We start from the raw sequence: 115343 nt of genomic DNA, 5'->3' as shown, positions 1-115343 counted from the left end.
CGTTGCGGATAGTTTGTAGCAGTAGCTTTGTGCGTGATGTAGCAGCACGCCATAGAGTAGAGATGGGGCTATATCGCCGCGTTGCGGCTTGCGGCGTGGCTACATTTTGGGTGGTGCTAGAATCCTTGTTTATGTTTTTTGTGCTTGTGGATCGCTGGTGAAGCAGGGCTTGTAATGATGATAAAAAGGTGTTCCTAGAATCCACTTTTTTACTTGTGGCGTTTTTTGTGTCATTGCGAGCAGGCGCGGTAGCGGCTGCGCGGCAATCCACACTAGAATCCACTTTTTGTGTATCAGCGGCGGCGTTTTCAAAAGTGGATTCTAGGAGTTGGGCGGTTTTTTGTATGGATTGCCACGCCTTGCGGTGCAAGGCTCGCAATGACAGAAAATGGGCGTTGCTCTTAGAATCGTGGCTTTGTGAAAAAGTGGATTCTAGGGGTTGCGCGTTTTTTGTGATTTGTGTTTCAGTGCCGCTTTTGGATTCTAGGATTGCGGAGCTAGAATCGGGACTTTTACTAAAAGTGGATTCTAGGAAAAGCTGCTCGCGGCGGGATTTTTCACACTCAACCCCATTTTCTTCTTCAAAGATTCTAGGATTTGCGGTATTGCTAGTGGTGCTTTTTGTGGATTTTAGGGTAGAGCTAGACTTGTGGTCTGCGGTTGCCCTAAAATCCACAAAATCACTGCTATGATTACCCGAAGCTGAATCTTTTGTCCCCCCCCCCCCCGTTTTAATGCAGTCTAGGATTCTCATCGCTATCCTTTAAAGTATGGTGTGTGCGGGGAAATAAAGCGCGATTATAGCAGTGCTTGCTTAAATCCACTTTTAAGCGATATTAGCTAGAATCCAGCCCATACTTTACGCTCAAACCAAGCGATACTACTTTTAAGGATAAGCGATGATTTTTATCGATGCGGCATTGAAAAAGCCCACGCCCTATACACCTATATGGCTTATGCGCCAAGCAGGCAGGTATCTAAGCGAGTATCAAACCACACGCGCAAAAGCGGGGAGCTTTTTGGACCTGTGTCAAAATGTCGCGCTAGCCACGGAGGTAACGCTCCAGCCTGTGGAGATCCTTGATGTGGATGCGGCGATTTTGTTTAGCGATATTTTGGTGCTGCCTATGGCTATGGGACTAGAGCTTGAGTTTGTCGCAGGGGAGGGTCCTAGATTTTTGCAAACTACGCGCGATGGCTCAAGCATAAACGCGCTTAAAAGCGGCGTGCAAGATGATCTTAGCTATGTGTATGATACGATCTCTAGCGTGCGATCAAAGCTTGCTAGAGATAAGGCATTGATAGGATTCTGCGGTGCGCCTTGGACACTTGCGACTTATATGATAGAGGGGCAAGGCAGCAAGAGCTACACACAGAGCAAAAGACTGCTTTATACCAACCCAACGCTTTTGCACACATTGCTGCAAAAGCTCACAAAAGAGCTTATAGCCTATTTGAGTGCGCAGATTCGAGCGGGGGCAAATGCCGTGCAGATCTTTGATAGCTGGGCAGGTGCGCTTAGCCCTAGGGCGTATATAGAGTTTGGCTTTAGCTATATGTGTGAGATCGCGCGCGCGCTGAAAAAGGACTTCCCAAGTGTCCCGGTGGTGCTTTTCCCCAAAGGTGTGGGAGGCTTGCTAGAAGAGATCCGCTATGAGGTGGATATGTGTGGGGCGGAGTTTGAAGTGTTTGGGGTGGATTGGGGCGTTGGTATGGGGAGGGCGAAGCAGGTGCTAGGAGATAAGTTTGTCTTGCAGGGCAATCTTGAGCCAGCCTTGCTCTATGACAGAGCGGCTATGGAGCAAGGCGTTGATGAGATTGTGCGCATTATGGGGAAGCAAGGCGGACATATCTTCAACCTAGGGCACGGAATGCTCCCAGATTTGCCGCGAGAAAACGCCATAGCCTTAGTGCAAATGGTGAGAGAGAAAACGAAGAGATAGCCTACTACCTAGCCCTTGATACCCCCCCAAGCTAGAATCCACTTTTCACCACAAGCCAGCTCTCTCATTGCAAGCCCTGCCGCAAGGCAGTCGTGAATCCATAAGCCCAAATCTAGCGATAACGCCCAAATCCTAGAATCCTCGTTTGACAAACGCAAATGGATTCTAGGATTTACCCACGCCCAATCCTATCGCCCACTTGCAAGACCGCTGCCATCGCCCCAATCCTATCGCCCAAAAATATTAAACAAACAAAAAGCTAGATTTCACTACAATCAAGCCGCTTTTGTGTCGATATTTCCATACTTCACTTTCTGTAAGGAGTTCCAATGTTTCGTTCATTAGGTGGGAAGCTTACGATAAGCGCGATGGGCATTTTTATCGTCATCATCGTCATCATAAGCTACTTTAATTTCCAAAAAACTTCCAATAAAGTTATCGAGCTTTATCAAGGTATCCAGCACCAAACGCTCGCAGCAAGCTACAAAAGTATCTTTATCACTATGGCTGATGAAGCCCAAGAGCATTTGCGTGTCGTAGCAAGAGACATAGCCAAAACTGATCGCAACGATGTCGTATCCCAGCGGCTGATCCTTAGCACCACTTCTTCACTTGCGAAATATCCTTTGATGTTTGTCGTCTATGAGGACGATGGTAGGACGATTTTGCAAGACTATGATGAGAATAGCAATGGACATTTATCGCCTGCGTGGGATAGCACAGGCGGAGTAGATCTACGCACGCGTCCGTGGTATATCCAAACCAAGCAGAACAATGCCGGCATCATCACCCCTGTATATAAAAGTGCCGTAGGTAAGTATAAAGGGCACGACTTTGCCACCGCGACAATGCCCATCATCAAAAATGGCAAGTTTATTGGGGTCGTGGGCTTTGACATAGCAGTAGATGGATTCCAAGCGCGCTTTGAGGCGTTTAAGAATGCCGAGCTGCCATCGATGAGTGTGTTTATGACAGATAATGGCGGGTCGATCTTCTCCCACGAGGATATGGAGTTTGTCAAAAGTGGATTGTCAAAAGATGTGGAAGTCGCTTTACAAGAGAAGCTTAAAAACGACTCCGATGGTGAAGGGACAATCGACTATTACTTGCGTATGCCAGATGGTAAGGTTGTTGATAAGCTAGGATTCTACAAGCAATTTCCCTTTGGCTGGACGATTGTCGCCACTGCGGATAAATCAGACTACACACGCGCTGTAAATAAAAACTTGATTGAGACTATCATTATGGCAAGCATTATGATAGTTATTGGCGCGGTGGGGATATTTTTCATCATTCGCCACTTCACTGCACCGATCAATACGATTAAGCAGCTGCTTATAGGATTTTTCCAATACCTAAACCACGAGTCTAAAACTGCGCCAAAGCCACTTGTGCTAAAGAGCCAAGATGAGCTAGGGGTGATGGCAGTAGCTATCAATCAAAACATCGAGCGCACGCAAAATGGGCTAGCCCAAGACACAAGAGCCGTGGAGCAGTCTGTCCAAACAGCCAAAAAGATAGAATCTGGCGACTTGCAAGCCCGTATCACAGAGACTCCGCACAACCCTCAGCTAAAAGAGCTAAAAGATGTGCTAAACCATATGCTAGATGACTTGCAGAGAAAAATCGGCAGCGATACTAATGAGATCGCTCGCGTCTTTGACTCCTACACGCGCCTTGACTTCACCACAGAAGTAGCAAATGCTAGCGGCAGGGTAGAAGTCGTTACTAACACGCTAGGCGAAGAGATTAGAAAAATGCTTAAAACTTCCCTAGAGTTTGCCAACTCTCTCCACTCTCAAAGCGACAAGCTAGAAGAAGCCGTAGCCGCCCTTACTAAATCTTCTAACTCCCAAGCCAGCAGCCTAGAGCAAACTGCCACTGCCGTAGAGGAGATCACTTCATCTATGCAAAATGTCTCTGGCAGGACCAATGAAGTAATCCAGCAAACAGAAGATATACGAAATGTCATAGGTATCATTAGAGATATAGCCGATCAGACAAACCTCCTAGCATTGAATGCCGCCATAGAAGCCGCTAGAGCAGGAGAGCACGGCAGGGGCTTTGCTGTCGTAGCAGATGAAGTGCGCAAATTAGCAGAGCGCACCAGCAAATCACTAGGCGAGATAGAGGCAAACACCAACTTGCTTGTGCAATCAATCAATGATATGGCAGAATCTATCAAAGAGCAAACCGCAGGTATCACACAGATAAATGAAGCCATCTCTAGCCTAGAGTCTGTCACCCAAGAGAATGTAAGCATCGCCAATGCTAGCTCACAAATCTCACAAGATGTATCAGGGATTGCCAAAGCTATCTTAGATGATGCCAATAAGAAAAAGGTATAGCCACAAGCGATTCGCTCTTGGGTATCCATTTACTTGATTGCTAAAATTTTGGGGCAGTCATTACCGCTTAGGTAACTCCTGCCCCCAAAACAAGCGCAGCGAAGTTTCTTTAGAAAACAAGCGCAGCGGTGCAAGGCGAAGCCGAAGCAGGTTTCTTTAGAAAACAAGCGCAGCGCAGTTTCTTTAGTAATCCACTCTCCCACTAGAATCCACTTTTTGACTTGCCGCGTTTTTTTCTGTCATCGCGAGCCGATTTATCGGCGCGGCGATCCATAAAACAAACCTAGAATCTAGTTTTGCAAAAGTGGATTCTAGGATTTAGCTCAAAAGTTACATCTCTAGCCTCAAGCCAGCACGCCCTTTTCACAAAGTCTCAAGCACAACTACATCTACGCAAACACAGCTAGATTCTACTACAAGCCCCAAAGTATCTGCTATAATCGATCATCACAAATTCAAAGGAGTAGCAATGGCGATCAAAAAGGTAGTGCTAGCATATAGTGGTGGGCTTGATACAAGCGTGATTTTAAAATGGCTTGGCGATACTTATGGCTGCGAGGTGGTAACCTTCACCGCAGATATTGGGCAAGGGGAAGAAGTCGAGCCAGCACGCGCCAAAGCCTTAAAGCTTGGCATTAAGGCAAAAAACATCTTCATAGAAGATTTGCAAGAAGAATTTATCCGTGATTTTGTCTTCCCAATGTTTCGTGCTAATGCGATTTATGAGGGGGAATATCTGCTAGGCACAAGTATCGCACGCCCATTGATTGCTAAAAGACTTGTGCAAATCGCGCAAAAAGTCGGTGCCGATGCGATCGCGCACGGCGCGACAGGTAAGGGGAATGACCAAGTGCGCTTTGAGCTAGGGGCGTATGCGCTAGACCCGGAGATTAAGGTCATAGCTCCGTGGAGAGAGTGGGATCTAAATAGCCGAGAAAAGCTCCTAGCCTATGCCAAAAAGGCTGGAATCCCCATTGAAAATGCGAAGAAAAAGTCCCCCTACTCAATGGACGCAAATCTCTTGCACATCAGCTATGAAGGGCAAAATCTCGAAGACCCAAGCCAAGCTCCAGAAGAGAGTATGTGGCGGTGGAGTGTAAGCCCTAAAAATGCCCCCAATACGCCTGAAGTCATCACCATAGAGTTTGAAAACGGCGATGGCGTGGCGATAAATGGCAAAAAGCTAAGTCCTGCAAAATTCTGGCAAAAGCTCAATGCGCTAGGCTCTAAGCACGGCATAGGCAGGCTTGATCTTGTGGAAAATCGCTTTGTGGGTATGAAATCGCGCGGCTGCTATGAGACTCCGGGCGGGGCGATCTATCTAAAAGCACATCGAGCGATAGAATCCATCACGCTTGATAGAGAAGAAGCACATTTAAAAGATGAGCTTATGCCGCGCTATGCGAGCCTGATTTATAATGGATTTTGGTTTAGCAAGGAGAGAGAAGCCCTGCAAGCTCTCATCGACACCACGCAAAAAAGCGTGAATGGACTTGTCCGCCTAGAGCTGTATAAAGGCAGTGTAATGGTGCTAGGGCGGGAGTCTAGCAGCTCGCTCTTTAGCGCGGCATATAGCACCTTTGAAGAAGATAGCGTCTATGATCAAAAAGATGCCGCAGGCTTTATCAAGCTCAATGCCCTGCGCTTTATCATCGCGGGCAAAGCTCGCAAAAAGTCTAAAAAATCCACCAAAAAGCTTGATAAATCAGGGGCGAAAAAATCAGGCAAAAAAGAATCCAAAAAGAAGCAAAAATAATGCATAAAAATCTCGCGCTTGTGCTGGCGTTTTTACTCTGTGGCTGCGGCACGGTCTATACGCCAGGCAGTGCCACAGGTATGGCAAGTAGTAAGAAAACAGGCATTGGGATTTGCAAGAACTTTTTCTACTTTTTTGACTTTGGGGATTGCACGATCGCAGCAGCTGCACGCAATGGCGGGATAGAGAAAATCGCTACCACAGATTTCGCTCGCAATGGCTTCCCCTATATTTACACCAAGCGTACGACAATTGTTACAGGTGAGTAGAATCCATAAAGGCGCGGAATTTTAGCTCTGCTAGATTCCAGTCTTCTAGCGTGTCGATGTCTTGGGCTAGGGAGTGGGGGAGAATGATTGGGCAAGAGTGCGGCGCAAATATGGCTAGCTCGTCTTGCCACGCCCACACTCGCCCGAAGTAGAACTGCCCTGCATCGTGATAAATCCTAGGCAGATCTTGGGAGCGTTTGTGATAATGCTTGGGGAAAAGCATAGAAACGCCGCTATTTGCACCATTTGCACCGCTCTTTTTGATACTAAAGCTTCGGTAGGGATTGTAGCTATACTCTAGAGCGCCAAAGCTATATGCCGCGCTAGAATCCAGCAGAGCCTGCAAGCCTTGAGCAAGAAAGCTTGCTTGCAAAAGTGGGGCGGTGGGGTAGATCACGCAAAGCACATCGCAAGAGCTAGAATCTAGCCCTAGCTCTTTGATCGCATGCCGTGCCACAGCGGCAGTGGGCGTGAAGTCATCGCTTAAAGAGCTGGGGCGTAGAAAGGGAGCTTCCGCGCCAAAGCTTGCGGCAATATCGGCTATGTGCTGTGAGTCTGTGCTAACAATCACGCGTGAGAAAAGCTTAGATTCTAGCGCGGTTTTGATAGGGTAGGCGATGATGGGCTTGCCGCAAAAGGGCTTGATATTTTTATGCGGGATTCGCTTGCTTCCACTTCGCGCTGGGATTAGGGCGATAGTCTTTGGCGCGCTAGGGCTTAGAGCAGCGGCATTTAGCATAGAATCTGCTTAAAATGGAAATTCATCTTCTATGGCTTTTGCGCCATCTTTTTTGTGGTTGGTCTGCCCGATCGCGCCAATGCTTGTGTAGGCGATTTTAGAGTCGGCGATATATTTTGATGAAATGCTATTATCACGCTCGATGTCATAAGGGCGGATCACGCCGCTAATGGTTACTAGCCGCTTTTCACCATCGATTAGCACTTCATTGTGTCCATAGACGAAGTAGTTGCCATTTTCTAGCACTTTTAGGATTCTAGCGGTTATGGAGAATTTCAGCGCGTCATTGCGGCTTTGCTGTCCGCTGCCTTTGAAGTTGGAGTTATCGGCGGTTTTTTGCAGGGTGTAGTTGGTTTGGTTGTTTAAATCTTGGGTGTCTTTGGCGGCTTGCTCATCGCTGCCGTTGTAGCCTAGCACAGGGGCATTGACTGCGCCGCCGCTTGTGCTTGTGTAGTCTTTGGAGCTAGAGAGTGAGGCGTTGGAGCTTTCATCGATATTGATGGTGATAAGATCATTTGGGCGCATAGCTCGCCTATCGGCAAAAAGTGGGCGATCGCCCTGCCCAAAGAGTGAGCCTGCTTGCGCTGGAGCTGGGAGAAACTCTTTGCTAGGCATTTCATCGACATAGGCTGGGGGGTTGAAGTCGATTTCTGGGGTGAATGCGTGGGCTAGGCTTAGTGCGCTAGCCACTAGTGCTAGTGCGGTGATCGCGCGCGCCTTGCGTGATGTGCGGACTTGGATTCTAGGGCTTTTGGCTGTGTGTGCTGGCTGTGTCCTTACAATGCTCATCTAGGCTATCCTTAGTGGTGTTTAGTAGTGGCTAAAGCAAAGGGCGTTCCACTCACTGCGCCAAACCTTAGCGAAGTATATGCTATACTGCGCGCTTATTTTATGCAGGGGGTAGTTATGAGCAAACGCGGATATATATATATATATATTAGTAGTTATTTGTGTCCTTTGTGGGCTGGGGCTTGCATATAGTCTTGGGAGTGTGCAAAGGAGCGCGACTTTTAGCACGATCACTTTAGATATAGAGCGCACGCTAGCTAGCAACTCCGCAGCCAAAAAGGCTGATGAATTTGCCGGGATTGATGAGTTTGCCGCTTATGCTAGGGCGCAGAAATTTACGCATTTTACTTATACATTTACATTTGTGCCTAGTGGCAAAATTTTCACACATAATCGCCTCTATGCAATGCACGCTATCGCACTTGATCCACATATAGAATCTATCACTTTTGCTAGGAAGGGGTGTGGGCAGTTTGTAGCAGGCTCGCTTCTTGCACCAAGTGTGCTACAGAGCTTGAGTGAGCAGGGGCTTATCTATACACTAAGCATACAGAAGAAATTTTACAGAGCTGTGGCGATAGGCTTGCTCGTGCTACTTCTTATAATGCTTTTGCTCCAAAGTAGCGTGCGTGCTTATCTAGCTAGAGTATCGCATATACCCACACTTTTTAAGCCTAGTGATAGTGTGATATATGTGTGTGATTATAGCCTTACACAGGCTCTACGACTTAGGTGGGATTTCCCCACAATCGCGTTTATCTTGTATGTGGTAGGGCTTAGTGCTTTGATCGCTTCTAGGGCGACTTTATGCGCACTTGTGGGCGATGATTGGATTTATAGCTCTACTTATCCGGCATTTTATAGTCCGCTGGATTTTACAGGCGTGCTTCAAGGGTGGTTCTGGCAAAGGGGGCGACATATCGCTGATGTGCTGATGGTAGCAAGTATGCGCCCCTTTGGCGAAGTTCTAGTAAGCTTTGGTGTAGAAGTTGTAGCGGCTTTTAAAATTGTGGCGGCGTTTTTTAGCGTGTGTGCGTATTTGCTTATAAGCTGTATGGCTAGCGTGCTTGTGTATTGGATCAATCAAAGGCGAGATTTTAGGCTGATTTTTGTGCTGGTATCGCTTGTGGTATTTGTGCTTTTTACGCTTATTAACTTTGTCAATATGGCGGCGTATGTGTGGAGTGCTGGGGTGGCGTTGCTGGCGTTTTTGCCTGTGGGGTATTATTTTGTGTTTGGCAAGGAAATGCGCTTTAGCCGCAATCTCCCTATGCATATCGCATTTGTCTTTGTGCTTAGCTATTGCGCGTGCTTTCAAAATGAGCCAAGCACGCTATCTATCGCTGGGCTTAGCTTTTTGCTCCTGCTTAGCAGGGGGTTTAGGGGTATTAGTGCTATGGTGTGGTATTACTGCGCATTGCTATGTGCTATGCCAGCTATCGCTACGCTTTTGACCTATGTCTCTGGCAGGGGGAAATGGCAGCAAGAAATCATACAAGACACCACCACTTTAGGCAATATCAAGTCCTATCTAACAGAGCTTATTGCAAGCAATCATATCGCCTTGCAGTGGGTGCTGATCGCTTCTAGCGTGCTGCTTATGGTGCTTGCGTGGCAGCATATACGCAAAAGGCTTGCCCCAGAGCTAGCTTTGAGTGCTGCTATGCTGGCAGTTGGGCTTATAGGGGTTGTGGGGTTTAGCGCGATTAGGGTGAATGCCGTGTGGTTTTTGGTCTTGCTCGTGCTTTGCGCACTTTTTGGCGTGGCGTTTTTGTGGCGACACTCTCGTAATGGTGCGCTTGCCTTGGCGGGTAATTTTGGCATTGTGGTGCTTATCTTTACCCTGCTTATTGCTTCAGCTAGAGTGTATGAAGAGTCTTTTAAGAAGTATTATCCAGCGCATAATGCCCCCTATAATCTCATCACTCTTTTTGTAGAAGCTCAAGCAAAAGGACAAGATGAAATCACTCTAACAAGCAAAGACATCGCTTTATACAGCCTTGAGCTTCAACGCCTAAACACCGATCCAAAGGGCTATCCAAATGAGCATATAAGCTACTTTATGCGGCATTATGGCTATACAAAAGACATCATTGCTATCCGCCGCGTGGAGTAGCGCGGCAAGCTTGCCTATGCGACTCTTGTAGAATCTATGTGCTAAACTTGTCTATCTCTTTTTGTATAGAATCTTATTTATTTGTGATGACATCACTATATAAATCAGCGACAAACTTCCCTATCGCCTTACCAAAATAGTTTTTAAAGTTCTCCGCATTCATCATATCACTCTTAGCATTGTTGCATAAAGAGCAGGTAAGCACACAATTATCAACACTATACCCAGCATTAGAATCTTTACGCTCTATATGTGGTGTGCTATTAAATTTCTTTGAATCTAAAAGCTCCTTGGCAAACACTTTTTTTAGCAATGCAAACTCTGTATCGCAATAATAGCACCTATCCCCTTGAGCTTCATACCAATAATAAAATTCTTCAAAATCTTTGAATCCAAATTTTATGCCTTGTCTTTTAGCACTAGATTTTTTGCTGGTAAATTTACTTTTCATAAGCTTAATATGCTCCATTTCATTGCTATTAGCAAAAGCTTCTGCTTCACTATCGCTAAGGTTATATCTAGCCTTAAGTGTTTTTACACTTCTTATAAAATCCCCTTGACTTGTAAATTTTATATGTTTTTTCACTAGCTCTTGCATATCCATTTTATCCCCTTTAGTAAGTAAATTCTGCGTCAAAACGCAGAGCGCAACCCTATCACAAAAAAAAAAAAAAAACAAGCAGCCGACAAGCATAGAGCAAAGCGCGCGCCAAGCACAAAGCCACTTTACTTTGTGTCGTTTGCCTTATAGAGTAGGGCAAAGTAAATGAGCGTGAAGATAAGCGTATCTGCCCCTTAATCTAAAGCCTGCTTGCTATGTAAGAAAGCGTTCAACTACTCTCATCGGGCTTTATTTGCGCGTGTATTTTTAAATCTTAGCTACAATGCTCGCACATAAAGCAAGGAGTGATTATGCAAGCAACAGATGAAGTAAAATCCATTTTAGTCCCCTTGGCTGATGGCTTTGAGGAGATTGAGTGTGTGAGTGTGGTGGATATTTTGCGCCGAAGTGGGATAGAGGTGCTGCTAGCTGGAGTGAGCGGGGCTAGGGCGTATAAAGGCGCGCACGATATAGAGATATTTGCGCCACACGATCTAGCAAAAGTGGATTCTAGTGTATTAGATCGCCTAAGCGGCATAGCCCTGCCCGGCGGGCTTAGAGGGATGGAAAATCTTAGCGCAAGCGCGGAGGTTAGGGCAATTTTGCAGAGCTTTGCTAAGGCTAGCAAGCTTATCGCTGCTATTTGCGCCGCGCCTATCGTGCTAGCTCGTGCCAATGTGCTGCAAGGATATTTTACTTGCTATCCGGGCTGCGAGTCTTCTTGCTATGAGAGCTCTAAAGCTCCAAATCTGCGCTATCAACAAACAAGTGTCCTTGCGCACGACTCCCAGATCACCGCTTCTGGTCCTGCTAGCGCGCCGTTTTTTGCCCTAGAGATTGTGTGCTACTTGCTAGGAAGTGATCGCGCACAAGAGGTGAAAAAAGAGATGCTACTAGATATACCCCTTTCTAATTCGTATGCTATATGATATGGCAGCTCTAAGGCTTGGCAAAAGTGGATTCTAGGGATTTTGCTAGCGCAGAAAAAATGGATTACCGCGCGGATTTTCAGTCCGCTCGCAATGACAGAAAAAACAACGCCGATAGTAAAAAAATGGATTCTAGGCTTAATGCCCCATTTCTGTCATCGCGAGCCGTGTGCCAGCACGGCGTGGCGATCCACAAAGGCGCGCAAGCGGATTCTAAGAAAAATGCTCAAAATGCAAACCCCCTAGAATCCTTGTTTGAACACAACGCTCCAATTTCGTCATCGCGAGACACTGCGCTAGCAGTGGCGTGGCGATCCACAAGCAACAACGCGCAAAAACCACAAAAAGTGGATTGCCACGCGGATTTTCAATCCGCTCGCAATGACAGAAAAAACAACGCTTACACAAGCACAAGCACCGCTTGCAATGATGGAGATATTTCGCCTGCGACTCAATATGACAATAAAAAAGTGGATTCTAGCGATAAAGCCCAAAGTGTAAAAACGCCAGCAAAGGATTCTAGCGATTTCACACAGAGCCACCGCCTCCGCCTATGGCAAAATCGCTGGCACACCTTCGCCAAAAACACTCGCGCTAGAATCTCGCTCTATCTTTTTGCCGCGCTTTGTCTCCTAGCCTTGCTAGCTCCCTTGCTAGCAAACCACAAGCCCCTGCTCATCTACCATAATGCGCATTTTTACTTCCCCTTGTGGCAGAGCTACCCAGAATCCACCTTTGGCGGAGACTTTGACACCGAGCCTGATTATAATGACCCATATATGCAAGAGCTTTTGCGCGATAGCTTTGTGCTAAAAGCCCCTATCCCTTATAGCTATGATACTATCGTGCTAGATCTGCACGCCCCTGCGCCCACGCCCCCTTCTCTTAGGCATTGGCTGGGCACTGATGATCAAGCCAGAGATGTGCTAGCGCGGCTTATCTATGGCGTGCGCACAAGCATAGCCTTTGGGCTGATTTTAAGCGCGTGTAGCGTGGTGATTGGCATTGCTATCGGGGGCTTGCAGGGGTATTATGGAGGGCTGCTTGACCTCATCGGGCAAAGGGGGATAGAGGTGTATGCAAGTATCCCGCTGCTGTTTTTGCTCATCATTCTCTCAAGCTTTATCACACCTAGCTTTTGGTGGATTCTAGGCATTGTGCTGGCGTTTAGCTGGATTAGCCTTAGTGCGATTGTGCGTGCGGAGTTTCTCAAAGTGCGCGAGAGCCTGTATGTCAAGGCGGCGCGTGCTTTGGGGGCTAGCGATATGCGGATAATGCTTATGCATATTTTGCCAAATGCCTGTGTAGCGACGATCGCCTATGTGCCTTTTCTTATGGTGGGGAGTATCGGCACGCTTGTTACGCTTGATTTCTTGGGCTTTGGTATGCCTGTGGGGAGTGCGAGCCTAGGCGAGCTACTAGAGCAGGGGAAAAACAACCTTGCCTCCCCGCATTTAGCCCTAAGCGGCTTTAGCGCAGTGGCGTTGCTGCTATCGCTATTGTGCTTTATCGGCGAGGGCGTGAGAGACGCGCTAAACCCTAGCGCACAGCCCCGATGAAGTCTGCCCTAAAGCCTAGTGCGCCTGTGCTATGCGTGCGGGATTTGTGCGCGCGATTTGGGGACTTTGCCTTAGAAAATATATCGCTAGAAGTGTGGGCAAATGAGCGCGTAGGCATAGTAGGGAAGTCTGGCAGTGGGAAGAGCCTTTTAGCAAAGCTGCTTATGGGGCTAGTGGCAGGCAGTGATATACGCGGAAGTATCACGCTACAAGGCATTGAGGCAAATCTCGCCGCCTGCCCTATCAGCTCGCCTCTATGGCGCACGATCCGCGCTAAAGGCATAGCCTATATCCCCCAATCCCCCAAGCTCGCCCTAAATCCGCTACATAGCATAGCAAAGCAGCTAGGTGAAATGTGCGCCTTGCACCTGCCCCACACGCCAAAATCACACTACAACGCCATTATTGATGACGCACTAGAATCCGTGGGGCTAGAATCTAGCCTAAAGCACCGCCTGCCTCACACGCTTAGCGGCGGACAGGCGCAGAGGGTGTGTATCGCGATGATGATCCTAGCACGACCAAAGATTTTACTCTGTGATGAGCCTACAACAGCCCTAGATGCGCATATACAAAGCCAGATTCTAGAGCTTTTAGCCTCTTTTACAGAAATGGCGATCGTGCTTATCAGCCACGATTTGGGCTTGATGGGGAGGTTTGCGGAGAGGGGGTATGTGATGGAGAGAGGCAAAATTTGCGGGCATTTTGGGAGGGATTCTAGCTCCGCAATCTTAGAATCCAAAAGCGACTTGGGAGATTGCGCTTTAAATAGTCATTCCGCAGATTTTGGGGATTTTATGGTAACCGCAGACTCTTGCTCTGCCATAAAATCCCCAAAAAACTCCAAAAGCCCCACTGCAAATCTTAAAATCCTTGAAGAAGACAAACAAGCCGAGTGTGAAAAATCTGCCGAAAATAAAAAAGTGGATTCTAGTAAGCAAGCCTATTTTCTGTCATTGCGAGCTTTGCGTAGCAAAGCGTGGCAATCCACACAAACAAAGACACAATCCCTAGAATCCACTTTTTCACACAATGCCAAAAAATCACAAAAAGTGGATTCTAGTAATGACTATTTTGCTGCTGCAAAAATTATGGATTCTAAAGAAACATCGGCTAACGCCGAGCGGTATCCCTTGTTTTGCCACGCCGCTGCTACCACAGCGGCTCGCAATGACGATAAAAATACCGATACGCAAAAAGTGGATTCTAGGGATAACGCTCAAAATGTAGAAAACTCCGCACAGGATTCTAGGATTTTTACCCAAAATGCCCCAATTTTAACCACGCCACAGGCGGAAGGATTTTGCGATGATTTTCTAAAGAAACTTCGTTTTGGGGGTTTTCAAGGCGGGGGCGAAGGGATTTTACTCGGCGTAAATGAGCAAGCCCCCGCCGCAGAATCCCCCAAAAGCGCGCAAAAAGCCAACGCCGATACACAAAAAGTATGCCTACGCTTGCACAACTTTGGCGCATATCACACGACTAAAGGCTTCTTCACAAAGCAAAAAATCCCAGCCGTGCAAGGCATCAATCTAGCCCTAAAAATGGGCGATAGTGTGGGCATAATTGGGGCTAGTGGGAGTGGAAAGTCTAGCCTAGCCCTTGGGATTTTGGGGCTAGAGGGGCAGCTAGGTGAGCTTTGTCTCTATCCCATAGAGTCAAAAGATCCGCTCATCTACACGGATAAAAGGCGCGATAGGGCGTTTATCTCTATGGTGCAAATCGTTTTCCAAGACCCCCTAGCCGCGCTTAATCCGCGAATGTGCGTGCTAGAGATCGTGCAAGAAGCCCTGCAAAGCCAAAATGCCAAAAAATCTAGCCCCCTACAAGCTATGCAGATTTTAGAGCAAGTGGGGCTATCTAGGGCGTTTGCCTACCGATATAGTGCTACTCTTAGCGGTGGAGAAGCCCAAAGGGTGTGTATCGCTAGGGCGTTGGCAAGTGGGGCTAGGATTTTGCTGCTTGATGAGCCTACTTCCGCACTTGATAAAAGCACGCAACAAGACATTATCACGCTACTTTTAGACCTGCAGCAAAGGCTTAATCTAAGCTATCTTGTCATAAGCCACGATCTTAGCGTGATAGAGGCGATGTGTGATTGTGTGCTGGTGCTAGAATCCGGGCAGGTGATAGAGCAAGGAGAGCTTGCGCAAGTCTTTAGCGCACCTAGCCACCCTTATACGCAGGCGTTGCTTAGGGCTAGGATTTAGCTTGATTTGCTCCGTGGGGGGAGAGAGCTATGGAAGCGGGGCTTGCAGGGCAGCGCGGATTTCTTGCCTATCATCAAAATGCCGCTTTTCATCACCGATGATTTGGTAAGTCTCATCGCCCTTGCCTAGCACCAGCAGCACCCAATCTCCTCCTAACCCCTCCATTTTTAGCTCCCCTTTCTTTAGCTCCCCCATTTTTAGCTCCGCTACGGCTTTTTGTATGCTAGCACGCCGATCAATATCAATACACACGGGCTTTTTAGGATCTTTGGGTATGCCTTGTAAAATATCGTTGATAATGCGTGTGGGATCTTCGCTGCGTGGATTATCGCTTGTGATGTAGAGCTTGCTTGCGTATTTATACGCCACTGCGCCCATTTTGGGGCGTTTGGTGGGGTCTCTATCGCCTCCAGCTCCAAAGACTACGGCGATATTTTTGCCTATAAAGCTTGTAAAAATCGCTTCCATACCATCGTGCGTGTGGGCAAAATCCACGATGATCAAAGGATCCTTGCTTACTACCTCCATACGCCCCTCCACACCGCCAAAATGCTCCAAATACTCCGCGCAGGATTCTAGGGGCTTTTGGGCGATGAGCTTGACACAAAGCAATGCGGCTAGGATATTGTAGAGATTGTGCTTGCCATATAGGGGGGCTTGTATGATAGCGTGCTCTAGAGAGTCTTTAGCCCTGCTAGCTGGGGCATAGGATAAATGCGCGGTGATGGCGTGATCTAGGCTATATGCGTTTGGCTTTAGGTGGGCGTTTGCTTCTATGGCATAGGTGTGGGCGTTGTGGCGATTATAGCTAGCGTGCGGCTCATCGGCATTGATGATTTTGCAACCATCATCGCTGAAGAAGCTATTTTTCACGCGGATATATTCGGCTTGGGTCTTGTGGTAGTCTAGGTGGTCGCTTGTGATGTTGGTTAGGATTTTTATAGAAAAGTGAATGCCAGCAATGCGCTCTTGCACGATCGCGTGCGAGCTTACTTCCATAATCACAAACGCACACTCCCCAACCATAGCCAAAATCTCATACAGCTCTAGCACGCAAGGCGTGGTAAGCCCCTTTGGTCTAAGCTGCTTGTCATTAGCAAACACCCCCCTTGTGCCAACTAGCGCACACGAGTAGCCAAGATCAAGCAAGAGCGAGTAGATAAGCGCGGCGGTCGTGGTCTTGCCATTGGTGCCGGTTATGCCGATGATTTTAGGCAGCGGGGCAAAAAGCTCTGCTAGCTGCTTTGCTTCTATGCTGGGGTGATCTGGCGTGAAAGCAGCATTTAGTGGCGTGCGGACAAAAAGTGTGTGAGAGTCTAGCTCTCTGCTATCATCGCTTAAATGCGTGTAGGCTACGCCTTGATACACGCAAGGCTTAGTGATTTTCACTTATGACCTGCGATATGAGAAACGATCTTTTCTGCTTGGGCGATCGCCATAGCCACAGACGCCCCAGATTTAAAGCCAATATCCCCAGCGATAAACACGCCTTGCACAGAAGTTTGCAAATGCTCATTCACTATGGGGAGGTTGTTGCTATCTAGCTCGATATTGCACTTTTTAAGAAAATCCACCGGCGAAGAGCCGCCAATGGCATAAATCGCGCGGTCAAACACATCGCTACTACCATCGCTAAAATGCGCACAAATCTTGCCCCCTTGCTCTTCTAGGCTCTCTATATCCACGCCTAGTTTTGTCTTTAGCGTGCCGCTTGCTATGACCTTTTCTAGCTCTTGCTTGTTTGTATCATTGATCCTTGCAAACTCGGTGCGGCGGTAGTTTAGCGTGGTATCGTGCGAGGCGCAGAGGTCGATAGCGTATTCCACAGCGGAGTTCCCACCGCCTACGATCAGCAGCCGCTCGCCTGCTTGGATACTAGAGGCATTGTAATTGACTTGGCGCAAAATCGCTGGAGGGATTTTGTAGCTAGGCTTATTGGGCTGCCCCATTTTGCCAATGGTGATAATCGCATAATCCGCGCTTATGGAGTGATTGCCACTTGTGCGGATAAGTAGGCTGTCATTATCTTGTCTTTGGATCGATTCTACATCGTTGTTATAAGCGACATTGATCGCGTGCTTTTCTAGCAGGCTATCAAACATCGCTAGCGCGCCTTCTTTGTTTGTATCGCTGAAATCTATCGCGCCTACAAGCTCGACTTTATCGCCTTTGTAGTCTCTATCTACGCGCTTGCCGTCTTTGTAGAATTTGCGCAGTGTGGCATTATGCTCTGCACCCTTTTCTAGCAAGATGACAGAGAGTCCTTTAAGCGTGGCTTCCACACTTGCGCTAATGCCTCCGGGTCCTGCTCCTATGACTGCTATGGTGTAATGCTCCATTTTTGACTCCTTGTGTTTGGGGTTTGGGGTTGCTTGCTGGTTTTGAGCTATGGCATTGGCTAGGTTTAGATCCTCTACACTATCAAATAGCGCGCCGTGCGTGATTTTATGCGCATCATCAAACTGCCCATTACGCAAGCCCCAGAGGAATACCACTAGCCCCACTAGCCCTATCCCTAGTGATACCAGCAGCATAATGGTAATAATAGGGGTGTTCATACTAGCTCCAAGAATCTCACAAGCTTTTCTATACTAAGTCCTAACGCGCTGGATTCTAGCCCGATTTGCCTGCGGATATAGCGTTTGTGGAAGCCCTCTATCATCACGCAGCCAGCTTTGCCCACCCACGCTAGAGAATCCACATAGCCTAGCATATCGCTTGGCTCAAATCTCCCTAGCTCCAAGACACACGCGCTTAGATCCACAAAGCTTGCGCGTTTGCTTTGGTAGGCTAGGGCTGTTAGGATACTTATATGCTTGGAGTCTTGCAATTCTAGCATATTTCTAGCTTCTTGCTTATCTCTAGCTTTGCGTAGTAGCTTGCCATTGACACTTACCACGCTATCTGCACATAGCACCCCAGAATCTAGCGCACTAGTGAGCTTGCCCCTTTTGTCCAAAAGTGCTAAAGTGGATTCTAGCTTTTTCATACAAGCGATATAGGCAAACTTCGCAGGATCGCTGATCTCTAGGCTCTCTTCATCAAATCCGCTATCCATTTGGCTAAATGCTATGCCCCACTCTTGCAATATCCGCGCACGCGTGGGGCTAAGGCTCGCTAGGATAAGTGGCTCTCTCATAATCGCTCCTAGATTCTAGTGGCATTTTTGGATTGCTATTATACGCTATGTGATTGTCTTGGCGAGATTATTGGTGGTGCTTTGGTGGTGGCAGATATGGGGCTTGCGTTTTTTTTTTTTTTTTGATTTATTATAGTGGCTTGCAAATCTAAAACTTAAATGGAGGGAATATGCGTGTAAAAATCGCGATATTGCTTGCTGGGGGTATTGTCTCTAGCTATGGCTCAGGCTTTAAGCTTACAGAGCAAAGTCTCAATGGCACCGCGCTAAACTCTGCATATATCGCTGGGGCGTATGGCGCGGACTCTAGCTACTACAATCCCGCGAATATGGGCTTTGATGAAGCTAATGAGATAGAAGTTAATGGGACGATGATTTTTATCCCGGGGTTTGACTTTACTACGGCAGGTAGAGATAAAGGGGAAATTTCTACGGGAAATGGAGCTGCTTTGGGTCCAAATCGCCCAGCAGGACCCGCTATCGTAAGCGGTAGGGCAAACCCCACTCTAGCCTTTGCACCAAAGATATTTTTCAAAACCAAGCCGTGGCATATAGGCGATAGCGTGAAGACAAACTTCGGGCTATCAATCACAACGCCCTCAGGGCTTAGTATGGATTGGAGCGGTGAGGGGGGAGAGTTTTTAGACAATGTGGGGATAATGATGATAGAGACAAATCCCGTGGTCTCCCTCACGCTATGGGATCGGCTAGGGCTTGCTGCTGGAGCGCGTATCATCTATGGCTCTGGGGATTTTGATAATACGCTGTATGTGCCTTACACTGCAGAAAATGCTATGGGGCTTGGCTTAAATATAAAAGGCACTACTAAAATTTCCCAATCATCATCGACAAAGGCTTGGGGGCTAGGCTACAATGTCGCACTTACATTAAAACTTACCAAAACCACGACCCTAGCGGCTACTTATCGCTCTAAAGTGCATTTTGATATGAAAGGCAATCTCTTTGCTACTTCACACATAGATGGTGGGAAGTTGGCTGGAAAAGGGACGGTTGATATGCGAGCAAACTTGCTGCTTTCTACGGATTTGCCCGATACACTTAATGTCGCCCTAGCCCAAAGGCTTGGCAAACTTCTCGCAGAATTTACCTATGAGCATACATTCTGGGGAAGTGCGGATATTTTTGAATTTCAATATAGCAATCAAGAATTTAGCAATGCACAAGGCTTTACGCCTGGGTTTGAAAATACCATTATCGCAACGGCATATCAAAATATGGCAGGAGCCGACTACAATGCCGTGGCTATGGGGCGTGGCTGGAAAAATAGCAATGCCTTCCGCCTAGGCTTTACACACTTCTCTACCGAAAATCTCACGCTTATGGGATCACTCGCGCTAGATTTTACCCCTGTGCCACAAGGCAGAGATACATTTGGTATCCCTGATGCCAACTCCTATATGCTAGGGCTTGGTGCTAGGTATAATCTCTTTGGCGGGAGGGCAGATGTGGGGCTTGCCTACTCACTCGCGCTCAAAGATAATACAAAGAGCTTTATCCAAAGTCAAAATGGCTTAGGGCAGCTGCATTTAGTAACCTTGGGCGCGAAGTATAGATTCTAGTGCAAGCAGATTCTAGTGTAAGGATTTGGTATAAATAGATTCTACTAATAGCTTCAAGGTAGCTAGGATAGAATCGCTTCTACTACATTGCCCCTTTGTCTCTTGCGTTGTTTAAAAAAACCCATTATAAACACATTCATATATCGTAATTATTTATTCTCATAAGGAGTGTAATGCTACCTTTTAGCGATAGCGAGCTGTATGAGCCTGTGCAACGATCATTAGAAAAGGTGCGACCGCATCTTTTGCGCGATTCTGGCGATATAGAGCTGCAAGAGATTAAAGGCGGTAAAGTTTATGTGCGCTTGCTTGGGGCGTGTCAAGGCTGCTCTGCTTCGCATATCACGCTAAAGCGCGGTGTAGAGCAGCAGCTTAAGCGCGATATACACCCAGATATGGAAGTAGTAGAAGTTCGATAAAGGCAGAGTATGACCATAATCCCACCAAACCCCACCTACAATCCGCGTAAAAAACGCTTGATAAACAAAGGCTTCAAAGCCCTTGTGGCTAGGGATTTCACCCTTGCGGCGCATTATTTTAACCTAGCTTTAGCACTAGATTCTAGCGATAAACGCGCGTGCATAGGTGTGCTAATCGCGGATATTGCGCAAGACTTCCCCAAAAAAGCTGAGATTTTCACAGAGCTTTACCAGATCTTGCTAGCTTCAGCCCCCCGCGCCCAGCACAATGCTATCCATACGCAAATGCTTGAAATCTTGCGTGATTTTGATACAAGCTTAGATCATATCTCCCACGCCGCACAGGCAGAAGACTCCCTAGAATCCGAGCAGCTAAATGGCATAGCGTATAAGGATTTTACTACGCTCTGTCAGGCAAAAGGCTTTAAAGAAGTGTTTGAAAACTTAATCTTTAGCACTAAAATCATCTTCACCGAGCGCGATGATTTTTATCAATTTCTTAAAGATCTTATCCACTATGGCTTTAAGCAAATCGCACTCACTTATATAGAAGATATGCCACAAATCGCTTATAACAGCGAGATACAAGAGATTTTAAAGCAGTTTTAGTAGTTTGGGTGGGGCTAGATTTGGGCTAAATGTGGCTCTAGCTCAAAGTGGATTCTAGGGGAATGCCAATGGATTGCCACGCCACTGCTACCGCAGCGGCTCGCAATGACAAAGTAAGCGACTTTCCCCATCATCGCGAGCCGCGCAAAGCGGCGTGGTGATCCATAACACAATCTTAGAATCCCAAGCAGAAAAAACGCACAAAGGGTAGAATCCACTTTTGCAAAAGTGGATTCTAGTATGGATTGCCAAGCACCACTCGCAATGACGATAAAAGTGGATTCTAGTAATGCCACAAATTTAAAAAAGCAAACATAGGATTTTAGGATTTCTCATCGCAAAGCCCAATACATAAACGCCGCAGAATCTACAATTTATCGCTCAAAGCCAACGCCAAAACCTAGCAAAGCCCAATCCACCAGCAAAAGCCAACACCATTTCTAAGGGCTTAGGCTAGACTTTGATATTAAGCAAATGTGTCTCACCACTAGGGGAGCTAGCAAGTGTGTCTAGGCTCTGGGCTTGCTCACTCTCCTCTTTGTCTTTTTTGCCTTGGTCATCTTGCTGCTCCCATTGGCTATTGCCTTTGGCGTCTTTATCGACTTTGTTATTTGTCTCTGTGGGGCGCACTTCTTGGATCTCTTTGAGCTTGTCTTCAAACTCTTGGGGGATCATATCGCCGCGCTGCATAGCGTTTGCGTGGGCGGCAGAAGTTGTCTGCATATTTTGATTGATATAGGTGATATTACCAATGGGTGAGATTGCCATAGTGCCTCCTAGTCTATACGCGATAGCGCAGGCTTTGATGTTTGCTAAAGATCACGCACGCACCGCTTGTGATTTTGACAAATTTTCTCTTTGTATAATCGACTAAAAAGTCCCCTTGCTTAAGCCCGCTTACACCGAGCAAAATCTCACCGGCTTTGTAGATGATAGATTCTGCTAGGGCATTTTTCCCACAATGTATAATCAAATGCGATGAAGGTATATCGCGGATATGCATCCACAAGTCATCAGCCCTAGCGGATTCTAGGAGCTTGATATTTTCTCTCTCATTGCGCCCTATGGAGATTTTCACCCCTTGGATAAAGATCACATAGGCTTGATCATTAGAAGGCTTTTGCCTTTTTTCTATCTTTTTGGGGGCTAGGATCGCAAGGGTGTCAAGCTTATCTGCTCGCGCGATAAATGCCAGCTCCTTGTCTAAAAATGCGATTTTTTCTTCTAAATTTGTGGTTTCTTTGTGGATATTTCTTGCCTTTTGGGCGAGCTTCTTTGATGTGCTAAAGAGCTTATTGATCGCTTCTTGCGGGGTTTTGCTTGCGGGGAGATTGATATGATAGAGTGTGCCATTATCTGTGATTGTAGCGTGGCTTTGGTAGGGGCTTAGTGTGTGGAGATGAGAGAGTAGCAGGCTTGCTTGGTGATTGAGCGTGCGACTCTCTTGTAAAAGTGCTGTTTCTTTGGGGAGGGTATCTAGCAGGGCTTGCAAGCGGGCTTTGGTGCGTGTGTAGTGCGATAGCAGAGAGTGGCGTAAGGATTCTAGGGCTTTGCTTTGCTCAAGATTGTGTGCTTGTAAGAGTAGCTTAGGTATAGATTCTAGGGCTAGTGGCGTGGAAGGGGGGGCAGGCTTTTTGGGATTTTTGGGGATTTTGGCAAGGGGGTAGCCTACTTTGACTTGGCGGTGTGATTGGGCTTGGGAGATATGGCGTAGGGCATCGATAATGATTTGCTCGTGGGTTAAGATGATTGCATTGGTGTGCTTGCCGGTAAATTCACATTGCAAAAATGTGATAGATTGCTTATAGCTACCTTGCTGTAAAAGCTCTAGGCGCAAGATCCTATCATCATCATAAAGCGTAGCGGATAGGATTTTGGAGCGATTGAGCCGTGAGAGTGCGACATCAAAGGGAGCATTGTAGCGTTTGGGGCTTAGGGATTCTAGCTTAGAGTCCTTAAGGGCTGCTTGGTCTTGTGGAGGCTTTTGGAGGTCTTGTGTAGTGTAGGCAAAGCTTTTGCCCCTTGTCATAGCCAGATACACATCAAAGCTCTTTGCCCCTTGGAGTGTGGCGCATAAGCTAGGATTCTGGCATTGGGCTAGGGTAAGCTTTAGCGTCATATCTGCTACGCGCTGCACAAGCACAAGCTTATCAAAGCAGCCTATAAAGCGCGCTAGCGCGTCAATCTCTGCTAGGGTCATTTGAGTCCTTGGGGGCTTTAGGTGTGTTATAATGCCATAAATTCCGTGAAAGAAAAGAGATGATTGGCTTCTATCGCTCGGCATTCCTTGGGGATAATGTCATCGCTATTAGGGCGTTATATACACTGCGCAAGCTCTATGACTGCCCTATCGTCATCTATACAAATGCCCAAGGTATGCAGATTTTCTCTAGGCTTAATGATGGCTTTGATAAGACTAGGGGCTTTATATGTATCGATACAGATGCTATGAGCAAGCAGGAGCTGCTAGCACATATCAATGCCAAGCAGTTTGACTACTTTATCCTAACCCAGCCTAATCGCTGGCGGTGCAAGCTACTAAGTGCGAGCAATGCTAAGTGTATCATCTCCTTTGCCACTGCGGCAAATCTCCTTAACCCTCGTATCCATAAGGTGTTTTTCTCGCGTGCTTTTTCAGCTATCCCTTATCATAAGGCGTTATTAAAGCTTGTGCGCAAGATCGATCCTGCGCGCTATGATAGGGCAGAGATCGCTTATAGCCACTTTTCCTACCCCATAGATGAGTGCGCTAAAGCTCGCGTGCTATCCGCCTTGGATAATGCCTTAGCCAAAGCGAGTAGTCTCATCACTATGGGTGATATGCCACCGCAAGCTCGCGTGCAGGCGCAAGATTTTGCACGCATTACTACGCCTATCATTTGTCTAAATCCCTTTGTCAAATCCACACGCATCAATCTCCCCCTAGAATCCTACATCGCAGTAGCACAAGAGCTTGCCACGCATTATCCGCAAATGCTTATTGTCTTGCTGCATTATAAGGGCGCACCTACTATCACACTGCAAAGCCCTATGCCAAATCTCCTAGTCTTTAGCAATGATGACAATCTAGCGCATATCATCGAGCTTTTGCGGCTCTCTTGCTTGTTAATTAGCCCAAGCACTGGCACAATACATCTAGCCGATATGCTGCGCATAAGCACCATAGGCATATACAACCGCAAAGATTCTAGGCTCTGGCTGGGTGAGAGTATGCAAAAAGAGCATTTACTCTTGCTTGAAAAGCCCCTAGAGCAAATGTCTAAACACGAGATAGCCACAGCGACACAAGATCTACTAGCCCTAGTCAAATCCCTACTTCCTACCCTACTGCCCCCACCCCAAAAGCCCCAAATCTCTCCTGTAAAGAGAGTCAATGACTAGCATACGCCCATCACACACACCGCCCACGCCACATCTTCTGCCACACCTCCCGCCAAAACCCCTGCTAATCGCCCAAGATCTGCGGCTTTTAAGCATTATGCTACGCGCACATATTTCACTCCAAGACGCCCTCCTAACACTCTCTCACACAAGCCAAAACACAGCCCTATCAAGCGCGTATAAGCAGATTCTAGCCCAGCTGCAAGCAGGGGTTAGCCTGCCTAAAGCCATAGAGTCTTATGCGCATATTTTCTCCCCTATGGGCATAGCCTTGCTTCACTCTGGGGCGCAATCTAGCGAGCTTGATAGTATTGTAGAAATCCTAGCGCGCTATTTTCAAACCATCGCCAAAAATCGCGCGAATTTTCTTAAAGCATTGTTTTATCCTATCTTTGTGCTGCTAGGCATTGCAGTGGCATTTATCATCATCGCCCTTTTTGTGATCCCAGAATTTAGCGCACTTTTTGCAAGCTTTGATGCTGTGCTGCCACTTAGCACGCGCACGCTTATCGCAGTATCATCGCTTGTGCAGGAGTTTTGGTGGGGGCTTGGGCTAGCAGGGCTAGCTTTACTCTATGTGGGAGTCGTGAGTGTGCGCAAGAAAAATACCCTTTATACCGCAAGCCTAGGGCTACTTCTACGCGCACCACTGCTTGGTAGATTGCTACTTTATCGGGAGTTGTGGGGGTATTTTCTAGGATTTTTTTACTTGTATCAAGCGCATATTGACTTTGACACATCTCTGCCTATCGCGCTACAAAGCGTGCAAAACCCCACCTTGCAGAGAGCTTTAAGCATCTCTTGCGAGCGGGTTGCTAGAGGTGATGCGCTAGATAGGGCGTTTGCTTCTTGTGCGTATATTGATACAACTCTGCAAAGCTTCCTTGCCACCGCGCAAAAATCCGGCGAGCTAGAGTGTATTTTAGAGCTTTGTGCGCAATACTGCCACGATATGTATGAGCAGCAAATCGCTAGGATTCTAGCACTCATCGAGCCGTTTTCGACTATCATCATCGCGCTTTTTGTCTCGTGGCTGGCGTTTGGGATATTTTTGCCTATTTGGGAGCTAGGGGGGATAAGCCTATGAATCTAGCCATAAGCATAGGAGATAGCAATGGTATAGGCTGTGAGATCATCTTGCGCTCTCTTGAGTGGCTTTTGCGCCAATGTGGGCAGCTGCCTAAGCAGTCCTCTAGCGTGGGGGGAGATTCTAGCCCTAGCACACTTTGCACGCCTATTATTTGCGCGCATAAGAGTCTGCTAGAATCCGCCCTACAAACGCTACTTACGAGCGGTGGGATAGGATCTAAGCGTGCTAACCATATCCACTGCTTGCTTGATATGGTGTGCTTTGAGCCTCCAAGCATAGAGCCACCCCCTATCCACATCGCCCAAATCACCGCAGAGAGCGGGGCATATAGCTTTGCTAGCTTTGCTAAAGCCATAGATCTAGCCCAGAGCCTGCCAGATACCGCGATCTTAACTCTCCCTATCCACAAAGCCGCGTGGAAGCAAGCAGGGATTAGCTATGCTGGGCATACGGAGTATTTACGCGCACATTTTCAACGCCAAGCCCTTATGGTGCTAGGCTGTGAGGCTATGCTTGTGGCACTTTTTTGCGATCATATTCCGCTAGCACAAGTGAGCCAGCATATAAGCGAGCAGGCATATACAGACTTCTTGCTCGCCTTAGAATCCAGCCTAGATTTCTCTCAAGCCCTTGTGCTAGGGTTTAATCCACATTGCGGCGATAATGGTGCTATCGGCGGAAAAGAAGATACGCTTATACAACGCGCCCTAGAATCCGCAAATGCCACACTTAATCGCCAAGCTTTTGTGGGGGTGGTCGCGCCTGATAGTGCCTTTACCCCGCAGATGAGAGAAAAATACCGCGTGTTTGTCGCACCCTATCACGATGTGGGGCTAGCTCCGCTTAAGGCTCTCTACTTTGATCAAAGTATCAATATAAGCCTAAATCTCCCTATAATCCGCACTTCTGTGGATCACGGCGTGGCATTTGATCTAGCCTATCGTGGCAAAGCCAGCACGCAAAGCTTTCGCAATGCCGCGCTTTTTGCCCTAAAGCAGCTGCAAATCCCATAAACTATCTCCACTCTAAAGGCATATAATGATCCCAAAGACCTTGCATACAGAATGGATAGAGCTTTTGGCTGATGAGTTTGAGAAGCCATATTTCAGCGAGATTATTAGGCACTATACGCTAGCTAAAGCACATAGTGTGATCTTCCCTCCTAGTGATAAGACATTTTACGCGCTCAATCTCACGCCGCCATCTCGCGTGCGTGTGGTGATTTTGGGGCAAGATCCCTACCACGAGAGCAAAATGCTAAATGGCATAGAGATCCCCCAAGCTATGGGACTAAGCTTTAGCGTGCCTAGGGGCGTGCCAATTCCTCCAAGCTTGCGCAATATCTACAAAGAGCTAGAATCCACTTTAGCTATCCCGCCCCCAAATCACGGCGATCTAACCCAATGGGCGCATAGAGGCGCGCTGCTGCTAAATGCGATCCTTAGCGTAGAGAAACACAAAGCCGCCTCACATAGGCATTTTGGCTGGGAGAACTTTAGCGATGCGATTATTAGCACGCTTTCAACGCGCTATCAAGGCATTGTCTTTATGCTCTGGGGCAATTATGCAAGGAAAAAGGCAGCACTGATAGATTCTAGTAAGCACTGCATTATACAAGCCCCGCACCCAAGCCCGCTAGCAAGGGGCTTTGTGGGGAGTGGGGTATTTGTGCAGGCGCAAAATGCGCTTCAAGCAATGGGCAAAGAGCCATTTGATTGGCATCTTGTGTAATCCTGCTTTTGAAAAAGTGGATTCTAGGATCGCTGGGCTAGAATCCACTTTTTACACTACCACCTGCGGCGTGGTATAAACGCCCTTTTTCTGTCATCGCGAGCGAATTGAATATCCGCGCGGCGATCCATAATTTTGCGCTAGCAAAATAGTCTTTCCTAGAATCCACTTTTGAAAAAGTGGATTCTAGGCGCATATCACTTAGTGTTTAGCGGCGAGGTTTTTGTCTTTTTGTCTTTTGGGGAGTCTTTTTGGTGGGTAGCACAGAGTAGGATTCTAGGCGGCGCAAGACCCTATCAAAGCCTTTAGAGTCATTGGCATAGATCCTAGGAGAGTAGTCATTATAGCTTGGTGTGGAGCTAATGCTTACAGGGATTACGCTATGCACTAGCACGAAATCCCCTAGCTCATCGACTCGCTCCACACCTTTGATAAATGGCTTTTCCAAGTAGGCTTCTTGCGCACACGCATCAAAGCGCAAGTCCTCTATAAACTCACGCCTTTTACGCGCAGAATCTAGCCTTATAAAGCGCGTTTGATAGATCATACTATCTTTATCAGCGGGATTTTTTGCCCCTCCATAGATGAAATTCCCTAGGCTATACACGATTTTTTTGCCCTTGTATGTCTCTACGCCTTGTAAGACATGGGGGTGATGTCCTATCACCATATCCGCCCCAGAGTCAATAGTAAAATGCGCTAGCTCTCTTTGCGCGGCGTTGGGATAGTGCTGCCGCTCCTCCCCCCAGTGGAAGGTGAAAATCACAAGCTCCGCGCCTTGGTCTCTTAGGGCTTTGATCTCTTTTGCCACTTGGGGTTTAATGCCTAGATTCCAGCCTCTATGCCCAGCTAGCCCAATTTTTATGCCATTGACTTCATAGATATGCACAATCCCCTCCCCAAAGACCGCAAGATGTTGTGCGCGTAAATGCGTAATCGTATCTTCAAAGCCTTGCTTGCCATAATCACGCGAGTGATTATTAGCGATATTCATCGCTTCAAAGCCTGCGGTGGTAAGGATTTTGGCATAGTGTGAAGCCCCTTTAAAGGAAAAGGGCTTATCAAAGGCATTTTTCAAAGGCTTATCACTAAGCACGCCCTCCATATTGCCAATGCTTAGATCATCAGCTTGCAAAACTTCACGCACACCCAAAGAGAAATACCCCAGATCGCCGCCCACTTCTTCAAACTTGGCATTAAAGGTCGCCCCAGAGCTGCCTTTATAATCTCCTAGCACATTATCACCCACAAAGCTTAGCAGAGCTTGGGGCTGCAAATGCGGCACGCACGCTTGCGTTGTGGTGAGAAAAATCTTTTTACTATCTAGTCGCAAGTCTTGGGGCTGCAAGCCCATAGGAGTATCGTCATTTTTCACCGCACAAGCACTGATATATGCTGCTAGGCTCGCTACCCCCACAAAGCGCACCAAGTAGTAGAATCCACTTTTATGCAGAGCTTGTCCTAATATGGTGGCTTTCATTCTTTCATAATCTCTAGTGCGCGGAGAAAGCTTAGCGATTCTAGCTGCATACCTGTGGTCATATTTTTTAGCGTGAAAGTATGGCTTAGAAATTCATTTTCGCCGATGATTAGGCAGTATTCGTGCCCTTTGTTGTTAGCATAGGCAAGCTGCTTTTTAAGCTTCTGGGCTTGGGGATAGACTTCTGTGTAGATCCCACTACGGCGCAAGGATTCTGCGATTTTATGGGCAAAGCCTAGATAAGAGCTATCCATACAAGCAATGAGTGCGCGAGCACTTGTGCTTCTGCCTTGTAGCAATCCTAGCTCCTCTAATGCCGCTAGCAATCTATCTAGCCCAATGCTCGCCCCAACGCCGCTTAAAGATTCTTTAGAAAAGGACTTTGTGAGATTGTCATATCGCCCGCCAGAGCAGACACTGCCGATATTTTTGAGCCGATTGAGTGTCGTCTCATACACGATGCCCGTATAGTAGCCAAGCCCTCTAGCGATAGAGAAATCCACGCGGCATTTTGATGTGTCCATTTCAAGGTGCTTTAGGATAGAAAACATCTCTTCAAGATCTTCTAGCCCCTTTTTTAGCTCATCATTCCACGCTTTCATATACCCCACCGAGTCTAAAAACTCATCAACAGCGATGGTTTGGCGCATTGTGATAATGCCTAGTATCTCATCGATTTTATGAGAATCCACAAAGGCTTCTAGCTCTTTTGCCACGCCATCTCTGCCGATTTTCTCAAGCTTATCAATGCTGCGCAAAAAGCCTTCAATCTCTGTGATAGCAAAGTGCTTGCAAATCCCATTTAAAATGCTGCGGTGATTGACCCAAATGGTAAATTCATCGATATTAAGCGTGGCTAGAGAGGCGTAGATGACTTGGATAATCTCCGCATCACAGCCGATAGAATCACTCCCGATAAAGTCAAAATCACATTGCGTAAATTCCCTATATCTGCCTCTTTGCGCTCTCTCTCCGCGGAAGACATTGCCAATAGCAAAGCGTTTGAATGGCAGATCAAGCTCATTTCTATACTGCGAGATGAAGCGCGCTAGTGGCACAGTTTGATCAAAGCGCAGCACCACATCGCGCCCGCCGTGATCTTTGAAGCGATAGAGCTCTTTTTGTATCTCATCGCTGCCGTGTTTGACCAAAATATCTGCATACTCTAAATGCGGTGTTTCTATGGGGGCAAAGCCAAAGCTCTCAAAGACACTAGAGAGCTTTTGCAGGAGCTTTTCCTTTGCCATTGCTTCTTTAGGAAGCCTATCGCGGAAGCCACTTAGTGTGCGGGGGACTACAAGATCTGCCATAACTCCTCCAAGCCAAAATCTAAAGGCGCGATATTACAACAAAGTTGCTAAAATTATCATTTAGCTAGGCACTAGCACACACCACAAAGGAGACCCCATAAAGCCCACAAGCCCTATTATCATTATGCGCCTGCCAAATTGGCTAGGTGATGGCGTGATGAGCACACCTTGTATAGAAATGCTCTTTACGCAGCTTCCTACCGCTAGGCTTTGTCTCATCGCGCCTAAGAGTATTTTGGAGCTTTTTAGCGCGGATTCTCGCATATATGCCTGCTTTGAGGACTCCACCAAGCAGGCAAAAAACCGCCTTAAAGCCACTTGGCAGCTAGGGCGTGCGATTAGAGCTAGGCTAGAGTGTGATGGGGGGATTGACATAGGCATAACCCTTACCAATCACTTTTATAGCGCATTGCTACTCTTTGCCGCTGGAGCTAGGGTGCGAGTGGGCTATAAACGGGGACTTGGGAATGTGTTTTTGACTCATAAGCTTGGGAGAGTTGGGGGGATTCATCAGGTGGAGAGTTATGTGCGGCTGATAGATTTGGCTTTACTTGGTGGGGATTCGGCTTTGCGCGATAAATCGGGGATTTCTTCGCCGCGCTGTGTCGATAGACACTCGAGTCTTATCTCCTTGCGCGGCTTGAAAAACCCCAATTTCTCATCGCAAATCCTAGAATCCCGCAGCGGCATTACAGAACAAGCCCAACCCCTAGAATCCACTTTTGAGAAATCGCAGAAAATGGATTGCCACGCGGTGCAAGCACCGCTCGCAATGACAGAAAAAGAAGCCGAAAATAAAAAAGTGGATTCTAGGAAAAACGCCCAAAGTGTGTTTGATAACCACGCCGCAGGCGGTAGGATTTCTCTAAAGGAACACCAACAATGTCAAAGCGATTCTAGCCCGCAAGCTGAATCGCCCAAACAAAATGAGGATTTTGGGGAAAGCACCACCCACATCCCCCCACTCAAACTTCACACAAAGCCACTAGATTCTAGTAAGTCTCGCAAACACCTACGCATAGGGCTAAATCCGGGCGCAGCCTATGGCAGTGCGAAGTGCTGGGATAAGGAGCATTATGCGTGCGTGGGGGCGTATTTTGCGGCTATGGGGGCGGAGGTGGTGATCTATGGAGTGGAGGCAGATAGGCAGCTAGCGGAGTGGATTATTAAGGAAATAGACTTCATCTTGGGGGATTCAGCTTTGCGCGATAAATCGTGGATTTCATCGCCGCTCGATAGACACCTAAGTCTTATCTCCTTGCGCGGCTTGAAAACAAGCGAAGCGGTGCAAGGCGAAGCCGAAGCAGGTTTCTTTAGTAAAAACCCTACTTTCTCATCGCAAAGCGTAGCTTCTTTAGAAAACAAGCAAGGCGCAGTTTCTTTAGAAATCCTAGAATCCCGCAGCGGCATTACAGAACAAGCCCAACCCCTAGAATCCACTTTTGAAAATAATGCTAACAAAACGCCAAAAGTGGATTCTAGGAAAAACGCCCAAAGTGTGTTTGATAGCGACTCGCAGGCGGCAGGATTTTGCGATGATTTTCTAAAGAAACTTCGTTTTGTGGGTTGCGCGCGGCGAGCGGTGGGCGAAGGGATTTACCTTAGCGGTAATGAGCAAGCCCACCGCGCAGACTCCCGCAAAAGCGCGCAAAACAAGCGAAGCGGTGCGAGCGTGAGCTCGCAGGTTTCTTTAGAAAAGCCAACGCCCAAAACGCCCAAAATAATCAACGCTTGCGGGCAAACAACTATCCCCACCCTCCTCCAAGCCCTCCAAGCCCTAGATCTCTTCATCACCAACGATAGCGGCTCTATGCATATAGCAGCGGCATTAGGCGTGCCTATGGTAGCAATCTTTGGTCCTACAAATATGCTCGAGACTGCGCCGTGGCGTGCGCGAGATTGTGCCTTGCTCAATCTCAATCTCCCTTGTGCGCCGTGCAAAAAGCGCGTATGTCCTTTGGGACATCATAAATGTATGAAAGACTTGCGCCCAGAGATGGTGATAGAAGCGGCTTTAGCGATACTGCATAAGCCAAAGCTTAGTAAATAAGGAGAATTTATGCTACTTGATTTTGCTACACAAGGGGCTTTGACCAAATATCGTATCCTTAGCAACACCATAACCCCGCGCCCGATCGCGTGGATTAGCACCATTAGCCACAATGCCACGCTAAATCTCGCGCCTTTTAGCTTTTTTAGCGTGGTAAGCTCTAATCCTGTGATTTTTAGTCTGTGTATGGGCACAAAATCTAATGGCGAGCAGAAGGACACCTTGCGCAATCTCCTAGCTACAAAAAAGGCTACGATCAATCTTGTGATGGTGGATTTCCTCCCGCTACTAGAGTCTAGCTCCCAAGAGCTGCCTTATGAGAGAAGTGAGGCAAGTGCCTTTGATATTAGCCTGCAAGCTGTGCATACACAATACCCCCCAATCGCCCAAGGCGTGAAGGTGGCGTATTTTTGTGATTTGGTAGAGACAAAGAGCTTTGGCGGGAGTGATACTAGCGTGTTTCTAGAGGCAAAGGGCTGCTTTATTGATGATGTGATTTATAGAGAGGATCTGCGGTTTTTGCCGCCGCATTTGGGGCGTGTGGGGAAGTATTATTTGCAAGTAAGTGAGCTAATCGACCCTAAAAAGCCCTAAGGCGTTTTGGCTTTGGGGCTAGAGTGGCGTGCAAAAGCTTGCAAGTGAAAACCACGATCTAGCCCGCAAGCTGAATCCTTGTCAAAAGTGGATCCTAGGGGGCTTGGCGGTTTTTTGTATGGATTGCCACGCCGACAAGTCGGCTCGCAATGACAGACAAGGCGCATTGTGTGAAAAAGTGGATCCTAGGGGGTTTGGCGTGTTGTGCCTTAGCACTTGCGCGTTATTTGACTGCGATAAATGTCGCAAAATTGACCCACTTAAATAGCACTTCCACGCTAGCAAACCCCGCATCTTTGAGCAGGGCAAGATTTTCTTCTAAGCTATATGGCACAAGCACATTTTCTAGGGCTTCTCTTTTAGCGGCGATCTCGCTTTTGGTGTAGCCATTGCGGGCTTTGTATTGATGATAGTAGGAGATCATTTGCGCATCTAGGTGCGGACTATGGCTTATGGTCTTTTCACTAAGGATCAGCACGCCGCTGGATTCTAGGGCATTATAGAGCCTAGCAAGCAGTTTGGCACGCAGAGGTGGGCGGATAAACTGCAAGGTGTAATTGGCAATGAGTCCTTGCGCATTTTCGTAAGGGAAGTCCATAATATCCGCACACATAAAGCAAATATCCGCATTATAGGCGTTTGCCTTGCGCGTGGCTTGATCAATCATCGCTTGAGAGCTATCTAGCCCTATTAGCTCGCCGCTTACTTGCTCTCTTAGGGCTAGTAGGGTGTTGCCCGTGGAGCAGCCTAGATCATAGATCCTGCCCTGCCTAGCGAAGGTGGATAAAAAGTCGATACACAGCTGTTGCGTGTCTTTGTAGTAGGGGATCGATCGAGCAAGCATATCATCAAACACGCTTGCAACTTCATCGTTGAATGTGAATTTCTGCTCTTTTTTGCTTTGAAATATTCTATCTTTTGCCATTATTGTCTCCAAAGTCGTGATTATACAAGCAAAACCTATCGCGCCACTTTAATTATGGAAGTTTTAAGTATAATGCAGAGCTACATTCTAGGATTTCAAAGGCTTTGTATGCAGTTTATGGCAAATTTTAAATGCAACCACACCGCGCACTCTGTGCAGGAGTATTTCACCACCTTAGGCGCACTAGGATTCTCGCAGGAGTTTTTGCGTGAGAATGAGCTAGTGTTTTTCCCACAGGCTCTAAGCCTTCAAGCTTCTAAAGACTTCGCGCCTTTTGGGGAGATCGGCGTGCAAAACGCCTATCCAGCGTATAGCGGGGCTTTCACAGGGGAGATCGGCGTGCAAGCTCTGGAGTCTATGGGGGTGCGCACGATACTTATCGGGCATAGTGAGCGGCGTGTTTTGCTTAATGAGTCCCAAGAGTTCATCGCAGAGAAGTTTGCGTTTTTCGCTAGGCTTGGATTTTTTATCGTGTATTGTGTGGGCGAGCCTTTGAGTGTGCGCAAGCAGGGAGAAAAAGCGGTGCAAGAGTATTTGCAAGCGCAGTTTGCAGGCATAGATGTAGAATCCACTCGCGTAAGCGTGGCGTATGAGCCTATCTGGGCGATTGGCACGGGTAGAAGTGCTAGTGTGCAAGAAATCGCCCAAACACACGCATTTTTACGCACCCTAGTCCAGAATCCACTTTTATACGGCGGCAGTGTGAATGCTAGCAATGCCAAAGAGATCCTATCAATCCCCAATGTCAATGGCGTGCTAGTAGGCAGCGCATCATTAGATGCAAAAAGCTTTTATGCTATCACGCAAAGTGTGCTTGCGTAGTGTAAAGGAGTAGTATGGAGCCGATATATCTTTCTTCAATCATTGATATGCTTGGGATCACAAATCCTATCACAAGGGATTTCCCCATAGCCTCTCTAACGCCCCTAGAGCAAGGCGGAAGTGAGGATATAAGCTATATTGATCAGCCTAAGTATTTTGCCTTGCTATCTAGCTCACAAGTGGGCGCGGTGCTAGTGCGTGAGCGCGATTATCTCGCGCATAAAGAGCTTTTCCCACCTCATATCCAAGCCCTTTTTGTCCCAAATCCACATCTAGCTTTCGCCAAGCTCTCCCAATGCTTTGCTATAAGTGAGTTTGCCAATCCTTTAGAGCCCACACTCTATGACCCAAGCAAGCCCACAGACTCCCAAAGTGCGCATATCCACCCAAGTGCGCAGATTATGCAGGGTGTGCATATCGGCGATGGCGTGCATATCGGTGCTAGGACTTGCATAATGCCCGGTGTTGTCCTAAGTGATGGCGTGCATATCGGCGATGATTGCAAAATCTATCCTAATGTTGTCATCTATCGCCAGAGCATTATCGGCGATCGTGTCAATATCCACGCAGGCAGCGTGATCGGCAGCGATGGCTTTGGCTATGCGCATACAGATTCTGGGGAGCATTGCAAGATCGAGCATAATGGCATTGTAGAAATCGGCGATGATGTAGAGATCGGCGCGAGCGTTACCATTGATCGCGCAGTATTTGGGGTAACGATGATTAAGCGCGGTAGCAAAATCGATAATCTCGTGCAAATCGGGCATAACTGCATAATCGGCGAGAACTCCTTGCTTGTCTCACAGGTGGGGCTTGCTGGCTCTACCACCACAGGGCGCAATGTGATAATGGGCGGACAAGCAGGCACAGGAGGGCATATACACATTGGCGATTTTGTGCAGATAGCTGGGCGTGGGGCTGTGGGGAAAAATCTCCCCCCACACACCAAGTGGGGCGGACACCCGCTTATGCCGCTTGATGAGTGGATGAAGTTTTATGTCTCGCTAAGAAGAATGCTGAAAAAATCATAGCTCTAAAGTGCAAAGCCTAGCTAGATCTAGCTAGCAGTAATGATTGTGGATTCTAGCGGGGCGGATCTAGTGAGATGATTTGCGTGCTTTGAGAAACTGCTCTCGCAAGGCGATGAGCGATTGCTCTGTGGAGGTGGATTCTAGCCATTTGGCAAACTCTTGTGCAAGTGGGCTTTTGAGCTTGGCGATAAGATTGTGGCGCGATTTTGCGCTAGGGGATTCTAGGAGATTGCGCAAGTGCTTCCAGCCTTGATAATATGGGAGCTTGATTTTAAGCATAAAGCCTGCGCTATCTTCTAGCACAAAGCCCTCAATAAAGCCATCTTCCCTAGCCCCACTGCCCAAAAGCCTAGAATCTTTTGCGTGTGGCGACTCATCGCTAGGCAGTTGATCGTGCTTGCGCAAAAACTCCATAAACTCCTCCCAGCACGCGATACTGCCTACTTGCTCTTTAACCTTAAAGCCAAATCTAGCCCCTAGTGCGCAGAGCTCATCATAAGGTAGCTTGGCAAGATTTGGGGTGTTGTAGATGGCATCAAGCAAGATGACTTGCGGCGTGCTATAAGCGATGATATGGGGGTCTTTGCTAGGCTCTATTATCTCAAACACTAAGCTTAGATTCTGGTCTTTTAGATAGGTGGCAAGAGTGGATTCTAGGGACTCTTTGGTGCTTTGGATCGTGCGTGCGTGGTGAGCTAGGTGGCTATCAATAAGCTCGCGCATAATTGTGGCATAGGGGCTTAGGGCATCGGATTTTGAAGTGATGAAGAGCTTGCTTTCTGGCGTTGCGTTGGAGGATTGAGCTTCTCTAAAGAGACCTGCTTGCGTGCCCCCGCCTTGCACCGCTTTGCTTGTTTGCTCATCGCAAAAGCAAGGCGCAGTTTCTTTAGAAATCTTAGAGTCCTTTGCCTGCTCGTGTGGATTCTGGGCGTTGCTAGAATCCACTTTTTTGCTGTCATTGCGAGACATTGTGCTAGCAGTGGCGTGGCAATTCATAGAATCCGCGTTTGCAAAAGTGGATTCTAGGCAATAAGCACTAACACCACTCATTATGCCTAGGAAGCCATTTTCTTTGATATAGACTTGCACAGGGTAGGAGAGATGCTCTTGCAAAGATTCTAGCGAGGATTCTTCTCTCTCATAGAGGTTGAAGAATTTATCATAGCTTCGCGCTACGATTTTATAGGCGTGCGTGTCGATAAAGAGTCCGCGTGCCTTGCAAGTGAGCGTGCTCCACTTTTTGTGATAAAAGACTTCTTTTGTGAAATTAAAGCTTGAGATGGGACCAAAGCTTTTTTCTTTGATTAGGGGGCTTTTGCGTAGCTTTTCTACAAGGCTGTGGATTTTCCTAGCATTGTGCCTAGCATTTAGGCGGTGTGCTAGGGCAGAGTCTTTGCTATTTTGTAAGTAAATTTCGCAAAAATCTCCTAGCACAAGCCCTAGTAGATCCCCGCTAAGCGCGGATTGTAGATTGTGCTTTGCTGGGGCTTTGGTATGCAGTGATACAGGTAGCCTAGAGTGGCGCAAGATACACGCACGCAAGCACCCCCCAAACTCCACGCCTCCTTCTAGGGCGAAGCTGCGCTCATAGACACGCACGCCGTGCTTTTCTCTATTGCGATGACCAAAGACTTGATAAGTGCTAGAGTCTGTCGTTTTGGCAAAATTTCGCGCACAGCTTTGCATATCTTCATAATCTCCACTGCCATAGATAAGCTGCCTTGTGCCAATGAACAAGAGATTTTCCGGCAAGGTGGGTAAGCCTCCGTGCGTGCATAGCACTTGTTTATTATCAAAGGTATAGTAAGCGCATTGCCGTAGTCTGGCATAAAGGCGGTGCGTATCTTTGGGGCTAAGTCCTGCTTGCTCTAAATCTTTCACACTAAAGGTGCTAAATTCATTATCCCCTAGCTCCTCTTTGCCCCATTTTTGCAGCCATCGCTCGTGATTGCCTTCAAGTAGGCAGATATTGCGCTCTTCCATAATCGCTAGCAGCAGAGCCACGACCTCTCCGCTACCCACGCCCCTATCGATATAATCTCCTAGGAATATATAGTAGGAAGTGGGGTGGAAGAGTTGTAGGCAGATTTCTTTGGCGAAGTTGCTTTGGCGCAAGGCATCTAGTGCTTGCTGCTTTGTGCGATAGGGTGGGGTGCGTGCTTCTAGGATAAAGCTATATAGCAAGTATTCTATGACACTTTCAATGCAGCCGTGTATATCGCCTATGTGGTGGATAGCGGTATAGGCGTTTAAATCAATGGGCTTTAGGCACAAATGCTCAAAAGCGGATTCTGGCTTTAGCAGTGTGTAGCGCGAGGGAAGGGCAGAGGAGTCTTGCAGTCTTTTTGCCATAGATTCTAGGATAGATTCTGGCACGGCTTTGTGGCTAGCTGTCAGGCTTCTTGCATAATTGCGCTTTTTGACTATCTCTAGGCTCACATCGCTAAAATCTAGCACAAAAATGCGGTAGCGATAGCTCTGGGCTAGGCTCTCATACGCACGCAAGGCTTGCAAGCTTGTATGTGTGGCATCGATTATAGTGAAGTCTCCCCTAGCCATTCTTAGCTCTAAAAGCTCAAAGAGCATTTTCCATACGCGCTTGTCGTTTGCCTGATTGATTATATAGCTAGAATCCACTTTTTGCGTGGGGCTAGCGTGGAGGGTGTTTGGCGTAGGTAGCATAATCGGCGCACTTGCCATAAGCCGCAAGCAATCTGGACTTAGCGCGTAGGGGTGGAGATTATGCTCGCGTAGCCAAGAGCTTTTGCCGCTGGCTGGAAGCCCACGCATAAGAAGAAGTGTGCGCATAAAGATCCTTCACTAAGTAAAATCGCTAAGATAAATTAAGAATGGTGGATCTTGTAGGACTTGAACCTACGACCAATCGGTTATGAGCCGAGTGCTCTGACCAGCTGAGCTAAAGATCCGTGATTATCGTCTGTATTTAGGGGAGCGTAAGATCGCCTTGAAAGGATTGGCATTATAACTGAAATTAAACCTAAAGGCAAGCAAGTTTTCTAGTAGCCCAAAAAATATCATAAAAGTGATAAAGCTACTTCCACCATAGCTAAAAAGCGGCAGAGGTATCCCCACAACAGGGGCAAGCCCGATAGTCATACTGATATTTACCGCCACATAGAAAAACAACAGCAATGCCACAGAGCAAGCCATCACGCGTAGGCGATAGTCTTTAGGATCGATGAGAGAAAAAGACAAGATATGCAGGGTGAGAAAAATATATAGCCCAAGTAGCACGACACCCCCGACAAGCCCATACCGCTCCGAAAAATACGCAAACACAAAATCACTTGTAGCAATGGGGAGAAACTTGAGCTGGGTTTGCGTGGAGTCTTCTTTCTTTTTGCCAAATAAGCCGCCAGAGCCTATGGTGATGATACTTTGCTGGACATGGTAGCTAGGCTTTTCCGCGATGAAGTCGTGGATACGCTTTTTTTGATAGTTTTTGAGTGAGCCATAGATGAGCGGCGAGGCGACAAGGGTGGTGATGATGATAGCTGTCCAGATTTTGTAATTTACCCCGATTAAGAATAATGTCCCAAATCCCACAAACAGCACCACAAGCGCAGTGCCTAGATCAGGCTGCTTTAGGATCAGCACAAAAGGGAGCAAGATATAGCCACTAAGGATAGCAAACTGCTTTAGCCCATAGCCCTGCGGTGGCGGAGGGTTGTTGTGGATATGGAGTCCTAGAAGCAAGATGATAGCGATTTTGACCGGCTCACTTGGCTGGATAGAAAAAGCCCCTATGGTAATCCACCTTTGCGCCCCTAGCTGCTTTGTGCCGATGATATACACCAAAATCAGCAGCACGATACAAATCCAATAAAAAATCACTATGGATTTATTAAGCTGTCGTATCGGGATAAAAAACGCCACAACAAACGCGCAAAGCCCGATGAGGATATAAATGCTTTGGCGGAGATTTTGGCTAGGGCTTGCCTCGCCGATGAGTAGATATGAGAGCAGCACAATGGGAATGATAAGGATAGGAAGCAGTATGTCAAAGTGGATTAGCACACGCCGATCGATCATTCTTAAGTCCTAAAAGTGGATTCTAGCTCGGTTGCTGTGTTTGGCAGTGATTGTAGCACAAGGGTGCTTAAGCTACAAAGAGTGAAATCTATATGCGATATATAGTGCGCAAAGTAGCCTAAAATGCTTCAAGAAGCATTAAGGAAAGTTTGATAAAAACTAGCTTATAATCCAGCCTTGCACTTGGTCAAATACCGATAGATAAATACTTCGTAAGGGATTGTTATGGCGATGGACGAGAATAAAAAAAAGGCGATCGATCTAGCGTTAAAGCAGATTGATAAAGCCTTTGGCAAAGGTGCGCTTGTGCGGCTTGGGGATAAGCAGGTGGAAAAGGTGGATTCTATCGCGACAGGCTCGCTTGGGCTTGATATGGCTCTGGGGATTGGGGGTGTGCCAAAGGGGCGCATTATTGAAATCTATGGTCCAGAATCCAGCGGGAAAACGACCCTTTCACTACAAATTGTCGCAGAGTGCCAGAAAAATGGCGGAATCGCTGCCTTTATCGATGCCGAGCACGCGCTTGATGTGTATTATGCAAAAAAGCTTGGGGTCGATACAGAAAATCTCCTTGTCTCCCAGCCAGATAATGGCGAGCAGGCGTTAGAGATTTTAGAGACACTTACGAGAAGTGGGGCGGTGGATTTGGTCGTCATCGACTCTGTGGCAGCTCTCACGCCAAAGGCAGAGATCGATGGCGATATGGGCGATCAGCATGTGGGCTTGCAAGCACGCCTTATGAGCCACGCTTTGCGCAAAATTACAGGCGCATTGCACAAGATGAATACCACGCTAATATTTATCAATCAAATCCGTATGAAAATCGGTATGATGGGCTATGGCAGCCCAGAGACCACCACAGGTGGGAATGCGCTGAAGTTTTATGCAAGTGTGAGGATCGACATACGCCGCATAGCATCTCTTAAGCAAAATGAGCAGCATATCGGCAACCGCGTCAAAGCAAAAGTGGTGAAAAACAAAGTCGCCCCGCCATTTAGAGAAGCGGAGTTTGACATTATGTTTGGCGAGGGGATTAGCAAAGAGGGCGAGATCATCGACTATGGCGTGAAGCTTGATCTCATCGATAAAAGCGGTGCGTGGCTAAGCTATAAGGACCAAAAGCTAGGGCAAGGCAGGGAAAATGCCAAACTTATGCTTAGAGAAAACACCGCCCTAGCCCAAGAAATCACCCAAAAGATCAAAGAGCAAATCGGCACGAGTGAAGAGATCCTCCCGCTTCCAGATGAGCCAGAATCCAACTAACACCACCTAAAGGAGCTTCAATGATTTACATCGATAATATTTATGCCCAAGAAGTGCTAGATTCTAGGGGGAATCCAACCATTTGCGCAAGTGTCTTTCTAAGCGATGGCACAAGTGCTAGTGCCATTGTGCCAAGTGGGGCTAGCACGGGTAAGAGAGAGGCTCTAGAGCTGCGTGATGGGGATAAAAAGCGATTTTTGGGTAAGGGTGTGCTAAAGGCGTGCGAAAATGTCGATACCACTATTTCAGACGCGCTCATCGGCTCTAGTCCTTTTGATCAAGGGCTAATTGATGGGATTTTGAAAGATATTGATGGCACGCATAATTATGCAAATATCGGTGCAAATGCTGCGCTTGGTGTCTCTATGGCAGTGGCAAGAGCGGCGGCAAAAAGCCTAAATATCCCTCTCTATCGCTATCTAGGTGGGAGCAATGCGATCACGCTCCCTGTGCCAATGCTTAATATCATTAACGGCGGTAGCCACGCGGATAACACGGTGGATTTCCAAGAATATATGATTATGCCTCTAGGCTTTGATACCTTTGATGAGGCTTTGCGTGCGAGTGCGGAGGTGTATCAGCATTTAAAGCAGATTCTACACAAATCTGGGCATATCACAAGTATCGGCGATGAGGGGGGCTTCGCGCCAAATCTCACAAACAATGAAGAGCCTATTGAAGTGATTTTGCGCGCGATTGAAGCAGCAGGCTATAAGAGTGGCGAGCAAATCGCTATCGCACTTGATGTAGCGAGCAGCGAGCTTGTCGATGAGGCTGGAATCTACCACCTAAAAGGCGAGGGGAGAAAACTGGATTCTAGTGAGCTTGTGGGATATTACGAGAAGCTTTGTGCGAAATACCCCATCGTCTCTATCGAAGACGGGCTAAGTGAAGATGATTGGGAGGGCTGGAAGCTGCTTACTCAAAAACTAGGAGATAGAATCCAGCTTGTGGGCGATGATTTGTTTGTAACCAATCACGAGATTTTAGCCCAAGGGATTAAGGGCAACATCGCCAATGCGATTTTGATTAAACCCAATCAAATCGGCACCGTGAGTGAGACAATGCAAACCGTGCGCCTTGCCCAAAGATACGGTTATAAGTGCATTATGAGCCACCGAAGCGGAGAGAGTGAAGATCACTTTATCGCGGATTTTGCTATCGCGCTTAATACAGGCGAGATTAAAACAGGCTCGACTGCTAGGAGTGAAAGAATGAGCAAGTATAATCGCTTGCTTGCTATCCAAAAAGACATCGCCAATGCGCAGTATCTAGGCAGATCACTCTTTGATAAAAATGTCTTATAAGAAGAATCTATGCGCGCCTATCTTGCCCTGCTTGCGACACATCAGTTTTGGTATAGAATCTATGCGCGTAGAATCTACATTTATGGCTTTATTGCCGTAGTGTGTATGGGGGCGTATGTGGGATTTTTGCTCTTTGGGGATAATTCACTTGAAGTCCTGCTTAGAAACATCGCCCAGCGCGATGAGCTACTTGAAGAAGTAAGCGATCTTCAAGCCAAAAATGCGCGATTGCAAAAAGACTTATTTGAGCTAAAAGGGCTTGAGCCGTGAGGGCGTGGATACGACAGGGGCTTGTGTTGTGGATTGTGGTGGGGGTGCTATTATCCTTGCACGCGAGAGAAAATCCCTTTGAGCCTGTTATCCAGCCCAAAGAAGATAGCTTTATCCAAAAAAATGCGAAAGATCCTTTTAAAGATCTAGACTTCAAGCTCCCAAGCACCGCTAGAATCCTAAAAAGCATCACAATCACTTACCAAAACATCGATGGCACCATAGGGACAAAGACAATTCCCATTGATGAGAGTATCGATTGGCATTATCCGCTGCTACTTACGCAAAAGGGCGCGATTTTAAACGAAGATGTGCGGTATTGGACGATTAAGCCATTTCAGTTTTTCACACAGGGGAGCAAGTTTTATCTCTACACAAGCTCTAGTATCGTGCGCTCCTTTGTCCTGCCAAGCCCCTATCGCATTGTGCTTGATATTGAGAAAAGAGATGAGAATCCAAGCGGCTCTGTGCAGCTTGGTGTCAAATATTTCACCAAAGTAGCAGTGGGCGTGCATAAGGACTTTTATCGCTTTGTCATTACCCTTGATGGGCAATACCCCTATGACATCACGCGCGATGGGGACTACTATATCATCTCTGTGCGATGAAAAATCTCGTATTGATCGGCTTTATGGGCTGCGGGAAAAGCACGCTAGCTGTGGAGCTAAGCAAGATATGCGGGCGGTTTGTGCTAGATAGCGATAAGGTCATTGAGCAATCAAGTGGGATAAGTGTGAAAGAGTTTTTCGCACGCTTTGGGGAGGAGACATTCCGTAAGAAAGAGGGCGAGTTTGTATCGTGGGTAGAATCCAGTGTGCGTGGGGCGATCATCGCCACAGGCGGTGGTATGCCTATATATCACGATCTTAAGTCTATGGGGAAAGTGGTGTTTCTATCCATAAGTTTTGAAGCAATTTGTGCGCGTTTAAGCCAGCAGGATTATGACTCTCGACCACTTTTTGCCAATCTTTCTCAGGCAAAGGAGCTATTCCTAGCGCGACAGGAGAGCTACAAGGCTCAAGCAGATATTATCCTTGATGCCACAAGCCAAGATCTAGCCCAAAGGGTGTTGGAGCAATGTGCATTACTGCCTAAGGCGACACTTGACAAAAATTTGTGAGAGTTTATCGCGCTTTGTGCCTATACAAAGTCCTATTAACTACACAGGCTCTAAGGCAAAGCTATTGCCGCAAATCTTGCCACTTTTCCCAAGAGATATGGGGAGTTGTGTGGATTTATTTTGTGGCGGTGGAAGTGTGGGGATAAATGTCGGCATTTATAAGCATTGTAAAAATATTATTTTCAATGACAAGTCTAAGCCTTTGATAGAAATTTTTACGCTTTTTTTACACACGCCTTTTAAGGTCTTATTGCAAGAGATAGAATCCATTATAGAATCTTATGGTTTATCAAACACTGCGGATTTCGGCTATAAATATTATGACTGCGATAGTCAAGAAGGGCTAGCAAGCTACAATAAAAAAGGCTTTGAGCGATTGAAAAATGACTACAATATAAACAAAAGTCCCATAAAGCTTTTTGTGTTACTTATATTTAGCTTCAATAATCAAATGCGTTTTAATGCTAAAGGCGCATTTAATCTACCTTGTGGAAAAAGGGATTTTAATACAAAAATGCGAGCAAAATTGCAGCATTTTGTGCAGGAGTTGCAGAGATTAGAACCTAAGCTTTTATGCTGTGATTTTAGGGATTTTGATTTAGATATTTTGGATTCTAAAGATTTTGTTTATATTGATCCGCCTTATCTTTTAGCCCTTGCAAGCTATAATGAAAATGGTGGCTGGATGCAACAAGATGAATGCGATTTATATGTCTTTATGGAAAAGCTGGATTCTATAGGGGTGCGCTTTGCGTTTTCTAATGTTTTAGCCCATAAAGGCAGAGAGCATATAGTATTAAAAGAATGGCTTAAAAAAACAGGTTTTAGAGTGCATAAGCTAGAATTTCACTATAAAAATTGCAATTACCAAACAAAAAGGACAGAATCTAGTGAGGTGCTAGTTACTAATTACTAAAGGAAAAAGAATGCAATATAGCTATTTTGGTAATACAAGCAATAGGGTGGATAGATTGCTCTATAATTTTGAAACACAACTTATGCTATTTGATAGTTTATTTAAAAATGCAGATTCCAAAGAAGTGTGGGAAAATAATTCAAATCTGCAAATGCGATATTTAGAACTTTTAAAAGCAAACAAACTTATAGAATCCAAAAGTAGCACAAAATCTTTAGGCACAAAAGATGCACGGGTAAAATCTGCCCCTTTAGAAAATTATCATCTTATATGTCGCAAAGAAAAAAGATTAACACAACAAGGATTAGAACTTTTAAGATTGATTGAAAATGAGGGCTATAAGATTGCTAATGAGTTTTTACAAATTGATTTAGTGTCTTTGTTTTTTATAAAAGCAAGTTTGTGGTTTAGTAAGGATTCTATAAGAGATGGATTGTTTGAGCGATATTTGGAAGTGTTTAGACTTAATGGTGGGGAAATGTGTTTGCAGGATTTTAAATATCTGCCTTTGATTGATAATTTTCCTAGCACACAAGAGTTTATAAAAAATTTAGGCAGTGTAATGATTGACTACACATATTTAGAATCTTTCATACAAGATATAAAATCTAATCATTTTAATCCTTTTTATTTTAAGACTGCTAAAGGAGAAAAAAGTGCCTTAGAAATCATAAAAACTTTACAAGAAATATTTTTACCATTAAGGGAAGCAAAGATTACTTTTGAAACAGCGTTAAAAAATTTAAATAAAAGTGCCTTTAAAAAAACATATTTAACTTTTTTGCTGCATAATGCAAAAACTAAAAATGAAAAAATTACAACACTACAAAATTTTATACAGGGCGATATAAAAGTATTTGCAAAACGATTTTTTGAACTTATTTTTACCGCAAGAATTGAAGCAAACTTAGATGATTATTTAGACTTAAATCGTAGATATTTAAGTCTATGCGGAATCTTTGAATTTTCAAGCGATAAAGTTGCGCTTAATCCTATATTTAAGATTCTTGTAAAACACTCAAAATATAATGAAATTTTACATATCATAAAAAATGGAGAAATCACTCAAAACTTACTTAAAGAAATGATAAGTGATGTGGAGTTCTTAACACTTTGTAAAAGTGAGCTTGGTATCACTCAAATAAATGATTTAAGAGATTATCAGCAAGCAAGGGATAAGCAACGCTTGCAAAACCTTTTGCAAACTCGTTTTACTAAAGATGATATTGCCTATATTTTAGGGCTTTTTGAAGATAGAAAAAATGATGAAAAAATCGCACAATTAGTTAGCACAGAAGCGACCATTCCTACTATTTTTGAATATATTATTGCTATTGTTTGGTGCTATGTTGATGAGTGTAAAATTGAGCGGATTTTAGAAGCTAATTTAAGCCTTGATTCTAATCTTTTGCCTAAAAGCCACGCAGTTGGTGGTAGTGCAGATTTTATTTATACCTATTCAAACCATTCCTTAATGATAGAAGTAACCCTAACTGAAAAGACAAATCAACGCCGTGCAGAAATGGAAAGTGTCTCAAGGCATTTGGGAAATATGCTCTTGAGATTGGATGCTTATAAGCGGCAAGAATCCTATGCGATTTTCATCGCGCCTTATTTGGATAAAAATGTTTTAAATGACTTTAGAAGTCGCTTATATTGCTATTTTGAAAATGATGAAAATTATATTAAGGGTATGAGTATTCTACCACTTAGCACACAGGATTTAAGTAAAATTTTACACTCAAATCTTTCATACACATCACTCTATAAGTCGTTTAAAAATCTTTTGACAAGCAAGAATGATTGGGGTAGCAAATGGTATTTTAATGAGATAAAGCCATTTATTGATAGTTTAGAAATAAAGGCAAATAATGTTTAACCCCCATAATCGCCGATATACAGGAGCAAAAACAAAGCTTTTAGAACATATTGATTCTGCGCTTATACATTGTTTTGACTATACAAAAAAGAGTGATTTACGCTTTTTTGATGTATTTGCTGGGACAGGTGTGGTGAGCCATTATTTTATGCAAAAGCCAGAATTTAAGCATTTTTATATCAATGATTTTTTATATGCAAATTTTGTGATATATCAAGGCTTTTTTGCTAAAGAGTCTTTTAGCCAAGAAAAGTTGGATTCTATAAGGCAGGAATTTTTAGAGCTAGATTTTGCAATGCTAGGCGAAAATTATTATTCCTTGCATTTTAGTGGCACATTTTTTAGCCATAATGATTGCAAACTTATGGGATATATACGAGAGAAAATACAAGAACTTTTACACACAAAAATAATCAATCAAAAAGAATATTTTATCCTACTTGCAAGCTTGCTTTATAGTGTGGATAAAGTCGCAAACACAGTGGGGCATTATGATGCCTATCGTAAAAAAGAGAGTTTGCAAGATAGGCTACAATTTACACTTATTAAGCCCTTTTTGAATCCGCATATACACACAGAGATTTATCAGCAAGATTCTAATACCCTTGTAAAAAAGCTTCACACACAAAATATAAAGCTTGATATTGCCTTTATTGATCCGCCTTATAACTCTAGGCAATACAGCAGATTCTACCATTTCCTTGAAACACTAGCTAAAAATCATAGCCCAAAACTCTATGGCATAGCCCTAAAACCAAAGCCAGAAAATTTAAGCCTATATTGCACGGCTAGGGCAGAAGAGGCGTTCAAAGATTTAGTTACAAATCTTAGTAAAATCGCTAGAATCTTGGTAGTAACTTATAACAACACCACCACAGCAAATGCAAGAAGTAATACGAGAATTTCCCTACAAGCCTTGCAAAATATCTTAGAATCTAGCGGTAAAACAACGCTTTTCACATTTCCACATACGCCCTTTAGTAGCGGCAAAACAGATAGACAAACAAGCTTCAAAGAGCATAAAGAATGCGTATTTATCTGTGAGATAAAGTAGCAAAGCTTGCTGGATTCTAGTCTTATTGCAATCTATTGACTACAAATACAAGCTATTTTCACGCATTAAACGATATTGCTCTCACACCAATGGCATAACCTTTTTAGCGATATACTCCAACTCTTCTTGCATATTAGCACATTGGATTATGAGTAAATCTAGCCCTGCTTCTTTATAGGCTCTAATCTTTTGTGCCACATTCTCTGGTGTGCCAATTAGGTTGGGACGCAAACCACGATTAGATACGCTATATTCTTGCTTACTAATCTCTACATCAAGCTGTGAATTGCCTGTGAAATTCTTATAAGAGTTTTCATAATCGGCGTAATTTTTAATGGTAGTAATCCTTTGTAGCTCTTGTTGTGCTTCTTCTTCACTATCACGGACAATCATATACACCGCCATACCAAAGCCCTTAAATGGCGGCAATCCTGCCTTTTTCTTTCGCTCTTTCATATCCGCGATTTTCACTCTTGCTTCATCAAGTGTGCCGCCGTGCAAGAGATAAAAATCCGCAAATTGCGTGATAGCATTCCTGCCTATCTCACTCTCTCCCCCTGCATATACAAGCGGAATCTTAGGTGGTTTAGGCTCATTATAGGAATTTTCAAAGCTAAAATACTTGCCCCTGTGATGAAATGGACTTTGCTTCCAAAATCCCCGCAAAACATCGGTGTATTCCTGTGTGAGCGTATATCTATCATCGTGTGCGTCAAAGTTTATGCCATACTGCCTAGCCTCCTCTTCCCACCACGCTGAGACCATATTGATAGAAAATCGCCCATTACAAATTTGTGAAATGGTAGCAATCTGCTTTGCTGTGAGTGCGACTTGATGATACTGCGGACGCAAAGCCGCTAGAATCTCAATCTTTTTGGTAACCGCTGCCAAGCCATTAGCGATAGCCCACGCATCAAGGGCAGGTGCTCTCTCGCCTTTAATATCATTTAAATACAGCTCTGGCACAAGGGTGAGTGTATAGCCTAGATTCTCTGCTTTTATGGCTAAATCGCGGATATACTCCCAAGAACACTCCGTGCTATCATCATCTACATTCCTAAGCCAACTTCCAAACACCGGACTCCAATATCCAAATTTCATTTTTGCTCCTTTATTGTTTGTCAAACTGCTCTTTTAAAAAGCCAACAAGCCTATCCGCCGCTGCCACCCCGCCATTCTCTCTAATCTTAGATTCTAGTGTAGAGTTATAGTTTGTATTTGTGTTTATATCATAGACCACAATATCCCCACTCACACTCTCAATAAACTCAATCCCCGCCACAGCGATATTATGCAGTGCTAAAAACTGCTCCAAACACCGCACGATAGGACTTGTCAAATCTATCTCTTTACGCAAACTAAATTTATCCCCAGCTCCCACTTCACACGCTGCTCCAGCTAGTGTTGGACGACTTGTAGATTTTGCCGCCTTGCTAGAATCCACTTTAGAATCCGCCGACTTAGAATCCCCACTAAAATCCACCCCACTAAAATCCACTTTGGAATCTAAAGAATCTATTTGACACGCATCAGCAGGGCATAGCTCAAACGCCCCATTGCTTGTATCCACTCGCACTGCATAGTGAAACTTCCCGCCGATAAACTCACATCGCGTGATAAAGGCTTCCCTAGATTCTACATACTCTTGCAAGAGCGTAATGCCATCAATGGGTAGCGAAAACTCAGCTGATTCCACATAGTCCCTAAACTCTCTCACATTTTCAAAAAGCCGCACCCCCAAGCCCTTGCCCCCTTGATTGTGCTTTGTGATAAAGGGCTTATTGCCTAGCTTTTTAGCAAAGCTACTTGCTGAATCTAGTAAGCTTTCCTTGCCAAATACCGCAAGTGTTTGTGGCGTTTTAAAGCCATATCCCCCCGCTTTAAAAAAAGATTCTAAAAGCAAGGCTTGTTTAACTTTGCTGACTTCAAGCTCTAGCACGGAGCTACCATTTATCACTTTTCTCCCATAGGATTCTAGCCACGCTAACAACGCACGACCATACTCCTTAGAAAAGGCATTATCACGCGTATGACTTGAGGCACTAAGCCTACTCCAAAACACCCCTTGCGGTGGGATAGAATCTAGAGTAATCCCCCCTTGCGTCAAAAGGATTTCACTAAATCTAACCCCAGCCCTATCAAATGCCTCTTTAAAAGGCGGTATCCACTCAGGATTCTCGTGGATTATGTAAATGCCTTGTGGCAGTGAATCATATAACATAGTCTTGCTCCTTATTGTGTTTAAATCGCCCTGTCCCAGCGTAGTCGTTAATCGTGCTTTTAGCTCCGCCTACACGATAACGCGAAGCGATATGACTAGAATCTAGCCTATCACCCTTGCCAAAGAGCTTATGCCGCAGTGAGCCTTGTGTGTATTCCCTCTTATACACACCGCGATTTTGAAGCTCTGGCACGATAAATCGCACGACATCTTCAAAGCTCCCGGGCGTTGTCGCATAGGCTAGATTAAAGCCATCAGCATCGCTATATGCAATCACTTCTTGTAAAGTGTCGCAGACTTGCGTAGGTGAGCCTACAAACTTTGGTCCTTGACAGCCTAGCCCTGTGAGTTTGAGTAAGTCTTTTAGTCTCCACTCTTTGCCAGATTCTGTTGTGGAATTACTCAGGGCTTCTACTTGTGCGACTATGGCGTTTGACTTGATATTGCTTAATGGATCTTCTAAGTCGTAGCGGCTTAAATCCACGCCGAGCCACCCGGAATTTATCACTAAAGAGCCTTCCTTGCTAGAGTAAGATAATAAATCGTTATATTTTGCCTGTGCTAGATTCTCATTTTCATCGGTGATGATGGTAGCTAGAATGTAGATTCTGGCACTATATGGATCGCGTCCTGCCTGAATCAGCGCATCTCGCACTTGTTTCACGGCGATTTTAGCGTATTCCTTTGTGGGTGGGGCGATGAAAATGGCTTCTGCGTGTGTAGCGGCAAACTGCCTGCCACGCGTAGAATTCCCCGCTTGGAATAGCACAGGGGTTCTTTGGATACTTGGCTCACAGAGATGAATACCCGGGACATCAAAGTATTTGCCGTGATGACCTATGTGATGAATCTTGTTTGGGTCAGCAAAGTCCCCACTCTCCCTATCTAAAATCACCGCAGAGTCTTCCCAGCTCCCCTCTAGCAGCTTATAAATCACCTCCATATACTCTTCAGCCAAATCATAGCGTTCATTGTGCGGCAGCTCACTTGAGCCCATATTTTTATTAGCACTTGGTAGATAGCCTGTAACGATATTCCAGCCAATCCTGCCCTTTGTGAGATGATCTAGTGTGCTAAGGCGTCTAGCAAAGGGATAGGGATGCTCAAAAGGCACACCAGCAGTTACCCCAAAGCCTATGTGCTTGGTAACCGCCGCACCAATCACAGCAAGTTGTGTGGGGTCATTGACAGGCACTTGCAGGGCAGTCTTTAACGCCCCACAATCATTGCCCCCATAAATATCATACACGCCCAGCACATCAGCGATAAACACCGCATCAAACAGCCCTTTTTCAGCGATTTGTGCGATATTTTGCCAGTATTCAATGTCTTTATATTTTAGGGCTTGATCGTTTGGATACCGCCACAGCCCCGGACTTAAATGAGAGATACAATTCATCTCAAAGGCATTAAAGCTAATGTGTTTATGTGGTTTGCCCATAGGATCTCCTTAAGTTATTTGCTTGGGGGTATAATATGCTAAATTTTATATAAACACAATATGTGTTTGATAATTTTGTAGGATTTTTTGCAGAATGTTACGATTAAACACATATTGTGTTTATACATTTTTGTAGTTCCTAGAATCCAGTTTGGCTAGATTCTGCTATACTTCACGCGCAATTTGGCACGCTTTGTGCCTAGTCTGCACATTTCCTAAGTGCCAATATTTAAGGAGCTATGATGAGTATCAAAGAGCGATTACAAGCGGATTTAAAAGAAGCGATGAAAAGTGGGGATACATTTTTGCGCGATTGTGTGAGGCTGCTTAATGCTGCGATCAAGCAAGTTGAGGTCGATACGCGATCCAGCCTTGATGATAATGCTGTGCTAAAGATTTTAAAAAGCGCGTATAAGCAGCGAGAGGACGCGGCACAAGCCTATAAGCAGGCAGGGCGAGCGGATCTATATGAGCAAGAGAGCAAAGAAATGCAAGTGATTTTGCGCTATTTGCCTACCCAGCTTAGCGATGAGCAATTGCGCCAAAGGCTAGAAGAGATTATCGCACGCACACAAGCTAGTGGGCTAAAAGATTTAGGCAAGGTAATGCAAGAAGCCAAAAGCCTAAGCGATGTCGCCGATGGGCGCAGGATCTCCACAATGGCAAAATCCTTGCTACAATAATGCCACACACGCCCAAAACACTTACAAAAAAGCCCCATACGCCACAGATAGGCATACACATAGGGCGGATAAATCGCCTACGCATAGCACGCCTAAGCCCACACGGCGCGTATCTCAAAGTGGATTCTAGTAATACGCAAGCATTGCAAAAAGTGGATTCTAGTCCGCTGCCCCACGCACTCTATGAAGTCCTGCTGCCTAAGAAATTCTGCCCCGCGCAAGCACAAATCGGCGATATGGTGCAAGTCTTTGTCTATACTGATTCGCTTGATCGTCCTGTGGCTACGACACAAGTCCCCCTAGCCCAATGCGGTGAAGTGGCGTTTTTGCGTGTGGTGAGCTATGCGGGCAATGGCGTGTTTTTGGATTTGGGGCTTGATAAAGACATCTTTATGCCAAGCAAAACCCCTGCAAATTATGCGCTGGATTCTAGCGTGGCAGTGTATATCACGCTGGATAAATCGCGCCGACTCATCGCTAAAAAGGACATACAATCCCATCTCCTGCCCTATCGCGCTAGGGGCTATGTGCGGGGCAAAAAGGTCTCTATATTGCCTTTTTCTGTAAGCGATCTAGGTGTGAGTGTGGTGGTGGATCCCTGCTACTATGGGCTGGTATATCTGCCCCAAAGTGTGCGCGATAAACAAAAAAGCCTAGAATCCACTTTAGCGGCTATGGGGCTAGGGCTTGGGACTAAGGGAGTTGCTTTTATCCACAATGTCCGCAGCGATGGCAAGCTTGATCTTGTGCTACATAAGCGGCAGCACGCTGATGAGAGTGCTGCTAAACTACTCCAAGCCTTGCGCGATAATGGCGGCAAGCTGGCGGTGCATTATGACTCTAGCCCAGAATCCATTTTTGCTTTGCTTGGTATGAGTAAAAAGGCTTTAAAGCGTGCATTGAGCGATCTGCTTGCACAAAAGCTCATCACACTAACCCCACAAGTAGGCATAGAGCTTGTAGAATCTAATGCAAGTAGATAGCCGCGCAAGTGCGTTACAAACTTTTGCTAGTATTTGCTTTTATTTTCATCTTAGGAGCATTGTATGAAGTTTAGTGGCAAAAATGTGCTTATTACAGGCGCGTCAAGGGGTATTGGCGCAGAGATCGCTAGAGTGCTAGCAGGCTATGGGCTAAAAGTATGGATCAACTATCGCTCAAAGCCAGAGGTCGCTGATGCGCTCAAAGCCGAGATAGAATCCAGTGGCGGCAAGGCAGCGGTCGTGGAGTTTGATGTAACAAATGAAGAAGCCTTTATCCAAGGTTTGCAAGCTATCGTGCAAAGCGATGGCGAGCTAAGCTATATCGTCAATAATGCTGGTATCACCAACGATAAGCTTGCTTTGCGTATGAAGACAGAGGATTTTACAAAGGTGCTTGAAGCAAATTTGCTTTCCTGCTTTATCGGCTGCCGAGAGGGGCTAAAGCTTATGAGCAAGCAGAGATTTGGCGCAGTGGTCAATATCGCTTCTATCGTGGGTGAGCGAGGGAACCTTGGGCAGACAAACTATGCTGCGAGCAAGGGTGGGGTGATCGCTATGAGCAAGAGCTTTGCCTACGAGGGGGCTTCACGCAATGTGCGCTTTAATTGCATTACACCGGGCTTTATCCAGACGGATATGACAGAAGCCCTTAGCGATGAGATAAAAGAGCAGTATCAAAAGACTATCCCGCTAGGGCGTTTGGGGCAGAGTGCCGAAGTCGCGCAGGCAGTGGCGTTTCTGCTAAGTGATGGTGCGAGCTATATCACAGGGGAAGTGTTGAAAGTCAATGGTGGCTTATATATGTAATTATTTATATATTTAAGGTAATTTCTAAATTTTTTTTGTTAGAATCCCAAATTCTAAAAACTTGCAAGGAGTATTGTATGGCATTGTTTGATGAGATCAAGGAAGTAATCGTAAAAGAGCTTAGCGTAGAAGCAGATAAAGTAACGCCTGAAGCAGAGTTTGTAAAAGACTTAAATGCAGATTCTCTTGATGTGGTTGAGCTTATTATGGCTCTTGAAGAGAAGTTTGGCGTAAATATCCCAGATGAAGAGGCAAACAAAATCCAAAAAGTCGGCGATGTCGTAGCATTTATCGAAGCGCATAAATAGCCTAACTACAGCTAGCTCCGCGTGCTTTTTGAGTATGGTGTGTGGGCTAGTGGCTGATGAAGTTTGATGATGAAGGAGTGATATGCGTCGTGTAGTCGTTACGGGCATTGGTATGATAAATGCAGTTGGACTCAATAGAGATGATTCGTTTTCCGCGATTGTTGATGGCAAGTGCGGCATAAGAAGGATAACTTCTTTTGATACCAACGATTTTCCTGTGAGCATAGCGGGCGAGATTGTAGGCTTTAATCCTGAAGAGGTCCTAAGTCCAAAAGATGTGAAAAAAGCCGATAGATTTATCCAGCTAGGGCTTAAGGCTAGCAAAGAAGCGATGAGCGATAGCGGCTTGCTAGGAAGCGATGGTCGTTGCGATGAGGCATTGAGTGATCGCTTCGGTGTGAGTTCTGGAGCCGGGATCGGAGGCTTGGCAAATATCGAGAAAAACTCCATTACCTGCTTTGACAAAGGTCCGAGGAGAATTACACCATTTTTCATACCAAGTGCGCTTGTAAATATGCTAGGTGGATTTACTTCAATAGAGTTTGGCATAAGAGGTCCCAATCTTGCGAGTGTTACTGCCTGTGCGGCTGGCACACACGCGATCATCGAAGCGGCTAAAACGATTATGCTAAATGGTGCAGATGCGATGCTAGTCATCGGCGCAGAATCCACTATCTGCCCTGTGGGGATTGGCGGCTTTGCTGCGATGAAAGCCCTATCAGAGCGGAACGATGAGCCACAGAAAGCTTCTCGTCCATTTGATAAAGATCGTAGCGGATTTGTTATGGGTGAGGGTGCTGGTGCGCTTATTTTGGAGGAATATGAGCGTGCTAAGGCGCGAGGTGCGAAAATTTATGCCGAGGTGGCTGGATTTGGCGAGAGTGGTGATGCTAATCACATCACCACTCCTGCACCAGAGGGCGAGGGTGCGGCACGCGCGATGAAAGCCGCGCTTACTATGGCAAATACAAAGATCGACTATGTCAATGCTCACGGCACTAGCACAGCGTATAACGATCTTTTTGAGACAATGGCGTTGAAGAAAGTCTTTGGCGGCAAGGATAATGTCCCGCCTGTTAGCTCGACGAAGGGGCAGATTGGGCATTGTTTGGGAGCGGCAGGGGCGATTGAGGCGGTGATTTCTATAATGGCTATGCGAGCTGGCGTTCTCCCCCCTACGATCAATCAGGAGCATAGTGATCCAGAGTGTGATCTTGACTATATACCAAATGTCGCTAGAGAAGCAAAGGTCAATGCCGTGATGAGTAATTCCTTTGGCTTTGGTGGCACCAATGGTGTGGTCATCTTTAAAAATATATAGTCATACCAACGCATAGCGCATAATATGGAGTGGCAATGGCGACTTGTTTAGATTTTGAAAAACAGCTTAAGAGCATTCAAGATGACATTGAGCTAGCTTCTATGCGCGGAGATACTGCAGCTAAGGAGATATTGCAAAAGGACTTAGAAAAAGAGCTGAAAAAAGTCTATGGCAATATGAGCGATTATCAAAAGCTCCAGCTAGCGCGCCACCCCGATAGACCTTACGCGCTTGATTATATTGAGCTATTGCTAAAAGATGCGTATGAGATCTGTGGCGATAGGCATTTCCGCGATGATAAAGCTATCGTATGTATGATAGGCAAGATTGATGAGCAGCCTGTGCTAGTCATAGGTGAAGAAAAGGGCAGAGGCACTAAGAATAAAATCACGAGAAATTTTGGTATGCCAAACCCTGAGGGCTACCGCAAAGCCCTTAAAGCCGCAAAGCTTGCAGAGAAATTTAAGCTCCCTATCCTTATGCTTGTCGATACTGCTGGTGCGTATCCGGGGATAGGCGCGGAGGAGCGCGGACAGAGTGAGGCTATCGCCAAGAATCTCCAAGAGTTCGCTGCCTTGCGCACACCTACGATTTCTGTTGTCATCGGTGAGGGGGGTAGTGGTGGTGCGCTTGCTATCGCTGTGGCAGATAGGCTGGCTATGATGCAGTATTCTATCTTTAGCGTGATTTCTCCTGAGGGTTGTGCGGCGATTTTGTGGAATGACCCTGCCAAGATAGAGTCCGCCACAAAAGCGATGAAAATCACCCCCGATGAGCTGAAAAAGGCTCAACTCATCGATGACATTATCCCAGAGCCACTAAGTGGTGCGCATAGAGATAGAGAGAGTGCAGCCCAAGCGATCAAGACATATTTCCTAACAAGCCTAAGCGAGATTCTAAAGGATAAAGACTATCTCCAAAAACGCTATGAAAAAATTATGCACTATGGAGCTTTCAGTGAATAATTCTCGCTACACCCTACCTTGCAAATGACGATTTTCATAACAAAATTGCCCAAAATTCAAGCCTAGAATCCAGCCCAAAATCCCTAGAATCAAACGCGGATTCTAGCAAAGAGAGAGCACTTGACTTGTCATTGCGAGACGATGAAGTCGGCGAAACAATCCATAACACAATGGATTCTAGCTCTGCAAACGCGGATTCTAGTGTGGATTGCCACGCTTTGCCTTGCGACAAAGCTCGCAATGACAGCTTAGATTCTACCCAGCCCCTAGAATCCACTTTTGCCTACAAAGCCCCTGATGACTACAAGTTTCACTGCTTTGGGAAGAGGGTGTTTTCTGAAACGATTATCGATCGTGGGAGCAATACGCGCTGCACATTTTTTGATGAAGCGTGGAATCCACTTGAAGTAAAGATCACCTATGATTTTGCACAAAGAGCGATAGAGAAGCCAAGCGTGCTACCCCTAATGCTTGAGATAAGCAGAAGATTTTTTGATGATTTGGGGTATTTGCGCTGCGATTTTTATCTGCAAGGAAATACGATTTTACACATAGGGGAGCTGACATTCACGCCCGGTGGCGGCGTGCTGCCGATCTCGCCTAGAGAGTTTGATGGGACTTTGGGGGAGCTTTGGGAAATCCACTAGTGCCACAAATCGCCTAATTTTTTATCCCACTCATTTGGAGTAAAATGCCCTGTGCCGCCCTCTGGAGTCATCGTAAGCTCGCCCACGATAATCGCCCCACAAATACTATACAAATCCACACGCACAAACCTGCAACTTTTGCTTAGTAATCTAGCTATATCAAGCATAGTGGGGAGATTTTTCGGTTTTGTGGGGGTGGTGCGTGGCAGTGGGTAGTAATACACCACTTCTAGCGCGTTCCACTCTGTGTCAAACATCGTGCGTGTGTGGCTGGTAAATCGCTCTGTATCGACTTGGATAAAGATTTGCCCTCCAAAGCAGTGAAACTTGTAGTCATCAGGGGCTTTGTAGGCAAAAGTGGATTCTAGGAGCTGGGTAGAATCTAAGCTGTCATTGCGAGCTTTGTCGCAAGGCAAAGCGTGGCAATCCACACTAGAATCCTCGTTTGATTCTAGGGATTTTGGGCTGGATTCTAGGCTTGAATTTTGGGCAATTTTGTTATGAAAATCGTCATTTGCAAGGTAGGGGTAATAGTTTTATAAAATTAGCAAATCCTAAGCAATTTTCTAAAAACTAGGCATAAGTCCAAGCACGCATTATAGGGGTTAATACGCGTTTTCTCTCGTGGTGATTTCGATAATCTCAAGCGTGAGCTGCTGGGACTTGACATCGCCTATTATGCGGTATCTCCCCACTCGCCACCGCCAAAGATTGCCCATAGATTTATACCGCCCCTGAAGTTTCGCGCAGTTGGGCAGAGTCGTTGGGTTTGGGGACTCTTGCAAATGCGTATCGATGAAAAGCCGCACCAAATGTATCCCGTGTGGATCGCCTTTATACTGCTTGGCTAGAAATTTTTCTGCTTTATTTGTCAGTAGGATCTGCATAAGACTGCCCATTTACTAAAGTTTCTAGCTCATCGCGCAAGCGATCTTGCTGCTCTTTAGGCATCGCGGCAAAGTCGCTTGCAATTTGTCGCATAGCCTTTGACTCACTAAGTTTGTGGCACGCAGGCTTCTCCACCTTGCACTTGGCGTTGATCGCCTTTGTAAATGCTTTCATACTTGGCAGAAACTCTTCTTTGACATTCTCTACGATGATAGTCATTGTCGCTCCTTTGTTTTGGTGGATTATACACTAGAATCCATAAGTGCCTAATATTTTACCCCTACCTTGCAAATGACGATTTTCATAACAAAATTGCCCAAAATTCAAGCCTAGAATCCAGCCCAAAATCCCTAGAATCAAACGCGGATTCTAGCAAAGAGAGAGCACTTGACTTGTCATTGCGAGACGATGAAGTCGGCGAAACAATCCATAACACAATGGATTCTAGCTCTGCAAACGCGGATTCTAGTGTGGATTGCCACGCTTTGCCTTGCGACAAAGCTCGCAATGACAGCTTAGATTCTACCCAGCCCCTAGAATCCACTTTTGCCTACAAAGCCCCAACAGACTATAAATGCCACACCTTTAGCGGTAAGATTAGTCATATTACTGCCATTTTAGATAAATTTATCAACCAAACAGAAATTGCTATGGATACAAATTGGCGAAAAATGCCTTTTGATTTTGAAAAGAAAGCAAGCGTTCCTCCAGCCAAGCCACATAATCTCACGCTTATAATCAATATCGCTCAAGCCCTTGCCAGCCCTTTTTCTTATGTGCGTGTGGATCTGTATCTCATCGATAGCAGTGTCATTGTAGGCGAGCTGACTTTCACACCCACAGGCGGCACAGAAAAATTCACCCCAAATGAGTGGGATAAAAAGCTGGGCGATTTATGGAGATAGGGTAAGGGTAAAAAAGCAAAATAAAAAGCAAGGGCTTAACCTAGCCTTTAAACAGATCGCTATGTGAGCCTACTTCTACACAAGTAAGGATAAGGGCATTTTGATTTTTGGCATAGATGAGTAGCAAATCTGGCTTGATATGACACTCGCGGAAGCCCTTTAGCTCGCCTGTGAGCTTATGATCTCTGTGTTTTGGCTCTAGGCTCTCCCCACTTGCAAGTGTATAGATCACGCTATCAAGCAAGTCTCTATCATCTTGGCTTAGTTTCTTGCGCTGCTTTTTGTATTTAGCAGTGGTGTGGATCTCAAACATCTAAGAATCCATAGCCTTTTTGTAGCTTGCAAAGTCTTGAAACTTCTCTACCTTGCCATTTTTCACAGCCTTTATGCTGCGCAAAAGCTCATCGCTTGGCTCTTTTTGTATTGTCAGTTTGACATCTGCTAGCTTGGCTAGACTTTTTAGCGCGTTTGTGAAGTCTTTGCTAGCATTTTTAGCGGTGATATGGATGGTCATTGTCGCTCCTTTGTTTTGGTGGATTATACACTAGAATCCATAAGTGCCTAATATTTTACCCCTACCTTGCAAATGACGATTTTCATAACAAAATTGCCCAAAATTCAAGCCTAGAATCCTACAAAGCCCCAACAGACTATAAATGCCATATATTTAATGGCGCATTGAGTCATATAGAAGTGATTAGAGTGCGGTTTGTCCATCAAGAAGAAATCGCCCTAGATGAGCAGTGGCAAAAGCTCCCATTTGACTATGAAAAAAGAGCCACCACGATCCCGCCAAAGCCCAAAAATTTGCTCACTATGAAGCAAATCGCCATTGCTTTATCACAACCCTTTGCGTATGTGCGCGTGGATTTATATGAGATAGATTCTGTGATATTTTTTGGGGAGATGACATTTACTCCTGCTTGTGGGACAGATAAATTTAGCCTACAAGAGTGGGATAATGTCCTTGGCGATCGCTGGAAAATGCACGCGTGATTAAACCCACAAATCCCCCAAATTCCTATCCCACTGCATAGGCGAGAATCTATCCGTGCCACCCGTGGGAGTGAAAGTCAGCTCCCCTACGATGATCTGCTCATCAATTTCGTATAAATCAACCCGCACATAAGAAAACTTATCCGCAAGCGATATGGCTAGCTCTTGCATTAGGGCTAGATTTTTTGGCTTTTTTGGTATGTGTGAGGCTTTTTTGTCATAGTCAAAGGGCATTTTCTCCCAAGTGGGAGTCATAGCGATTTCGGTCTGATTGGTGAATTTATCGATAATTGTATCTATATGACTCAATGCGCCATTAAATATATGACATTTATAGTCTGTTGGGGCTTTGTAGGATTCTAGGTTTTGGGCAATTTTGTTATGAAAATCGTCATTTTCAAATGTTTTTGTGCTGGAGTCTGTGCTAGATTCTGCATTAGGCGCGGTGTTTGCGGGGCTAGAAGCTCCTAGAAGCTCTTCGATAAACACGCGCGGCTCGATGTCTTTGTAATGCCATTCGCGGAAAAGGGTGTAGAAATTGGTCGCTAGGTGGCTTTGGATTTTGCTCCTAGCAGCTTCAAAGCGTGCTTGATCGCTCAAAAACTCCTGCTTATTTGGCACAAGCACCACGCCGCCACCATCGTGATTGGTCTTTATCGCAAAGGAGGTGGGCAAGCTGGCAAAGTCTATCTCATCAAAGCTTTTGTAAATCCCATAGAGCTTGGGCAAATAGGGGCAGATATTGGTAGCAAGGAGAGTGGATCCTAGCGAGTCTATGGGGGCAAAGAGTGTGGAGCTAGGCTCTAGCAGATTGAGCTTGGCTAGGGCTTGTATGGTGTGTGCGCTAGAATCTAAGCTAGAATCTAGGCTTGCATCACACTCTGCCCCCCCCCTAATCGCGTTTTCATAGAGTGGGTAAAGTGTGGCAGCGATGTAGATCCTAGCCTTTAGCTTATCGGCTAGCGCGGTATAGACAGGGCTTCTGTCAAACAAAATGCGGTGGATAATCTTCTCATTAAAGGTCTTGGGATTGCGGAAGTCTGGGGTGTAGCCAAAGATCTTTTTATGTCGGCGGACAAAGTAGGCTTCATCATCTAAAGTGGATTCTATGAGAGCATTTAGCTTCACGCGTAAGGGGCGGATCGCCTTTGTGTAGATGGGATTGTGCTTAATGCTCTCTTTAAGGCGGGATTTGAAAGATTGTGGCTCTTGGCTCATTGGATCTCCTTGTGTGTGGTGTGGGGTGGCTAGCAAACGCTTGAGAGCGTCTTGGCTAGACCGCCTAGGGCGGTTTCGCGGTATTTGGCATTCATATCTTTGCCGGTTTGATACATTGTCTTTATCACTTCATCTAGGCTTACAATCGGCGTGCTTTTGCGCGTCATCGCCATTCTCGCAGCAGAGATAGCCTTGATCGCGCCAAAGGCATTGCGCTCGATACAAGGGATCTGCACAAGCCCGCCCACAGGGTCGCAAGTAAGCCCTAGGTGATGCTCCATAGCCATTTCCGCGGCATTGCAGGCTTTCCTAGCATCTGCGCCAAGGATAGTCGCCATAGCCCCTGCTGCCATAGAGCTAGCCGAGCCGATCTCTGCTTGGCAGCCGGCTTCTGCGCCGCTTATGCTGGCATTTTTCTTGATGAAAGAGCCTATGAGTATGGCTGTTAGCAGAAACTCTACTGCTTTATCATCGTTAAAGCCTATGGTGTGGTTTTTGCAATAGAGCATTACCGCTGGGATCACCGCGCAAGCACCATTTGTAGGGGCTGTTACCACTCGTGCGCCGCTGGCATTCTCCTCTGCTATGGCTATGGCATAGAGCGAGATAAAGTCAATGATCCCTAGCGGATCGCTTGTGGTATGCACGCGCTCAAACAAGCCTTTGGCACGGCGTTTTAGGTGGAGCTTGCCCGGGAGATAGTCCTCGCTTGGGTGCGTGCCTTGGGCATAGGCTTCTTGCATACACTCCCATACTTCAAGGCAGTAAGCTCTAATGCTCCTCTCATCGCGGAATTGCAGCTCGTATTCTAAAGAGAGCTTGGCTAGGTCGCAGGACTTCTCATCGCAGAGATAGAGAGCTTTGGTGGCGTTCTCTATCTGCCAAAGACTAGAATCCACTTTTTCTCCTTGGGTGGATTCTAGCTCTTGCTCATCTTTGACAAAGCCCCCACCGATAGAAAAGTAGGTGCAAGAAGTTACTTTTGCGCCTTGTGCGCTAAAGGCTTCTATGCGCAGGGCATTTTCGTGCTGGGGCAGAAACTCATCGCTAAAGATGATGTCGCTGCTGCTATCAAAGGGGATAAGCTTTGTCCCGCAGAGATTAAGCTGCTTTGTATCATAGACGCGTGCTAGGGTGGCGGCTTGGAGGTCTTTGGTGATGGTTTTGGCGTGGAGATTTTCTAGCCCCCAAAGGATCGCTTTATCACTCAAATGCCCTCTGCCCGTGAGTGAGAGAGAGCCATAGAGCGTGATAGTGATATGCGCGATGGATTCTAGCTTGGGGGCGATTAGCTCGCAGAAGCGATTGCCCGCTATGAGCGGTCCTAGCGTGTGCGATGATGAAGGACCTATGCCGATTTTACAAATGCTAAGATTACTCACGCGCTATCCTATAAGCTTGTAAATCACGGTGAAGATTGTCAAAAGCCCTGTGATAAATACAAAGGCATCTAGGGCAGGGTTTTTAAACTGCTTCATCTTTGAGACGCTATAAATAGCGATGATTGGCATAAGGAAAAGGATTGCAGCGATGATTGGACCGCCTAGATCTTCGATAAAGCCTAGCACGCTTGGATTGATATAGGCTACAAAGAGCATTATCACATACATTACACTTGTGCTTGCAATGGCGATTGCTTTAAGATTTGGATTCTCATTGCCGGCGATTTTGCAGCATTTACGCACGATCCCATACGCCCCTTCTCTAGCCCCAAAATAATGCCCAAAAAATGAGCTAGAAATAGCCAAAAATGCTATCAAAGGACCGCCATAAGAGATGAAAGGATTATCAAGCTTATTGGCAAAATAGGATAGCACAGGGATATTTTGCGCTCTAGCTTCAGCAAGCTCTGCTGGACTTAGACATAGCACACAAGAAAAGACAAAAAACATCACAAAGATTAGTAGCATTGTCGCGGTGCGGAAAAGGATTTGATTTGCCTTTGCTACGGAGTGCTCCCCATACTCGCGCTTCACGCTTAAAGAAAAGGTAGAAATGGCTGGAGAGTGATTAAAGCTAAAGACAAGCACAGGCAGAGTGAGCCACACGATTGTCAAAAACTCTTTCACATTGGGCACTTCGCTTAGGCTGCCTAGATTCCACTGCGGAATAAGATAGAGTGAGAATAGAAACAAAACCGCGCATAGCGGATACACGAGCCATTCACATACTTTGGTGATAAACTCTTCGCTAAAAAGCATAATAAGCATAAAGCTACTCACACCCAAAAATACCAAAATCGCCCGCCAAAGTGGCAGTAAGTGTGCTATTTGCGAGCCTTTTTCATTTAGCTCGGTAGTATAGATAGAGCTGATGAATCCAGCCAAGCTGCCATTAGAATCTAGCAAGGGCAAAAGCTGATTGTAAATAAAGCTTTCAAATGTGTTTGTAATCCCCACGCAGTAAGCCAAGCAAATAGGGAAAATCGCGAAGAAGTAAAGGATAGAGATAAACACACTCACCCCACGCCCAAAGTATTCTTCTGCGGCGTGCGTGATGTCTCTGTCATTGCCACTAGCTTGGCAGACAAAGCGGCTTAACGCTCTGTGGCTCAAATACACCATAGGGAAGATGACAAAGCACATCACCACCACGGGCCAAAAGCCTCCGCCCCCAGCTTTGATAGGTAGATACAAGATCCCAGCTCCCACTGCCGTGCCAAATAAAGATAGCATCCAGCGAGTGTCAAATGAATTCCATTTTGGTGGGGTATTTTTCATAGTCGCTCCTTGTGTGACATTGAATATATTATACATTTTCTCGCGCATTTTCTTACTCATTTAGCGAGCAAGCAAGCGCAAGGCTTCTTTGATCGCGCTTTGTGTATCTGTGGCAGTGATTTGAGGCAGGATACGGGTGATTTCATTTGCCTTGTAGCCTAGGGCTTCTAGCGCACTTGTGATGTCGTGCTTGCTGGCTAGATTGCTTGGGGATTGGGGCTTGCTAGATTCTAGTGCCTGCTCGCAAAAGCCCGCTAAATCTAGCAAGATTTTGCCCGCACTCTTTGCGCCAACGCCCGGGACCTTTTGCAAGAGCTTAATGTCCTTGCTAGCGATGATTTCTAGGAATTTTTGCGCGCTGAAGGTGCTAAGGATTGTAAGGGCGACTTTGGTGCCTACGCCGTTAATTTTAAGCAATCGCTCAAAAGTGCTTTGCTCTAGTGTATCTACAAAGCCAAAGAGCAAATGCGCATCTTCACGGATAATGGTGGTGATGTGGAGATAGATTGATGGGCTAGACTCCTTGCTAGAATCCACTTTTATTCGCAGCTGCGCACTTGTCTGCACACTAATGGCAATGCCATAAATCACGCCTTGGACATTGAGCTCTACGCGCATAGGCTCTAGCTTGTGGATCGTGCCGATTAGACCGCAAATCATTGTTCTACCTTTAAGTGGATTGAGTGAGTATCTAAAGATTCTGGCGCGGATTTTACCCTAGAATCTTTAGCGATAGTGATGTGTGAGGGTTTGTTGTATTCAAGTAAGAGAGATTCACTCATTGTGTCATTTGGCTCTAGGGATAGCCCTTGTATATGCGCATAGTTTTCAAAGCCCATAACCTTGCCTATATGTAAGCGTGCGTTACAAAGCCTTGGTGATAGGGATTTGATCGTGTGCTTTAGCGTGTGTAAGGAGTGCTCTAAAGACTTCTTGCGTGCTAAGGTGGCTTTATAGAGCTTGATAAGTACGTAGGATTCTTGGTAGGTTTTGGCAAATTTGCTCTCTTTTAGCGCGATTGCTTGCTGATCTTTGGTAAAGCCCTGAAGCTTTGCTAGGAAGCTTTGGGCGGCGTGGGCTTTAGGGAGTAGGGCAGATAGGGTGGATTCTAGCTGGGCTAGGGTGTGGGATTTGTCGCGGTGGTAGATTCTAGCATTGCAGAGATAGCTACGATAATCGCTAGAGCCTAGCAGGCTAAAGACTAGGGCATTGTCATCGCCGCGATTTTGTGGGATCTCTTTTGCTTCTAGCAGGGCGGAAAAGTAGCAGGTATTGGCATTGCGCAGGCGGTCTATGGAGATAGAGCTTGCATAGATGGTGCTAGCGATTGTCTCTTGGATTTTAGCGGTGTTGGCATAGATGGTGCCAGAATCCAGATTTTTGATCGTGCAATCTTGTGCGATCAAAAGCCCCTTGTGGGTTAGGATCTTGGCGTGCTGGGCTAGGATTTTGGAGCTTTTGTGGGTTGAGCCATTGATGATGAGCTGCTTTGCTTTAATAGTCGTGCTACTCCCTAGATCGCCAGCTATTTCTATATGCTCCGCTTCGATATGCACGCCATCTCCTAGGGCATCAATACTGCTATGACTAGATTCTATACGGAGTGTGATATGCGCTCGCACGCCCCCTAGTAGCGGCGGAGTTTTGGTAGAAGTCAGCTCTAGGCTTGGAGGTGTATAGAAGCAAAAAAGATCCGCTTGGCTATCTTGTGTGGCTTGGTTTTGTGGGCTTGGGCTCGTGCTGGCATAGGGCGCGGTGAATTGATTATGCAAGGCGATGAAGCCTTGGATCTGGCTGAAGTATTGGATTTTATCCGCATAGGCTTTAGTGGTGATATGCTCCTGCACACTTGGGATTATGCGCGGCTTTTCATCGGCTTGGGAGCAGTATTGCCCTAGGAGATTGCGCCCTGCTACCCCACGATCGCCAAACTCATACATCGCGATAAGCTCGCCCTTATCCACGCCATAAAATGCCTCTTGGATCTTGCTAGGTGGGGGGATACTCTCATCATCAAAGAGCCCTTGCTCTTTAGCGTGGTAGGACTCTTGCGGGAAAAAGACAAAGCGCATAGGCTTTGGCGGCGCATATACGCTACTTTGCATAAGGCAAAATTCTTGGGCTTTGCTTTTGGGATCGTGCTTGATTGCGTGCAAGAGCTCATCGATTTTAGCGTGCAAGCTCTCCATATCGCGCAAGATCACCCCTAGCATAGCAAGCCTTGCGCCTACTTGGGCGTATAGATCGGCTTTGATCTCTTCAAGCGGCAAAAAGCTATCAAAGCAGCGCATAAATGCCTTGTCTTTATCCGTGGAGAGATAGATACTAAAGGTATCATCAATAAGCTTTGGTCGCACGAGGATATCGCAGCTCTGGCAGATTGTGAAGCGATCACTATGATATAGCCTATCGTCTAAAAGCGCGTGGCTTGGGAGCTTGGGATCGCTTAGGGTGATATGGTGCTTTTGCAAGAGACATTGCACGCTATCTATGGAGATCGCGCGTTTTTGGCACTCGCTTTGCAAGGATTCTAGGATATTGTCAGTATCAAGTAGGAGAAATGGCGCAAACTCCACGCAAATCCTTCGTATCCATTTTGTATCATTATAGTAGCTATGAAACTTACAGGCTAACACACGCATTTATTATAGTATATCAAACTTCTTTTGGCTAGAATCTAGGCTTTATTAAAACTAGTTACATATCTATGCGATTTGTTTTCTAAGGATTATTGGTGCTTAAAAAGGCGTTTTTGACAAATAGTAGCGGGATTTTATGCTCTAGGGTGTTTGGATTTTTGCGGGATTTGAGTATGGCAAATATCTTGGGGGCTGGGGTGTATAGCGATATATTTTTTGTCGCATTTAAGTTCCCTAATCTTTTCCGCAGGATCTTTGGCGAAGGGGCATTTACACAAAGCTTCCTACCTAGCTTTATCGCAAGTAGCAAAAAGGGCGCATTTAGCGTGCTTGTGCTTGCGATTTTCTCTTGCGTGCTTATAGGATTTAGTCTGCTTGTGGTGGCATTTAGCGGGGCATTTACTAGAGTGCTAGCCCTAGGCTTTGATGAGGAGCTAATTAGGCTTGCTAGCCCCATTGTAGCGATACATTTTTGGTATTTGTTTTTGGTGTTTTTGGTTACATTTTTTAGCACGCTTTTGCAGTATAAGCAGCATTTCTGGGTGAGTGCGTATAACACAGCGTTGCTTAATATCGCGATGATTTGCGCGCTGCTTTTTGCTAGGGATAGCGATGAGATGCAAATCGTGTATATCGCTAGCTATGGGGTGCTAGTAGGCGGTGTGGCACAGATTGCTTTGCATATTTATCCGCTGTATAGGCTGGGGTTTGTGAGGCTTTTTGTGTGTGGGGTGGGGGAGGTGCGGCTGGCTTTTTTCACAAGGGATTCAGCTTTGCGCGATAAATCGGGGATTTCATCGCCGCGCTGCGTCGATAGACACTCGAGTCTTATCTCCTTGCGCGGCTCGAAAAACCCCAATTTCTCATCGCAAAGCGTAGCTTCTTTAGAAAACAAGCGAAGCGAAGTTTCTTTAGAAAATCCGCAAAGCTCCCACAGCCCCACCGCAATTCCTAGAATCCTTGAAGAAGAAAAAGGGGCTGGGTGTGAAAAATCCGCCGCAAATCAAAAAGTGGATTCTAGTAATGAAGCTTTTTTATCGTCATTGCGAGCCGACTTGTCGGCGCGGCAATCCACACAAACAAAGACACAAAACCTAGAATCCACTTTTGATAAAAACGCAAAAAACATACAAACATTACAAAAAGCGGATTCTAGCCCTAACGCCCATTTTTCTGTCATTGCGAGCCGCGATAGCGGCGTGGCAATCCACAAAGGCGCAAAAGTGGATTCTAGCAATGACTATTCTGCTAGCGCAGAATCTGTGGATTCTAAAGAAACATCGGCTAACGCCGAGCGGTATCCCTTGTTTTCTAAAGAAGCTACGCTTTGCCACACCACTGCTACCGCAGCGGCTCGCAATGACAGAAGAAACGCCGAGAGTCAAAAAGTGGATTCTAGCAACGCTCAAAGTGTGTTTTCTCAAAACGCAGTTAGGCGGCAGGATTTTGGTGATAAAAATGGGGCTTTGCAAGGCGAGTCAAGGGCGCATACTAGAGCGTATGTAACCGCCGACTCGCCGCAGCAATCGCCATTTTTAGCCCAAAAGCCAACGCCAGAATCAAGCAAAGCCCAATCCTCCAGCAAAAAGCCAACGCCCAAATCCACAAAGCTAGCCCACACTATTAGAACCGAGCTTCGCGCGTTTTTCAAGCAGTTTTTCCCGGCTATGCTTGGTAGCTCTACGGCGCAAATCGCTAGCTTTATTGACACGATTTTGGCGTCATTTTTGGCAAGTGGGGCGATCTCATACCTCTACTATGCTAATCGCATTTTCCAGCTGCCTTTGGCTATCTTTGCCATTGCGATTTCTACCGCGCTCTTTCCTATGGTGGCAAAAGCGATCAAAGCAGGGCAGGAGCAAAAAGCCCTGCTAGCGATGAAAAGGGCGTTTTGGTTTTTGCTTTTTATGCTTCTTGTGTGTGCGGTAGGGGGGATTATGCTTAGGGAGCAGATTATTTGGCTGCTTTATGAGCACGGCAAATTTAGTCGCGCTGATACGCTAGAGTGTGCGATGGTCTTTGGGGCGTATATGGCTGGGCTTGTGCCTTTTGGCTGTGCTAGGATATTTTCTCTCTATCTTTACTCGCATTCTAAGCAAGCCTTAGCGGCGAAAATCTCGGCGATCTCCTTGCTTGTGGGGGTTGTGTTTTCCCTAGTGCTTATGCAGTTTTGGGGGGCATTTGGGCTAGCACTTGCTGGGAGTTTGAGCGGATTTGTGCTATTTGCTTTGACCATTAGGGCGTTTGGGTTTGGGGAGTTTTGGGCTATAATTTGTGCGCGAAATTACGCGCTATGGCTTGGTGTCGTGCTTGTATGCGAAGTGCTGCTACTTATGCTATGGCTACATTATATACATATCTAAATACACAAGGATAATGATGAAAATCTATGATACAAGAGTGAAGAAAAAGCTAGAGTTTGTGCCGCTCAAAGATAAGGCAGCTAGGATCTATGTCTGCGGACCTACTGTGTATGATGATGCACATTTAGGACACGCTAGAAGCTCTATCGCCTTTGATTTGCTATGTAGGACACTTAGGGCTTTGGGCTATGATGTGCTATTTGTAAAAAACTTCACCGATATAGATGACAAAATCATCAAAAAAGCTAAAGAATCAGGCATAAGTGTCGCAGAAGTCGCAGAATCTTATATCCAAGCTTATTTGCGCGATATGGACGCCCTGCTGGTGCGCCGCCCAGATATTATGCCAAAGGCGACAGAAAATCTCTCCGCGATGGCAGCTCTTATCACCAAGCTTTTAGACAAGGGCATAGCCTATAAGCTTGATAGCGGTGATATTTACTTAAATGTCCAGCAAGATCCGCGCTATGGGGAGATTTCAGGGCGTGGGAGAGATGATGAAAATCAAGCTAGAATCCACAATGATGAGCAAAAGCGCGATGAGAGAGACTTCGCCCTGTGGAAGAGCTACAAAGGCGCAGATGACTTTGGCTATGAGAGTGCGCTAGGGCTAGGGCGACCGGGCTGGCATATAGAATGCTCGGCGATGATTGAAGAAGTGCTAGCTTACCAAAACAAAGAATTTGCCATTGATATTCACGGAGGGGGGGCAGACCTGCTCTTCCCTCATCACGAGAATGAAGCCTGCCAGAGCCGCTGCGCCACAGGCAGAGAGCTAGCAAAATACTGGATGCACAATGGCTTTGTCAATATCGATGGGCAAAAGATGAGCAAAAGCCTAGGCAATAGCTTTTATATCAAAGACGCGCTAAAGACTTATAGCGGCGAAGTCGTGCGTAATTACCTGCTTGGCACGCACTATCGCGCACTTTTGCACTTCAATGAAGAAGATATGCTACTAGCAAAAAAGCGGCTTGATAAAATCTACCGCCTAAAGCAGCGCGTGGCAAGTGGCTTTAGTGGGGGGCTAAGCGGGGCTAGGGCGGCTATGCAGACTACACCTATCAAAATGGAGTGTGAGTTTTGCGCGGAGATTTTAGAGAGTATGAGTGATGATTTGAATATCTCAAAAGCCCTAAGCGCGCTAGAAGAGATGATCCACAGCGCAAACACAAGCCTAGATTCTACCCCAAAGGATAAGGAGCTAAAGCTAAGGATTTTAACGAGCCTTGATTTTATCTGGGAGCTGCTTGGCATTGGCGGGGGGGATTGTGTGGAGTATTTTCAGCAAGGCGTGGGATGGGAGCAAAGAGCGCGTATAGAGGAGCTAATCGCCCAGCGCACACAGGCGAAAAAGGCACGAGACTTTGCTAGGGCTGATGCGATCCGCACAGAGCTAGAATCTATGGGGATTGTGCTTAGTGATACAAGTGATGGCACGATATGGGAAGTGAGCTTGGGCGAGATCTAGGGCAATAGGCAATAAGGAGCAGATATGACAAAGCAATGCACACTTATCATACAAAGCCTAGAATCCACTTTTGACCAAAACGAGCAAGCAAAGCAAAAAGTGGATTCTAGGGCTAGCGCGTATTTTCAAGGGGCATATACAATGTGGATAAAAAGTGTGCGTGGATTTGATAGCACAAAACATTGCGCGAAGTGCTTTGTGGGGGAGTTTATACAGATAAAAACGACACATTATAGCAAGCCCTATGAGCTAGGTGTGGGCTATACTTTTACGCTAGATTCTGGTGTGCTAGATTCTAGCGTGAGTGTAGATGGCGAGGTGTTGCACTATTTTTGCATAGTAGCTAGCCCTTATGACTACAATGCCAATATTCACGCAGGATTTATATATGCGCAAGGACATACTATCGAGCGTGTTTTCAAGGGACAGAAAATCACCATAGAAAATGCCAAAGAGATTTACTTTGATGATAGTGTGGTAAGAGAGAAGTATGCGCATTTGCCTAGAGAATTTACCACTTGTAGGAACTTTTGGTTTGGGGCGTATTACTACGGCTAGAATCTATTTGGAGTTTAGAGAGAGATAGGCTAAAAGAAGTGAAAGACCCGCGCTTTAGCCTTAGGGCATAAGCCCCAAGTCCAAAGGCGTAGGCACTTAAGAAAGCAGTCGCAAGATATTTTGCTGTGCAGCGTTTGCTTGGCTCATCGCGTAGCTTCCGCTTTGTGCGAGGATGCTAAATTTGTTAAATTCAGCAGATTCGCTTGCAAAATCCACTTCACGGATTTGGCTTTCAGCTGCTTTAACATTCACTTGTGTGATGGTGATGTTATTGACAGTGGCTTGCATTTGTCCCTGCACAGAACCAAGATCCGCGCGGATTTTATCCAGCGTCCTTCCAGCAGACTCTGCAATGTCCATAACAATCATCGCACCACGAAGTGTCGTAACACCAGCACCTAGAATCTTGTTGTTTAAAGCTTCAGCGTTGTTTTCATTCCCACCAGCAGCAGAGCGCACGGCTTCGTTAAACACACCTAAAACATCGCGCAAGTTTGCAACCCACTCGGCAACATCTTGTCCATCACCATATCCTGTGGAGCTAATATTTGTCCCAGATACGATAATATCCCTAGAATCTAGGCGAGTCATCGCTAGGCGTCCGTAGTTGATAGAGCCACCTTGTGGCACACCATCTTTTGTCGTCCCTTCGATTTCTTGATCATTGATCTTCTCAATCGCTTTAGGAGTGTTGGCACCTTGATTGTTTGAAGTAACAACAATCCCACGACCATCGATACTGCGTAGGTTAAGTCGCCCTTCATTATCTGTGTAAGCCTCTACACCTGTCTCAGCAGTCGCACCATTGATCGCTTGCACAAGTCGCCCATCAGAGTCAGCTTGCTTGATACCGATAATATCACCAAGGGTAAAGCCGTTGATAACAAGCTGTCGCAAGTCGCCCGCTTTAATCTCTTCATTTGAAGTAGAATGCACGATCGCATTAGCGCGGATTCCGGTTTTGTCAGAGCTTTTGTTGATGATTTCAGCAAGATTTCCTAGCCCTGTGCCTGAAGAGTGAGAGATCTTCACAGATTCTAGCTGGACATCATTGACACCATCGACAGCCTTAAACTTCAAGCTAACTTCACCAGAAGAAGTGATCATAGCTCCTGTCTCTAGGCGCACTTGACCGATTTTATCCGAAGTGGTAGAGCCAATGCTCGCTTTGATAGATTGGTTAGAATACGCACCAACTTGGAACTCTTTGTTCGTCCATTGACCAGAGAGCAAAGCCTGTCCGTTGTAAGAAGTGGTATTACCAATGTAGTCAAGACCTTGGATCAAGCGGATAATGTCGTTTTGGATCGCTTTTCTTGAAACGGTTGTTTGCCCATCTTGCGCAGCTTGAGTAGCTTTGACTTTCACTGTGTCAAGAATTTTCAACATTTCATCCATCGCCTTATCCGCCACTTGGATAATCCCAATCCCATCGTTTGTGTTGGAGATCGCTTGTCCTAATGCACTTGCTTGAGAGCGCAAAGAGTCTGCGATAATCATACCAGAAGCATCATCTGCTGCCTTGTTGATACGAAGACCTGAGCTTAGTTTTTCAAGCGAGTTCTTGAGACCTAGCTGCGTGCCGACACTCTGCGCGTGTGCGTTAAGAGCGTTGATGTTGGTGTTAATTTGAAATGCCATGTGAAACTCCTTTTTGAAATTATGTCTTCAAGGCTTCCTTGCCTTTGACAGAGATATAATCGGTCAAAAATGCAAAAAGTTGTAATATTTTTTGTAAAATTCTTTGATTTGCTTACATTGCGTTTGCCAAACTGCATAGATCTGCATAAATGCATAAGCATACATCTAATTTACACAATATGGATAAGCAATGAATGATACTCATATCGCTCTAATCGTGTTTTCTTTGTTTTTTATTTTAGCAGGGTGTGCTTCGATCGTGCCTTCAACGCGCTATCTCAAAACACCGCTAGAATCCAGCGGCTTTGGCTCATTTGATCCGCTAGATTCTCCCATAGCTACACCTTATGCCAAGGAGCTTGCATCATCGCCTAGCTCTAGTGGGGCTATGCTTATTGCCGATGGCTCAAGCGCGTTTTTGCAGCGCGCAGCCCTTGTGCGTAAAGCTCGCTTTTCTCTAGAGATACAAACATATATCTACAAAAACGACATTGCTTCTCGTGTGCTAATGCATGAGATCTGGCTAGCGGCTAATCGCGGCGTGAAAGTCAAAATGCTTGTTGATGATAATGGGCTAGATTCTGACTACTCTGATATTATCGCGCTCAATAATCACCCTAATATCGAGGTCAAAATCTTTAACCCCTATCGTAATAGAATCAAGCTTTTGCGCTTACCGGAGATGATCTTGCATTTTAATCGTATCAATCGCCGTATGCATAATAAGCTTTTTATCGCGGATTCTGTGGGGCTTATCATCGGCGGGCGCAATATCGCGGATAATTACTTCAACAACAAAGAAGATGTGAATTTCTCCGATACAGACGCGCTTTTCATCGGCTCTATCGCTTCTCAAGCACGCGCGAGCTTCCAGCAGTATTGGGAATATCACCGCGCTATCCCTGTGGAGCTTCTGCCATCAAAGCGCAAGATGAAGAAGTTTATGAAGCATTATGAAGAGATTGTAGCGGGGCTTGAAGAGTCTTCTAGCGAGTGGGATCAATATGAGCAAACTATCGTGCAAATTCTCAAGCAGTATGAAAGCCGTGCTAATACAATCTACTGGGGCAATGCACGCCTAATCGCCGATCTACCAGAAAAAATCGATGCCAAAAACCCTACAAGCAAAGTCTATGAAGCTATGCAGCACATTATACGACGCACGACAGATTCTATGTATATCTCTTCAGCCTATCTTGTGCCGGGTAAAAGGGGCTTGGCAGAAATGCAAGAGTGTATTGATAAGGGGATTTCGATGTTTGTGCTGACAAACTCGCTCTCAAGCACGGATTCTCTGCCTGTATATGCAGGCTGGGAGCGGTATAGAGATAAGCTTGTGAAAATGGGTGCGGAAGTATATGAGTATCGTAAAAGTGCTGGCAAAATCCAAGTCAAAGGCAAGCTAACTTCTGGGGCGAGCTTGCATAGTAAAACGCTTGTGTTTGATAAGAAAATCGCGTGGATTGGGAGCTTCAACCTAGACCCTAGATCAAGTATCATCAATACTGAAGTAGTAGCGATCTTTGACAATGAAGAGTTTGCTAAAGAGAGCATTAAGCTTATCCATCTTGATATGCAAGGTGCGTGGCATATCGAGCTTGATGGCAAAAAGACCAAGTGGTGCGCGTATAATAGCCCTGAAGGTGAGAGCGATATATGTGTAACGCACTTGCCAGATACGACATTGTGGCTAAGGACTTTGAACTTTTTTATGCGCATTTTCCCCGAGAGCCAGATCTAGATCTAGCCTTGACTAGATTCTAGCTTGCAACTCATCACAATTTGTTTGCAAACTACTCATCAAATTGCCAAAATTTGCCAGCGCGACCTAGCCAAAGGACACTTACGCCCCGCTTCATCTTTGATTTGGCGCATAGAATCTATGCTTTGATAAGCCTAGATCGTGCGACTATATCGGCAAAACGCGGATATTTGGGTGCAAGTTTTCTTGCAAAATGGATTCTATGGCATAGAGTGTGCCAGTAGAGCCACTCGCACAGCCGCTACACGCCCCAAGATAGCGGATATACACATCGATAAAGCCATCGCTTGTATCTTTAATATCCAAAATCTCCATATCACCGCCATCCATCATAAGCATTGGGCGGATATGCTCATCAATGACCTTATCAATCGCACGCACCTTTTGGGCGATAGTCATCTCTGCAAATGCGATTTCACTACCTTTATCGGCGACTTTTTTCACAGACTCTCTATCCATTTCAGCCCTTACTTCTGCAAGTATATCTTCTAAATAATACTCTCTCTCCTCGTGCCCACCGGGTTTAATGCAGCTTTTGCAAAATGCCCCTGCTTTTGTGTAGTTGGTAATATCTTCTACACTTTTTAGGTCATTGAGTTTGATCACTTCTTTAATGGTGGATAGGCTAACGCGTGCGCATTCACACACGATGATTTCACTCTCAAAGTCCGCCGCGTCTTTTCCTAGATAGAGTCCGGCTGCTTTTTTGATCACATCATACGCCATAACAGAGCAGTGCATTTTCTGCCCGGGGACTGCGGGGGTATCTGGGTCATCACGCAAGGCGTGCTCTACATCAAGGTTGGTGATTTTTACCGCATCTTGCACCTTTTTGCCAAGGCAGAGTTCTACCATCATATCACTACTTGCGATCGCCGTCCCACAGCCAAAGCTCTTAAATTTTGCGTCAATAATTGTGTCATTAGAATCCACAAGCCAATACAGCCGCACCGCATCGCCGCACGATTCTGCGCCATAGTCTGCTACGATGAGTTTTGCTCCCTTTTCATCAGCGTCTTTTTGTGTCAAAACGCCTAAATGTGTGGGATTATCCATTCTCTCGCTTACTTTGTTGGAATATGCATCCCATAACGCACCACCGATTAAGTCATTCTTTGCCATTTTCTTTTCCTTTAGTTGTTATAAAAATTGTCGCTTAGATTCTAGTATCTAGCGCATTAAAACACTCTGCGGCAGTATCTTTGAGAAAATCGGGCTCTCAAGTGAAAGGCAGAATAAGCCATTCAACACAAACCTAGATTCCAGCAATTCTAAGATTGTGGTGCTAGTTTGGTGGTTGTCGAAAAAATCGCGATTGAGCTTACTTAAGCGTAAGTGATTGAGCGATTTTTGAAGACTCCGCCGAAATAGTGCCGCAAGCTGAATTGCCAAGCCAAAGATACAAACACAATCAATTTTCATAGCTGCTAGAAATCGCCCTAAGCCTCTCCACCGCTTTCTTAAACACTTCAAAAGTGTAGTCAATCTCGGCTTGCGTGTTGTAGCGGCTTAGAGAGATTCTAATTGCCGTGTGGGCTAGCTCTTTATCCGCGCCTACTGCCACCATAATGGGATTTGCCTCTAGATCCTCGCTCGCACAGGCACTGCCTGTAGAAGCAGCAATGCCAGCTTTGTTTAAATCCCACAGCATAGCCTCTCCCTCAATGCCTTTCACGCTCACTAGGATCGTGTTTGGCACGCGGTGGGTAATATCACCGATGACTTGCACATCATCTAGCCCAAGCAGTTTGGATTCTAGTGTATCGCGCAAGTTTTTCACATAGCTATTTTCATAGTCTAAATACTCCACCGCAAGCCGCATAGCCTCTCCCATACCCACGATATAAGGCACATTGAGCGTGCCAGATCGCCGCCCGCGCATATGCTCTCCGCCGTGCAGAAGCGGGGTAAGCTCCACACCTTTTCTAATGTAAAGCCCGCCCACGCCCTTTGGTCCGTGGAATTTATGCGCGCTAAAGCTTAGAAAATCCACATTCGCGCTTTGCACGCATACAGGGATTTTGCCAATCGCCTGCACTGCATCGGTGTGGAAAAGCACGCCCTTCTCCCTGCAAATCTCGCCGATTTCTTCTATAGGGAAAATCGCGCCGGTTTCGTTGTTTGCCCACATTACGCTTACAAGCGCACTCTCTTCGGTGATAGCTTCTTTCACATCTTTGGCATAAATCGCGCCGTGCTTATTGACTTTAAGCCGCGTGATTTTCACCCCCAAGCTCTCCAAGAAGTCGCAAGTAGCCCCCACGGCTGGGTGCTCGACTTCTGTGGTGATAATGTGGTTTTTGCCCTTTTTTAGCACTTCATCAAAATACACGCCTTTAAGCACCCAATTATTGCTCTCTGTGGCGCAGCTTGTGATGATGATGTCATCTTCATCACGCGCGTTAATGCCCGCATAGAGCTTCTCAAGGGCATCGGCGATTGCCGGGTGTGTCTCTGTGCCGTATTTATGCAGGCTATTTGGATTCCCATAATGCTCGCAGAAAAACGGCTCCATTGCTTCTTTGACTTTAGGATCGACCATTGTGGTCGCGTTGTTATCAAGGTAGATTCTCATCATTACTCCAAATCCGCTTCTACAAGCGATAAATTATATGTAGCTAATGGTTATTGATTGATAAGTATTGATTAAATGTTTTGCTTTAGTTGTTTGTGAAAACGGGCGCGATTGTAGCACGGATTTTCTAATGTTTCTATGAAAATATCGCTGGCAAAATAAGACTCCTTTGCAAAATATACATTTAGCATCCACTACGGCTTAAGCTCTTTACAAAAAAAAAAAAAACTACAATCGCAAACGCGCCCATCACCTAAACCACCTAGCGCGATACTATTGACAAAGGAAATCTATGAGCCTGCACGCTTTTAAGCAAACTATTAAGCCCTATGTCCCTTTTAGAGCGCGGCACTACTATCGCACCAAGCTTGCTAAAAGCACTAAAGATACTGCCAAGCTAGATTCTAGGGCTAGCGATGCTCTAAATACGCTTAATCGCTATATCGCACTCACCACGCCCACTACCGATAGAGCGCGCAAAAAGCAGCTTTTATCCCAGAATCTAAAGTTGATAGAAATCGAAATCTCTAGCTTTTGCAATCGCACCTGCTGGTTTTGCCCAAACTCCATCATCGATAGAAAAAGCCACATAGAGCTACCTGAAGAGCTATTTCTCAAATGTATCGATAATCTCGCAGAAATCGATTATAGCGGTATGCTAAATTTCCATAGATTCAATGAGACTCTAGCAAACAAAGAGCTTATCCTAAAACGCCTGCACCAAGCTAGATCTAGACTCCCTAGGGCAACTCTAGGGATTTTTAGCAATGGGGATTATCTCACAAGAGGGTATTTAGACGCGCTAGCAGATGCTGGGGCTAGCTTTTTGCTAATGAGCTATTATGCGACAAAAGATGAGCCATTTGATGTCAAGACATATATCAAGCCTGCTATGGCGAGAATGGGCAAAAAGCTAGGGCTACCATATATCACTTATATCGACACACCGCAAGAATATGGCGTAAGCTTCGTGTATGAAAAATGCAAGGTCTTCTATCGCAGCTGGAATCCAGCCTTAAGCGGCGGTGATAGAGGCGGCGTGATTGAAAAAATCAAGCAAAGAAGCCAGAGCGTGCGCCAAAAGGGCTGCTACTATCCACTTATGGATATGTATATAGACTATAATGGCTTGGCTATGCCCTGCTGCAACTTGCGCAGTGATGTTAAGGCGCATAAAGACTATATCCTAGGTGATATTGCTAGGCAAGATTTGTTTGATTTGTTTATGAATGACAATTTTATCGCTATGCGTAAAGTCCTTACGCCTAATGGAGAGAAAGGGGGTGTTTGCGCGAGCTGTCATTATGAGAAGCCTATGCGATCATTTATCGATCCTAGCTCTTCTATCTTGTAGCCTTATTTATCCTTGAGAGTTGCTTGTAGCTTTAGATTCTAGGCTTGGTGCTGCCAAATATTTTAAGCTTTAAAGCTTATAATACACGGCAGCATTTTTTGATGGGAAGGATTGTTATGAAGCAGCTTATCACCACGCCAATTTACTATGTCAATGATGTCCCACACATAGGACACGCCTATACGACTATCATCGCCGATATGTTGAAAAAGCATAAATGGCTTAGAGGCGATGAAGTGTTTTTGCTCACAGGCACCGATGAGCACGGACAGAAAATCGAGCAAGCCGCCAAAGCAAAGGGCAAGCCCCCCAAGGCTTATACTGATGAGGTTAGCGCGGTGTTCCGCAGTTTGTGGGATATGATGGGGATTGATTATGACCACTTTATCCGCACCACAGATGAGTCGCATAAGCAAACGATTGTGCAGGTCTTTGAGCGATTGTGTGCAAATGGCGATGTGTATTTGGGAGAGTATGAAGGGGATTATTGCGTGAGCTGTGAGAGCTTTTTTCTCAATGTGGATTCTGGGATCTGCCCTGATTGTGCGGGGAGTAAGCCACTAAGCAAGATTAAAGAGGAGAGCTACTTCTTTGCCCTAAGCAAGTATGAAAAACGACTTTTAGAGTGGTATGCTAGCAGTGAAGATGTGATCTTGCCAAAATATCGCAAAAATGAAGTAGTGCGCTTTGTCGAAAGCGGCTTGCAAGATCTCTCCATATCGCGCACAAGCTTTGAGTGGGGGGTCGCCCTGCCTAAGCACAAGGGGGCGCAAAAGCAGCATATCGCGTATGTGTGGCTTGATGCGCTGTTTAACTATATGAGTGCGTTTGGGCTGTATCAAAATCCAGAATCCTTACAAGTGGATTCTAGTAGCCCTGCCCATTTGGGGGAGAAAATGGCGTATTGGGAGTGTGCTACACATATCGTGGGCAAAGACATTTTACGCTTCCACGCGGTGTATTGGCCCGCATTTTTGATGAGCCTAGGACTACCCCTGCCTAAGCATATTTATGCGCACGGCTGGTGGATGCGCGATGGGCAGAAGATGAGCAAGTCGCTTGGCAATGTGGTCGATCCTAGGGCTTTTACTAAGGCGTATGGCGCAGAAGTGCTGCGCTACTATCTGCTTAGAGAAACGCCCTTTGGGCAAGATGGCGACTTTAGCCAAAAGCTCTTATGTGAGCGGATAAATAGCGAGCTAGCAAATGATCTAGGCAATTTGCTGCATAGGTTTTTAGCTATGTGTGCGAAATACGCCCCACAAAGAGGAATCAATAGCTTTACGCTAGATAATCAAGGAGTGGCGGAGTTTGTTGTAGAGCATTATGGCGATGAGGTCAAAACTCAGTGCAAGATCTTAGATGAGATAAACAGCGGGCTAATAGAATCTATGCAGATAAAAGCCTATATAGAAGCCATTTGGAAGCTCCTGCATCTTGGCAATGCAATGATCGCTAAATACGAGCCGTGGAATCTCTTTAAAAACGGCAAATCCGTAGAGCTCAATGCGATTTTAAACTTTGTGGGATATACCTTGCTAAAGGTCGCCAACGCGCTATACCCCATAATGCCACAGACTGCTAGCACTATCGCTATGGCATTTGGGCAAGGAATCACGCCAGCTTCTTATATCTACCATATCAAGCAAAATAAAATGTTTCATCTCCCACTTGAAGTGCGTGTGATACCGCCACTTTTCCAAAAGCTAGATTCTATGCTAATCCCAGAAGCCCCCCTAGAATCCACTTTTGAAAAAGTGGATTCTAGCGACTGCGGCAAAGAAGCAGGGCTAGCCCTTGTGAGTATAGAGGATTTTAGCAAGCTTGATATACGCGTAGGTGAAGTGCTAGAAGCAGAGCCTGTGCCTAAATCTAGCAAGCTTTTACGCCTAAAGATTGATCTAGGTGAGAGTGAGCCACGAGTGGTGCTAAGTGGTATCGCGCAGTATTACACGCCAGAGCAGCTCATTAACACGCAAGTATGCGTGATAGCCAATCTCAAGCCTGCCAAAATTATGGGGCAGTTTAGCTATGGAATGATACTTGCTAGCAAAGATGATGAGTCCTTATCGCTTGTGCGCATAGATGGGAAAAGAAAAAATGGGAGCAGGATAAGCTAGTGCAAGACATCGCAAAAAAAGTGCAAGAAATCACAGAAATCATCAATGGCACACTCATCAACTCTCCAGCGATCGGGGGGTTTAGTGGGTATTGCACCACGCTTGAGAATATCAAGCGTGGGAGCTTGTTTTTTGCCCTAGAGGCTAGTGATATTGAGATAGCATTACAAAAGGGCGCGTTTGGGATCGTGTTTGATAAGTTTTTGCAAACACGGCTCAATGATGAAGAAATCGCGTGGATCAAGGTAGAATCCATACACGATGCCATTATCCGTCTCGTGCGCTTTGAGCTACTTGCAAAGGCGATCCGCGTAGTCGCTGCAAATCCCACACAATACCTAGTCGCCAAATCCCTAATCCACAGCAAATCGGTGCTGTTTTTTGATGACAATCCTATCGATCTGCTTGATAAGCTAGAAGAGCTATCGCCTACAATCATCATCGCAAAATCCCGCCAAGTGCTTGATCTAGCCCTAGAGCCTATTGCTTGTGATACACCTGTGGAGCTGCCTTTTGAGCTTATCACGCCTATGTCGATGTTTGAGATCAAGTTCTACTATAAGCTGTATTCTTACAGGGTCGCTCTACCGTGTGTGTTTGTCCCAGAGCTTGCTGCGGTTGTGTCTCTTTGCATACGAGAGAAGATTGAGCTTGATTTTGTGCATTTTGATCCTATGCCAGAGCTTTTGCCTATATCGCTGACAAATGATGCCAAGATTCTATCCTTTGGCGCGAGTTCAAGGGTGATTATCCCCACTAATGACCAAGACATATTCACGCGCTATGGCGAGTTCCTCTCCCAAGAAGCCAAATGGGCGAGAGTCGTGGTATTTGCCCCTACGATCCTTGAGTATGAGCGAGAGCTAGAAGAGCTATGCGACAAGTATAAGAGCTTGTTTGTTGTCCGCTATGATTCTTCTAATGACCTGCCTATGCTGCTAAAAACTACGGAATACAACTTTGGGCTAATCTTTGGCATAAGCACGCAAGGGCTAGTGTTTGTGCTATCACAGACCCCGCAAGAATCCACCCCTACACTTTTCTAATGGCAAATCCCCTAGAATCCAAACATATAGCCCCGCTCTACCGCGCTATCACGCTGCTTGATAGGCTTGTGGAAAAGGGCTGTGCGAGCTTTGGCTATAACAATGGCGTGCAGATTTATAGCGAGAGCTTTGCTATGCCACTAGTGGATTCTAGGGCAGATGAGCTTATCGCGCTGCTAGGGGGCGCAGATGAGCTAGAGTGGGCAAAATCTCTTGTGCTAGATAAAAGCCAAGCCCCAAGGCAGGGCAAAGAGAGCTGCGTGCTTGATGTGCTAGCACTCCTAGCGTGGAGGCTTAAGGGCTGGCGCAAAGGTCCCTTCACCCTTGCTAGCCCCAGCTGCTCACTCCATATTGATAGCGAGTGGCAGAGCTATATGAAGTGGGATTTGCTCGCACCTTTTGTGCAGATAGGTGGGGCGAAGGTGGCAGATGTGGGGTGTAATAATGGGTTTTATATGTTTGCGATGTATGCTGGGCGCAAAGCTGAATCGCCACAAATGCCACAATCACTGCAAAAAATCGTGGGCTTTGACCCTAGCGGTTTGTTTTACTGCCAATTTGCGTGGCTTAATCACTTGCTTGATTTACCCATAGGCTACGAGCTTTTGGGCGTGCAGGATCTGCCTGCGTATGTGCAGAGAGTGGGGGAGAAGTTTGATGTGATCTTTTGCCTAGGCGTGCTATACCACCGCAGCGATGTGTTTGCCACGCTAAAATCCATAGCCCAGAGCCTAGAGACAGGCGGCGTAGCATTTATCGACACGCTTATCTTTGATATAAACGATGTGGCTAGCACGCTAGATTCTAGCATTGCTGGGCTGCCGCTAGCCCTTAGCGTGCGTGGGAGTTATGCTAAAATGAGTAATGTCTATCTGCTCCCAAATCTAAGCGCGTTAGAGGGCTGGTGCGAGCGGTGTGGATTTGAGTCTGTGGAGATGCTAGCGATTGTGCCTACCACCACGCGAGAGCAGCGCAAAACGCGCTGGATAGACTCTCTAAGCTTAGAGAATTTCCTAGACCCAAATGATAGCAGCAAAACCATAGAAGGCTACCCAGCCCCCAAAAGAGCCTATATCAAAGTAAGGAGAAAATAATGGACGAAGAAGAGTTGCAAGAGCGGCAGATTGTAGGAGATAGAGTTATAGGCACGGCGATCAATCCGCACTTTTGCGGGCAGGTGGGGGAGATGGGCAAGGATAAGGCGCAAGTTACACTCACTACGCGTGAAGATATGGAGGTAGAGCCGGGGATCACACATACAGGCTTTGTGCAAGCAGCAGCGGGCTTTGCCGCACTCTGTGCTATCAATAAGAAAAATTCCATTATCATCGGCTCTGATGTGAAATTCCTAGCTCCTGTGGAGACAAATCAAGTCATCGAGCTAAAGGCAAAAACCCTGCTTGGCGATGTGCGTAAATGTGAAGTGAAAGTCGAAGGCTTTGTGCTCAATATTAAAATCTTTGATGGGCTATTTTATATCGTCATTTTTGACAAAAAGCTTTTTAAACTTAAGCTGAAAGATGACAAGGAGCTGTGATTGATTATCGTGCTTGTGGTCGATAGCTTTGCTGATAAGAGTAATGGCACTTCAATGACAGCAGCGCGCTTTGCTAGTGCGCTTGAGAAGCGTGGGCATAGCGTGCGTGTGGTCGCTCCCTTTGTGCAAGGAAGTGGATTTTACCCTGTCAAGGAGCGGTATATCCCGCTTGTTACAGAGATTGCAAAGGCGCAGCACATGGTCTTTGGCAAGCCAGATGTAAAGGTGCTAGAGCAAGCATTTTTAGGTGCGGATATTGTGCATTTGTTTTTGCCATTTAGGCTAGAGCAAGTCGCTGTGCAAGTGGCAAAGAAAATGGGCGTGCCTTATATGGCAGCTTTCCACCTCCAGCCAGAGCATATCACCTATAATATCGGCTTGCAGAAGTTTGCCCTGCTTAATCGCTTCATCTTTTGGCTTTTTAAACGCCGCTTTTATCGACATATCGCCCATATCCACTGCCCCTCCCAGCTTATCAAAGATGAGCTTGAGCGCGCAGGCTATGGTGGGAAAAAGTATGTCATCTCTAATGGCTTTGATCCAAAGTTTAAGCCAGCAGATCCTAGCAGCACGCCTTTAGATAAGCTTATCCATATCACAATGGTGGGGCGTTACTCTAAAGAAAAGCGACAAGATCTCATCATCAAAGCCATCGCGCAAAATCCCTATAAAGACAAGATCAAGCTACATTTGCTTGGTGTAGGTCCGCTAGAATCCACTTTAAAAAAGCAGGCAAAAGTCCTGCCAAATGCGGTGGATTTTAGGTTTTTGCCCCTTGAAGAGCTTATCAAAGTGCTACACCAAAGCACGCTCTATATCCACGCCGCAGAAGTAGAGGGAGAGGCAATTGCCGCACTAGAGGCGATAAGCTGTGGGATCGTGCCGATCATCGCGGACTCTAAAGTCTCGGCGACTAGGCAGTTCGCGCTAGATCATCGCTCACTTTTTAGAGCTGGAGATGCAAGTGATTTGAGCGAGAAAATCACCTATTGGATAGAGCGGACACAAGAGCGAGATCAGGCGAGCAAGCTCTATGCCAAATCCGCGCAAAACTACACCCTAGAATCCACTATTGCTAAGGCTATTGCGATGTATGAAGAAGTCATTAGCGATTTTCAAAGGAGCTAAAATGCCAAAAAAACAAATGCCAAACAACCCAACCCTTTCACCAAAATCCCTACAAATTGTAGAAAAAATCCTAAGCAAAAACGACCAAAAAGCCAAGCAAATGCGCGAAATCTATGCGCGAGATAATCTCTATGTGATCAATCTTATGAGCTCTCCAGGTAGCGGGAAGACGACTTTGCTAGAGCAGTTTGCAGATATTAAATCCGTGGGGGAAGATCGCTTTAGCTTTGCGGTAATCGAGGGGGATTTGCAGACCAATCGCGATGCCACTAGGCTAGAAAGCAAGGGCATAGCTGCCCACCAGATTCTAACAGGGGCTGCCTGCCATTTAGAAGCGAGTATGATAGAGACTGCCTATAATGCCCTAAAATCACGCGATGCGCTTAGTGTGGAGTATTTGTTTATCGAAAATGTGGGGAATTTGGTCTGCCCTGCTAGCTATGATTTAGGCGCGGATCTTAATATCGTGCTACTCTCAAGCACAGAGGGCGATGATAAGGTGCTGAAGTATCCTAGTATGTTTTTATGCGCGGATGCGGTGGTGATTTCTAAAAGTGATGTGTGTGAGGTATTTGGCTTTACAATCGCCAAAGTGCAAGAAGATCTAGCAAAGCTAAAGCCCAATGTCCCGCTGTTTTGCACAAGCTCTAAGGATAGAGCGAGCATAGAAAATCTCGCGCGATTTATTGTAGATTGCAAAAAAGCTGGCTATCATTCTAGCCATTGCTTTAGCTAAGGAGTGTGTATGTGCCTAGCGATCCCTTCCAAAGTGCTAGCGATAAATAGCGAGACAAATACCGCCACGATAGAGACCCTAGGCGTAAGCCGAGAAGCAAGCCTAGATCTTATGCAAGAAGAGGTGCAAGTGGGCGAATATGTGCTGCTGCATATCGGCTATGTGATGAGCAAGATCGACACACAAGCCGCGCTAGAATCCATAGAGCTGTATAAGCAAATCGTGCAAGAGATGGAGATGGAGCAAGAAGAGCTAGATTGAGCATTGCGGGCGGATATAATACGATATAAAACAAGGAGAGATGATGCGAGTTTATGCGATGTTGCAAAAAATTGTGCTAGTGCTTGCTATGGTGCAAGTAAGTGTATATGCTAATGAAGCGGATTCTACATTAAGCGGCTATTATATGACACATATAGGTGATAGTGGGCGACAGAGTATCGTGGAGTTTTTTAGCAAAAATGGCAAGTTTTATGCCTATGGATTTGCCAATGTCGATGGCAGCGGACCGAAAAAAGACAGCAAAAACCCAGACCCAAAGCTACGAGAGCGATACGACAAAGGCGCGGTATTTGTCTATGGGCTAAAGAGCGATGGCAAGGGCGGCTTTAGCGGTGGGGAGGTGTATAACTATGATGATGGCAAAACCTATCACCTAAAAATCACCAAAGATTCTTCTGGCAAGCTAACTTTGCGCGCAAGTATCGATAAGCTAGGAATGATGGGGCAGACGCTTACTTGGACGCCGCTCACACAAGCGCAAATCGCACAATATGAGTCTCAAAAGCCAGACCCAAAAGTTGTAGAAGACTCCTACCAAGCGTTGCCACAAGCATTTAAATAAGGCTGTAAAAAAGTGGATTCTAGGTTGAGGGATTCGGTCTTGGGCGAGCATTCCGCAGATTTAGCACATTTTCTTTAGAAAATGTGCTAAAAACTCCAAAAGCCCCACCGCAATGCCTAGAATCCTTGAAGAAGAAACGAGTCAAAATGGAAAATCAAGCCCAAATCCTAGAATCCACTTTTGAAAAAGTGGATTCTAGTGATACTCCCATTTTTGCCACCGCAAAAAATATGGATTGCCACGCCACTGCTACGCAGCGGCTCGCAATGACGGCAAGCAACACTGCTAGTGAAAAAGTGGATTCTAGCCATAACGCCCCTTTTTCTGTCATTGCGAGCCGCGATAGCGGCGTGGCAATCTACAAGGAAAACACGCAAATCCTAGAATCCACTTTTGATAAAAACGCACAAAAATCGCAAAGCGTAGCTTCTTTAGAAAAAGTGGATTCTAAGGAAACCGCCCAAAATGTAGATAAATCGCCAAACGAAAAAGCCGAAATTGTGCCTGATAAAATCTCGCAGGTGGCAGGATTTTTGATGAAAAAGCGGGGTTGTGCAGCCTTTTGCGCGGAGATAAGACTGAGTGTCTATCGCACAAGCAAAAGGCAAGCCCCCCGCTTTTTCGCAAAAAGCCAACACCAAAACCAAACAAAACACAAACACCCAAAATGAAAAACACGCTAAACACCAAGCTCCTACTAGAAGGCTTCCGTGATAATAATGCAATCCTAGCCCTTAAACGCGAACTACACGAAATCGCCAAAGATCTGCAAGAGCCGCTTTATATGATGGAAGTGTGCGGTGGGCATACACATACGCTTATGCGCTATGGGCTAAGTCATCTGCTACCAGAGTCTATCCAATGTATCCACGGACCGGGCTGCCCTGTGTGCATAATGCCAAAAAGCCGCATAAACCAAGCCTACACCATTGCTATGCAAAAAGATGTGATTTTACTAACGCTAGGGGATATGATGCGCGTGCCGGGCTCTTTGGGGAGCTTGCAAGATGCTAGGGCTTTAGGAGCTGATGTGCGCTTTGTGTATTCGCCTATGCAGGCTCTAGAGATCGCCAAGGCTAATCCACAAAAGCGCGTGGTGTATTTTGCTATCGGCTTTGAGACAACTACGCCGATGACTGCAGCTGTGCTAAAGCGAGCGATAGAATCCGGGCTAAAAAATCTCTTTATCCATAGCAATCATGTCCTAGTCCCACCGCCTTTATATGCGATTTTAGGTAGTAAGGATTGCAAGATCAACGCCCTAATCGCGCCTTCACATGTAAGCGTGATCGCAGGCTCTAAGATTTATGAGCCGCTTTTTGAGCGGTTTGCTATGCCTATTGTGGTAAGCGGCTTTGAGCCTGTGGATATGATGGAGAGTATTGTGATGATCGCGCGCCAAGCGGTGCGCAATGCCCCTAAGCTTGAAGTGCAATATCGCCGAGTGGTAACGCGTGAGGGCAATACAAAAGCCCAAGAGCTTATGCGCACATATTTTGAGATAAGAGAGAGCTTTGAGTGGAGAGGGCTAGGGCACATAGCAGGATCTGCCTTGCGATTGCGCGATGAGTTTAGCGCATTTTGCGCGGAGAGAGAGTTTGCTAGCGTGCTAGATCACACGCCCATAGCCGATAATAAAGCTTGCCGATGTGGCGATATTTTGCGCGGTGTGGCAAAGCCACTTGATTGCAAAGTATTTGGCAAGTCCTGCACCCCAGAGCACCCTCTAGGGAGCTGTATGGTAAGCAGCGAGGGGGCTTGCGCGGCGTATTATAAATACGGGCAAGTATTATAGAATCTACTTAGGATAAAGCCTCTAGCATACACTTACAATCGCGTGCGCTAGGCTTGATAGTGCTTGCACACTAGAATCTAGCGTGGGGCTTAGGGTGTGAGTGGATTCTAGTGCGGATTCTAGGCTAGTTTGCGGATCGGGCTGCGGAAATATGCGCAGGAGCAAAAAGCTTTGAATCACAAGTAGGTTGATAATATCGATGAAAAATGCCCCCACAAGCGGGACTATCATAAATGCCGCGTGGCTTGTGCCATAGTGATTGGTAACAGCCTGCATATTGACCACAGCCGTAGGCATAGCCCCAAGCCCAAACCCACAATGCCCAGCGGCAAATACGCTTGCATCATAATCCTTGCCTAAGAATCTAAAGGTGATGAAAATCGCATACGCTATCATCATCAATGTCTGCACCACCAAAATCACGATAAGCGGCAAAGCAATATCTGCTAGCTGCCAGATTTTGATGATGAGAAATGATAGAGCAAGAAACAACGCCAAGCTGACATTCCCTAGCACAGATACTTCTCTATCAAATACATGGTGGATTTTGAGCGCGGCTAGGGTGTTGCGCAAGATGATCCCGCAAAACAAGCACCACACAAATGTAGGGATATTGATCCCTAATTGATCACGCAAGGTGGGTGTGCTGATCTGGGTGATAAAATTCCCCACGAGTAAGCAAGTAGCAATTAGGGCTAGAGATTCTAGAAATGAAGCAGTGGTGATGAGCCGCTCTTTTTGCGGGGCTTCAAAATTGCTCGCTAGAGTGCTTTGCTCATTAGTGTCTATGCTATGGCTAGAATGCGGGGTTTGTAGCTTGTGTCTGCGTATAAGAAAGCGTGCGACAGGACCGCCGATAAGCCCGCCCATCACAAGCCCAAAAGTCGCGGCTGCAAGCGCAGCTTCTCTGGCATTACTAAGCTCATAGGGAGACTTGGCAAACATATCTGCCCAAGCCGATCCGGTCCCGTGTCCTCCGCTCATCGTGATAGAGCCACCAAGAAGCCCTACTAGCGGATCTACGCCCATAGCAAGTGCCAGCCCCACACCCACGATATTTTGCAAAAAGAGCAGTCCTGTTACAATCACCAAAAACAACACCAAAAGCCGCCCACCCTTTTTGAGCGAAGAGAAGTCCGCACTTAGCCCAATACTTGAGAAAAACGCCAGCATTAGTGGATCTTTTAGAGACTCATCAAAGGCAATATGCACAGAAAAATACTTATAGCCGATAAAAATCGCGATACAGACAAACACCCCGCCCACAACAGGCTCAGGCAGATCAAAATCTCGCAGGAATTTAATGCGTGCTAGCAAAAATCTCCCAAGCAGCAGCACCGCCACCATAGCCACAAGCGTGGAATAAAAATCCAAAGAATACTCTCTCATCATAATCTCCGTATTATCGCATAAAGCGCAAGCCTTAGAATCAAGGCTATTTATTTTGTGTTTTGATTGTCTGTGGGGGTGTTCGCCGCTAGCTCTTCGCCCTCTTTATACCACTTAGAGATAGGTTCGGCTATGCTGTATGTAGGGTATTTGAAACTATCTAGGACGATTTGTGCCATTGTTTGATTGTCAAAGTTAAATACTAGTGGGGCTAGGAAGTTGATCGTGGATTGCTGGATAGGGTTTTGCATCACCATAATATTGGCGACAAAGATGTTTTTGGCATTTTCTAGATCTAGCAGTAGTTTCATCGCCACAGGCACTTCGAAGTCATACTCGCGCAAGATGAAAGGATTGATAAGCACAAATACCGGTGCTGGCGCATCGACATTACTCAAACGCATAAAAATCTCATCGATTTTTTCAAGCTTCATTTTCACAACATCTTCAAAGCCTAAAATGGGCGACTTGACTTCAAAAACCATCACGAACCTTTAAATTTGCAAACTTAAGTATAGCTGCCGATTCTATCTAATTTTTTGTGAAAATCAAATATACTTGAGGCGCAATCTTTGGATTTTGCTACAATCTCGTGCAAAATATCTAGCCACATTTATGAAACGGAGAATCTGTGCGGATCGATAGTTTTCTCAATGCGACAAATATTGTCAAAAAGCGTTCAATCGCGCAAGATATGTGCGCAAACAATGTCATAGAGCTCAATGGTGTGCGTGCCAAAAGTAGCAAGGAAGTGCGCGTGGGCGATGTGATCACTCTGCATTTTCTCACCTATACAAAATCCTACAAAATCCTAGCGATCCCCACCACACGCACCACGCCAAAGTCGCTATCTGCAAGCTTTGTGCAAGAAATAATCCACCCCTAGAATCCACTTTTGAAAAACGCAAATGGATTGCCACGCAACCGCTACCGCGCTTGCTCACAATGACAGAGTCGCGCAATCTTAGAATCCCAAAGCGGCGATGAAACAAGCTTAAACCCCCTAGAATCCACTTTAATCACTCTTATCTTTTATCGCCCATCTCGCACCCACCTATCACCCGCCTATCACCCATCTTGCGCCAGATCCGCGCTTATGGTGTGGCGTGATCCCAACGATGATGGGGGCTTGTCTTATGGGGGCTTGGTGGCTTGCGGCTTGCTTTGGTTTGTAACATAGCATTAGGCATCGCCAAGGTTATGGCTTACAAAGCCATAAGTAAGCATTTGCTATACTGCGCTTTTCTACAAAGATATGGAGTGATTATGCAAGATCTAAGCCCTACACAATCCCTTAGAATCCACTTTTGCGACTTTGGCGATATGCAAGGTATCGCCCAAAAGATTTGTGCCATACTACAAGAGCATTTTACAATCATACTTGATAGTAAAGCCCCGCAATATCTCTTCTACTCTGTTTTTGGTAGCGAGCATATCAAATATGATTGTGTGCGCATTTTTTACACCGGCGAGAATATCACGCCTAATTTCAATATCTGCGACTATGCCATAGGCTTTGATCATTTACACTTCTTAGATCGCTATTTGCGCTATCCGCTCTACCTTTTCTATGAGCAAGACACACAAAGAGCAAGCAACAAGCACAAGGGCGTTGATGAGACACTTCTAGCAAGCAAGAAGCGATTTTGCAATTTTGTAGTGAGCAATGGCAATGCCGATCCTTATAGAGAGCAAGTCTTCTACGCGCTTAATGCGTATAAAAAAGTGGATTCTGGGGGGAGGTATCTAAACAACATCGGGCAGCGCGTGCAAGATAAATTTGCCTTCCAAAAGCAGTGTAGATTCTCCCTTTGCTTTGAGAATTCTTCTACTCCGGGCTACTTGACAGAGAAGCTTATCCAAGCAGCAGCAGCGCAGACTATCCCAATCTATTGGGGCGATCCCTTAGCGACTAAGGCATTATCTACGGGGGGGGGGGGGTAAATGCAAAGGCGTTTATCAACGCCCATAGCTTCCCTACCCTAGAATCCTTGATCGCGCATATCAAAGACATAGACACAAGCCCTAGCAAGCAGCTTGCGATACTGCAAGAGCCGCTGTTTTTGGACTCTAATCATATCGAGCTTTTTGAACGCCAGCTTGAGCAGTTTCTGCTCTCTATTGTAAGCCAGCCTTATGAGAAGAGCTTCAGGAGGGGGATGGCTTGCCTAAGGCTCTTTGAAGAGAGGCGTTATAGACGATATGTGGCATTTATAGGGGTGTTTAAAAGGCTGAAATCTTGCCTGCGCTTTAGGAGTGTGGAGATATTTTGCAAGGACAAACTAGCGCGCATAAAGCAAGCCCTTTTCAAAGCCTAGCTTATAAACACGCGCATTTCTAGCTACAAGGACTTATCTCTAAATCTATCTATAAAGTAGAATCCACTTTTGCTGTCATTGCAAGAGTGCATTGGCAGCGGCGTGGTAGCTACTGCCTTTGCCATAGAATCCACTTTTGCCCTATCTTTGGCGCGTGGATTCTACCGCTTGGCACGCATTTGTGTGGAGGGGCTTGTGGATTCTAGCTTGGTATGATCAGTGCCTGCTTGGTAGCTGTCTTATCGCGCGCTGCATATTCTAAAATAGCTAGAATCTAGCCTATAAAGTCTTTGAAAAATTCTTTGAGAAAATCTCGCGCTTCTTCATTGCGCTTTTTTATCACTTCTTTGTCAAACTTATCCACTTGGCTGCCAAATCCTTTAGTATAGGGGATATGAGATCTTCCATACGCAGCTTGCTTTTGCTCTGGGGATTTATCGCCTGCTTCACTATTTAGACTCTTTTCTAGGGTGAGTAGATTCCCATACGAGTGCTTAAGCCCATCAAATTCCCCCCTATCGCTAAAGCCATAGCCCCTCCACTCTCCCTTATCACCCCAGCTTTGCGGGCATATATGCTCGATACCTAGTGCATTGCCTAGGTCAAAATTCCCTTGAGAAGTTGTAACAAGCCCTAGCAAATCCCCTATCGTCAAATTGGGGCAAGTGTGCTTGAGAAACACATAGTGGTAGCCAGCTTTGCTATCGGTGTTAAACGCGCTTTGCACAAACCCTTCAATATGACTTGGCAAGTTTTTGCCTGTTTTTATACAGATTTTTTGTATCTCTTTTAGCAATTCTTGCTTAGTTATACTTCTAGCTCCATTATCTCGTATCAATCCGCCATCGCGTATCACCGCATTGATGTCATAGACTGATTCAGTGCGGAAAAGCTTGGATAGCACGAAGTCTGCCCTAGTGATAAGCTCTACTAGCTCCTCTGTATTGGCGATTGCAGGCTGCATATAGAGGCGCACAAGCGTGGGGTAAAGGCGCGGGTGTAGATTCTCCAAATAAAGGCACTCAAAAAGCACCTCGTTTGTATCGATTTGGTCTAAAATCTCTACAAATGTCTTAAAAAAGTCGCGCAAATCCATCACATAATGATCGATAAACTCCCCTAAAGCCTGCGGATCTTTTTTGCAGTGTGCTAGATAATCTTTAATGATTTTATAAGTCATCTCTGTGGTAACTCTAGGACCCATCGCCGAGCCTTTGAGAGACAAAGTGGGGTAGCTGCCTAAGTGGTGGCGCAGCATTTCAGCTTCTTTGAAATTTGTCCCCCCTACTACCGAGCTATGCTTATGGCTCTCTATACGCGCAGAATACTCAAAAATCTCGCCAAAGAGATCATTGATCTTATCATCAAGCCTTGCATCACAATAGCGATTGGAGTAGTAGATTAGCAGGGATTTAAGCTTGTCAAATGTCTTTAGCGGCACACCGCGATCATTGACACTTTGAAATGTGCGGATAGCCTGCCCAGCGTTACTCTCTCTAAACACAATTAGCTGCATCGCTAGCAAAGTATCGATATAGAGATTGACCTCTTCACTTGGCAGATTTACACGACTTAAAATCGCATTAAACACTTCACAGAGATTTTGCTGCCCTTTTGTGTGGGCTTGGTCTTGTAGCTCTTTTGGGATATGCGAGCTACCAGCATAGCCTAAAAGCTTGGTGAAAAAGTCTTGGTTTTTCTCAATGACTTGGAGTCTAGAGGTTTGCTTCCCATCATCTGCTTCTACATAGTCTCTTTTTCTGCTGCCTCTTGCCAAAAGCGCGTAAAGCAGCATAAATATCGTAGTCATTCGCTGCTGCCCATCGATTAGATCGTAAGCATTATACGATCCGTGCGGGGCGATGACAATCGTGCCCAAGAAATGCCCGCTTTCATCGCTTTGTCCTTTGCCTCTAACAATCTCTACATTTTCTTGCAAATCTTCCCAGAGATCGTTAAGCTGCTCGATCCCCCACGCATAGTCGCGCTGATAGTTTGGGATATAAAACACCCCCATTTGTAATGCTTCTCTTAGATTTCCGTTTTTCATTGTTGCTCCTTTGATTAAGATTGCCTAGCAGTATTTCAAGTTTTTCACTTTGCTAGTGGGATAGATAAGATTTTGGAATATCTCTTGCACAATCCTATCGCCATTGATCATGTCAAACTCCCTTTCATACAGCACCCACTCAAACTTCCTAGCCCCTATCTCTATCGTAGCCACTGCAACTGGGACTTTGATACGATAACGCTGCGTGGCACTACCATTACGAGAGATATTTGCGTAGGAGCGGCGCTCATATGTTGCCTTTGTCCTATCATATATGAAGTCAAGCTTCTCTATTTGCATATCGCCGCGTAGAAGAGCTGTGCGGATCATTCTGTATTCTTCAAACTTTTTTGGGTCAAATCGCGGATCATTGGCTGTATCAATACACTCTCTTTTAATCAGGTAGTTATATATCAGCTCAATATTAGTAATGATCCACCCTGAGTCATAGCAGCTATCACACTCTGCTGCTGGATCATCAAACGCCCATTTGCGATCTCGTTTTTTTAGTTTTCCGCACGCCTTGCACATATCATCAAACTCCGTGTGGATACATTCATCACATGGCTTGACTCCTTTTTCTATACATTTTCTGCATAGTCTTTTTAGATAGAATCTATACTCTTCTGCATTTTCGATAATATCTTGCTGTGCTTGTTTAGTTTGTGTGAAATCCCAATTTCCCATGTGATCTTGCATTACCTTGGCAAATCTTTTTTGCATAGCCGGATCATCGGCAAAATAATGTGGAATAGCATGTCGCTTCTCTTTCCACTCTTCTCTTGTGATATATCGCCCTTCCGCCAATGGCATTTTGTCGTATTCATTCCAACTTACACCGCTCATATCGCTTAGCTCCATCTCAAACTCATACTCCACACTCTCCCAGCCTATAATCTTAAGCCCTAAAAATGACTTTTGTATCTCACTACTAAGCTCAGTGATAAATTTTTCCACCTGATCTTGTGTCATTACGCGCCTTTGTGATTGCTAGCGCGCTAATAATACGACATAATTTCTTAAATTTATAATAAAAACGACTTATTATCATAGTTAGCTTTAAAGAGAGTTTGCCTTTAAATGCCAAAAATTTAAAGGCAAAGCATTATGAAATACACCCAAAGAGACAAAGCCAGAATCCTGCGTATCACCACCCGCACACTCCAGCGGTGGAAGACCACTAAGCCGGAGCTTTATGCGATCATTGAAGCAGGCTTTAAAATGCGTGAGAATCTAGCCAGCCAAGAGCTCTACCACCAAGAGATCCTAGAGCTTATCAAATCTGTCGATCCCAACTCCACCCACTCTATCAAATAGCCCTAAACCCTAGAATCCACTTTTTGTAAAACGATTCAGCTTTGGGCGAGCAATGCGGCAGTGTTGCATGGCGATCCATAAAAACATAAAAAGTGGATTCTAGTAATGATTATTCTGCTACCGCAGAATTTATGGATTGCCACGATTTTGCTAGCGCAAAACAAGCGAAGCGCAGTTTCTTTAGAAAATCTCGCAATGACGGAAAATAAGCGTTGCTACTAGAATCCACTTTTGAAGGTTTTTGACTTCACAAAAAGCTTGTCTTGCTTCACAAAGTCCATTTTACTTTCGCACGATTCTAAGAATTGCGGTGGGGCTGTGGTTGCTTTGCGTGATTTTCTAAAGAAACTTCGCTCTGCTCGTTTTGGGGTAGGAGTTACCTAAGCGGTAATGACTGCCCTAAAATCACGCAACACTGCCGCATTGCCTACCCAAAGCTGAATCGTTTTACAAAAAGTGGATTCTAGGGTGATGGCTTAAGGAGATCACAGCCACTGCAAAATCGCACCTTCCACCTGCTCTTTTTCTAGCACTTGTGTGTGAAGCTTCGGCTTGCTAAAAAGCTCTGTGATCCCAGAGCCAATGCTCGCCCCAGCATCTAGCATTATCTGTATCGCCTGCTTATCATCGACTCTCTTACCAAAGATCGCTTCCACCACACTTGGGGCAAATTTACTCCACTCAGCCGTAGCGCAGACAAGCGTCTTTTGACTAGGGTTTATGGCACAATGCGCCCCGTATGCTAGGGCAGTGTGCGGATCTAGGATATAGCCTTTGTCAAAAGCTGTGCGGATCATCTCTCTAGCTTTTGTATCATCGCCCCACCACGCACAAAAATGCTCTTGCAGCTTGTCTAGCTCATCGCCGCTTAGGGCATAGCGCGAAGTGGATTCTAGGGACTCTTGCAGCTCTTTGGTGCGCGTATCGCCATAGAGGTAGAAAAGCACGCGCTCGACATTGGAGCTTTTTAGTATATCCATAGCAGGTGAAATGCTCTTAGATAAGGACCTACCTGCGATGTCATACACGCCGCTTGTTATAAGCTCTGTAAGGATATTGTTTTGATTACTAGCGATGATGATCTGCCCTAGCGGCAGCCCCATACACTTAGCCAAAAACGCCCCCAAAGCATTGCCGAAGTTCCCACTAGGCACGCTCACTGCTAGCTTCTCCCCCCACTTCATCGCCCCTTGTCGCACAAGCGTGAGATAGCCCCATATATAGTAGATGATTTGGAAAGCGATTCGCCCAAAATTCACAGAGTTTGCCGCGGAGAGTTTGTAGCCCTTTTGCGCGATTTTATCGGTGAAGTCTTGGCTGTTTAGTAGGGATTTTAGCAGGCTTTGCGCGGTGTCAAAGTCGCCTACAATGCCTAAGGTTTTGAGATTGGGCGCGGAGGCTGTTTGCATTTGCAAGCCTTGCACTTGGCTTGTGCCGCCATCTGGATAGAGACAGATCACTTTGACATTGGGCTTAGAGGCAAGGGCGGCAAGCGTGGCAGGTCCTGTGTCGCCGCTGGTGGCAGTTAGGATTAGATAGCGTTGATTATGCGCGGCTGCTAGAGAGCTAAACAGAGAGCCAAAGGGGCATAGAGCCATATCCTTAAACGCCCGAGTAGGTCCGTGGTAAAGCTCTAGGAAATAGGCATTTTCACGCTGGGTGATGGGGGCTGGGTTATTAGGATCATCAAAGCTTGCATAGCAGTGCAAGGCAGCATCTAGCACGCTAGAATCTATCTCTATCTTTAAGTGCGTGAAAATCGCCTTGCATAGATCATTGTAGCTAGAATCTAGCAGCGCGCGAAAGTCGATTGTAGGCAGTGTGGCTAGGGTATAAAGCCCTTTAGAGTCAGCAGCGGGGGATAGGATCGCTTGGGTGAAATTGGCGGGTGTGGAGGTGGCGTTGCGAGTGGAGGTGAAGGGGTTCATTTTTATAGTCCTTTTTGAGCAATCTAGCGATTCAGTCTTGGGCGAGCGATTTCGTAGATTTTGGGGATTTGGAGGCAACCGCAGACCTCTAGTCTAGCTCTGCCCCCAAATCCCCAAAAAACTCCAAAAGCCCCACCGCAACCCTTAGAATCGTGTTAAGACAAACAACCTTGAAAAAGTGGATTCTAGGGCTGGCGATTCAGCAGGCGCGATTGTAGCAGATTTAAGCTTTTGTTGTAAGCTTGCGATTTTCCTAAGGAGCTAGCTATGGCATTATCATATAAACTTGTGATGTTTGGATTCCCGGCGTTGTGTGAGGACATCGATGAGGTGCAAGCAAGGATGCGCCAGATCCCGCCAGAGCGTGCTAGGGTAGAGACTCTGGAGCAGTGCTATGTGATCGATCTGCACACGGGCGTGCGCTATGAGATCGCCTGTGATGAAAAGGGCTTTTATATCTGTGATTTCTCTGCGGATACTAGCGAGTGAAGTGTGTATCTGCTATAATCGCGCCTTTGCTAGAATCCACTTTTCTTTTATGGATTGCCACGCGGTGCAGAAGCACCGCTCGCAATGACGAAAAAAGTGGATTCTAGGAAAAAGCTAAATCCTAAAACTAGAATCCATTTTTTTAAGGTTGTTTGTCTTAGCACGATTCTAAGGGTTGCGGTGGGGCTGTGGTAGCTTTGCGAAAATTGGGGAAGGTTAGCGACCTTAGTGGTCGTGCCTTTCACAATTTTTGCAACACTGCCGCATTGCTCGCCCAAGACTGAATCGCTAGATTGCCCACTTTTTATAACAAGGACAGCTATATGAATATGCAAGAGTTACAAAGCAAAGCAAAAACACTCATCGAAGCCCTCCCCTATATCCAACGCTTTAGTGGCAAGATCATTCTCATCAAATATGGCGGTAGTGCTATGGAAGATGAGAGCTTGAAAAAAAGCGTAGTGCAGGACATAGCCCTACTAAAAAGCATAGGCTTTAAGCCTATCATTATCCACGGAGGTGGCAAGGAGATCAGCAAGTGGGTGGGCAAAATGGGCGGGGAAGCGCGCTTTGAGCAGGGGCTACGCGTAACCGATGAAGGCACGCTAGAAATCGCCCAAATGGTGCTAAATCGTATCAACAAAGACCTTGTAGGCTATATGGCAAGCTATGGTGTGAAGGCAGTGGGGATAAGCGGCAAAGATGGCAATACTTTTTGCGCGCAAAAAAAGCTCGCAAATGGCGTGGATATAGGGTTTGTAGGCGAGGTGCAGGCGGTGGATACAGCCTTGATTTTAGGGCTACTTGATAATGGCTTTGTGCCGGTGATTTGCCCTATTGGTATGGATACAAATGCCCAAGATTATAATATCAACGCCGATGATGCCGCCTATGCGCTAGCTATCGCGCTAAAGGCAGAGAAGCTTGTCTTCCTTAGTGATATTGAGGGGATTTATCGTGATTTTGATGACAAAGCCTCGCTTATCACGATACTACCGACCTCAAAGGCTAAGGAGCTGCTGCAAGGCGGGGGCATTAGCGGTGGTATGCTGCCAAAGCTACAAAACTGCATAAAAGCCGTGGAGAGCGGTGTATCGCGCGTGCATATTATCGATGGGCGTATCAAGCACTGCTTATTGCTGGAGTTTTTTACCGATGAGGGTATAGGCACGGCGATTTTGCGCGATTGATAATACATTAAGGAGAAAGTATGGCAAGGAAAGATTCTAAACAAAAAGTGGATTCTAGGAAAAACGCTCAAAGTTTAACCACGCCGCAGGCGGCAGGATTTTGCGATGATTTTGGGGGTTGTCAAGGCGGGGGCGAAGGGATTTACCTAAGCGGTAATGAGCAAGCCCCCGCCGCAGAATCCCCCAAAAGCGCGCAAAAGCCAACGCCAGATGACAGCGCGATTTTGCAGGTCTATTCCCGCTTGCCTATCATCTTTAACAAAGGACAGGGAGTATATCTCTATGACACGCAGGGCAGAGAGTATTTAGACTTTGGGGCGGGTATCGCTGTCAATGCCCTAGGCTATGGCAACACCGCTTTCAACACCGCGCTAAAAGAGCAGATCGATAAGCTTTTGCACATTTCTAATCTCTACTACAATCTCCCGGCAATAGAGGCTGCTACAAAGCTTGCTAAAGCTAGTGGGCTAGATCGGGTGTTTTTCACCAATAGTGGGGCAGAGGCGTGCGAGGGCGCACTCAAAGTCGCCAAGAAATACGCCTATGAAAAGGGCATAAAATCCCCCCAAATCATCGCTATGAAAGATTCTTTCCACGGGCGCACGCTTGGCGCGCTATCAGTTACAGGCAATAGCGCGTATCAAAAGCCCTTTAAACCGCTGCTCTCTGGCGTGAAATTCGCCCGCTTTAATGACATAGCAAGTGTAGAGCGGCTTATCACGCCAAAGACCTGTGCCATTATGCTAGAAACCATACAGGGTGAAGGCGGGGTAACGCCTGCTAGCAAGGAGTTTTTACACGCTATGCGCAAGCTTTGTGATAGGCACGATATGCTGCTAATCCTTGATGAAATCCAATGCGGTATGGGCAGAAGTGGAAGTATGTTTGCCTATGAGCAGTATGGGATAATGCCTGATATTATCACCACGGCGAAAGCCCTTGGCTGTGGTGTGCCTGTGGGGGCATTTGTGCTATCACAAAAAGTCGCTGACCTCTCACTAAAGCCCGGGGATCACGGCAGCACCTATGGGGGCAATCCATTTGTATGCGCGGCAGTGAGCAAGGTGTTTGATATATTTGAAGAGCTGCAATTAGTGCAAAGAGTGATTAAGCTTACACCTAGTCTCACACAAGTGCTACAAGAGCTATGCGATCGCTATGATTTTTTACACAGCGTGCGGGGTAAAGGGTTTTTGCAAGGTGTCCAGATTGATCCAAAAAGCAAAATCCAAGCAAAGCACATAGTCCAGCTTGCCATAGAAGAGGGGCTAATAATCCTTAGCGCATCGCATAATGTCCTGCGCTTCGCCCCGCCGCTTATCATCACGCAAGAGCATATAGAGCTAATGCGCCAGAGACTCACACGCGCACTTGATAGAGTGAGCTAGAATCTAGTTGCGCGATTCAAAGATAATTTACAAAAAGCAGCTACAATTGCTGCACTCACACGAGAAATCTACCCTTGGAGAACATAATGAAACGAGATTCTTACAGCATACTTAAACGAGGTCTAATTGCCACGACACTTATCTGCTCTTTTAGCCTAAGCATAGCAGGGGCTAAGGTGCTTGCCACCGTTGATGGCACACAAATCACAGAAGAAGTGTTTGATGAGATTAAGGCGCAAAATCCGGGCTTTGAGTTTAGCAAGCTCCCTAAAAACCAGCAAAAAGAGCTACTAGACCAAGCGATCAACAATGTCCTAATCGCCAAAGAAGCCAAGCGTGCCAAAATCGACACCACGCCAGAATTCACGCAAGCCTTTGATAAAATCACGCAAAATATCAAAGATCGCTTGCTAGTCCAAGCGTGGGCGCAGAAGCAAGTCCAAGAAATCGCCTCTAAAGGCTCTGCCACAGAAGCTGATGCAAAAGCCTATTACGACTCCCATAAGGCTGAGTTTAAAAAGCCCAATGTCCGCGCACGCCACATTGTCGTAAAGACAGAAGCAGAAGCGCAAAAGATCATCGATGAGCTAAATAAAGCCCCTAAAAGCAAAGTAGAATCCACTTTCATCACACTTGCCAATACACGCACCATCGATCCGGGCAATAAGCAAGCCCAAAATGGCGGGGATTTGGGTGCGTTTGAAAAAGAGCATATGGTAAAGCCATTTTCTGATGCGGCATTTGCGATGAGTCCCGGGACTTACTCTAAAGCCCCTGTGAAGACAGACTTTGGCTATCATGTAATCTATGTCATTGATAAAGCAAGTGAATATGCCTTTGACTCTATCAAGCAGCCACTTATCAATATGCTTAATGAAAAAAAGGTCTCTGAAACAATGAAAAGCAAGGTCGATAGCCTACGCGCAAAAGCCAAAATCCAAATCTCTAACTAAGTCAAACCAACTAAGGAGCGAGCAATGCTAGTCAATGGTAATGAGATCTTGCAGAAGGCACATACAGAGGGCTATGGTGTCGGGGCGTTTAACTTTGTGAATTTTGAAATGCTAAATTCCATTTTTATGGCGGCAAATGAGGCAAAATCCCCCATCATCGTTCAGGCAAGTGAAGGGGCGATTAAATATATGGGGATTGATATGGTTGTAGGTATGGCACAGACTATGGCTAAACGCTATCCACATATCCCTGTGGCATTGCACCTTGATCACGGCACAAGCTTTGAATCGTGCAAAAAGGCAGTAGATGCGGGATTTACCTCTGTGATGATTGATGCCTCTCACCACCCTTTTAAAGAAAATTTAGAAATGACCAAAGAAGTCGTGCAATACGCCCATAGCAAAGGGGTTAGCGTAGAAGCGGAGCTTGGGCGGCTTATGGGGATTGAGGATAATATTTCTGTCGATGAAAAGGACGCGGTGCTGATTAACCCTGATGAGGCAGAAGAGTTTGTCAAAGCTACAAAGGTGGATTACCTAGCCCCAGCTATTGGCACAAGCCACGGGGCATTTAAGTTTAAAGGTGAGCCAAAGCTGGATTTTGACCGCTTGCAAGAAGTGAAAAGACGCACCAATATCCCGCTAGTCCTGCACGGCGCAAGCGCGATCCCTGATTATGTGAGGGAGGCATTTTTAGCCACAGGTGGGGATTTGAAGGGGAGCAAGGGCGTGCCATTTGCATTTTTACAAGAAGCAGTCAAGGGCGGGATCAACAAAGTCAATATCGACACGGACTTGCGGATCGCCTTTATCGCCGAAGTGCGCAAAGTGGCAAATGCGGATAATACGCAGTTTGACCTACGCAAATTCTTCGCCCCTGCAATGGAATCTATCACAAAAGTTATGGTAGAGAGAATGGGCATTTTGGGCAGTGCTGGGAAGATATAGAGACCCTGCCCCTAGAATCCACTTTTTTATCAAGCGTTCAGTCTTGGGCGAGCATTCACGCCATTGAAAAATTTAGGGCAGTCATTGCCGCTCAAGGTAACTCCTACCCTAAATTTTTCAAAGCGCGCAAGGACCCCACCGCAACCCTTAGAATCGTGTAAAACAAACAACCTTAAAAAGTGGATTCTAGCACCACAATGCTTAGAATCGTTTTCCTAGAATCCACTTTTGACTTGTCGCGTTTCTCCGTCATCGCGAGCCTTGAAAAAAGGCGCGGCGATCCACAGCCTAGAATCCACTTTTTGAAAAGTGGATTCTAGAGCAAGGGCGGTTGATTCTATGGATTACTAAAGAAGCTGCGGCTTCACCTTGTTTTCTAAAGAAACATCGCCTAACGGCGAGCGGTATCCCTTGTTTTCTAAAGAAGCTTCGCTGCGCTTGCTTTCTAAAGAAACTTCGCTTCGCTCGTTTTGCCGCGCTTGTTTCACTCGCTCGCGAGTGATGATAAAGGGCGTTTGTGGCTGTGTTATCAAACGAGGATTCTACTTTTGGGCGTTTTCTTTGTCATCGCGAGCCTTGCCCCGCGTGGATCTAGGATAATGGCTTAATGATTGCTTTCCCTTTTTCTATGGACAAAATCTCTACTCTATCACCATCGCGTAAAGCCATAGAATCTACAGCCGACTTGGAGTCGCTAGATTCTAGGCTCTCTAGCTGATATGCCCATAGCGTGCCTTTGAAATACACCATTCCTTGCTGTATCTTCCCCACACCGCCATTTTGTAAGGAGTCTTCATAGACTTGAGAGCCTTTAAACCACGATTTTATGGGCTTTCTTAGCAAAACAAGGCAGAGTAGAGAAAAAAGACAAATACTTAATGCCTGCCACATATACACACTCTCCACGCTGCCACCTGCAATGTTGCCAAAGCCTATGAACGCTTCAATCCCAGCTGTGATGCATAGCCCCATACCGATAAAAAGCAAGAAAAACGAGCCAAAAAATATTTCCGCCACGATACAGCCAAGCCCCAACCCCAAAAGCATAAGTGCCGACATCTTACTTCCTTATATTTTGTGCTGCTTTTTAGCAAAACTCCCGCAAGGGATTTAGATTCTAGAGTTTTGTTTGACTACTCAACCCTAGAATCCACAAACCTAGTTTCTACGCCTTTTTGCCCTTGCCTAGAAACTCACTTATCACACTAAGCCCACCGATAAATTCACTCGTCTCATAGGGGATAATCACCTTATCCTTGCTTGGATTCTTACTTAGCTCTGTGAAAGCCACAATCCGCTCTTTTGTCAGCAGAAACTCCGCTGCTTGGGCGTTTTTGCTCATTTGATTAGCGATAAGCTCCATCGCATCGCTCTGTCCTTGTGCTAGGGCGATTTGCTCATATTTTTTGGCATCTGCCATTCGCTCAATAGCTTCAGCTTGCAAAACCTTTTCTTGCTTTAGGGCTTCGGCGTTGCGGATTAGAGCTTCTTTCTCCGCTTGTGCTTTTAGCTCAATGGCACGCTTTTCTCTCTCTGCCTTCATCTGCAGATTCATCGCATTTTCTATATCCTTTGGCACAGAGATTTCGCTAATCTCCACGCGCATAATCTTCACCCCCCAGTTATTTGCCGCATCGCCTAATGCTACTTGCAAGGCGGCATTAAGCCTATCGCGAGATGAGAGAGAGTCATCTAAATTTATCCGCCCTATCTCACCGCGAAGTGTCGTGGTAGCAAGGTTTGCAATGGCTTGTTTATAATCATTGACACTATATACTGCGGATTTTGCGTCAAAGACCTTTAAAAACACAATCCCATCAATATTGATATTGACATTATCTTTAGTGATCACCTGCTGCCGCCCGATGTCTATCATCTGCTCCCTAGCACTCACCACCGCACTTAGCCTATCAATGATGGGGATAATGAAGTGAAACCCACCATCAAGCACCCTATGGAATCTCCCCAGCCGCTCCACAATGGCAATATCTGTCTGTGAAATAATCTTTATCCCAAATGCTAGCACCACAACGCATAGCACAAGCACCACACCAGCAAAAATAAGCATTCTACACTCCTTGCGTCAATTTAGATTCTAGTATTGTAACCGATCTTGCCTAATAGCCCATCTTTGGCTGCTAGCACGATCCCAAATAGTAGAAACAAATAAGTCGTATTCCACCGCCATAGCAAGCAGTCAAAAATCATCGCCACACTAAGTGCCACGATAAACACCACCCCACCGATAAACACGATCCCATAGCTTTTTTGCGCTAGGGATTGTGTTTGACCACAGGGGCTAGATTCTTGCACCTTTGCCACAAGCTGTCGCATATCGCGGAAAAACACCATATAGCAAAAGCCCCCAATCGCTAGTAGCCCCAAGATAGATAGCTCAAAAGCAAGCGATAAAAGCTGATTATGCGGGTGTGGGTAGCCTTTGGGGCGATCGGCGAGTGAAAGCACATAGCTATGGTGCAAAGAATCTCTAGGGAAAATCTGCTCTAGATTATCCACATAGCCCAAAAAGCCAAAGCCATTAGGGCGCAAAGGATTCTGCCATATCGCCTGCCAAGCAGACTTGCCCATAGAGAGCCGTGCTAGTGAGCTATGCTCCCACGAAAAGCTCTCATCTTTGGGGAAAGAGAAGCGCGAGCAAAGCAGCCAGCCATAGAATCTAGATGCACGCAAATACGCTCCTTTAATCGTAAAGTCTGCGCTAGATTCTAGCGTGCCAAACTCCTTGATAAGCGCAGGGATAGCAGAATACTTGGTAAAAAAGAGCGAGTCGTGATTATAAGCGTGAAATGCAAGGGGCTTAGTAAAGTCAAAGGCGTTGTTGTAGAAAATCACTTCCACAGCGCACGCTCTATCAAATCGCCCCATAGCTGCTGGCTCAAAGCTAAGGACATAGGAGAGATTATTTGCCATTTTGTGGAAGTTATATCGCTCATTCCACTGCGCACTAGCCACATACACCACCGCGACAAAGCCTATCGCAAGCACCCCCACAAATCCTAGAATCCACTTTTTATACGCGAAACCAAAGAGCAAAAACGGCAGCAAAAGAGCCACAAACACCGCCACAAAGACAAGCCTAGAATTATTCGCCAAAATCGCCAATAGCGCGATACTAAACAAAGCCACGCTATAGAAACGAGCTTTGCCACGAGTGAGCCAAATCATAGCGATAGAGAGTGCCGCAGCAAGCAGCAAAATAAAGCTATACACAAGGGGCTGGTCATTGCCAAAGCCTGTGGCGCGAGTATTGACAGAAATATCGCCATTAGCATAGTCTATGGCAAAATCCACAATCGTAGCCACAGGCTGGATAAACACCACCGCAAGCCATAGCAAGAAAAAGAGCAAAAACCCTTTAGAATCCACTTTTTTAAGCGCGAGATAGACTATCACCATAAATAGCCCATCAAACGCCAGCCTGCGGACATTCTGCAATGATTCATAGCTATTTGCGCTATATAGGCTTGAGAGTGCGCCAAGTGCTAGCACAAGCGCAAAAGCCCCAAGGAGCCAAAAGTGGATTCTAAGCGCGGCAAAATCACGCCAAAATGCCAGCACAAACACTCCGCTTGCCACATACAAAAGATTGATAGCAAAGGAGCTTTTGATAGGGACAAGACTATGGGAGAGCGGCAGCACGCTTAAGGCAGCTAGCACAAGCCCTATACAAAGCAGCAAACAGTAAGATCGCCAATTTTTTATCATATACTACCTTGATACACGCTACCTTGCGATGACAAAGGCAGAGATAGGATAGTGCTTGCCTGCTCGCTTTAGCTCCATATACGCACGCAGTCCCTTTGCCTCATCGCCCCCAAAGCCCCTAAGCTCTTGCTCAAGCGTATCTACCATCTCTAGCTCAACTAGCACAAGCAAATACGCCATTTGCGCATTTTCATCATTATCCGCTAGCTGCTTAAAATATGTGAGCCACACATCAGGAGTGCATTGGGCTTGCATAGCCTTTGCTAGAGAGATATAGGCATTTGTATCAAAGCCTACTTGCTTGCAAAGCCCAGCGATTGTGGCGGGATCTAGGGCTATATCTAGCTCCTTGCACAGAAGCAAAGCCTGCTGCAAAGAGCTAGGATCTAGGCAGTCGCAGGCATTGGCGTTTAGGGCTTTTTGCAAGTCTTTGGCATTTTTGGACTCACAAATAAGCCTAAAGGCATAGGCACGCACTTCATCACTCTTGCTTGGGTCGCTAAAAATTTCTAGAGCGTTTTTATTGCTTTTTAGGGCGTAGTTTTTGGTGTTTTGCAGGGCGAATGGATTGTTGTTGTTTAGGTGGTATTTGCGTATGTCAGTGAGCTCGCCTTGGGCGATAGCGCGATAGAGAGAAAAAAGCTTATCAATCTTGGCATTGCCAGAGTCTTGTGAATCAAGAGCTGGCACAAGGTGAAATCTAGCGATTGTGTTAGAGAGCTGCTGATTGCTAGGGTGATAGAGCTTGCTTGGCCTAGAATCCACTTTTTCAAAAGTGGATTCTAGGGGGCTATGCGTAGCAAAATGCGTGGCTTGGGCGTGGATTTGATCGATAAGAAGCGTGAAGTCTTTTTGAAGTTTTTTATCCACGATGATGGTGCGCAGCTTTTTGTAAAAGAGCAGCATACTTGTGCAGATGAAAAACACCCCCACAGGCACACACACCCAAAATGCAGTTGTAAGAGCTAGTCCTGTATCTAGCTCATATCGCTGCACACATAGCCCAAACGCCCCCCCAAACACCGCGACAAAAAACACCAACGAAAACAGCGCATAACCTGTAAAATTCATCATATCTCCTTAGTTATGATTTGGGCTGATTTTTTTCATACAGCTCCCTACAAGTGATACAAAAGCGTGCGTGGGGCTTTATCGTAAGCCGCTCTTTGCTGATTGTATCATCACACATTTCACAGATCCCATAGGTATTATCAATGATTTTTTGCAATGAAGCTTCAATCTCGGCAAGCTCTAAGGTGTATTTCTCAATGATTAGCGAATCTAGCTCGCCTTGGATTTGCGCGGAGATCACATCGCTATCATCGGTAAGGGAGCTTGCGTGCAAGTCTTTGATATTGGCATTTCTCAATGCTAGGATTTCTAGTAAATCTTGCTTGCGAGCAAGTAAGATGGCTTCAAACTCTGCTATGTCAATGGGACTTTGCACACACGCTCCTTGTGATGTGGTCATTTGTGGTAGGGGTGGTTTGCCAGCAGGCTACACGCGCGGTAAATCTGCTCTAGCACGATCACCCCTACAATACTATGGCTAAAGGTCAGTGGGCTTAGGCTTATAGGCGTGGTTTTCTCAAGGAAGCGCGACTCAAAGCCAAACGCCCCACCGATGAAAAATGCTAGCTGCACCTTATCTTCAAAAAGTCTAGCAAACTCCCTAGAATCCACTTTTTGCCCAGCAGGGTGTAGGGCGATATTTGCCTGCTTGCTTGGCAGTAGCAAGGGCAGCAGAGCTTTGGTGTAGGACTCTTGGGCTGCTTGGGGTCCTTGCTTTTGGGCTTTGGCTACTACACTTGGGAAAATATACTGCATTATGATCTCCACGCCAAAGCTTCTGCACAGCTTGTGGTAGTGGGCTTCTAGCTTTGTAGGTGGCAGTGGCTTAGATATGGTGTAGAGCTGGATTTTCATAGCTGAAAGGATTGAGATATAGGCTTAGATCGCTTAGAGTCTTGCGTAGATCCCCCCTTGATACGACCATATCAATAAGCCCGTGTTCTAGGAGAAATTCTGCGGTTTGGAAGCCCTGTGGCAAATCCGCGCCAATAGTCTGCTTAATCACCCTAGCCCCGGCAAAGCCTATCATAGCTCCGGGCTCTGCGATAATCACATCACCCAAAAACGCGAAGCTAGCACTCACGCCCCCAAAGGTAGGATCTGTCAGCACAGAGAAAAACGGCAGAGAATGCTCGCTTAGGCGATTGAGCGCGGCAGAAGTCTTTGCCATTTGCATAAGCGAGTAGGTGGATTCTTGCATTCTAGCCCCGCCGCTTGTGGAGATGATGACTAGGGATTGATGCTTTTGCACCGCGCGATCAATGGCGCGCACGATTTTCTCCCCCTCCACAGAGCCAAGACTCCCCCCCATAAACGCGAAGTCAAACACCACAATCTGCATAGGCACGCCCTCTATGCGACCTTCTCCTGCGATCACAGAGCTAGGGCGACCGGTCTTTTGCTCGTATTTTTTCACGCGTTGTTTATAGCTCTCTTTATCCACGAAGTTAAGCGGATCGACAGGGGCTAGGGACTTGTCATACTCGATGAAGCTTTCACTATCGCATAAAATCTTGATCCTATCCGTAGCGCAAATGCGGAAGTGGTAATTGCACTTTGGGCATACTTGCCCAAGGGCTGCGACTTCTTTGTAATACATCAGCGCACCACATTTGTGGCATTTGACCCAATGACTTGAAGTGTCTTTGGCACTTCTTGCTTCATCGCGTTTGATGTTTTTCAAAAACTCCATAAATCCCATTACCCATACTCCTGATTCTGCTAGTTGTGCTTGGTGTGGTGTTTGTAAAGTATTTGTTCAATCATACCAAAATCTTGCTTATTTTGACTTACAAGCAAAAAGTCCGCGCCCCTAGCGATAGCCAAATCACGGCAGAGGAAAAGCCCTGCTAGCGCATCGTATTTGCGTATCGCTCCACAAAAAAGGAAGAAATTATGCTCTAGCGCGTAGGCTAAAGAGAGCGCGCTAGCCCCTAAAGAGCGGAATTTAAGCTTATGGGCATACAGCTCTCTAGCAATCTCTGGGTGGGAGTAGGCTTTCTCAAAGATCCCACACTTCGCACGCGTGGGGGCTATGGGGGAGTGCTTTTGTGTGAAAAGGTGGATTCTAGTCGCATTTGGCGTGTCGCGATTGCCATAGATGATTTGCGCACTGCAGAAATTCACCACCGCGGCTTCTAGCACCTGCCCTGTGCTATCACACAGAGCTAGACTCGCGCCATAGTAGGGGATATTGGAGAGGTAGTTGTCGCTGCCATCAAGTGGGTCTAGGACAATTGTGAGGGCTGCTCTAGAATCCTCATTTTGCTTGGGCGATTCAGCTTGTGGGCTAGAATCGTGGATTTCATCGCCGCGCGAGCTCGATAGACCATCAGTCTTATCTCCCACGCGCAGCTTGAAAAACCCCGATTCTAGCTCCACAATCTTAGAATCGCTTGGGCTTGTCCCAGAATCCTCGTTTGCAGCCTCCTGCGCCTTGCTTAGAGTTGCGACATTTATCCTAGAATCCTTTGCTAGCTTGCTTGCATTTTGAGCGTTTATCCTAGAATCCTCGTTTGCTGCCGCCTGCGGCGTGCTTAGAGTTGCGGCGTTGTCAAAAGTGGATTCTAGGTTTGCGGTGCTAGAATCCACTTTTTTATTAACGCTGTTTTCATTGTCATTGCGAGCCGACTTGTCGGCGTGGCAATCCACTGCAGCTTTGTCATTGCGAGCGGATTTATCCGCGTGGCAATCCATAGAATCAACCGCCCTTGCCCTAGAATCCTTGTTTGTATCTATCTGCGACCCAGCTGGTATAAATCCACTCTCTTCAGAATCTATATGCGCGATGTGGGATAAGTGCTTGACAAAGATAGCTTCACATAGCAGATCCGCACCTATGCTTATATCTCCGCCTGCGCCTTTTGCGCCTGCTTGTAGCAAATGCGCTTCACGCGTGGCAAGTGCCGGGATAATCTCTCTAGCTGCTTGCAAGAGCGCGCATAAAAACTCGCTCATATCGCTCCTTTGGTCTATGTGGATTCTAGTCGTGTAGTCGCGGTCAAAATATCGCGGTCAAATATCGTGGTATTGTAGCGCAAATAGTGTAGATAGCTAGCACACAAGCTAGCCCTAGCGCACTATCTTGCCAAAGCTTAGGAGATAGAGCAGTATTTTTGCTAGCGACTCTATGCGAAACCACACAAAAAGCGAAGCGCACATATTTTTGACATAGTGGCTAGCTTGCGCCTTTTTGCACAGCACCAAATAGCGCAAGATCTTATCAAGCTTCCCATACAGCTCCCTATCACAAGGCGCAAGCTCTCTAGCGCACAATGCCAAGGCTTCTGCGACTCTGCCATAAGCCTTTATGTCTTCTAGGGCTTTTGCCCTGCTTTGCGCCCTATTTTTGCAGGAGCTAGTAGAGGAGCTGGCATTGGCGCAGTAGATATAGAGCTTTTGCGGTAGTGTGATAGCAGTAGAGCTTAAGTGCAAAAGGACAAAAGCCTTTAGCAAATCTTCTGCTAGTGTGATAGGACCTGCCACACGCGATATGATACTATCTGCTCTAGCGATTAGCTCTCGTTTATAGAGCTTATTCCACAAATATGGGCTAAATTTACTACGAGTGGGGAAAATCAGCTTGCTAAGAGCAGAGCCTGTGTAGATCCTACTGCCTTTAGGCTGATACACATAGCGATAAAAGCCCTTACACTCACTGCCAAAGACCACCATATCCGCTTGTGATTGACTAGCGCTTTTGTAGGCAAGCTCGCATAAATTGGGCTTGATATAATCATCACTATCCACATACAAGATATACTCTCCTTGGGCTAGACTCGCGCCCACACAGCGCGTGTGGAGCAAGCCTAGGTTTGTAGGGTTGCGCAAAATATGGATTCTAGGGTCGCGCGCGGCAAAAGATCTAGCTATCTCCATAGCTCCATCACTCCCGCAATCATCAACGATGATAATTTCAATATCGCGCAATGTTTGTGTGATGAGTGATTGGAGGCAGCGTGTGATGTAGGGTTGGGTGTTGAAAACAGGGACGATGATAGAGATGTTTGGTGGTGTCGCAGCTTGGCTGGTGGATTCGGCTTTTTTTGTTTTAGGCGTTGGCTTTTGGGTTAAAAATGGCGATTGCTGCGGCGAGTCTGCAGTTACGCACGCCCAAGTGCGCGCCTTTGACTCGCCTTGCAAAGCCCCATTTTTATCACCAAAATCCTGCCGCCTAGCTGCGTTTTGAGAAAACACATTTTGAGCGTTTTTGTCAAAAATCCTAGAATCCTGTGTGGAGTTTTCTACATTTTCAGCATTTTCCCTAGAATCCACTTTTTCTAAAGAAACATCGCCTAACGGCGAGCGGTATCCCTTGTTTTCTAAAGAAACTGCGCTTTGATTTGGGGCGTTGTTGCTGTCATTGCGAGACACTGCGCAAGCAGTGGCGTGGCAATCCATAGAATCAACCGCCCTTGCCCTAGAATCTAGTTTTGCAAAACTAGATTCTAGGCTATGGATCGCTGCGCCTTGTTTCAAGGCTCGCGATGACAGAGGGAGGGCTAGGGCTGGCTTGTGTAGATCTTGTGCGTTGTTAGGGTCTAAAATAATAAGGCGTGATTTCATCGCTTGTCTTTATGCTGGAAGATCACGCTATTGTGCGCTTTGGCGACTAGGGCATAGCCTTTAGAGAAGAGAAAGCGCGCGATTTCATTATCCTGCAAAGCGACCATATCTAGCTCGCCATAAATGTTTGTCAAAATCTCTACGATTATGATGTGTGGCACGAAGCTTTCCCAATCATTGCTACGCAAGACAGAGAGGTCAAAGCCCTCGCAATCTATGCTTAAAAAGTCTATCTCCACGCCCTTTGGCACATAAGTATGCAGCACTTCGCCGAGGGTGAGCAGCGGCACTTTGACTATGCGCTGGAGCTTGCCTAGAGAGTTTTGGGCGACTTGTTTATCAAAGGTGTTCCACGCGGATTCATTAAACATATAATACTCCATATAATTGCTGTGCTTTTGACTAGTGGCACTGCTTCTGTCATTGCGAGCGGATTTATCCGCGTGGCAATCCATAGAATCCACCGCCCTTGCCCTAGAATCCACTTTTGCAAAACTAGATTCTAGGCTATGGATCGCCGCGCCGCTTTGCGCGGCTCGCGATGACAATGAGCTAGAATCTAGGCTTTTAGATTCTAGGCAAACTTGCTCGCGGTTGGATTTTGGCTTTTCATTACTGCTTTTGGATTCTAAGATTGCGGAGCTAGAATCGGGGCTTTTCAAGGCTTGCAAGGAAGATAAGACTAGTGGTCTATCGACGCCGCAAGGCGCAGAAATCCACGATTCTAGCCCGCAAGCTGAATCCCTAAATATTACCCCCCCCCCCCCGTTTGCTCCCCTATCCCCACTTCCAAATTTATATCCCTAGGGCGATATTTGTTAAAGGCTTTCATACTGCCCGGAGTCGCATCGATATTGATCCCGCTCCAGCCTTGCGTGTAAAACAAATAAGTATTTGAGAAGCGAAAGGGGTGGTGCGCCCCCACATCGACATAGAATCCTTTGTCGTGCTTCTGCCACAAAAGCGCGCGCACAATGCGATCTTCACCCTCGATTGAGTAGCTAGGATTCATATAAGCTCTACGCCCTAAAATCCGCTGCCTAGCGCGCTTGAGCCACTCCCATACGCGCCTTGGTAGAATCTGCTTTAATGTATAAACTAACATTTTCACTCCTTATAAGTTGGTTAATTTCTCATCGCAAGCCAAAGGATATAAGCCTTTGGGCTAGTGATTTTGCCCACGCTCTGCGCCTACTTCCGTGCGGGAAGCAAAGCTTGATAAAGAGCCTTTTAGGCAGGGTCTTTAGGATAAATCTAGGCGACTTACTCCTAGCCACATAATCACTAAGCAAAGGCTGATACTGCTGGAACGCTTGCTTATGTTTATCAAACCTTGAGCCACTCTCCAGCCACGATCCGGCGCAGTGGTGTGCTAGGGTGGTGTTTGGGCTTAGGTCTTCTAGCACAGGGGCTAGCCCTACGCTAAGGGGCGAGAAGTAGTCTTTAGGGTAGATTTTGACCCCGCATTTAATGATAGGCTCACTAATATCACCGCAAAAGCCCTTAGTCTCCACAAACTCGCCTTGATCTAGGAAGTAGAGCTGTGCGAGCTTGGGGCTTATTAGCAGCTCTTTTCTAGCGAGATAGAGCTTGCCTAGATTCTCATATATCTCGCACATAAATTTCGCTAGCTTTGCGCCCTTTTTACCCGCCATAGCGTGGCTTGTGTAGCCACCATTGACTTTATCTTCTATGCCGATTATCATCTCATACTCGCTAGATTCTAGCTCGCTAATAATGGCGCGAAACTTCTCTCCACTGACCACTTCAATATCCGCGTCCAAATACACGCCCCCATAGTGGTAGATAAGCCACCACCGATAATAATCCCCCAAAAACACGCCATCTTTAAGCTCGCTTAGGGCTTTGGTGTAGGGGTTTAGATCTAGGGGGAGATTGCTTGCGTTGTAGAATCTAATCTCAAAGTCTGGGAGCTGCTGCTGCCAAGTCTCAAGATAGCGCGTGTAGATGTCGCGCTCGTCATTGAAGCCAAAAAAGATTCTATGAATTGTTTGGAGGCTGCTCATACTACTCCTTTTTTAGTTTTGGCGTTGGCTTTTGCGCGCTTTTGCGGGAGTCTGCGGCGTGGGCTTGCTCATTACCGCCTAGGTAAATCCCTTCGCCCCCGCCTTGACAACCCACAAAATCATCGCAAAATCCTGCCGCCTGCGATTCGCTTACTTTTTGGACTTTGCTTTCAAAAATCCTAGAATCCTTTGCTAGCTCGTTTAGAGTTGGGGCGTTGTTGCTGTCATTGCGAGCAAGCGCGGTAGCGGTTGCGTGGCAATCCATACTAGAATCTACTTGCGTGGTTGTTTGTGTGGATTGCCGCGCCACTGCTGGCGCAGTGTCTCGCAATGACGCTCGGCTTTCTTCTTCTAGGATTCTAGGATTTGTGGTGGGGCTGTGGGAGCTTTGCAAACTTTGGGGAAGGTTAGCGACCTTGGCGGTCGTGCCTTTCACAATTTTTGCAACACTGCCGCATTGCTCACCCAAAGCCGAATCCCACTTGCCTAAAGCGTGTGAGAATGCGCTATACATCTCCCTAGCACACGCCCCCCAGCTAAACCTACCCGCCTGCTCTAAAGCCCTTTGACTTAACTCCCTAGCATAGCTCTCATCGCTATAAATTTTGTAAATCGCTTCTTGCAAGCCTAGGGCGTCATTTGGGTCTAGGGCTATGCCGCCACTGCCCAGCACTTCAGGCACAGAAGTCGTGCTAGAAGCGATAGTCGGGCAGCCGCAGCTCATAGACTCTAGCACCGGCAGCCCAAAGCCCTCATAAGTAGAGAGATACACGCTAGCAAGACTATGGCTAAAGAGATTTGCCAAGTGCCTATCCTCAACATAGCCCGCGCGGATAATCTTGCTGCGCCACTCTCCTAAAGAGTCAAAGCTAGATTCTAGCTCACCTATGAAGCTCTCCCACGCCCCACCTCCAAGCACTAGCACTAGGTCATTGATATTGTGCTTTTTGATACACTCGATGAAATTTCGCGCGACAAAAATCAAGTTTTTCCTAGGGTCTAGCGAGCATAGGCTAAAGATATAGTGCGCATTGTGCGGGATATGGTATCGCTCTCTTATTTGCGCGTTTTTGCGCTCATCAAAATCTCTGTAAAATATCTCCCTATCTGCGCCAAGCAGTGCTACGCTGATATGGCTCTCACAAAGCCTAGTGGGGAAGTGCTTAAGGAAGTCGGCTTTGGTAAAAGCAGAGTTTGTGATATAAAAGTCCTTTACATTAAGCGAGTCGGCTATGTCATAAAAATCGTGCCGCTGTCTCAATACCTGTCTCAATACCTGTCTCAATACCTGTCTCAATAGCTTATCAATAGGTATATCACTCATTCTAAAATGCTCTTCATAGACAATTGGGATCACATCGTGTAGAAGCGTGAAGCGCACGCACTCAAGTGCGGCGATCTCTTTGGCAAAGGCATAGTAAGGAGAGAAGATAATATCGCAGCTCTGTATGGATTCTAGCGTGCTTGATCCTAGCTTGTGATAGCGCGCTAGAATGATAAATGGCAAAAACACCGCCCGCATAGCGCGATCTAAAATGGGGTGATTTCTTTCGCGCAAATAGTGGCAAATGGAGTATTTTTGATAGCACAGATAGGACAAAGCGCGCTCTAAAGGACTAAATCTATTGACAAAGCTAAAGCCCCTTAGGCTATCAAGCTTGGCGCACTCTCTTTTGCAAAGTGTGTAGAACTCCAGCTCGCTAAAAAGCCTAACTTCACAGATCTTGCTTAAGGCTAGCAGGATTTGGTAGGCACTAAGTGTGATGCCGCTGCGATTTGCACTGGAACGCGTGATATACATAAGCGTGCGTGCATCAAAGCAGATTTTAAGCCTTGGGGGCTTGGGGCTAGGATCTAGATTTTGATAGCTTGGCATTATGTGTCCTTGTGGCTGGGATTAGAAGGGGTAAAGAGTCTTGCTAGGGCGTGCAGGGCAGCATAGATTCTAGGGGCTTTGGTCTTAGTAGCAAAAATTGCCTTTGTCTTATATGCTTGCAAAGTGGGGGCGATAAAGGCGCGCAAAATCTCTGTGAAAAAGGGGCTTTTACGCGCTACTTCCCACCACTGCTTGGCATAAGGGTTTGCATACTCGATAAGCTCTAAGGTGGATTCTACTTGCTTGATGTAGCACACGCGTCCCCACGGCTTAGGCTGTGCGGCAAAATGCACGATATGGGGAGATGTAAGTGCGCTGTCATAAGCGGCGCGGCTGTGGCGAGAGAGCATTGATTGAGCTTCTTTGGTGGATTCGGCTTTCGGGCTAGAATCGTGGATTTCATCGCCGCGCTTCGTCGATAGACCTCCAAGTCTTATCTCCTTGCGCGGCTTGAAAAACCCCGATTCTATCTCCAAAATCCTAGAATCCTTTGCTGACTCGCTTACATTTTGGGCGTTTGCCCCAGAATCCTCGTTTGCTTCCGCCTGTGGCTTGCTTAGAGTTGCGGCGTTTTTGTCAAAAATCCTAGAATCCTGTGTGGAGTTTTCTACATTTTCAGCATTTTCCCTAGAATCCACTTTTTTACATATCGCGTTGTTTTTGTCATTGCGAGACTTGCTTGGCAAGTCGTGGCAATCCACTGCAGCTTTGTCATTGCGAGCAAGCGCGGTAGCGGTTGCGTGGCAATCCATACTAGAATCAACTGCCCTTGCCCTAGAATCCACTTTTGCAAAACTAGATTCTAGGCTATGGATCGCCACGCCGCTTTGCGCGGCTCGCGATGACGATTTTTCTTCTAGGATTCTAGGAGTTGCGGTGGGGCTGTGGAAGCTTTGCAAACTTTGGGGAAGGTTAGCGACCTTTGTGGTCGTGCCTTTCACAAAGTTTGCAACACTGCCGCATTGCTCACCCAAAGCCGAATCCTCTTGTAAAAAGCGCAAGATGTGTGGCGGAGCTGCAATCACATTCCACCCAAACGGCAGCTCACTCACCTCATCACAAAAGCACTCATTTAAGAGATTTTGATCGTGGAAGCCTTGCGTGATTTCTGGGCGTGTGGCGATTAGACGGAAGAGTCGCTTACTAGCCTTTG

The 115343-nt window shown here is 46.1% G+C and carries 114 protein-coding genes, 1 tRNA gene and 4 pseudogenes (2 of these 119 running past the window's edge); 63 read left to right on the top strand and 56 right to left on the bottom strand.

Annotated features, from left to right (window positions below; all coding sequences use genetic code 11):
- Positions 1-754, bottom strand: partial view of a hypothetical protein gene (locus tag DX060_RS01990; RefSeq protein ID WP_115010916.1) — the 5' portion only. The gene continues 236 nt to the left of window position 1, outside the view; the window shows 754 of its 990 coding nt (coding positions 1-754); the start codon lies at positions 752-754; its stop codon lies off the left edge, out of view.
- A 145-nt stretch (positions 755-899) separates the two neighbouring features.
- Here DX060_RS01990 and hemE point away from each other — a divergent pair, with 145 nt between their 5' ends.
- On the top strand, positions 900-1943 hold the full coding sequence (hemE, locus tag DX060_RS01985) for a uroporphyrinogen decarboxylase (RefSeq protein WP_115010915.1): 1044 nt from the start codon (positions 900-902) through the stop codon (positions 1941-1943).
- Between the two features lie 8 nt (positions 1944-1951).
- Here the strand turns inward: hemE and DX060_RS11110 are convergent, their stop codons facing one another.
- Complete coding sequence (locus DX060_RS11110; RefSeq protein ID WP_181814133.1) at positions 1952-2101, bottom strand: hypothetical protein; 150 nt, start codon at positions 2099-2101, stop codon at positions 1952-1954.
- Positions 2102-2272: 171 nt separating this feature from the next.
- Between DX060_RS11110 and DX060_RS01980 the strand changes: the two genes are divergently transcribed.
- The 3 genes and pseudogenes from DX060_RS01980 to DX060_RS01970 all read left to right on the top strand — a co-directional run bounded on the left by DX060_RS01980 (position 2273) and on the right by DX060_RS01970 (position 6316).
- Positions 2273-4291, top strand: coding sequence for a methyl-accepting chemotaxis protein (locus tag DX060_RS01980; RefSeq protein WP_115010914.1), 2019 nt, complete (start codon positions 2273-2275; stop codon positions 4289-4291).
- Between the two features lie 469 nt (positions 4292-4760).
- A pseudogene (locus tag DX060_RS01975) lies at positions 4761-5966 on the top strand (argininosuccinate synthase); the annotation flags it as partial.
- An 80-nt stretch (positions 5967-6046) separates the two neighbouring features.
- A complete protein-coding gene (locus DX060_RS01970) occupies positions 6047-6316 on the top strand; it encodes a TRL domain-containing protein (protein ID WP_115010912.1) in 270 nt (89 codons plus the stop codon).
- Here the strand turns inward: DX060_RS01970 and pseF are convergent.
- Positions 6303-7055 (bottom strand): pseudaminic acid cytidylyltransferase, encoded by a 753-nt coding sequence (gene pseF, locus DX060_RS01965; RefSeq protein WP_115010911.1) that lies wholly within the window; start codon positions 7053-7055, stop codon positions 6303-6305. The two genes, DX060_RS01970 and pseF, sit on opposite strands and share 14 nt — an antisense overlap.
- Positions 7056-7064: 9 nt before the next feature.
- The gene (gene flgH, locus DX060_RS01960; RefSeq protein ID WP_115010910.1) at positions 7065-7844 is read right to left on the bottom strand and encodes a flagellar basal body L-ring protein FlgH; all 780 of its coding nucleotides are present in this window, start codon (positions 7842-7844) and stop codon (positions 7065-7067) included.
- 202 nt (positions 7845-8046) lie between these two features.
- On the opposite strand from flgH, the gene DX060_RS01955 reads away from it, so the two are divergent.
- Positions 8047-9960 carry a hypothetical protein gene (locus DX060_RS01955; RefSeq protein ID WP_115010909.1) on the top strand — a complete coding sequence of 638 codons (1914 nt, stop codon included), beginning with the start codon at positions 8047-8049 and terminating at the stop codon, positions 9958-9960.
- A 73-nt stretch (positions 9961-10033) separates the two neighbouring features.
- Here the strand turns inward: DX060_RS01955 and DX060_RS01950 are convergent, their stop codons facing one another.
- Positions 10034-10564: a hypothetical protein gene (locus DX060_RS01950; RefSeq protein ID WP_258552155.1), complete on the bottom strand. Its 531-nt coding sequence runs from the start codon at positions 10562-10564 to the stop codon at positions 10034-10036.
- 308 nt (positions 10565-10872) lie between these two features.
- Here DX060_RS01950 and DX060_RS01945 point away from each other — a divergent pair, with 308 nt between their 5' ends.
- The 3 genes and pseudogenes from DX060_RS01945 to DX060_RS01935 all read left to right on the top strand — a co-directional run bounded on the left by DX060_RS01945 (position 10873) and on the right by DX060_RS01935 (position 15259).
- Positions 10873-11490 carry a DJ-1 family glyoxalase III gene (locus DX060_RS01945; RefSeq protein WP_115010908.1) on the top strand — a complete coding sequence of 206 codons (618 nt, stop codon included), beginning with the start codon at positions 10873-10875 and terminating at the stop codon, positions 11488-11490.
- Between the two features lie 551 nt (positions 11491-12041).
- Positions 12042-13049, top strand: a pseudogene (locus DX060_RS01940) (ABC transporter permease subunit); the annotation flags it as partial.
- On the top strand, positions 13046-15259 hold the full coding sequence (locus tag DX060_RS01935; protein ID WP_115010907.1) for an ATP-binding cassette domain-containing protein: 2214 nt from the start codon (positions 13046-13048) through the stop codon (positions 15257-15259). The pseudogene DX060_RS01940 and the gene DX060_RS01935, both read left to right, overlap by 4 nt.
- Before the next feature lie 27 nt (positions 15260-15286).
- Here DX060_RS01935 and DX060_RS01930 read toward each other — a convergent pair whose 3' ends face one another.
- The 3 genes from DX060_RS01930 to maf are packed head-to-tail and all read right to left on the bottom strand — an operon-like array spanning position 15287 to position 18398.
- Entirely contained in the window at positions 15287-16648 is a 1362-nt protein-coding gene (locus DX060_RS01930; RefSeq protein ID WP_115010906.1) for a UDP-N-acetylmuramoyl-L-alanyl-D-glutamate--2,6-diaminopimelate ligase, read from the bottom strand.
- A complete protein-coding gene (gene ccoS / locus DX060_RS01925) occupies positions 16645-17817 on the bottom strand; it encodes a cbb3-type cytochrome oxidase assembly protein CcoS (protein WP_115010905.1) in 1173 nt (390 codons plus the stop codon). Before ccoS ends, DX060_RS01930 begins: the two co-directional genes overlap by 4 nt.
- Positions 17814-18398 carry a septum formation inhibitor Maf gene (gene maf / locus DX060_RS01920; protein WP_115010904.1) on the bottom strand — a complete coding sequence of 195 codons (585 nt, stop codon included), beginning with the start codon at positions 18396-18398 and terminating at the stop codon, positions 17814-17816. Before maf ends, ccoS begins: the two co-directional genes overlap by 4 nt.
- A 170-nt stretch (positions 18399-18568) precedes the next feature.
- Between maf and DX060_RS01915 the strand changes: the two genes are divergently transcribed.
- The 3 genes from DX060_RS01915 to DX060_RS01905 all read left to right on the top strand — a co-directional run bounded on the left by DX060_RS01915 (position 18569) and on the right by DX060_RS01905 (position 21006).
- Positions 18569-19978 carry an OmpP1/FadL family transporter gene (locus DX060_RS01915; protein ID WP_115010903.1) on the top strand — a complete coding sequence of 470 codons (1410 nt, stop codon included), beginning with the start codon at positions 18569-18571 and terminating at the stop codon, positions 19976-19978.
- Positions 19979-20151: 173 nt separating this feature from the next.
- Positions 20152-20397 (top strand): NifU family protein, encoded by a 246-nt coding sequence (locus tag DX060_RS01910; protein WP_115010902.1) that lies wholly within the window; start codon positions 20152-20154, stop codon positions 20395-20397.
- A 9-nt stretch (positions 20398-20406) separates the two neighbouring features.
- A complete protein-coding gene (locus DX060_RS01905) occupies positions 20407-21006 on the top strand; it encodes a histidine kinase (RefSeq protein WP_115010901.1) in 600 nt (199 codons plus the stop codon).
- A gap of 14 nt (positions 21007-21020) precedes the next feature.
- On the opposite strand, the gene DX060_RS01900 is transcribed toward DX060_RS01905, so the two are convergent.
- The 3 genes from DX060_RS01900 to DX060_RS01890 all read right to left on the bottom strand — a co-directional run bounded on the left by DX060_RS01900 (position 21021) and on the right by DX060_RS01890 (position 23206).
- Positions 21021-21302: a hypothetical protein gene (locus DX060_RS01900; protein ID WP_115010900.1), complete on the bottom strand. Its 282-nt coding sequence runs from the start codon at positions 21300-21302 to the stop codon at positions 21021-21023.
- Positions 21303-21459: 157 nt separating this feature from the next.
- Complete coding sequence (locus DX060_RS01895) at positions 21460-21774, bottom strand: hypothetical protein (protein ID WP_115010899.1); 315 nt, start codon at positions 21772-21774, stop codon at positions 21460-21462.
- A 13-nt stretch (positions 21775-21787) separates the two neighbouring features.
- Positions 21788-23206 carry an NFACT family protein gene (locus DX060_RS01890; protein WP_181814132.1) on the bottom strand — a complete coding sequence of 473 codons (1419 nt, stop codon included), beginning with the start codon at positions 23204-23206 and terminating at the stop codon, positions 21788-21790.
- A 59-nt stretch (positions 23207-23265) separates the two neighbouring features.
- On the opposite strand from DX060_RS01890, the gene DX060_RS01885 reads away from it, so the two are divergent.
- The 4 genes from DX060_RS01885 to ung are packed head-to-tail and all read left to right on the top strand — an operon-like array spanning position 23266 to position 27208.
- A complete protein-coding gene (locus DX060_RS01885; RefSeq protein ID WP_147278743.1) occupies positions 23266-24387 on the top strand; it encodes a glycosyltransferase family 9 protein in 1122 nt (373 codons plus the stop codon).
- The gene (locus DX060_RS01880) at positions 24380-25474 is read left to right on the top strand and encodes a type II secretion system F family protein (protein ID WP_115010896.1); all 1095 of its coding nucleotides are present in this window, start codon (positions 24380-24382) and stop codon (positions 25472-25474) included. The genes DX060_RS01885 and DX060_RS01880 overlap by 8 nt, the downstream gene beginning before the upstream one ends.
- Complete coding sequence (locus DX060_RS01875; RefSeq protein WP_115010895.1) at positions 25471-26490, top strand: 4-hydroxythreonine-4-phosphate dehydrogenase PdxA; 1020 nt, start codon at positions 25471-25473, stop codon at positions 26488-26490. The genes DX060_RS01880 and DX060_RS01875 overlap by 4 nt, the downstream gene beginning before the upstream one ends.
- A 25-nt stretch (positions 26491-26515) precedes the next feature.
- A complete protein-coding gene (gene ung / locus DX060_RS01870) occupies positions 26516-27208 on the top strand; it encodes a uracil-DNA glycosylase (protein ID WP_115010894.1) in 693 nt (230 codons plus the stop codon).
- A 208-nt stretch (positions 27209-27416) separates the two neighbouring features.
- Here ung and DX060_RS01865 read toward each other — a convergent pair whose 3' ends face one another.
- Positions 27417-28688: a CapA family protein gene (locus DX060_RS01865; protein WP_115010893.1), complete on the bottom strand. Its 1272-nt coding sequence runs from the start codon at positions 28686-28688 to the stop codon at positions 27417-27419.
- Positions 28685-29998 (bottom strand): histidine--tRNA ligase, encoded by a 1314-nt coding sequence (hisS, locus tag DX060_RS01860; RefSeq protein WP_115010892.1) that lies wholly within the window; start codon positions 29996-29998, stop codon positions 28685-28687. The genes DX060_RS01865 and hisS overlap by 4 nt, the downstream gene beginning before the upstream one ends.
- 157 nt (positions 29999-30155) lie before the next feature.
- On the opposite strand from hisS, the gene DX060_RS01855 reads away from it, so the two are divergent.
- Both DX060_RS01855 and DX060_RS01850 read left to right on the top strand, forming a co-directional pair.
- Positions 30156-32048: a glycosyltransferase family 9 protein gene (locus tag DX060_RS01855; RefSeq protein WP_258552304.1), complete on the top strand. Its 1893-nt coding sequence runs from the start codon at positions 30156-30158 to the stop codon at positions 32046-32048.
- Positions 32049-32057: 9 nt separating this feature from the next.
- Positions 32058-32642, top strand: coding sequence for a flavin reductase family protein (locus tag DX060_RS01850; protein WP_115010890.1), 585 nt, complete (start codon positions 32058-32060; stop codon positions 32640-32642).
- An 81-nt stretch (positions 32643-32723) separates the two neighbouring features.
- On the opposite strand, the gene DX060_RS11105 is transcribed toward DX060_RS01850, so the two are convergent.
- Positions 32724-32891 (bottom strand): hypothetical protein, encoded by a 168-nt coding sequence (locus DX060_RS11105; RefSeq protein ID WP_181814130.1) that lies wholly within the window; start codon positions 32889-32891, stop codon positions 32724-32726.
- On the bottom strand, positions 32866-33567 hold the full coding sequence (gene cmoA, locus DX060_RS01845; protein WP_115010889.1) for a carboxy-S-adenosyl-L-methionine synthase CmoA: 702 nt from the start codon (positions 33565-33567) through the stop codon (positions 32866-32868). The genes DX060_RS11105 and cmoA overlap by 26 nt, the downstream gene beginning before the upstream one ends.
- A gap of 108 nt (positions 33568-33675) precedes the next feature.
- Between cmoA and DX060_RS01840 the strand changes: the two genes are divergently transcribed.
- Both DX060_RS01840 and lpxD read left to right on the top strand, forming a co-directional pair.
- Positions 33676-34389 (top strand): triose-phosphate isomerase, encoded by a 714-nt coding sequence (locus DX060_RS01840; protein ID WP_115010888.1) that lies wholly within the window; start codon positions 33676-33678, stop codon positions 34387-34389.
- A 14-nt stretch (positions 34390-34403) separates the two neighbouring features.
- A complete protein-coding gene (gene lpxD, locus DX060_RS01835; protein WP_115010887.1) occupies positions 34404-35420 on the top strand; it encodes a UDP-3-O-(3-hydroxymyristoyl)glucosamine N-acyltransferase in 1017 nt (338 codons plus the stop codon).
- Positions 35421-35486: 66 nt separating this feature from the next.
- Here lpxD and DX060_RS01830 read toward each other — a convergent pair whose 3' ends face one another.
- The 3 genes and pseudogenes from DX060_RS01830 to DX060_RS01820 all read right to left on the bottom strand — a co-directional run bounded on the left by DX060_RS01830 (position 35487) and on the right by DX060_RS01820 (position 39473).
- Positions 35487-38228 carry an RNA ligase gene (locus DX060_RS01830; RefSeq protein WP_115010886.1) on the bottom strand — a complete coding sequence of 914 codons (2742 nt, stop codon included), beginning with the start codon at positions 38226-38228 and terminating at the stop codon, positions 35487-35489.
- Between the two features lie 42 nt (positions 38229-38270).
- Positions 38271-38347 (bottom strand) — tRNA-Ile (locus DX060_RS01825).
- Positions 38309-39473, bottom strand: a pseudogene (locus tag DX060_RS01820) (FtsW/RodA/SpoVE family cell cycle protein). Before DX060_RS01820 ends, DX060_RS01825 begins: the two are co-directional and overlap by 39 nt.
- A gap of 225 nt (positions 39474-39698) precedes the next feature.
- Between DX060_RS01820 and recA the strand changes: the two are divergent.
- Genes recA through DX060_RS01780 form a run of 8 tightly spaced genes read left to right on the top strand, consistent with a single transcriptional unit; the run spans position 39699 to position 47282 of the window.
- Positions 39699-40736 carry a recombinase RecA gene (gene recA / locus DX060_RS01815; RefSeq protein WP_115010884.1) on the top strand — a complete coding sequence of 346 codons (1038 nt, stop codon included), beginning with the start codon at positions 39699-39701 and terminating at the stop codon, positions 40734-40736.
- A gap of 20 nt (positions 40737-40756) precedes the next feature.
- Positions 40757-42043: a phosphopyruvate hydratase gene (gene eno / locus DX060_RS01810; RefSeq protein WP_115010883.1), complete on the top strand. Its 1287-nt coding sequence runs from the start codon at positions 40757-40759 to the stop codon at positions 42041-42043.
- Between the two features lie 9 nt (positions 42044-42052).
- On the top strand, positions 42053-42313 hold the full coding sequence (locus DX060_RS01805; RefSeq protein ID WP_115010882.1) for a hypothetical protein: 261 nt from the start codon (positions 42053-42055) through the stop codon (positions 42311-42313).
- Entirely contained in the window at positions 42310-42921 is a 612-nt protein-coding gene (locus DX060_RS01800) for an AMIN domain-containing protein (RefSeq protein ID WP_115010881.1), read from the top strand. Before DX060_RS01805 ends, DX060_RS01800 begins: the two co-directional genes overlap by 4 nt.
- A complete protein-coding gene (locus DX060_RS01795; protein WP_115010880.1) occupies positions 42918-43433 on the top strand; it encodes a shikimate kinase in 516 nt (171 codons plus the stop codon). The genes DX060_RS01800 and DX060_RS01795 overlap by 4 nt, the downstream gene beginning before the upstream one ends.
- The gene (locus DX060_RS01790; protein ID WP_115010879.1) at positions 43417-44349 is read left to right on the top strand and encodes a Dam family site-specific DNA-(adenine-N6)-methyltransferase; all 933 of its coding nucleotides are present in this window, start codon (positions 43417-43419) and stop codon (positions 44347-44349) included. The genes DX060_RS01795 and DX060_RS01790 overlap by 17 nt, the downstream gene beginning before the upstream one ends.
- Positions 44350-44359: 10 nt before the next feature.
- Positions 44360-46228 carry an AlwI family type II restriction endonuclease gene (locus DX060_RS01785; protein ID WP_115010878.1) on the top strand — a complete coding sequence of 623 codons (1869 nt, stop codon included), beginning with the start codon at positions 44360-44362 and terminating at the stop codon, positions 46226-46228.
- Positions 46221-47282 carry a DNA adenine methylase gene (locus tag DX060_RS01780; RefSeq protein ID WP_115010877.1) on the top strand — a complete coding sequence of 354 codons (1062 nt, stop codon included), beginning with the start codon at positions 46221-46223 and terminating at the stop codon, positions 47280-47282. The genes DX060_RS01785 and DX060_RS01780 overlap by 8 nt, the downstream gene beginning before the upstream one ends.
- A gap of 81 nt (positions 47283-47363) precedes the next feature.
- Here the strand turns inward: DX060_RS01780 and DX060_RS01775 are convergent, their stop codons facing one another.
- The 3 genes from DX060_RS01775 to DX060_RS01765 are packed head-to-tail and all read right to left on the bottom strand — an operon-like array spanning position 47364 to position 50944.
- Positions 47364-48383: an LLM class flavin-dependent oxidoreductase gene (locus DX060_RS01775; RefSeq protein WP_115010876.1), complete on the bottom strand. Its 1020-nt coding sequence runs from the start codon at positions 48381-48383 to the stop codon at positions 47364-47366.
- Positions 48384-48393: 10 nt separating this feature from the next.
- On the bottom strand, positions 48394-49503 hold the full coding sequence (locus DX060_RS01770) for an ATP-grasp domain-containing protein (protein ID WP_115010875.1): 1110 nt from the start codon (positions 49501-49503) through the stop codon (positions 48394-48396).
- Complete coding sequence (locus DX060_RS01765; RefSeq protein WP_115010874.1) at positions 49493-50944, bottom strand: LLM class flavin-dependent oxidoreductase; 1452 nt, start codon at positions 50942-50944, stop codon at positions 49493-49495. The genes DX060_RS01770 and DX060_RS01765 overlap by 11 nt, the downstream gene beginning before the upstream one ends.
- 239 nt (positions 50945-51183) lie before the next feature.
- Here DX060_RS01765 and DX060_RS01760 point away from each other — a divergent pair, with 239 nt between their 5' ends.
- The 6 genes from DX060_RS01760 to accA all read left to right on the top strand — a co-directional run bounded on the left by DX060_RS01760 (position 51184) and on the right by accA (position 56011).
- Complete coding sequence (locus DX060_RS01760; protein ID WP_258552152.1) at positions 51184-51627, top strand: GatB/YqeY domain-containing protein; 444 nt, start codon at positions 51184-51186, stop codon at positions 51625-51627.
- Positions 51627-52610 (top strand): CvfB family protein, encoded by a 984-nt coding sequence (locus DX060_RS01755; protein ID WP_115010872.1) that lies wholly within the window; start codon positions 51627-51629, stop codon positions 52608-52610. Before DX060_RS01760 ends, DX060_RS01755 begins: the two co-directional genes overlap by 1 nt.
- Before the next feature lie 63 nt (positions 52611-52673).
- The gene (gene fabG / locus DX060_RS01750) at positions 52674-53417 is read left to right on the top strand and encodes a 3-oxoacyl-ACP reductase FabG (protein WP_115010871.1); all 744 of its coding nucleotides are present in this window, start codon (positions 52674-52676) and stop codon (positions 53415-53417) included.
- 77 nt (positions 53418-53494) lie between these two features.
- Positions 53495-53725, top strand: coding sequence for an acyl carrier protein (acpP, locus tag DX060_RS01745; protein ID WP_115010870.1), 231 nt, complete (start codon positions 53495-53497; stop codon positions 53723-53725).
- A gap of 82 nt (positions 53726-53807) precedes the next feature.
- Positions 53808-55046: a beta-ketoacyl-ACP synthase II gene (locus DX060_RS01740; protein WP_115010869.1), complete on the top strand. Its 1239-nt coding sequence runs from the start codon at positions 53808-53810 to the stop codon at positions 55044-55046.
- A 35-nt stretch (positions 55047-55081) separates the two neighbouring features.
- Positions 55082-56011 carry an acetyl-CoA carboxylase carboxyl transferase subunit alpha gene (accA, locus tag DX060_RS01735; protein ID WP_115010868.1) on the top strand — a complete coding sequence of 310 codons (930 nt, stop codon included), beginning with the start codon at positions 55082-55084 and terminating at the stop codon, positions 56009-56011.
- Positions 56012-56045: 34 nt separating this feature from the next.
- Here the strand turns inward: accA and DX060_RS11785 are convergent, their stop codons facing one another.
- Positions 56046-56180, bottom strand: a complete 135-nt coding sequence (locus DX060_RS11785) for a hypothetical protein (protein ID WP_258552151.1) — start codon at positions 56178-56180, stop codon at positions 56046-56048.
- A 1-nt stretch (position 56181) separates the two neighbouring features.
- Here DX060_RS11785 and DX060_RS01730 point away from each other — a divergent pair, with 1 nt between their 5' ends.
- A complete protein-coding gene (locus tag DX060_RS01730) occupies positions 56182-56658 on the top strand; it encodes an ATP-grasp fold amidoligase family protein (RefSeq protein WP_147278742.1) in 477 nt (158 codons plus the stop codon).
- Here the strand turns inward: DX060_RS01730 and DX060_RS01725 are convergent.
- From DX060_RS01725 to DX060_RS01715, 3 genes are all read right to left on the bottom strand, one after another.
- On the bottom strand, positions 56655-57089 hold the full coding sequence (locus tag DX060_RS01725; protein ID WP_181814129.1) for an ATP-grasp fold amidoligase family protein: 435 nt from the start codon (positions 57087-57089) through the stop codon (positions 56655-56657). The genes DX060_RS01730 and DX060_RS01725 overlap by 4 nt on opposite strands.
- Before the next feature lie 174 nt (positions 57090-57263).
- Complete coding sequence (locus DX060_RS01720; RefSeq protein ID WP_115010865.1) at positions 57264-57545, bottom strand: type II toxin-antitoxin system RelE family toxin; 282 nt, start codon at positions 57543-57545, stop codon at positions 57264-57266.
- On the bottom strand, positions 57523-57765 hold the full coding sequence (locus DX060_RS01715) for a hypothetical protein (protein ID WP_115010864.1): 243 nt from the start codon (positions 57763-57765) through the stop codon (positions 57523-57525). Before DX060_RS01715 ends, DX060_RS01720 begins: the two co-directional genes overlap by 23 nt.
- Between DX060_RS01715 and DX060_RS01710 the strand changes: the two genes are divergently transcribed.
- Positions 57765-58451: an ATP-grasp fold amidoligase family protein gene (locus tag DX060_RS01710; protein ID WP_115010863.1), complete on the top strand. Its 687-nt coding sequence runs from the start codon at positions 57765-57767 to the stop codon at positions 58449-58451. The two genes, DX060_RS01715 and DX060_RS01710, sit on opposite strands and share 1 nt — an antisense overlap.
- 40 nt (positions 58452-58491) lie before the next feature.
- On the opposite strand, the gene DX060_RS01705 is transcribed toward DX060_RS01710, so the two are convergent.
- Both DX060_RS01705 and DX060_RS01700 read right to left on the bottom strand, forming a co-directional pair.
- Positions 58492-58764, bottom strand: a complete 273-nt coding sequence (locus tag DX060_RS01705; protein ID WP_115010862.1) for a type II toxin-antitoxin system RelE/ParE family toxin — start codon at positions 58762-58764, stop codon at positions 58492-58494.
- A complete protein-coding gene (locus tag DX060_RS01700; RefSeq protein WP_115010861.1) occupies positions 58765-58965 on the bottom strand; it encodes a hypothetical protein in 201 nt (66 codons plus the stop codon). It abuts the gene before it with no gap.
- Here DX060_RS01700 and DX060_RS01695 point away from each other — a divergent pair.
- The gene (locus DX060_RS01695; protein ID WP_115010860.1) at positions 58965-59447 is read left to right on the top strand and encodes an ATP-grasp fold amidoligase family protein; all 483 of its coding nucleotides are present in this window, start codon (positions 58965-58967) and stop codon (positions 59445-59447) included. The two genes, DX060_RS01700 and DX060_RS01695, sit on opposite strands and share 1 nt — an antisense overlap.
- Here the strand turns inward: DX060_RS01695 and DX060_RS11780 are convergent, their stop codons facing one another.
- From DX060_RS11780 to DX060_RS01665, 5 genes are read right to left on the bottom strand one after another with little or no spacing between them, the layout of a single operon-like run.
- Positions 59448-60665, bottom strand: a complete 1218-nt coding sequence (locus DX060_RS11780; RefSeq protein WP_258552150.1) for an ATP-grasp fold amidoligase family protein — start codon at positions 60663-60665, stop codon at positions 59448-59450.
- Positions 60666-60694: 29 nt separating this feature from the next.
- A complete protein-coding gene (locus DX060_RS01680) occupies positions 60695-62047 on the bottom strand; it encodes an L-serine ammonia-lyase (RefSeq protein ID WP_115010859.1) in 1353 nt (450 codons plus the stop codon).
- A gap of 3 nt (positions 62048-62050) precedes the next feature.
- Entirely contained in the window at positions 62051-63385 is a 1335-nt protein-coding gene (locus DX060_RS01675; protein ID WP_115010858.1) for an aromatic amino acid transport family protein, read from the bottom strand.
- A 60-nt stretch (positions 63386-63445) separates the two neighbouring features.
- Positions 63446-64045, bottom strand: a complete 600-nt coding sequence (ruvA, locus tag DX060_RS01670; RefSeq protein WP_115010857.1) for a Holliday junction branch migration protein RuvA — start codon at positions 64043-64045, stop codon at positions 63446-63448.
- A complete protein-coding gene (locus tag DX060_RS01665; RefSeq protein WP_147278741.1) occupies positions 64042-66027 on the bottom strand; it encodes a hypothetical protein in 1986 nt (661 codons plus the stop codon). The genes ruvA and DX060_RS01665 overlap by 4 nt, the downstream gene beginning before the upstream one ends.
- Before the next feature lie 92 nt (positions 66028-66119).
- Between DX060_RS01665 and DX060_RS01660 the strand changes: the two are divergent.
- The 4 genes and pseudogenes from DX060_RS01660 to DX060_RS01645 all read left to right on the top strand — a co-directional run.
- A pseudogene (locus DX060_RS01660) lies at positions 66120-66806 on the top strand (lipid II flippase MurJ); the annotation flags it as partial.
- 228 nt (positions 66807-67034) lie between these two features.
- Positions 67035-68387, top strand: coding sequence for a lipid II flippase MurJ (locus DX060_RS01655; protein ID WP_408938839.1), 1353 nt, complete (start codon positions 67035-67037; stop codon positions 68385-68387).
- Between the two features lie 16 nt (positions 68388-68403).
- A complete protein-coding gene (cysS, locus tag DX060_RS01650; protein WP_181814281.1) occupies positions 68404-69858 on the top strand; it encodes a cysteine--tRNA ligase in 1455 nt (484 codons plus the stop codon).
- A gap of 24 nt (positions 69859-69882) precedes the next feature.
- The gene (locus DX060_RS01645) at positions 69883-70416 is read left to right on the top strand and encodes a hypothetical protein (RefSeq protein ID WP_115010854.1); all 534 of its coding nucleotides are present in this window, start codon (positions 69883-69885) and stop codon (positions 70414-70416) included.
- A gap of 96 nt (positions 70417-70512) precedes the next feature.
- Here DX060_RS01645 and DX060_RS01640 read toward each other — a convergent pair whose 3' ends face one another.
- Entirely contained in the window at positions 70513-72057 is a 1545-nt protein-coding gene (locus DX060_RS01640; protein ID WP_115010853.1) for a flagellin A, read from the bottom strand.
- A 190-nt stretch (positions 72058-72247) separates the two neighbouring features.
- Between DX060_RS01640 and DX060_RS01635 the strand changes: the two genes are divergently transcribed.
- Positions 72248-73798, top strand: a complete 1551-nt coding sequence (locus DX060_RS01635; RefSeq protein ID WP_115010852.1) for a phospholipase D family protein — start codon at positions 72248-72250, stop codon at positions 73796-73798.
- Positions 73799-73966: 168 nt separating this feature from the next.
- Here DX060_RS01635 and DX060_RS01630 read toward each other — a convergent pair whose 3' ends face one another.
- Positions 73967-74941 carry an iron-sulfur cluster assembly scaffold protein gene (locus tag DX060_RS01630; protein WP_115010851.1) on the bottom strand — a complete coding sequence of 325 codons (975 nt, stop codon included), beginning with the start codon at positions 74939-74941 and terminating at the stop codon, positions 73967-73969.
- A 289-nt stretch (positions 74942-75230) separates the two neighbouring features.
- Positions 75231-76397, bottom strand: a complete 1167-nt coding sequence (locus tag DX060_RS01620) for a NifS family cysteine desulfurase (RefSeq protein WP_115010849.1) — start codon at positions 76395-76397, stop codon at positions 75231-75233.
- 289 nt (positions 76398-76686) lie between these two features.
- On the opposite strand from DX060_RS01620, the gene DX060_RS01615 reads away from it, so the two are divergent.
- The 11 genes from DX060_RS01615 (at position 76687) to hypD (ending at position 86954) form a co-directional block, all read left to right on the top strand.
- Positions 76687-77748, top strand: coding sequence for a radical SAM/SPASM domain-containing protein (locus DX060_RS01615; protein ID WP_115010848.1), 1062 nt, complete (start codon positions 76687-76689; stop codon positions 77746-77748).
- 116 nt (positions 77749-77864) lie between these two features.
- On the top strand, positions 77865-79868 hold the full coding sequence (gene metG, locus DX060_RS01610; protein ID WP_115010847.1) for a methionine--tRNA ligase: 2004 nt from the start codon (positions 77865-77867) through the stop codon (positions 79866-79868).
- Positions 79868-80914 carry a UDP-N-acetylmuramoyl-tripeptide--D-alanyl-D-alanine ligase gene (locus tag DX060_RS01605; protein WP_115010846.1) on the top strand — a complete coding sequence of 349 codons (1047 nt, stop codon included), beginning with the start codon at positions 79868-79870 and terminating at the stop codon, positions 80912-80914. Before metG ends, DX060_RS01605 begins: the two co-directional genes overlap by 1 nt.
- Positions 80914-82008, top strand: coding sequence for a tRNA 5-methoxyuridine(34)/uridine 5-oxyacetic acid(34) synthase CmoB (gene cmoB / locus DX060_RS01600; RefSeq protein WP_258552149.1), 1095 nt, complete (start codon positions 80914-80916; stop codon positions 82006-82008). The genes DX060_RS01605 and cmoB overlap by 1 nt, the downstream gene beginning before the upstream one ends.
- Positions 82008-82451 (top strand): PaaI family thioesterase, encoded by a 444-nt coding sequence (locus DX060_RS01595; RefSeq protein WP_115010845.1) that lies wholly within the window; start codon positions 82008-82010, stop codon positions 82449-82451. Before cmoB ends, DX060_RS01595 begins: the two co-directional genes overlap by 1 nt.
- Positions 82452-83579, top strand: a complete 1128-nt coding sequence (locus DX060_RS01590; protein ID WP_115010844.1) for a glycosyltransferase — start codon at positions 82452-82454, stop codon at positions 83577-83579.
- 1 nt (position 83580) lies between these two features.
- Positions 83581-84315 (top strand): hydrogenase nickel incorporation protein HypB, encoded by a 735-nt coding sequence (gene hypB / locus DX060_RS01585; protein ID WP_408938831.1) that lies wholly within the window; start codon positions 83581-83583, stop codon positions 84313-84315.
- 9 nt (positions 84316-84324) lie between these two features.
- Complete coding sequence (locus DX060_RS01580; RefSeq protein WP_115010842.1) at positions 84325-84576, top strand: HypC/HybG/HupF family hydrogenase formation chaperone; 252 nt, start codon at positions 84325-84327, stop codon at positions 84574-84576.
- Between the two features lie 40 nt (positions 84577-84616).
- On the top strand, positions 84617-85159 hold the full coding sequence (locus tag DX060_RS01575) for a DUF2147 domain-containing protein (protein ID WP_258552148.1): 543 nt from the start codon (positions 84617-84619) through the stop codon (positions 85157-85159).
- A gap of 146 nt (positions 85160-85305) precedes the next feature.
- A complete protein-coding gene (locus DX060_RS01570) occupies positions 85306-85830 on the top strand; it encodes a hypothetical protein (RefSeq protein ID WP_115010841.1) in 525 nt (174 codons plus the stop codon).
- Complete coding sequence (gene hypD / locus DX060_RS01565) at positions 85827-86954, top strand: hydrogenase formation protein HypD (protein WP_115010840.1); 1128 nt, start codon at positions 85827-85829, stop codon at positions 86952-86954. Before DX060_RS01570 ends, hypD begins: the two co-directional genes overlap by 4 nt.
- Positions 86955-86975: 21 nt before the next feature.
- Here the strand turns inward: hypD and gltS are convergent, their stop codons facing one another.
- Positions 86976-88343 carry a sodium/glutamate symporter gene (gene gltS / locus DX060_RS01560; RefSeq protein WP_115010839.1) on the bottom strand — a complete coding sequence of 456 codons (1368 nt, stop codon included), beginning with the start codon at positions 88341-88343 and terminating at the stop codon, positions 86976-86978.
- Between the two features lie 50 nt (positions 88344-88393).
- Positions 88394-88828, bottom strand: a complete 435-nt coding sequence (gene fliW / locus DX060_RS01555; protein WP_115010838.1) for a flagellar assembly protein FliW — start codon at positions 88826-88828, stop codon at positions 88394-88396.
- Positions 88829-88974: 146 nt separating this feature from the next.
- On the opposite strand from fliW, the gene DX060_RS01550 reads away from it, so the two are divergent.
- Entirely contained in the window at positions 88975-89229 is a 255-nt protein-coding gene (locus DX060_RS01550) for a S4 domain-containing protein (protein WP_115010837.1), read from the top strand.
- Between the two features lie 171 nt (positions 89230-89400).
- Here DX060_RS01550 and DX060_RS11775 read toward each other — a convergent pair whose 3' ends face one another.
- The gene (locus DX060_RS11775; protein WP_258552147.1) at positions 89401-89526 is read right to left on the bottom strand and encodes a hypothetical protein; all 126 of its coding nucleotides are present in this window, start codon (positions 89524-89526) and stop codon (positions 89401-89403) included.
- 83 nt (positions 89527-89609) lie between these two features.
- On the opposite strand from DX060_RS11775, the gene DX060_RS01545 reads away from it, so the two are divergent.
- The 3 genes from DX060_RS01545 to DX060_RS11100 all read left to right on the top strand — a co-directional run bounded on the left by DX060_RS01545 (position 89610) and on the right by DX060_RS11100 (position 90877).
- On the top strand, positions 89610-90287 hold the full coding sequence (locus tag DX060_RS01545) for a glycosyltransferase family 10 domain-containing protein (RefSeq protein WP_181814128.1): 678 nt from the start codon (positions 89610-89612) through the stop codon (positions 90285-90287).
- Positions 90288-90334: 47 nt separating this feature from the next.
- A complete protein-coding gene (locus DX060_RS01540; RefSeq protein WP_115010835.1) occupies positions 90335-90661 on the top strand; it encodes a hypothetical protein in 327 nt (108 codons plus the stop codon).
- 69 nt (positions 90662-90730) lie between these two features.
- A complete protein-coding gene (locus DX060_RS11100; RefSeq protein WP_181814127.1) occupies positions 90731-90877 on the top strand; it encodes a hypothetical protein in 147 nt (48 codons plus the stop codon).
- Between the two features lie 58 nt (positions 90878-90935).
- On the opposite strand, the gene DX060_RS01535 is transcribed toward DX060_RS11100, so the two are convergent.
- Both DX060_RS01535 and DX060_RS01530 read right to left on the bottom strand, forming a co-directional pair.
- Positions 90936-92711: a DUF262 domain-containing protein gene (locus tag DX060_RS01535; protein ID WP_115010834.1), complete on the bottom strand. Its 1776-nt coding sequence runs from the start codon at positions 92709-92711 to the stop codon at positions 90936-90938.
- A gap of 24 nt (positions 92712-92735) precedes the next feature.
- Entirely contained in the window at positions 92736-93683 is a 948-nt protein-coding gene (locus DX060_RS01530; RefSeq protein WP_115010833.1) for a hypothetical protein, read from the bottom strand.
- Between the two features lie 135 nt (positions 93684-93818).
- Between DX060_RS01530 and DX060_RS01525 the strand changes: the two genes are divergently transcribed.
- Entirely contained in the window at positions 93819-94028 is a 210-nt protein-coding gene (locus DX060_RS01525) for a hypothetical protein (protein ID WP_115010832.1), read from the top strand.
- Positions 94029-94513: 485 nt separating this feature from the next.
- Here the strand turns inward: DX060_RS01525 and thrC are convergent, their stop codons facing one another.
- On the bottom strand, positions 94514-95956 hold the full coding sequence (gene thrC, locus DX060_RS01520) for a threonine synthase (protein ID WP_115010831.1): 1443 nt from the start codon (positions 95954-95956) through the stop codon (positions 94514-94516).
- A 267-nt stretch (positions 95957-96223) separates the two neighbouring features.
- On the opposite strand from thrC, the gene DX060_RS01515 reads away from it, so the two are divergent.
- From DX060_RS01515 to DX060_RS11095, 6 genes are all read left to right on the top strand, one after another.
- On the top strand, positions 96224-96445 hold the full coding sequence (locus tag DX060_RS01515; RefSeq protein WP_115010830.1) for a hypothetical protein: 222 nt from the start codon (positions 96224-96226) through the stop codon (positions 96443-96445).
- Positions 96446-96774: 329 nt separating this feature from the next.
- Positions 96775-97635, top strand: coding sequence for an acetylglutamate kinase (gene argB / locus DX060_RS01505; RefSeq protein ID WP_220176695.1), 861 nt, complete (start codon positions 96775-96777; stop codon positions 97633-97635).
- Between the two features lie 20 nt (positions 97636-97655).
- Positions 97656-99023 carry an aspartate aminotransferase family protein gene (locus DX060_RS01500; RefSeq protein WP_115010827.1) on the top strand — a complete coding sequence of 456 codons (1368 nt, stop codon included), beginning with the start codon at positions 97656-97658 and terminating at the stop codon, positions 99021-99023.
- 86 nt (positions 99024-99109) lie between these two features.
- Positions 99110-99976 carry a foldase protein PrsA gene (locus DX060_RS01495; RefSeq protein WP_115010826.1) on the top strand — a complete coding sequence of 289 codons (867 nt, stop codon included), beginning with the start codon at positions 99110-99112 and terminating at the stop codon, positions 99974-99976.
- Positions 99977-100000: 24 nt separating this feature from the next.
- Positions 100001-100924, top strand: a complete 924-nt coding sequence (locus DX060_RS01490) for a class II fructose-bisphosphate aldolase (protein ID WP_115010825.1) — start codon at positions 100001-100003, stop codon at positions 100922-100924.
- Between the two features lie 179 nt (positions 100925-101103).
- Complete coding sequence (locus DX060_RS11095) at positions 101104-101244, top strand: hypothetical protein (RefSeq protein WP_181814126.1); 141 nt, start codon at positions 101104-101106, stop codon at positions 101242-101244.
- 27 nt (positions 101245-101271) lie between these two features.
- Here DX060_RS11095 and DX060_RS01485 read toward each other — a convergent pair whose 3' ends face one another.
- The 15 genes from DX060_RS01485 to DX060_RS01415 form a co-directional block, all read right to left on the bottom strand.
- The gene (locus DX060_RS01485; RefSeq protein ID WP_115010824.1) at positions 101272-101457 is read right to left on the bottom strand and encodes a hypothetical protein; all 186 of its coding nucleotides are present in this window, start codon (positions 101455-101457) and stop codon (positions 101272-101274) included.
- A 58-nt stretch (positions 101458-101515) separates the two neighbouring features.
- The gene (locus DX060_RS01480; protein WP_115010823.1) at positions 101516-101983 is read right to left on the bottom strand and encodes an NfeD family protein; all 468 of its coding nucleotides are present in this window, start codon (positions 101981-101983) and stop codon (positions 101516-101518) included.
- A gap of 106 nt (positions 101984-102089) precedes the next feature.
- Positions 102090-102992 (bottom strand): SPFH domain-containing protein, encoded by a 903-nt coding sequence (locus tag DX060_RS01475; RefSeq protein ID WP_115010822.1) that lies wholly within the window; start codon positions 102990-102992, stop codon positions 102090-102092.
- Positions 102993-103012: 20 nt separating this feature from the next.
- Positions 103013-104650 (bottom strand): O-antigen ligase family protein, encoded by a 1638-nt coding sequence (locus DX060_RS01470; RefSeq protein WP_115010821.1) that lies wholly within the window; start codon positions 104648-104650, stop codon positions 103013-103015.
- An 18-nt stretch (positions 104651-104668) separates the two neighbouring features.
- Complete coding sequence (locus DX060_RS01465) at positions 104669-105724, bottom strand: hypothetical protein (protein ID WP_147278740.1); 1056 nt, start codon at positions 105722-105724, stop codon at positions 104669-104671.
- Positions 105725-105734: 10 nt separating this feature from the next.
- Entirely contained in the window at positions 105735-106097 is a 363-nt protein-coding gene (gene dksA, locus DX060_RS01460) for an RNA polymerase-binding protein DksA (protein WP_285264641.1), read from the bottom strand.
- A 20-nt stretch (positions 106098-106117) separates the two neighbouring features.
- Positions 106118-106576, bottom strand: coding sequence for a 23S rRNA (pseudouridine(1915)-N(3))-methyltransferase RlmH (locus DX060_RS01455; RefSeq protein ID WP_115010818.1), 459 nt, complete (start codon positions 106574-106576; stop codon positions 106118-106120).
- Positions 106548-107423: an acetyl-CoA carboxylase, carboxyltransferase subunit beta gene (gene accD, locus DX060_RS01450; protein ID WP_115010817.1), complete on the bottom strand. Its 876-nt coding sequence runs from the start codon at positions 107421-107423 to the stop codon at positions 106548-106550. The genes DX060_RS01455 and accD overlap by 29 nt, the downstream gene beginning before the upstream one ends.
- A 20-nt stretch (positions 107424-107443) precedes the next feature.
- Positions 107444-108679, bottom strand: a complete 1236-nt coding sequence (locus tag DX060_RS01445) for an inositol monophosphatase family protein (RefSeq protein WP_115010816.1) — start codon at positions 108677-108679, stop codon at positions 107444-107446.
- Positions 108680-108793: 114 nt separating this feature from the next.
- Positions 108794-110287, bottom strand: coding sequence for a glycosyltransferase family 2 protein (locus DX060_RS01440; RefSeq protein WP_115010815.1), 1494 nt, complete (start codon positions 110285-110287; stop codon positions 108794-108796).
- Positions 110284-110958: an FkbM family methyltransferase gene (locus DX060_RS01435; RefSeq protein WP_115010814.1), complete on the bottom strand. Its 675-nt coding sequence runs from the start codon at positions 110956-110958 to the stop codon at positions 110284-110286. Before DX060_RS01435 ends, DX060_RS01440 begins: the two co-directional genes overlap by 4 nt.
- An 80-nt stretch (positions 110959-111038) precedes the next feature.
- The gene (locus DX060_RS01430; protein WP_115010813.1) at positions 111039-111392 is read right to left on the bottom strand and encodes a class I SAM-dependent methyltransferase; all 354 of its coding nucleotides are present in this window, start codon (positions 111390-111392) and stop codon (positions 111039-111041) included.
- A gap of 28 nt (positions 111393-111420) precedes the next feature.
- Positions 111421-112314: a glycosyltransferase family 32 protein gene (locus tag DX060_RS01425; protein ID WP_115010812.1), complete on the bottom strand. Its 894-nt coding sequence runs from the start codon at positions 112312-112314 to the stop codon at positions 111421-111423.
- A gap of 1 nt (position 112315) precedes the next feature.
- On the bottom strand, positions 112316-114190 hold the full coding sequence (locus DX060_RS01420) for a glycosyltransferase family 4 protein (RefSeq protein ID WP_115010811.1): 1875 nt from the start codon (positions 114188-114190) through the stop codon (positions 112316-112318).
- Positions 114190-115343 carry the 3' portion of a glycosyltransferase family 8 protein gene (locus DX060_RS01415; protein WP_115010810.1) on the bottom strand. 511 nt of this gene lie beyond the right edge of the window, so the window shows 1154 of its 1665 coding nt (coding positions 512-1665); the start codon falls outside the window, past its right edge; its stop codon occupies positions 114190-114192. Before DX060_RS01415 ends, DX060_RS01420 begins: the two co-directional genes overlap by 1 nt.

This window comes from Helicobacter canis (assembly GCF_900451095.1).
Lineage (GTDB): Bacteria > Campylobacterota > Campylobacteria > Campylobacterales > Helicobacteraceae > Helicobacter_B > Helicobacter_B zhangjianzhongii.
Note: the sequence above shows the minus strand (reverse complement) of the source record. Positions and strands in the feature narration are given on the sequence as shown.

Excerpts from the sequence above, each read along its gene's own strand:
- hemE (WP_115010915.1), top strand. The coding sequence starts at position 900 with ATGATTTTTATCGATGCGGCATTGAAAAAGCCCACGCCCTATACACCT.
- DX060_RS01980 (WP_115010914.1), top strand. The coding sequence starts at position 2,273 with ATGTTTCGTTCATTAGGTGGGAAGCTTACGATAAGCGCGATGGGCATT.
- DX060_RS01970 (WP_115010912.1), top strand. The coding sequence starts at position 6,047 with ATGCATAAAAATCTCGCGCTTGTGCTGGCGTTTTTACTCTGTGGCTGC.
- pseF (WP_115010911.1), bottom strand. The coding sequence starts at position 7,055 with ATGCTAAATGCCGCTGCTCTAAGCCCTAGCGCGCCAAAGACTATCGCC.
- flgH (WP_115010910.1), bottom strand. The coding sequence starts at position 7,844 with ATGAGCATTGTAAGGACACAGCCAGCACACACAGCCAAAAGCCCTAGA.
- DX060_RS01950 (WP_258552155.1), bottom strand. The coding sequence starts at position 10,564 with ATGGATATGCAAGAGCTAGTGAAAAAACATATAAAATTTACAAGTCAA.
- DX060_RS01945 (WP_115010908.1), top strand. The coding sequence starts at position 10,873 with ATGCAAGCAACAGATGAAGTAAAATCCATTTTAGTCCCCTTGGCTGAT.
- DX060_RS01935 (WP_115010907.1), top strand. The coding sequence starts at position 13,046 with ATGAAGTCTGCCCTAAAGCCTAGTGCGCCTGTGCTATGCGTGCGGGAT.
- ccoS (WP_115010905.1), bottom strand. The coding sequence starts at position 17,817 with ATGAACACCCCTATTATTACCATTATGCTGCTGGTATCACTAGGGATA.
- maf (WP_115010904.1), bottom strand. The coding sequence starts at position 18,398 with ATGAGAGAGCCACTTATCCTAGCGAGCCTTAGCCCCACGCGTGCGCGG.
- DX060_RS01915 (WP_115010903.1), top strand. The coding sequence starts at position 18,569 with ATGCGTGTAAAAATCGCGATATTGCTTGCTGGGGGTATTGTCTCTAGC.
- DX060_RS01910 (WP_115010902.1), top strand. The coding sequence starts at position 20,152 with ATGCTACCTTTTAGCGATAGCGAGCTGTATGAGCCTGTGCAACGATCA.
- DX060_RS01905 (WP_115010901.1), top strand. The coding sequence starts at position 20,407 with ATGACCATAATCCCACCAAACCCCACCTACAATCCGCGTAAAAAACGC.
- DX060_RS01895 (WP_115010899.1), bottom strand. The coding sequence starts at position 21,774 with ATGGCAATCTCACCCATTGGTAATATCACCTATATCAATCAAAATATG.
- DX060_RS01890 (WP_181814132.1), bottom strand. The coding sequence starts at position 23,206 with ATGACCCTAGCAGAGATTGACGCGCTAGCGCGCTTTATAGGCTGCTTT.
- DX060_RS01885 (WP_147278743.1), top strand. The coding sequence starts at position 23,266 with ATGATTGGCTTCTATCGCTCGGCATTCCTTGGGGATAATGTCATCGCT.
- DX060_RS01880 (WP_115010896.1), top strand. The coding sequence starts at position 24,380 with ATGACTAGCATACGCCCATCACACACACCGCCCACGCCACATCTTCTG.
- DX060_RS01875 (WP_115010895.1), top strand. The coding sequence starts at position 25,471 with ATGAATCTAGCCATAAGCATAGGAGATAGCAATGGTATAGGCTGTGAG.
- ung (WP_115010894.1), top strand. The coding sequence starts at position 26,516 with ATGATCCCAAAGACCTTGCATACAGAATGGATAGAGCTTTTGGCTGAT.
- DX060_RS01865 (WP_115010893.1), bottom strand. The coding sequence starts at position 28,688 with ATGAAAGCCACCATATTAGGACAAGCTCTGCATAAAAGTGGATTCTAC.
- hisS (WP_115010892.1), bottom strand. The coding sequence starts at position 29,998 with ATGGCAGATCTTGTAGTCCCCCGCACACTAAGTGGCTTCCGCGATAGG.
- DX060_RS01855 (WP_258552304.1), top strand. The coding sequence starts at position 30,156 with ATGAGCACACCTTGTATAGAAATGCTCTTTACGCAGCTTCCTACCGCT.
- DX060_RS01850 (WP_115010890.1), top strand. The coding sequence starts at position 32,058 with ATGCTACTTGATTTTGCTACACAAGGGGCTTTGACCAAATATCGTATC.
- cmoA (WP_115010889.1), bottom strand. The coding sequence starts at position 33,567 with ATGGCAAAAGATAGAATATTTCAAAGCAAAAAAGAGCAGAAATTCACA.
- DX060_RS01840 (WP_115010888.1), top strand. The coding sequence starts at position 33,676 with ATGCAGTTTATGGCAAATTTTAAATGCAACCACACCGCGCACTCTGTG.
- lpxD (WP_115010887.1), top strand. The coding sequence starts at position 34,404 with ATGGAGCCGATATATCTTTCTTCAATCATTGATATGCTTGGGATCACA.
- DX060_RS01830 (WP_115010886.1), bottom strand. The coding sequence starts at position 38,228 with ATGCGCACACTTCTTCTTATGCGTGGGCTTCCAGCCAGCGGCAAAAGC.
- recA (WP_115010884.1), top strand. The coding sequence starts at position 39,699 with ATGGCGATGGACGAGAATAAAAAAAAGGCGATCGATCTAGCGTTAAAG.
- eno (WP_115010883.1), top strand. The coding sequence starts at position 40,757 with ATGATTTACATCGATAATATTTATGCCCAAGAAGTGCTAGATTCTAGG.
- DX060_RS01805 (WP_115010882.1), top strand. The coding sequence starts at position 42,053 with ATGCGCGCCTATCTTGCCCTGCTTGCGACACATCAGTTTTGGTATAGA.
- DX060_RS01795 (WP_115010880.1), top strand. The coding sequence starts at position 42,918 with ATGAAAAATCTCGTATTGATCGGCTTTATGGGCTGCGGGAAAAGCACG.
- DX060_RS01785 (WP_115010878.1), top strand. The coding sequence starts at position 44,360 with ATGCAATATAGCTATTTTGGTAATACAAGCAATAGGGTGGATAGATTG.
- DX060_RS01780 (WP_115010877.1), top strand. The coding sequence starts at position 46,221 with ATGTTTAACCCCCATAATCGCCGATATACAGGAGCAAAAACAAAGCTT.
- DX060_RS01775 (WP_115010876.1), bottom strand. The coding sequence starts at position 48,383 with ATGAAATTTGGATATTGGAGTCCGGTGTTTGGAAGTTGGCTTAGGAAT.
- DX060_RS01770 (WP_115010875.1), bottom strand. The coding sequence starts at position 49,503 with ATGTTATATGATTCACTGCCACAAGGCATTTACATAATCCACGAGAAT.
- DX060_RS01765 (WP_115010874.1), bottom strand. The coding sequence starts at position 50,944 with ATGGGCAAACCACATAAACACATTAGCTTTAATGCCTTTGAGATGAAT.
- DX060_RS01760 (WP_258552152.1), top strand. The coding sequence starts at position 51,184 with ATGATGAGTATCAAAGAGCGATTACAAGCGGATTTAAAAGAAGCGATG.
- DX060_RS01755 (WP_115010872.1), top strand. The coding sequence starts at position 51,627 with ATGCCACACACGCCCAAAACACTTACAAAAAAGCCCCATACGCCACAG.
- fabG (WP_115010871.1), top strand. The coding sequence starts at position 52,674 with ATGAAGTTTAGTGGCAAAAATGTGCTTATTACAGGCGCGTCAAGGGGT.
- acpP (WP_115010870.1), top strand. The coding sequence starts at position 53,495 with ATGGCATTGTTTGATGAGATCAAGGAAGTAATCGTAAAAGAGCTTAGC.
- DX060_RS01740 (WP_115010869.1), top strand. The coding sequence starts at position 53,808 with ATGCGTCGTGTAGTCGTTACGGGCATTGGTATGATAAATGCAGTTGGA.
- accA (WP_115010868.1), top strand. The coding sequence starts at position 55,082 with ATGGCGACTTGTTTAGATTTTGAAAAACAGCTTAAGAGCATTCAAGAT.
- DX060_RS01730 (WP_147278742.1), top strand. The coding sequence starts at position 56,182 with ATGGATTCTAGCTCTGCAAACGCGGATTCTAGTGTGGATTGCCACGCT.
- DX060_RS01720 (WP_115010865.1), bottom strand. The coding sequence starts at position 57,545 with ATGCAGATCCTACTGACAAATAAAGCAGAAAAATTTCTAGCCAAGCAG.
- DX060_RS01715 (WP_115010864.1), bottom strand. The coding sequence starts at position 57,765 with ATGACTATCATCGTAGAGAATGTCAAAGAAGAGTTTCTGCCAAGTATG.
- DX060_RS01705 (WP_115010862.1), bottom strand. The coding sequence starts at position 58,764 with ATGTTTGAGATCCACACCACTGCTAAATACAAAAAGCAGCGCAAGAAA.
- DX060_RS01700 (WP_115010861.1), bottom strand. The coding sequence starts at position 58,965 with ATGACCATCCATATCACCGCTAAAAATGCTAGCAAAGACTTCACAAAC.
- DX060_RS11780 (WP_258552150.1), bottom strand. The coding sequence starts at position 60,665 with ATGAGCCAAGAGCCACAATCTTTCAAATCCCGCCTTAAAGAGAGCATT.
- DX060_RS01675 (WP_115010858.1), bottom strand. The coding sequence starts at position 63,385 with ATGAAAAATACCCCACCAAAATGGAATTCATTTGACACTCGCTGGATG.
- ruvA (WP_115010857.1), bottom strand. The coding sequence starts at position 64,045 with ATGATTTGCGGTCTAATCGGCACGATCCACAAGCTAGAGCCTATGCGC.
- DX060_RS01665 (WP_147278741.1), bottom strand. The coding sequence starts at position 66,027 with ATGCGTGTGTTAGCCTGTAAGTTTCATAGCTACTATAATGATACAAAA.
- cysS (WP_181814281.1), top strand. The coding sequence starts at position 68,404 with ATGAAAATCTATGATACAAGAGTGAAGAAAAAGCTAGAGTTTGTGCCG.
- DX060_RS01645 (WP_115010854.1), top strand. The coding sequence starts at position 69,883 with ATGACAAAGCAATGCACACTTATCATACAAAGCCTAGAATCCACTTTT.
- DX060_RS01640 (WP_115010853.1), bottom strand. The coding sequence starts at position 72,057 with ATGGCATTTCAAATTAACACCAACATCAACGCTCTTAACGCACACGCG.
- DX060_RS01635 (WP_115010852.1), top strand. The coding sequence starts at position 72,248 with ATGAATGATACTCATATCGCTCTAATCGTGTTTTCTTTGTTTTTTATT.
- DX060_RS01630 (WP_115010851.1), bottom strand. The coding sequence starts at position 74,941 with ATGGCAAAGAATGACTTAATCGGTGGTGCGTTATGGGATGCATATTCC.
- DX060_RS01620 (WP_115010849.1), bottom strand. The coding sequence starts at position 76,397 with ATGATGAGAATCTACCTTGATAACAACGCGACCACAATGGTCGATCCT.
- DX060_RS01615 (WP_115010848.1), top strand. The coding sequence starts at position 76,687 with ATGAGCCTGCACGCTTTTAAGCAAACTATTAAGCCCTATGTCCCTTTT.
- metG (WP_115010847.1), top strand. The coding sequence starts at position 77,865 with ATGAAGCAGCTTATCACCACGCCAATTTACTATGTCAATGATGTCCCA.
- cmoB (WP_258552149.1), top strand. The coding sequence starts at position 80,914 with ATGGCAAATCCCCTAGAATCCAAACATATAGCCCCGCTCTACCGCGCT.
- DX060_RS01595 (WP_115010845.1), top strand. The coding sequence starts at position 82,008 with ATGGACGAAGAAGAGTTGCAAGAGCGGCAGATTGTAGGAGATAGAGTT.
- hypB (WP_408938831.1), top strand. The coding sequence starts at position 83,581 with ATGCCAAAAAAACAAATGCCAAACAACCCAACCCTTTCACCAAAATCC.
- DX060_RS01580 (WP_115010842.1), top strand. The coding sequence starts at position 84,325 with ATGTGCCTAGCGATCCCTTCCAAAGTGCTAGCGATAAATAGCGAGACA.
- DX060_RS01575 (WP_258552148.1), top strand. The coding sequence starts at position 84,617 with ATGATGCGAGTTTATGCGATGTTGCAAAAAATTGTGCTAGTGCTTGCT.
- DX060_RS01570 (WP_115010841.1), top strand. The coding sequence starts at position 85,306 with ATGGAAAATCAAGCCCAAATCCTAGAATCCACTTTTGAAAAAGTGGAT.
- hypD (WP_115010840.1), top strand. The coding sequence starts at position 85,827 with ATGAAAAACACGCTAAACACCAAGCTCCTACTAGAAGGCTTCCGTGAT.
- gltS (WP_115010839.1), bottom strand. The coding sequence starts at position 88,343 with ATGAGAGAGTATTCTTTGGATTTTTATTCCACGCTTGTGGCTATGGTG.
- fliW (WP_115010838.1), bottom strand. The coding sequence starts at position 88,828 with ATGGTTTTTGAAGTCAAGTCGCCCATTTTAGGCTTTGAAGATGTTGTG.
- DX060_RS11775 (WP_258552147.1), bottom strand. The coding sequence starts at position 89,526 with ATGCTATGTTACAAACCAAAGCAAGCCGCAAGCCACCAAGCCCCCATA.
- DX060_RS01545 (WP_181814128.1), top strand. The coding sequence starts at position 89,610 with ATGCAAGATCTAAGCCCTACACAATCCCTTAGAATCCACTTTTGCGAC.
- DX060_RS01535 (WP_115010834.1), bottom strand. The coding sequence starts at position 92,711 with ATGAAAAACGGAAATCTAAGAGAAGCATTACAAATGGGGGTGTTTTAT.
- DX060_RS01530 (WP_115010833.1), bottom strand. The coding sequence starts at position 93,683 with ATGACACAAGATCAGGTGGAAAAATTTATCACTGAGCTTAGTAGTGAG.
- DX060_RS01525 (WP_115010832.1), top strand. The coding sequence starts at position 93,819 with ATGAAATACACCCAAAGAGACAAAGCCAGAATCCTGCGTATCACCACC.
- thrC (WP_115010831.1), bottom strand. The coding sequence starts at position 95,956 with ATGAACCCCTTCACCTCCACTCGCAACGCCACCTCCACACCCGCCAAT.
- DX060_RS01515 (WP_115010830.1), top strand. The coding sequence starts at position 96,224 with ATGGCATTATCATATAAACTTGTGATGTTTGGATTCCCGGCGTTGTGT.
- argB (WP_220176695.1), top strand. The coding sequence starts at position 96,775 with ATGCAAGAGTTACAAAGCAAAGCAAAAACACTCATCGAAGCCCTCCCC.
- DX060_RS01500 (WP_115010827.1), top strand. The coding sequence starts at position 97,656 with ATGGCAAGGAAAGATTCTAAACAAAAAGTGGATTCTAGGAAAAACGCT.
- DX060_RS01495 (WP_115010826.1), top strand. The coding sequence starts at position 99,110 with ATGAAACGAGATTCTTACAGCATACTTAAACGAGGTCTAATTGCCACG.
- DX060_RS01490 (WP_115010825.1), top strand. The coding sequence starts at position 100,001 with ATGCTAGTCAATGGTAATGAGATCTTGCAGAAGGCACATACAGAGGGC.
- DX060_RS01480 (WP_115010823.1), bottom strand. The coding sequence starts at position 101,983 with ATGTCGGCACTTATGCTTTTGGGGTTGGGGCTTGGCTGTATCGTGGCG.
- DX060_RS01475 (WP_115010822.1), bottom strand. The coding sequence starts at position 102,992 with ATGCTTATTTTTGCTGGTGTGGTGCTTGTGCTATGCGTTGTGGTGCTA.
- DX060_RS01470 (WP_115010821.1), bottom strand. The coding sequence starts at position 104,650 with ATGATAAAAAATTGGCGATCTTACTGTTTGCTGCTTTGTATAGGGCTT.
- DX060_RS01465 (WP_147278740.1), bottom strand. The coding sequence starts at position 105,724 with ATGATGAATTTTACAGGTTATGCGCTGTTTTCGTTGGTGTTTTTTGTC.
- DX060_RS01455 (WP_115010818.1), bottom strand. The coding sequence starts at position 106,576 with ATGAAAATCCAGCTCTACACCATATCTAAGCCACTGCCACCTACAAAG.
- accD (WP_115010817.1), bottom strand. The coding sequence starts at position 107,423 with ATGGGATTTATGGAGTTTTTGAAAAACATCAAACGCGATGAAGCAAGA.
- DX060_RS01445 (WP_115010816.1), bottom strand. The coding sequence starts at position 108,679 with ATGAGCGAGTTTTTATGCGCGCTCTTGCAAGCAGCTAGAGAGATTATC.
- DX060_RS01440 (WP_115010815.1), bottom strand. The coding sequence starts at position 110,287 with ATGAAATCACGCCTTATTATTTTAGACCCTAACAACGCACAAGATCTA.
- DX060_RS01430 (WP_115010813.1), bottom strand. The coding sequence starts at position 111,392 with ATGTTAGTTTATACATTAAAGCAGATTCTACCAAGGCGCGTATGGGAG.
- DX060_RS01425 (WP_115010812.1), bottom strand. The coding sequence starts at position 112,314 with ATGAGCAGCCTCCAAACAATTCATAGAATCTTTTTTGGCTTCAATGAC.
- DX060_RS01420 (WP_115010811.1), bottom strand. The coding sequence starts at position 114,190 with ATGCCAAGCTATCAAAATCTAGATCCTAGCCCCAAGCCCCCAAGGCTT.